This is a genomic window from Novosphingobium sp. DS6-6, assembly GCF_057784975.1.
On record NZ_JBYNTS010000002.1, the window covers coordinates 113,923 to 228,787 of the forward strand.

The following is a 114,865-nucleotide window of genomic DNA, read 5'->3' on the forward strand; positions in this document are numbered from 1 at the left end:
ATGGCCTGCCGATCACCTGCATCTATTGGCAAGGCACCGCGCCAAGCTTGTGTCGCACCCCGCAACTGGCCGGCGCCCGGCAGATCGCCATGGGCAACGGGCAATCGGCAAGCCAGCGTGACACCCGCCTGGTGCTGGCAAGCGCCGAGGCGGCGCTCAACGCCCCCGTCCCGATGCACTGAACGGATCGCAGGCATGACCTTTGAAAGACGACTTGAGAGAGCCTATGCGATCGCGGGCCGCCATGGCCTTGCCAGGCGGCGCATCCACGCCCCCGCGATACATTGCGGCGGCGAGAGCCTCAGGGCAGCGAAGGTCCGGACGAGATCGGGCCGGGCATCGGCTGCATGGTGCCGGGTATCCCGGCGCCGCCTGGCCCCGCCGCGCCAGGCAGCCCGCCGATGGCCCCGCTGTAGCCGTAGCCCTGCGGCACGAACGGGCCCATCGCCCCGCGCGTCGTACCCAGAGTCGGCCCCATCTGTCCGGATGGCTGTGGGCCCGGATCGGGCGATTGGGCGGCAAGCTTTGCCGGATCGGGCACGGCGGGCGGAAGAACCGGATCGGGATCGTTGATATTGGGCTGCAGCGTGCCGGATGCCGTGCTGGCCGCCGGCGGAACAGCGGCCGCCAGTTCGGTGGCGCCCGCGCGATTGCTCGCTACAGCAGCGGGGGCAGATGGCGTTGCATCGCCGGCGCGCGTCACCGGGGCTGCACTGGCCACCAGCGCGTTGCCAGCCGCTGCGCCCGGCAACGCTGGAACAGCCGTCTCGGATATCGTCTGCAGTGGCGATCCCATCAATGCGATTGCCGCCACGCCGGCCGCAACTGCACCGATGCCGGTTCCCCCCAGCATCAACAGCGCGCCGCGCCAGGCCGAAAGCCGGGCCGCGACCGGACAATTCCCGGCAAGATCGGTTCCGGCCACCACGCGCAGCGGTACGACCTGCCCGCGCAGACGGCCCGATGCGCCATCCAGCCGTTCGGCGCCAAAGGCGGCTATCTGCGGGCGGAGCGGAACGTCGCGCATGATTCGCGCGGCCAGCCCTGCAGGCAACGTCGGCGCATCGTGCAGGGCCAGAATCCGGTCGAGCGCAGGCTCTGACATCCGCCTGCGGGCGGAGTCGCGACCTTTCGCCTGATCCCGGGACGGATCGGCAAGTCGAGGTTGTTTGTCGTTCACGCTGGCGTGCCCGCGTCGCGGCCCGAAACGGCATCAGCCGTGGCACCCACGAACGTCACATCGCGACAGGTTATGTCGCGCGCCTCAAGCAGTTCACGCATATGCCGCCTCGCCCTGAACAACAGCGACTCCATGGCCTTGATGTTGAGATCAAGAACCTGGGCCGCAAGAACATTGGAGAAATTCTCATAATAACACAAGACCAATGCCGCGCGATAGCGTTCCGGCAAATCGGCGAGGGCCGCGGCCACTTCCGCCCGCGCCTGGCGCTGCTCGATCATGCGGTCGGCCAGCGGGGCCTCGTCGGCCGCTTCGGGCATGGCGTCGGTCACCACCACGCGAAAGCGGCGCTTGCGATCAAAGCACAGGTTCATCGCCACGCGATGCAGCCAGCCGACGAGGCCGGCGCCGGCTGGCTGCCAGCGCGGCGCGCTCTGCCACAGCCTGGCAAAGCATTCCTGCACCACGTCTTCAGCTTCGTGCCCGTCGCCCAGCATGCGCGCGGCCACGCGATAGAGCGCCGCGGCATGGCGATCCACCAGCAGGGAGAACGATGCCTGGCAGGCTTGCCCGACGCGCTGCATCAGGGCGACATCGTCGCACCGGGACAGTGCCTGCCGATCCACGGGCGTGGTCGCCGGGGGAAAAGCGCCCTCTTGGCATGCATGATCGGCAGCCGGCAGTTCGTCGACAACTGGCCCGGCCGGTCCAGCCGGATCATGCCCGGTGTCATGCTCGCCAGATGAGCGGGCACCAGACGTGCGGGCGCCAGACGTAAATGCTTCGCCTTGCACGTCGCCACGGAAGGTCATGCGGTCCACCCGTCGCGCAAGATGGTTGCTCCGTCCATTCCCTTGTCCTGTCGGCCTGCTGCATCGTAGCATCTGAACGCTGAATTTACGATCACCAAAATTATCCGAACGTTTCGTGTTCTTTGTATGCGGCGGATAGTGGTTTCTGCATATTTCAGGCACTGGTAAAGCCACGCCGCCCCGGATATGAAGCCGCAATTCCGACACCGGCCTGCTCTGCTGGCCCTTCTGCCCAACGAGACGAGAGCCCATGCAGCGCCTCCCCAAGATCCGTTTCCTTTCCACTGTCGCTCCGCTGGCGATCCCCGCCGCTCTGATCGCCGGCGCCACACCCGCTTTGGCCGATACCAATATCGGCTCCAGCACGCTCCAGCCGGTGGTCACGTCCACGGCAGGCAATGTCACGGTCAGCAGCGGCGGTTCGATCAGGCTTACGGGTTCGACGGCAGCGACGGCTATCACCGTCAATTCATCCAACAATGTCAATATCAACTCGGGCGGCTCGCTCTCGCTCGGCGGGACCAGCGGCAATGCCGGGATCGTCGTCAATGCGGGCGTGACGACCACGATCACCAACGACGGCACGATCACCATCAGCGAAGACTATACGCCCGATGTGCTCGGCAGCAGTTCGGTCGTCGATGGGTCGGTCTCGGAAGTGACCGGCCGCTATGGCCTTCGCATTCTGCCCGGCGGCACGACCAACGCTACGATCGACACGGAAGGCACGATCACCGTTGAAGGCAACAATTCGGCCGGCATCGCCGTCGATTCGGCCTTGTCAGGTTCGCTCGAGAATACCGGCACCATTTCGGTAAAGGGCGACAATTCGGTGGGCGTGCGCACCGCGGCCGTCACGGGTAACCTCGCGATCGGCGGCTCGGTCACCGTCATCGGTTCCGGCGCGCAGGCCGTGCTGATCAACGGTGACGTCAATGGCGCGTTCAAGATCAACGGCGCGATGAGCCAGGCGGTGAGCTACACCGCCGACAACGGCACCACGCAGTATCTTTCGGCCAGCGCGATCAGTTCGGGCAAGGCGGCGGTGCAGGTGTCCGGCAGCGTCACCGGCGGTGTCATCGTGACGGTTGCATCGAGTAACAACAACGAGTCCGAAACCACCGGCTCGATCCAGTCCTATGGCACGAGCCCCGCCCTGCTGGTGGGCGGCAGCGGCAATACCACGATCGGCTCGGTCGTGGCGGAGACCGGTACCTATTCGGTGGCGATCGACGGCAGCGTGGGCGCCTCTGCCTATTACAGCGGGCTGAGCTCTTACGGCGTGGTGCTGGGCGGCCAGGGCGGCACGGTCACCCTGACGAACGGCATCGGCGTCTATGGCACGATCGCGGCCACCACCGTCAACAGCAGCGCAACGGCGCTCTTGATCAATTCGGGCGTTACCGCCACTTCGCTTTACAACGAGGGCACGATCAGGGCCACCACCAACGAGGTTTCGACCGGCGACCTCTATGGCATCCGCGATCTCTCGGGCACGCTCAGAACCGTCAACAACACCGGCTTCATCACTATCAGCGGTGCCACCACCGGCCGCAACGCCGCGATCGACCTGTCGGCGAATACCAGCGGCGTGACGATCAAGCAGTATCTCAACAGCGACGACGCCGACGACCAGAAAACCGACAAGGAAAGCTCCGACTACAATGTCGATACGGCGACGGTCTACACCTCGATCACCGGGAACATCTACACCGGCAGCGGCAACGATGTGGTGGATATCGAATCGGGCAGAGTGACTGGCGACGCTTTCCTCGGTACCGGCAACAACACCGTTACCCTGGCCGATGATTCCAAGTGGGAAGGCAATATCGATTTCGGCACCAGCGGCACCGCCACGATGACGATGGGCGGCAATTCGCGCTTCAAGGGCGAGCTGGAACTGCACGATCAGCTCGGCACGCTGACGCTGAACGACAGCGCGATCTGGCGGGGCACTATCTCCGGCGGCTCGCAGTTCGGCGTTACGGTCAACAGTGGCACGTTCACTGCCGACAGCACCGACGTGACCACGATCCGCAGCCTGACCGTGAATTCGGGCGGTACGCTGGGCGTCTACGTCGATGGCGACACCGGCACCGCGTCCAAGCTCGTGGCCAATACCGTCACGTTCAACAGCGGCTCCAAGATCGGCGTCACCATTTCATCGTTCGACAGGGCGGCGGGACAGTATGACATCCTTTCGGCCGGCACGCTGAACGGGGCCAGCAACGTCACCACGGAATCGCTGGCGCTGCCGATCCTGTTCAAGGGCTCGATCACCCAGACCGGCAACGATCTCACGCTCACGATCGCCCGCAAGACCGCCACCGAGCTCAATCTCACTTCGCCCCAGGCCGCGGCCTATGACGCGATCATCGCCAACGCGGTCAATTACAGCGATCTGCAATCCAGCCTGCTGCAGATGACCACCAGCAGCGAATTGAACACCCAGTTCAACGGGCTGCTGCCCGATTACGCCGGCGGCGGGTTCGACTTCATCACCCGCGGTTCGCGCCAGGCGGCACTGCACATTGCCGATGACAGCTCGCTGTTCACGATCAGCAACACCGGCATGTGGCTGGAACCGCTTTATTTCCGCGCCAGCAAGCGCGATACCGATTCGATCGGCTACAGCCTGAGCGGCGGCGGCATCTCGGTCGGGCTGGAGCGCGAAGTGGGCATCGGCAATGTCGGTGGCTATCTCGCGTGGACCAGCGGCTCGGTGAAGAACCACAACGACCAGTCGCTGAGCGTCAACAACATCGAATTCAATGCGTTCTGGCGCAGGGCATTCGGCAATCTCTATACCTATGCCCGCGTCGGCTATGGCCGCTCGTCGTTCAAGCTGGATCGCACGTTCACCGGCAACGTGGACGCGGCGGATATCACCTATACCGCCCGCGGCGGGTGGAAAGGCCAGTCGATCTCCGCAACCGGTGGCTTCACCTTCGATTATGATCTGAGCGACACGTTCAAGATCAAGCCCAAGGCCAGCATCGAATATTTCCGCCTCAAGGAAAACGGCTATCAGGAAAGCGGCACCGACGCGATCATCCTGCTGGTGGACAGCCGCACCAGCACCGCCATCAATGCCACCACCACGCTGGGCTTCTCGTGGAGCCGCGGCCCCAGCAGCTACGAGGGGCGGCCTTTCACGATTGAGGCGGACCTCGGCCGCCGCAGCCATCTCTCGGGCAACCTGGGCTCCACCACGGCAACATTCGGTTCGGGCGATGCGTTCACGCTGAACCCGGAAAACATGAAGTCGGCCTGGGTCGGCACGGTCGGCATCCTCCAAGGCGGCCTCGATTATACCTGGAGACTTTCGGCCGGGGCGGAAAAGCCCGAGAACGGCGGCGTTGCGATCAACGCGCGCGCCTCGCTCAGCATCGCGCTCTGACCGCCGGCCACGGCCCATGCAAAGGGGCGGCAACCACGCGGTTGCCGCCCCTTTTGCATGGGCCTTGCTCGCACAGGTTGGCGGCGGGACCCGATCGCGCGCGCGAAGCGTTCCCTGGGCTGGCACCAACGAAAGAACCACGATGCAAGACCCCCGCAAACTGTCGCCGCAACGCCGCGAACGCCGTTTCGGCCGCGCCGGCATCGCCGTGGCGATCATCGTCGCCGCGATCATCCTAGTCATTTTCGTAGGCCGCAATCTGTGGCACGCGCAGGTCACGCAGCATGAACAGCAAACGGGTGTGGCGAACGGCGCGTGACGCCCGACGTCAGGCCCCCGCCGCGGCGGAGCGATTGCCTGGATCGCCATGATCGCGGCCGAAATCAGGGCGCGCGTCGTCCTGGCCCATGGCGATAATCGAGCGACGGATCGCCCGCGTCCGGGTGAAATGATCGAATAGCGCGGCACCGTCGCCGTTGCGGATGGCTTTCTGCAGCGCCGTCAGATCTTCCGTGAAAACCTGCAGCATGGCCAGAACCGCCTCGCGATTGTGCAGGAACACGTCGCGCCACATGGTCGGATCCGATGCCGCGATGCGGGTGAAATCGCGAAAGCCCCCGGCAGAATACTTGATCACTTCGCTTTGCGTCACGTTTTCCAGATCTGACGCGGTGCCCACGATGGTATAGGCGATCAGATGGGGCAGATGGCTGGTGACCGCCAGAACAAGATCGTGGTGCGTGGCATCCATTGTCTCGATGCGGGCGCCCAGCGCTTCCCAGAAAGCCGCAACGCGGGCCACGGCTTTCGCGTCGACGCCGGCGGGCGGGGTAAGGATACACCAGCGGCCGGCGAACAGCGTGGCAAAACCGGCATCCGGGCCGCTCTGCTCGGTTCCGGCCACCGGATGGGCGGGCACGATCGTTACGCCGGGCAGCGCGGCCGTCAGCGCCTTGAGCACGCTTGCCTTGCTGGATCCCACGTCGCTCACCACGCAGGCGGGCGGCAGATGGGGCGCGATTGCCGCGGCTGCGTCGGCCATGGCTCCCACCGGCACGCACAGCACGACAAGGTCCGCACCCTCGACCGCTTGGGCCGGGGTGCCGGCGATACCCGTGGCGAGGCCGATTTCGGCAGCACGACGACGCACCGCCGGATCGGCATCATAGCCCGTCACCCGCACGCCGGGCATGCGCGCCCGCACCGCCAGGGCGACCGACCCGCCCAGCAGGCCAAGCCCGATCACGGCAACTTGCGAAAACGGCGGAGTCATTGCCCGGTGTCGCGCGCGGCCAGTGCCATGCGGCGCAGCGCTGCGGCGATCGCATCCATCTGCACGGCCGTGCCGATGGTGACGCGCAGGCACTGCGGCAGCCCCTGCCCCGGCAGCCAGCGGGTGATATACCCCGCCTCCATCAGCCCCAGATAAGCCGCCTCGGCGGTCAGCGCGCCAGAAAATTCGATCAGCACGAAGTTCGCTTCGCTGGGCAGGGGGCGCAGGCCGTGGTTGCCCAGTCCGTCGAGCGCGGCCACGAAACGCGCGCGCTCGGCCCGGTTGTGCGCCGCCGAAGCCTTTACGAAGGCCTGATCCTGCACCGCTGCCAGCCCCATCGCCTGGCCGGTCTGCGACACGTTGAACGGCCCGCGGATGCGGTTGAGCATGTCGATTACCTCGGCAGGTCCGGTGGCCCAGCCGATGCGTTCGCCCGCCAGGCCATAGATCTTGGAAAAAGTGCGGGTCACCAGAACGTTGGGCGCGCTGCGCGCCAGGTCCAGCGCACCGTCATCGTCTTCGGGCGCGACATATTCGGCATAGGCCTGGTCCACCACCAGGAGCACCTGGGTGCCGAGTCCGGCATGCAGGCGCGCCAGTTCCGCGCGGCCGATATAGCTGCCCGTGGGATTGTTGGGATTGGCCAGAAAGACCACGCGCGTGCGCGCGGTCACCGCCGCCAGCAGCGCATCGACATCGGTGCCGTAATCCGTGTCGGGCGCTTCCACCGGCGTGGCGCCGCACCGCCGGGCCGCGATCGGATAGACCGAAAAGCCATAGCGCACGAACAATACTTCGTCGCCCACCCCGGCATAGGCCTGTGCGGCGATGTGCAGCAGTTCGTCAGAGCCCGTGCCCATGACGATGCGCGCCGGATCGAGCCCGTGCAGCGCCGCCAGCGCGGCGCGCAGGTCCCCGCTCTCGGGATCGGGATAAAGCGCCGCGCTGGGCACGGCGCCCCGCGCCGCAACCGCTGCCGCGCTGGTGCCCAGCGGGTTTTCGTTGGCCGAAAGCTTGATCAGCGGCCTGCCGTCAGGCCCGGCCGCTTTGCCCGGGACATAAGCGTGGATCGCGGTGATCCAATCCTTGGGCCGGGGGGCGACGGCGGGCACGGAGGCAGGCATCGAAGCAGGCGTGGTCTGGTCGGTCATGATGCGCCGGCTTTACGCCATGGCCGGCGCATTTCAAGGAAACTGTGCCGCCGCAGGGACCGGCAGGCAGCGGTCAGGCCGCCTCGTTCCAGGCAAGGCCCGGGCCGCTCCAGTCGGTCGCCATGGCAAAGGCGGGCATTGTCGCCTTCGCGTTCGGCCCGCGATTGATCTGCATAGGCCCGTTCGGCCCGGCGCCGAGTACGAGCCCCGCCGCAGAAAGCTGATAGGGCGAGACGCGATAGCGCGTGCATAGCCCGCCATTGCCGTCGCTGACCAGTTCCTGTTCGAACTCCAGGCCCTGCTGATGCCCCTGGCTGCGCCGGACTTTGGCCACCACCAGTTGCCCGTCGCCCAGATCGAGCACGAACGACGTTCCCGGCGGCACTTCCAGCAGCCCTTCGATCAGCGCGCCCGATTTCGACAGGTTGCGCAGCACCACCGGGTAATAGTGATCCTCATGCACCACGCCCACGCGGCGGAACATGGCCTGGCGGTGATGTCTCTGCCGCGCCGGCCCCGCCGGCTCGATCGTCCAGCCGCCCTCATCCAGCGCCGCGGCAAGCGCTTCGCCGTCAAGCGGCTGGCTGTAGATGAAGCCCTGCACATGGCTGACGGACAAGGTTTTCATCAGGTCGAACTGGTCGAAGCTTTCCACCCCTTCGGCCGTCGTTTCCATATCCAGCGCCTGGGCAAGAGCAACGATCGCGGTGATGATCGCGCGGTTGCGGTTGCCGGGCTGAGTGGCGCCCTGAACAAACGACTGGTCGATCTTGATCTTGTCGAACGGGGCGCTTTTCAGATAGCCGAGCGAGGAATAGCCGGTGCCGAAATCGTCGAGTGCCAGGCGCACGCCCAGGTTTTTCAATGCCTTGAAGCGCGCGTCGGTGAGGCCCCCTTCTTCCAGAAACACGCCTTCGGTGATTTCCAGTTCCAGCCGCGCCGGGTCCAGCCCCGATTGCGCCAGGGCCGAGGCAACGAGTGCGGGAAAGTTCTCGTCGGCAAACTGCACCGGCGAAACGTTGACGGCCACGCGCAGCGGCACCGGCCACGCAGCCGCGTCGCTGCACGCCCGGCGCAAGACCCATTCGCCCAGCACGCGGATAAGGTTCGACTCTTCGGCAAGGGCCACGAACCGCTTTGGCGGGATCCGTCCGCGTTCGGGGTGATTCCAGCGCAGCAGGGCCTCCACGCCGATCACCTGATTGTTCTGCGCCTTGACGACGGGCTGGTAATGAACGTCCATCTGGCCCTGCGCGAGAGCATCGTGCAGGTCTTCCTCCAGGGTCTTGCGGTCTTCGGCCGCCTTGAGCATATCGCCCGAGAAAAAGCGGAAACGCCCCCGGCCACTGCCTTTGGCGGCATAGAGCGCCAGGTCGGCGCTGCGCACCAGATCCTCGGCCGCGGTGCCATCGAACGGGGCGATCGCCACGCCGATCGACGCGCCGATCAGGCAGCGGTTGCCGTCGATCAGATAGGGCTGCGAAATGGTCTCGATCAGCGCCTCGGCCATTTGGCCCAGATGGCCGCGATCTTCCATGGCTGGCAGGATAATCTGGAATTCATCGCCGCCCAGGCGGCATACCCGGGTCGCGTCGCCCACCAGCCGCACCAGGCGTTCGGCCACCTGCTTGAGCAGCGCGTCGCCGGCCGCGTGACCCATCGTGTCGTTCACCTGCTTGAAGCGGTCGAGATCGATCAGCATCGTGGCGCAGGGGCGCTTGGCCGTCGCCAGCGAGGCAAGGTGGCGCGTCAGGGCCTGGTTCATCTGGCAGCGGTTGCCCAAGCCGGTCAGCGGATCGTGCAATGCCACGCGGGCGCTTTCCGCGGCATGGCGGCGCTGCTCGCTGATATCGGCGCAATGGCCGTGAAAGCCCGCGAACGCGCCACGCCGGAATACCGCTTCACCCGAAAGCGACCACCAGCGTTGCCGGCCGCCGGTGCCGCTGCGCACGGTCACCCGTTCGAACCGCGTGCGACGCGCAAGAACGAAGCGCAGCGAGCGCTCGCCGTCGGCCTCGTCCTGCTGAAACAGATCGAGCAGCGTGCGGCCCATCGGATCGCTTTCGCCGGCAGGATCGCTTGCACCGGCCGAATCGCGCTCACTGGTCAGTGCCGCCCGCATCGCTGGCGAAAGATAGGTCAACCGGCCTTCGGCATCGCTCGACCAGAACGCACCCAGTCCCAGCGCTTCATAGGCATGGCAAAGCGCGGCAGCATGATCGGGGGCCAACATGCCGGCATTGCCGCTCGCGCCGCGGACAGGTTCCTCTTCCGTATTATCGGCTCTTCCCCAGGCCATGCGCCGGATCGCCATTCGAATCTCCGCCAGAGCGCGTTTTCTCGCAACGTATTAGAACGGGACGATTTCCCGAACGTTAACCGCCAGCTCTGCGGCAGAGGCATGCATCGGCCATGGAAAATGCTGCAAAAAAAGAGGGCCGGAAGCGGGTTGCGCTTCCGGCCCAGGTCGTTCGCAGGAGGAACAAGGTCTGGCGGGGGAGGGAGAGAGAGGGAGAGGATCAGCCCCCCAACCCCGCCAAGCTGGTAGAAACTCAGATGTTGTAGGCGCGTTCACCGTGCTCGCTGATGTCGAGCCCCTCGCGCTCGGCTTCCTCGGTCGGACGCAGGCCGATCGTCTTGTCGAGAGCGATGAACAGGATCGCCGAGACGCCGCCCGAGAGCAGCAGGGTGACCAGCACGGCCTTGATCTGGGTAATGATCTGGCCGACGAGGTCATAGGTTCCGGCCTGGGCCGGGAATACGGTGTAATCGATCCAGCCCTGGCCACCCAGCCGCGGATCGGCCACGATCGCGGTGCCGATGGCGCCGACGATCCCGCCAATGCAGTGCACGCCGAACACGTCGAGCGTGTCGTCATACTTCAGCGCGTTCTTCACGGTCGAAACGAAGAAGAAGCAGATCGGCGAAACGACCAGGCCAAGGATGATGGCGCCCATCGGGGCGGCATATCCAGCGGCTGGGGTGATGGCCACCAGGCCCGCGACGGCACCCGAGGCAGCGCCCAGCATCGAGGGCTTGCCATGCTTGATCTGTTCGACGATCGCCCACGACACAGCGGCCGCGGCGGTGGCGACGAAGGTGTTGATGAAGGCAAGGCTGGTGGCGGCATTGGCTTCCAGGCCCGACCCGGCATTGAAGCCGAACCAGCCCACCCACAGCAGCGAAGCGCCGATCATGGTCATGGTCAGCGAGTGCGGCGGGGTGGCTTCCTTGCCGAATCCCAGGCGCTTGCCGATCACGAGGCAGCCGACCAGGCCGGCGATCCCGGCATTGATGTGCACTACGGTGCCGCCGGCAAAGTCCAGACCGCCCCAGCCATAGATCAGGCCGGCGTCAGCCGTATTGTCCGACAGGAAATCGGGACCGGCGAAATACCACACCATGTGGGCCATGGGGAAATAGACCAGAGTCAGCCACAGCACGGTGAAGATTATCAGCGGGGTGAACTTCACGCGTTCGGCAAAGGCGCCCACGATCAGCGCCGGCGTGATGCAGGCGAACGTCATCTGGAAGATGACGTAGACGTATTCGGGCAGATAGACGTTGTTGGAGAACGTCGCCGCGTAAGTGGAAATCGAAACGCCCGCCAGGAACATCTTGGAAAAGCCGCCGACATAGGGCGTCGTTCCGCCGGTGAAGGCCATCGAATAGCCCCAGCAGACCCAGCACAGCGCCGCGACCGAAACGATCATCAGCACCTGCATCAGCACCGAAAGCATGTTCTTGGTGCGCACCAGGCCGCCATAGAACAGCGCCAGGGCGGGAATGCTCATCATCAGCACCAGTGCCGACGAGACGAGCATCCAGGCAACGTCACCCTTGTTGACCATGGTGGCCATCTGTTCGGCCGTGGGGGCCTTGATCGGCCCGGCTTGCGCAAAGGCGGCAGAGGCCATGCCAAGGCTGAGCCCGGCTGCCGTCATGCCACTGATCGTCTTGCGGATCATTCGGTTTCCCCTCTGTTCGGAAGTCACAGCGCCATGTCGCCGCTTTCGCCGGTGCGGATGCGCACCGCCGAAGCGAGATCGAGCACGAAAATCTTGCCGTCGCCGATCGCCTCGGTGCTGGCGGTTTGCTGGATGGTCTCGACGATCTGCGCCGCCAGGTCGTCGCTGGCAGCAATCTCGATCTTCACTTTGGGCAGCATGTTCGTGGAGTATTCGGCGCCGCGGTAGATCTCGGTCTGGCCTTTTTGCCGGCCAAAGCCCTTCACTTCCGACACCGTCATCCCGGCAACGCCCAGGCCCGACAGCGCTTCACGCACTTCGTCGAGCTTGAACGGCTTGATGATGGCGATGATGAATTTCATTCATGCCCCCTTTTCACGGCCTCAACCAGCCGGCGCCCCGCCGGCGGATTCGTTAAAGCAAAGGGCATGCCAAATCCGTTTTCTTACGGATTCATGCTTTTTCGGGAAACCATACAAATCATGGAGCGTTCATTGCGCTCGATTCTTGTGCAGCGCGAAAGGCCTGCCCAATTTTTGGGCATTGCATACTTGACAAAGCAGACATCGCGAATCACATCAAGCGGGCGTGACGGGCCGATGAAATCAGAGGTAGCGCTTTGCAACGACCTCGATGCGGTCGATTGCCTGCGCTGTGAGCCGGCTGCACTGCACGAGCGTTGGGAAAACCGGCTGACCGGCGAAGAAGTCGAGGCTGTCGCCAAAAGTTATGCGAGCGGTCGCCTGTCCCTGGTCCTCGATTTTGAGCATCCCCCCACCGTAGGAAACCATCGGGAGGGTTCCGCCAGCCCCAAGCACCACGCTGGGGGGTGCGAACACGTTTTGGTTCACCTCGTCAATCGCGAGGAAACCGCGAAGTTCGGTTACCGTGATGCTCGGGATAATGAGGTTGTGTTTGTCGAGGTTATCGGCCTTGCGGATTTCCCAAAGGAGAAAACTGCCTCCGCGATAGGGCTTTATGGCACGCAAGAATTCGAGTGCGATCAAGGGGAAAGCTTCCACTATGCGACGTGCAGATGGGGTCTTTTTGACGCGGCCACATGCGTCCGCTTTGGGCGCTCGGAAAGATTGACGAAGCGCCTTCCTGCTTTCGTTGGTGGGAAACGTGATCCGCTTCGCGTTGCCGGTCCTCGCAGCCATCATCCCCGACATGATGTAGTCGAGTGCAGAACTGAGGCAATGGAAGCAGTCGCCAATCGCCAGCACGAGGTGAGCTGGAATTGGATTGACGGTGAGGCGCAGAACCTGCTTTCCGGTCTCACTGTCTCGCTCGTCGATAATGCTGTAGAAGTCCGAGTTGGTGTAGGCGTCGAACCACTGCTGCGCTTGGTCAATGTGATGGTCGGCCCTATAGATCTTTAGTCGAGCTTGGAAGAAGGCTTGAATCAAGAGATTTTCGTCCATGCCTGAAACCGATCAAGAGAGAGAGGGCGAGGTTCTGCGGCGGATACTGGAGTGGACATACTTGCCGCGTGAGTGTGCAGCCACGCCGTGGCCGACGAACTCCTTGCCGACATGCTTGTAGCCCTGATGTTCATCGGTCATCAGCCAGCTATCATGGCTAGCGTTGGCCACGAGGACATGACGCAGCGTCTCGCCGGTCACCTTGGCGACATGGAACGAACGGACGCGGCCACCGCGCTCCACGAGCGACACAACGGCCTGCTTGTCGCGAAAGGGATTGCGACTCTGATCTGAAGCGCGGCCATACTGGCGCTGCTTGGCATGGCGGTTGCCTAGCTTACCGCCAACGTAGGTTTCGTCGGCTTCGATGGTCTCGCCAAGCCCGCCAAGGGGTTCATTGCTGTCAGGTTTCATGGCCTCGCGGATGCGGTGCATCATGAACCATGCGGTCTTGTAGGTCACGCCGAGCATACGGGCCATCTGGTGACCGCTGATGCCCTGCTTGGAGGCACACAGAAGGTGCATAGCGAGCAGCCACTTGTTGAGCGGAACCTTGGAGGACTCGAGCACAGTGCCGACCGTGACGGTGTACTGCTGGCGGCAGTCGTTGCACTGAACCACGCCCTTGCGGACCATCCCTTCAGGGTGCGCCTTGGTCTTGCGTCCATGCTGGGGCGGCAGGCGCTTGGCCGAGAACGAGCCACAGTGCGGGCAGAAGGGGCCATCCGGCCAATGAAGCGCTTCAAAATGCTCGCGGGCGGCGTCTTCTGACTGAAAGCGGGGGCTGAAAATGTCCATGCCCCTTAGTGCCCCAACAGGACTGCTTTGTCAAGTATACAATTGCCCAATTTTTAGGCACTCCTGCCGGGGCAGCGTCAAAGCTGTCAGGAACCGCGGCCCTTCTGCGTCACGAGCCGCAGGCGTGCCCAGACCGGCAGATGGTCCGATGCCTGCCTTGCCAGCGCGCTGTGATGGACGCCGGTTGCCTCGACCGCCCAATCGTGGCTGATCACGATGCGATCGAGCTGGCCCAGCGGGCGGCGCGCCGGAAAGCTGCGGCCGGGTGCCAATACCGCCAGATCGCTGGAGAAAGCCTGCAACGCACCGCCGCGCGGCGCCCATTCGTTGAAATCGCCCATCAGCACGCGGGCACCCTGTCCGGCCGCGGTACAGGCTGCCTGCACCTGCTGCCGCCGACGCAGGCCGGACAGGTCCAGGTGCATGCCGATCACGCGCACCGGCTGGCCCGCCCAGGCAATATCCACCGCCACAGCCCCGCGCGGCTCCAGCGTGGGCAGCGGCACGGCATGGCAGGCCGTGACGGTCAGATCGCGGCGCACCAGGATGACGTTGCCGTGCCAGCCCAGGCTTCCGGCCCGCCGCGCGCGGTCGATCACCCCCGGCGCCACGGCGCGCCAGGGGCTGCCATGGGACAGCAGCGCCGGGGGGATGACCGCATCGCGCAGGCCGAACCGGCGGTCCGCCTCCTGCAGGGCGATCACGTCGGCGCCGATTTCGTGCAGCACCAGCATAATGCGTTCGGGATCGCAGCGCCCGTCGGCGCCCACGCCCTTGTGGATGTTGTAGCTGGCAAAGATCAGGCTGGCATCCGGGCGGCCGTCCACGCCAGAGCGTTCGCCCGGGGCCGCCTGGGCCGGTGTTGCGCGCACCGCGTCCGGCCCCGTCCGGTCTTACAGGAAATCGCGCAAAGTGGCGATGAAACGGTCGAACTGGTCGTGATGCAGCCAGTGCCCGGCGTTTTCGAATTCCACCGCCTCGGCATTGCGAAAATGCACGATGCGCCCGTCGCGCACCGGATTGCCCGCCCAGGAATCCGCCCCGTTCAGCAGCAGGGTGGGGCTGGTGATCGCTTCCCACAGCTCCTGCTTGCGCGCCTGCGAGATGTCATAGGGGTGTTCGATATGGAGATAGGGATCGAATTTCCAGGTGAACGTGCCGTCTTCGTTGCGGTTGATGCCATGGATCGTCAAATGGCGGGCCTGGGCATCATTGATATAGGGGTTCTGCGCTTTCATGCGCGCCACGGCGGCATCGATGGTGGGATAGCGGCGCGGCAGGCGCCCGGCCGCCTTGCGCTTTTCGGCGATGTAGTCGCGGATGCGGCGGGCAAAGGGCACGCCGCGCATGCGCGCTTCCCAATCCGGGGTCGGGAAGATCCCCTCGACCGCCACCAGCTTGCGCACGTCTTCGGGAAACAGCCCGGCATAACGCAGGGCCACGGCTGCACCCAGCGAATGGGAGACGATGGTCACCGGTGCCAGGCGCAACTGGTGGACCAGCTGTGCCACGTCATAGACCATGTCCATGATGCGATAATTGCCGTCCGATACCCATTCGCTATCGCCGTGGCCACGGTGATCGAGTGCGATCACGTGCCAGTCCTCGCGCAAGGCTTCGGCCGTCCAGTCCCAGCTGCGGCAATGGTCGCGCCCGCCATGGATCAGCAGGAGCGGCGGTTTTTCCGCATTGCCCCAGTCCACATAGTGGAGCCGCAGACGCTGCGAAATGAACGTGTTCGAAGTGGGTCCCAGCAGATTCATGGTTTCACCCTGCCCCTGCCACGCCGTGCTGGCAAGTGCGGGAAACGTTCTGTCACCAGCCGGCCCCGAAAACACGGCCGGTTGCCCACGCATTGCGGCGGGCCTTACCGCTCCTTGGTGGCACTGAACGTCAGCGCCGGATTGCGTTCCTGCTGATAGCTAACGTCCCAGGCGGAGCGCGCCATGAACACGGGATCGCCGTCACGATCCTTGGCAAGGTTCGAAAGGTTGAAATCGGCAAAGGCACGCAGCGCCTCGGCCGTGCCTTTGAGCCAGCGCGCGGTATCGAACGGGGAAGGCTCGAGCACGGCTTCGACTTTGTATTCCGCTTCCAGCCGGCTGATCAGCACGTCGAGCTGCAGCTGGCCTACGACCCCCACGATCCACTGCGAACCGATTTCGGGATAGAAGACCTGGATCACGCCTTCCTCGGAAAGATCGTCCAGCGCCTTGCGCAGCTGCTTGGTCTTGGTAGGGTCTTTCAGCACCACGCGGCGCAGGATTTCGGGCGCGAAATTGGGCAGCCCGGTAAAGCGCACGTCGTTGCGTTCCGACAGGGTATCGCCCACCCGCAGCGTGCCGTGGTTGGGAATGCCGATGATGTCCCCGGCTTCCGCGCTATCGGCGATCTCGCGGTCTTGCGCAAAGAACAGGATCGGCGAATGCACCGCAATCGGCTTGCCCAGGCCCGACGGCGTCAATTTCATGCCGCGCCGGAACGTGCCCGAAACCATGCGCATGAATGCGATGCGGTCGCGGTGCTGCGGGTCCATGTTGGCCTGCACTTTGAACACGAAACCGGTCACGTCGGGGCGGGCGGGATCGATCGTGCCCTGGTCGCTGGCCTGGGGGCGGGGGGGCGGGGCATAGCGATCGATCGCGGCGATCAGTTCGGCCACGCCGAAATTCTTGAGCGCAGATCCGAAATAGACCGGCGTCAGATCGCCATGGCGATAAGCCGCCAGATCGAACCGGGGATAGCCTTCGCGGCCCAGCTCGACCTCTTCGGCAAAGGCATCGGGAATCGCGCCCGCCGCCGGATCGCGCCTGCCCAGAAATTCACGGCTGTCGCCCTCGGGGCGGGCAATCGTTTCGCTGGCGAAGTCATAGACGCCTTCGAACACGCCGCCCATGCCGATCGGCCAGCTCATCGGCGCGACATCGAGCGCCAGGGCATCGGCGACTTCGTCCAGCGTTTCGAACACGGGGCGCCCTTCGCGATCGACCTTGTTGACGAACGTGATGATCGGCACCGAACGCATGCGGCACACTTCGAACAGCTTGCGGGTCTGCGGTTCGATGCCCTTGGCGGCATCGATCACCATGATTGCCGAATCCACCGCGGTCAGCGTGCGATAGGTATCTTCGGAAAAGTCTTCGTGGCCCGGCGTATCGAGCAGGTTGAAAACGGTGCCGTCCTTCTGGAACGTCATGACCGAGGACGTCACCGAAATGCCGCGCTGCTGCTCGATCTTCATCCAGTCCGACCGTGCGCGCCGCGCCTGGCCACGCGCCTTGACTTCGCCGGCCAGATGAATCGCCCCGCCTTGCAGCAGCAGCTTTTCGGTCAGCGTGGTCTTGCCCGCATCGGGGTGGGAAATGATCGCGAAGGTACGGCGGTTCGACATGATGCCGCCGCCCCTAGCCGCCCCTGACAGTCACGTCCATGCGGAAGCTGCGGCTCTCGCCCGGAGGCAGCAGCACGATACCGGGCTTTTCGGTGATGTCGCGGGAAAACCCTTCGGGATCGGCATGGCCGGCCCAGGGCTCGATGCAGATATAGCGCGCGCCCGGCACCTGCCAGAGGCCGAGCATCGCCGTATCGGGGAACGCCAGGTCCAGTGCCGGCCCCCCTTCGACGCCATAGGTAAGGGCGCGGCTGGCCAGATCCGTCCAGATCACCGCATCGGCGGCAAACAGGCCTTCGTGCAGCGGCAGCACGCGGCCTTGCACCGGGCTGGCCTCGCGCTGCTCCAGCATCAGGCCATTGTCCTTGCGCACGCGGCGGATCGGGGCCGGTTCGTCCTTGGTAAAGACCAGGCGGTGCGCATGCCTGGCCGCACTGCCCGGCAGGGGCCAGGCAAAGGCGGGGTGGTAACCGAAACTGAACGGCAGCGTTCCATTGCCGGGGTTGCCGATCGTCGCTGTCATGGCCAGTGTCGCACCCTCCACGGCAAAGGCCATGTCCAGCACGAAAGCGAACGGATAGACCGCGCGGGTGACGGCACTGTCGGTCAGGCGAAAATGCGCGGTGGCCCCGTCGTGCGCCACCAGTTCGAACGGCGAACGACGGGCAAAGCCGTGGCGCGGCAGCGGATAGCTCTTGCCATCGTGGCGCAGCGTGTCACCGGCCAGCGAGCCGACGATGGGGAACAGCAGCGGCGCATGCCCGCCCCAGAACGCGGGATCGGCATCGGTCATCCATTGCTGCCCGGCACGATCGGTCAGGGACCACAGTTCCGCCCCCAGCGGATTGATCGTGGCGGTCAGCGCGTCTGATGCGATGGTGACGAAATCGGAAAGCGGCTGGCTCATGCCCGCAGGGTATGGCCAGCGCGCACGCTCTTCGCAAGTGCAGTATCGCCCGGGGCGGGCAAGCGCCGGTCAGCCGGATCAACCGCGCAGAGTGCCGCCCTGCTTGGCCGCGGCAGCAACGATCCTGTCGGCGATGGCTTTCAGCGCGGCTTCGTCGAAGCTTTTCTCGACCGGCTGCAATGTCACTTCGATGCCGAGGCTCTTGTGCCCTTCCGGCACGCCTGCCCCGCGGAAATCGTCGAACACCCGGGCAGCGACGATATGCGCCTTGTCGGCCCCGCGCACCGTCCGCAGCAGATCGGCGGCCGGCACCCCGGCATCGACCAGGAACGCGAAATCGCGGGTCACCGCCTGAAGCGCAGGCGGGGCGAAGTGCGGCCGGGCAAAGCCCGACGCCGTCTTCCGGGCGGGAAGCCGGTCAAGGAACAGCTCGACCGCCGCCACCGCGCTTTCCAGGCCGAACGCGGTGGCCGTGGCGGGATGAAGCATGCCGAAACGGGCCAGCACCTGCTTTGGCCCCAGGCGCAGCGTCGCCGACTGGCCCGGGTGGAACTGCGGTCCGGCCTCGCCCATCACGGCCAGGTTTTCCACCGGCGCGCCGGCTTGCGCCAGCAGGGCCAGTGCCTCGGCCTTGGCGTCAAAGGCATCGAACGGCTGCGCCTTGCCCGTCGCCCAGCCGCGCGGGGTGCGGTCTCCTGCCAGCACCACGGCCAGGCTCAACCGTTCGTCGCTGCCGCTGTCGTCGCTGCGCAGATAGCGGCGGCCGATCTCGAACAGGCGCAGGCTGGCCGCGCCGCGATCGAGATTGCGCCGCGCGGCTGCCAGCAGGCCCGGCAGCAGCGACGGGCGCATGGCTTTCAGGTCTTCCGAAATCGGATTGGCCAGGGTCCAGACGAACTGCCCGTCGGCAAAATGATCGGCCTGGGCGGGTGGCAGGAACGACCAGGTCACCGCCTCGTGCAGCCCCCGTGCCGCAGCGGCACGGCGCAGCCGGCGTTCCAGCATCTGCACCGGCGTTGCCGTGGGCAGCGCCACGCCGTCGGCGCGCGGCAGCGGGGTGGACGGCACCGCATCAAGGCCGTGGACGCGGATCACTTCCTCGACCAGATCGGGGGCGCCGGCAATGTCGGGCCGCCAGGTCGGCACGGTAACGGTCCAGTCCTCGCCCACATCGAAACCCAGCGCCGTCAGAATGCGCTTCTGCTCGCTGTGCGCCACGGCAATGCCGCCCAGCGCGCCGGCAAGCGCGGGATCGTAGGCAAGCGTGCGCTGCGCCAGGGGCGGGGTGCCCACCCGCACCACCTCGCTGGCCGTGCCACCGCAGATTTCCAGGACCAGCGCAGTCAACAGGTCCATCCCGGTATCGAGGAACGCAGGATCGACGCCGCGTTCGAAGCGGGTACGCGCATCGCTCGACAGGGCCAGGGCCTGGCCGGTGCGGGCGATATGGGCCGGATCGAAATAGGCGACTTCGAGCAGCACGTCGGTCGTCGCGTCGGAACAGCCGGAATGTTCGCCGCCCATGATGCCGCCGATGTCGTGCACGCCGGCATCGTCGGCAATCACCGTCATGAACGGCGCAAGGACATATTCCTTGCCGTTGAGCGCCAGCACGGTCTCGCCCGCGCGCGCCTTGCGGGCGGTAACCGCGCCGGTCAGCTTGGCCAGGTCATAGACATGGGCCGGCCGGCCATAGCCCAGCATGACATAGTTGGTAATGTCCACCAGGGCCGAGATCGGACGCTGGCCGGCGGCCTTGAGCCGATCCTGCAGCCATTGCGGCGACGGGCCATTGCGCACGCCCCGGATCACCCGGCCATGGAACGCGGGGCAGCCGTCGGCATCCTCGATACGGATGTCCACCGGGCAGGGACCGTCACCCGCAACCGGCGCCACGTCGATCGGCCGCAGCGTGCCGATGCCGGCCGCGGCCAGATCGCGGGCAATGCCATAGACACCCATGCAATCGGGCCGGTTGGGGGTGATCGCCACGTCGAACACCGGATCGGACCCCACATAAGCGGCAAACGACTGGCCGAGCGGCGCATCGGCGGGCAGTTCGATGATCCCGTCGTGTTCGTCGCCCAGGCCCAGCTCGCGCGTGGAGCACATCATGCCGTTGGATTCGACGCCGCGAATGGCACTTTTGCGCAGTTCCATGCCGTTGACGGGCACGACCGCGCCAGGCAGGCCGAGCACGCCGACCAGCCCGGCCCGAGCATTGGGCGCGCCGCAGACCACCTGCAACGGCTGGCCATCGCCAAGATCGACGCGCAGCACCTGCAGCTTGTCGGCCTGGGGGTGCTTTTCCGCGGTCAGCACGCGCGCCACGCGAAAATCGGCGAGCGCGGCCGAAGCATCGGTCACGCTTTCGATTTCCAGGCCCAGACTGGTGAGCTTTTCGGCGATTTCGGCTGCGCTTGCCTGCGTATCGAGCAGGGCCTTGAGCCACGAAAGCGAAAACTTCACGGCCGCACTCCCACGCCGCCCGAAAGGGTGGGCACGTCCAGCGCCCCGAAACCATAGTGGGCCAGCCAGCGCGCATCGCCATCGAAGAACGCACGCAGATCGTCCATGCCGTATTTCAACATGGCCAGGCGATCGACACCGGTGCCGAAAGCATAGCCCTGCCACTGGTCGGGATCGAGCCCGCCGAATTCGATGACCTTGCGGTTGACCATGCCCGAACCCAGCACTTCCATCCAGCCACCGCCGGGCGCATCGCCGCTGCCGCCGACCACGCGCTTGCCGCCGACCACGGTATAGCCCACGTCCACTTCCACCGAAGGTTCGGTGAACGGAAAATAGCTGGGGCGCAGCCGCAGCACGATGTCATCGCGTTCGAAAAAGGCCTTGAGGAAGGTTTCCAGCGTCCACTTGAGGTGCCCCAGGTGAATGCCCTTGTCGATCACCAGGCCTTCGATCTGGTGGAACATAGGGGTATGCGTGGCATCGCTGTCAGACCGGTAGACGCGGCCGGGCGCGATGATGCGCAAGGGGGCGCCCGCCTCGAGCATGGTGCGGATCTGCACCGGCGAGGTGTGGGTGCGCAGCAGCATGTCACGCCCTTCGCCGTTGCGTTCGGCGAAATAGAACGTGTCGTGCATGGCCCGCGCGGGATGCGTTTCCGGCATGTTGAGCGCCGTGAAATTATGCCAGTCGTCTTCGATCTCGGGGCCGCTGGCCACGGCAAAGCCCAGGTCGGCAAATATCTCGGCCAGTTCGTCCATCACCTGGCTGACCGGGTGCACGCTGCCGCGCGGGCTTTCGGGCGCGGGCAGCGAGAGGTCGACCGCCTCGGCCGCAAGGCGCGCTTCGAGCGCGGCGCTTTCCAGTTCGGCCTTGCGCGCGGCAAGCGCCGCGTTCACCGCTTCACGGGTGCCGTGGATCTGCGGGCCCCTGGCCTGGCGCTCGTCGGGGCTCATCTGGCCCATGGTCTTGAGCAGGGCCGAAACCCACCCTTGCTTGCCCAGCGCGGCAATGCGGATGCCCTCCAGCGCATCGAGCGAGGAGGCGGCGGCAATGGCGCCAAGCGTTTCGGCCTGCTGTCGGTCTAGCTGTTCCATCGTGCCCCGCCGCTAGCGCGTTGCGCCGCGGAAGGGAAGACGGGTTGATGGGGACCGGGCCTTTGCGGCGCCGCGTTGTCCGTCCATCCCCACCGCCGGCCGGAACGGCGGCGACAGGCGTGCGCACAAACGAGAAGCGCCCGCTCCGCAACGGGAGCGAGCGCCTTTCGCTGTTCTTTCGCCAGAGCGATCAGGCGGCCGGCAGGGCCGCCTTGGCCTGGGCGATGACGGCCGCGAACACGCCGCCTTCGTTCATGGCAAGGTCGGCCATGGCCTTGCGGTCGAGTTCGATGCCGGCAAGCTTGGTGCCATGGATGAACTGCGAATAGGTCAGGCCTTCGGCGCGGACCGCCGCGTTGATGCGCTGGATCCACAGGGCACGGAACGTGCGCTTCTTAACCTTGCGGTCGCGATAGGCATACTGGCCGGCCTTTTCGACGGCCTGGCGGGCGACGCGAATCGTATTCTTGCGACGGCCGCGATAACCCTTGGCCTGGTCGAGAATGCGCTTGTGCTTGGCACGCGTGGTGGTGCCGCGCTTGATACGGGACATGGATCAGCCTCCTCAGTTCAGCCCGTAGGGCGCCCACTTCTTGATCACCTTCGCGTCAGCGTCGGAAATCACGTCGGTGCCGCGGTTCTGGCGGATGTACTTGGCGTTGTGGCTGATCAGGCGGTGGCGCTTGCCGGCCACGCCGTGCTTCACCTTGCCCGTCGCGGTAAGCTTGAAGCGCTTCTTCACACCGCTCTTGGTCTTGAGCTTGGGCATTTTCGTCTCCTTGTTCGACGCGGATGTTCCCGCCGTGGCAGCCCTTCGTGGCCAGGCCGGAACGCATGAATCCGCGTGGATTGAAGGCGCGGCCCTTACCGGGGCCGGGCCGGCTTGGCAACTTGATTCATCGGTCGATCCAGGGGCCGGCCCCGGTACCAATCCACTTGCCACTCCATTGGCCAATCCATTGGCACCTGTATCGGCGGTCTTCCCGGCAATGCCGCGGGGTGCCCGGTCACCCCGCGCCGATCGCTGCCAGATCGAACGGCGTCGTCTGATAGACCTCGTTGATCCAGTTCCCGAACAGCTGGTGTCCATGGGTACGCCAGGTATTGCGCGGTAGCCGCGCCGGATCGTCGCCGGGATAATAGTGCCGCGGCACAATGCGCTCGCCGTCGCGGCGGAATTCGGTGTCGAGCGTAAGCGTATCGTATTCCAGGTGGTTGAACATGTGGATGGCGCGCATGGCCGGATCGTCGATCAGGCAGGGGCCAACCTCGTCGCTGTCGAGCAGAACGGCAAGGCCGGCTGGCAGGTCTTCGCGGCGAACCTCGCTCCAGCGCGAGACCGGCACGGGCACCACATCGGACATGCCGCGCAGCCACGGGCTGGCCGGTACGCGGTTGACATGGGGAAACACGCCATGGGCCTTGGCGCCCAGCACATGCTTGGGCACGCCGTGAAAATGGGCCAGCGCCGCCATCGCGCCCCAGCAGATGGTGAACAGGCGGTGGCAATGAGTCTGGCTCCAGTCGAAGATCTGGCGCAGTTCGTCCCAATAGGTGACTTCGCCGTATGCCATCGTTTCCACCGGCGCGCCGGTCACGATCAGACCGTCGAAGCGTTCCGCGCGCACATCGGCGAATGGGCGATAGAATTCGGCAATGTGCCCGGCCGACGTGGTTTTGCTGACATGCCCCGACAGGCGCACGAGTTGCAGCTCGATCTGCAGGGGCGTCGCGCCCAGCAGCCGCGCGATCTGGGTTTCGGTGGTGATCTTGTCGGGCATCAGGTTGAGCAGCGCGATGCGCAACGGACGGATGTCCTGCCGGGCGGCCTCGGTCTCGCCCATCACGATCACGCCTTCGGCTTCGAGCGTGCGACGGGCGGGGAGGCTATCGGCAATGCGTATGGGCACGGGCGGGTCTTTCCTGACAAACGATCATCCGCATCGCGATCGGGGAAAGACGCCTGAGGCTTGCTCCGCTTGGTTGCCGGATCGGCCACATCCTTTCCCGGGCGGGAAAGCGCCACCTTGCCCGGAAACCGGCAGGTTGGCGTTGGGGCGTCATCCCCAACTCTCGATGCTGGCGCGGCATGTAGGCGCGCACCGCGCCGAATGCAAGTCAGCCACGGCAACCATCGTCGTGGCGCGAAAATGGTTTTATCCCTTGCTCATGAGAATGAATCGCATTACCTTGCGATTCATTCTCATGAGCGAAAGCTGCCATGAGCGAGAGCTGACCGTAGGCAAGAGCCAGGGGTGCCATGTACATCTGCATTTGCAATGCCATCCGCGAAAAGGACCTGCGCCAGGCGGCTCGCCGCCATGCGCGCGGCGATGCCGAGGCGCTTTATGCAGCGCTGGGTTGCCAGCCGCAGTGCCGCCAGTGCCTTGACGAAGCAGACGAAATCGTGGCCGAAGAACGCGCCTGCGCTTTTGCCTAGGCAGGCCAGCCCGGCCTTGCCCGGGCGCGGCGAAACCCGCGTTCTGCAAAAAACTTCGCATTGCTCCGCCGTCGCCACTGGCCTAGCCTGCGCCGCGAATGCAACGGCATAGGAAAGTGTGGCAATGAAGGGCGATGCCAAGGTCATCGAGTTCCTGAACAAGGCCCTGTTCAACGAACTGACCGCGATCAACCAGTACTGGCTGCACTATCGCCTGCTTGCCCACTGGGGCGTCAAAAAGCTGGCGGAATTCGAACGGCATGAGTCGATTGACGAGATGAAGCATGCCGACATGCTGGCCGATCGCATCCTGTTTCTTGACGGGTTGCCCAATTTCCAGGCGCTTGGCCGCCTGAAAGTGGGCGAATCGGTGGAAGAAGTGCTCAAGGCCGATCTCGAGCTGGAATACGAAGCGCTGCCCGTTCTGAAGGATGGCATCGCCCTTTGCGAAACCGTGCGCGATTATGTGAGCCGCGACCTGCTGCAGAAAATCCTCGAAAGCGAGGAAGAGCACATCGATACGCTGGAAACCCAGCTCGACCTGATCAAGCAGATCGGCATTCAGAACTACATCCAGCTCAACAGCCAGCCCCCCGAGGAATGACGCGATCCGGCTGGGGCGGGTGCCTGCAACACTCCTGCCCCGCCATCTTCGCAGGCATCCCGCCACACCGCGCGCGAAAGTGCAGGACGCTCAGCCCGCAGGCTTGACCACGTCCCCGCCTTTCATCACGAAAACCACGCTCTCCAGCACACGCACATCGGCCAGGGGATCACCGTCCACAGCGATCAGATCGCCATAGCGGCCGGTGGCGATGGCGCCCACGTCGGCAGTCCGGTCGAGCGCCTGCGCGGCGCTGCTGGTTGCCGCCTGGATCGCTTCGATCGGGGTCATCCCCCATTCGACCATCTTGGCGAACTGGCGCGCGTTATCGCCATTGGGATAGACACCGCCGTCGGTGCCGAACAGCAGCTTGACCCCGGCGGCATGCGCGGCGCGAAAGGTTTCGCGCTGCTTGCGCCCGATCAACTTTTCCTTGGCCAGGCTTTCGGGAAAGACGCCGTTCCGCTCCCCTTCGGCAAGAATGTAATCGTCGTTATAGATATCCATGTCGAGCCAGGCGCCCTTGGCCTTGGCCAGGCGGAAGCTTTCCGCGTCGGCCAGACTGGCGTGCTCGATCGTATCGATCCCCGCGCGCAGCGCATCGTTGATGCCTGCCGTGCCGTGGGCATGAGCGGCCACCCGCATGCCCAGCATATGGGCCTCGTCGGCAACGGCTTTCAGTTCCTCGAAGCTCATCTGCTGGGCGCCCACCGAATCGGTTTTTGAAAAGACGCCGCCCGTGGCGCATATCTTGATCACTTCGGCGCCATACTTGCGCATCCTGCGCACCAGCGCGCGGAACTGGTCGGGCGTATTGGCGATCTGCGGTGACGGCGCGGTGATCGAGGGCGGGAATTCGGTGGCATCGCAATGCCCGCCCGTCGCGCCCAGGGCATAGGTAGCAGGCACGATGCGCGGGCCGGGCACATAGCCCAGTTCGATCCCCTGCTTGAGAGCAACGTCGTCAAAGTTGCTGGATCCCACGTTGCGCACGGTGGTGAACCCGGCCTCGATAGTCTTTTTCGCGCTGGCCACGCCGATCACGGTGGAAAGGTTGTCGGTGAATTCCAGATTGCGATAGCCGCTGAACCGCGGATCGGCGGTAAGGTGCACATGCATGTCGATCAGCCCGGGCAGCAACGTCCGCGGCCCCAGATCGATCACCTCGGCCCCGGCCGGCACGGCATCGCCCGCTTTGCCCAGCGCGGCGATGCGCCCATCGGTGATCACCACCTGCACATTGTCGACGCGCTTGCCCGCCAGAACGTCGATCATGTGCGCCGCGCGCACCACCACCGTCCTGGCGTGGGCCGCACCCGCCGTCAGCGCCATTAACGCAACCGCACCCAGCACCGCGCTTCTCATCGCTTTCATGCATTATCCTCTTGGTTCAGAACGAGGCAAAGTTGCATGTGCAACGAGGCTGAGCAAGAGGCCAAACCCCGCGCCTCAATGATGGCAGGCGAGCGCTTCGATCACGTCGTCAAGCCTTGCCGGATCGCCCAGCGCGATGACGTCCCCCTGGGATCCCGCGTGCAGCGGCTCGCCGTTCCAGTCGGCCATCGTGCCACCCGCGCCTTCCACGACCGGCACCAGCGCGGCCCAGTCGTGCAGCTTGAGCCCGGCCTCGCACACGATGTCGAGCTGGCCGGTCGCCAGCATCGCATAGTTGTAGCAATCGCCACCCATCACCATGCGGCGGTAATCGGTCTTGCCCGCCAGGGCCATGAAATGATCGCCCTCGTGCTGGCTGAAATAATGCGGGCCGGTGGTGGCGATCGTGGCTCCGGCCAGCGCGCGGCAGGCCCGGGTTTTGACCGGCTGGCCGTTGAGCGTGGTGGCCCGGCCCGATGCGCCCACCCAGCGTTCGCCGGCAATCGGCTGGTCGATCACCCCCAGGACGGGAAAGCCGTCGACCAGCAGCGCGATCAGCGTGCCGAACAGCGCGCGCCCCGCCAGGAAACCGGCGGTGCCGTCGATCGGATCGAGCACCCAGCTGCGGCCCGAGGTGCCTTGGCGCGTACCGAATTCCTCGCCGATCACCGTATCCTGGGCGCGTTCGGCCAGCAGGATTACCCGCATCGCTTCCTCGGCCGCGCGATCGGCCAGCGTGACGGGCGTTGCATCGCCCTTGCGTTCGGCCGTCACGCTGCGGAAATAGGGGCGAATCGCCGCACCGGCGGCGTCGGCCAGGCGGTGGGCCAGGGCAATGTCGTCATCAACCTTCATGGGCATGTGCTTTGCCGATAGCGCGGACGCGGTCAAGAAGCGCTTCCTGCCGACACGAAAGGCATGATAGTCAAAAGTTTGAAGTTTCCCTGACGAAGACGAAAAGCCAGTCATTGGGGGGCAGCAGGGGGCAGACAGCAATGAACCAGAACACGAGGCCGGCCGTGGACAGGGCGATCGCGCCGGCCACCGGGGTGACGCGCCACGGCCAGCCGCTGTCCTACAGCCGGGCACCGGCACCGGATCTGGCCCCGTGGATCGGCCGTTTCTACGCAACCGTGGTGGAAGCGCCGGCCGACTATGTCCTCCAATGCGGCCTGTTGGCCGATACCACCTGCATCCGCGTGCAGTTGCGCGGCGCCTGGACGGCGCTGACGCGCGACGGTGCCCGCGCCCTGGGGCGTGCGGCGCTGTTGTTCGGCCCCAATACCCGGCGCATGCCCGTGGGCGTGACCGGCAGCTTCATCAGCGTCGGCGCGGTGCTGCGCCCCGGGGCCGGGCAGGCCCTGGCCCGCCTGCCCCAGGCAGACCTTGCCGATCGCTTCGACACGATCGATCGCCTCGGCCTCGATGCCGCGCGCTGGCTTGCCATGTTCGATCCCGCGGCTTCGCCCGAAGACTGGTGCCAGGCCATGGAACAGGCCCTGCGCGAAATCCTGACCTGGCGCGGCGCGCCCGAGCCCGATCCCGTCACTGCCCGGTTCGAGGCCGCGGCCCTCGCCAATCCGGCGATCGGCGTGGCCGAATTTGCCGCCCAGTGCGGGATCGAGCAGCGCCGGCTGGAACGCATCGTACGCCGCGATTTCGGCATGACGCCCAAGCAGGTGCTGCGCCGCGCCCGCGCGCTCGACATGGCCAGCCACCTGCGCGGCGTGGCCGACGATGCCGAGGCCGAAACCCTGGCCCTGCGCTATTACGACCAAAGCCACCTGATCCGCGAATTCACTGCCATGTTCGGCATGTCGCCCCGCCAGTTCGTGGCGCAGCCGCAGCCGCTCATGACACTGTCCCTCGAAACGCGCCAGGCGCGGCGCCTGGAAATGACCGAGCGGATCGCCCCGGGCGGCGTCCGCCCCTGGCAATAGCGCCAGCCCGCGCGCCGGCGTTCAATCGAACAGGCTGGAAACCGAGCTTTCGTCGGCAATGCGGCGGATCGCCTCGCCGATCAGCGGGGCGATGGTCAGGATGCGGATGCGGTTGCAATTCCTGGTCGCCTCGGTGGGCAGGATCGAATCGGTGATCACCAGTTCCTTGAGCGCCGAACTGCCCACTCGCGCCACCGCGGCGCCTGACAGCACGCCGTGCGAGATATAGGCCGCGACACCGGCCGCGCCGGCATCCATCAACGCCTGTGCCGCGTTGCACAGCGTGCCGCCCGAATCGATGATGTCGTCGATCAGGATGCACATGCGGCCTTTGACGTCGCCGATGATGTTCATGACTTCGGACTGGCCAGGACGATCGCGGCGCTTGTCGACAATGGCGAGTGGCGCGTTATCCAGCCGCTTGGCCAGCGCCCGGGCGCGTACCACCCCGCCCACGTCGGGCGAGACCACCATTATCTCCTGCCCGCCATAACGGGTCTGGATATCGGCCGCCATGACCGGGGCGGCAAACAGGTTATCGGTGGGGATATCGAAAAAGCCCTGGATCTGGCCGGCATGCAGGTCAACGGCCAGCACGCGGTCAGCGCCGGCCGTGGTGATCAGGTTCGCCACCAGCTTGGCCGAAATCGGGGTGCGTGGCCCCGGCTTGCGATCCTGGCGGGCATAGCCGAAATAGGGGACGACGGCGGTGATCCGCTTGGCCGATGCGCGACGCAGCGCATCGATGCAGATCAGCAGCTCCAGCAGATTGTCGTTGGCCGGAAAGCCGGTGGACTGAACCAGGAAAACGTCTTCCCCGCGGACATTCTCGTGAATTTCCACAAAGACTTCCTCGTCGGCAAAGCGCCGTACGGAAGCGTCGGTCAGCGGCAGTTCGAGATAAGCCGCAATGGCGCGCGCCAGCGGCAGATTGCCGTTGCCGGACATGATCTTCATGGCGTTCCCCCTTGAGTCCTCGTGATGTCCTGGTCCTCCGCGCCGCCCTTAGCCCATGATGACAGTTTTGCAACGCCCAAGGCCCGCGCGCATGGCCCCTGGCCGCCCCGTTCGTCGCGATTGCGCCCGGCGGTGCCATGGTCCCCCTTGCCCGCCTTGGCCGAGGCGGCCTAGAGTCCGGCCATGGCCGACCGTCTGATCATCACGCTTGCGCAACTCAACCAATGGGTCGGCGATCTTGCCGCCAATGCCGCCGCCATGCTGGCCGCGCGGAGCAGGGCACCCGAGAGCGATCTGATCGTCTTTCCCGAAATGCAACTGATCGGCTATCCGCACGAAGACCTGGTGCTCAAGCCCGCCTTGATCGAACGGGCCACGGTGGAAATGGAAAGGCTTGCTGCCGCCACTGCCGACGGAGGGCCGGCCATGCTCGTCGGTTCGGTCTTCGTGCGCGATGGCGCGCTGCACAACGGCGTTGCCCTGCTCGATGGCGGCCGCATCGTCGCCACGCGCTTCAAGTACGAGCTGCCCAACTACGGCACGTTCGACGAAAAGCGCTTGTTCCTGCCTGGCCCGATGCCCGAACCGGTGCCGTTTCGCGGCGTCATGCTGGGCTTGCCGATCTGCGAAGACATCTGGCATCCCGACGTATGCCGCCATCTCGCCCGGCTGGGCGCGGAAATCTTCGTCTGTGTCAACGGCAGCCCGTACGAGATCGACAAGGACGTTCTGCGCATCGATGGCGTGGCCAAGCGCCGCGCGATCGATACCGGCATCCCGCTGGTCTATGTCAACCGCGTGGGCGGGCAGGACGAAGTGGTTTTCGATGGCGCCAGCTTCGTGGTCGGCCCGGAAGGCGCGCTCTGGGCGCAACTGCCGGATTGGCAGGAAGCCATGGTCGACACGGTATGGAACCGCGTGCCTTTCGGCAACGGGCACCGCTGGCGCTGCCAGGCGGGCGAAGTGGCTGAACCGACCGAGCACCCCGAAGACATTTATTGCGCCATGGTCATGGCCCTGCGCGACTATGTCGACAAGAACCGTTTTCCGGGGGTGATCCTGGGCCTTTCGGGCGGCATCGATTCAGCGCTGTGCGCCGCGATCGCGGTCGATGCCCTGGGCGCCGAACGGGTGTGGTGCGTGATGCTGCCCAGCCGTTATACCAGCCAGGAAAGCCTCGATGACGCGGCCGCCTGCGCACGAATGCTGGGCGTTCGGCTCGATACCGTGCCGATCGGCCCGGCGATCGACGGCTTTACCCGGATGCTGGCACCGGCCTTTGCCGGGCGCGATCCCGATCTGACCGAGGAAAACCTGCAGTCGCGCATCCGCGGCACGACCTTGATGGCACTTTCCAACAAGTTCGGGCCGATGCTGGTGACTACCGGCAACAAGAGCGAGATGAGCGTGGGCTATGCCACCATCTATGGTGACATGAACGGCGGATACAACCCGCTCAAGGATGCCTACAAGACCACGGTCTTTGCGCTGGCGCGCTGGCGCAACGCGCACAGGCCGCGCATCGCGCTGGGGCCGCAGGGTACGGTCATGCCCGAACGCATCATCACCAAGCCCCCCAGCGCCGAACTGCGCCCGGATCAGAAGGACGAGGACTCGCTGCCGCCCTACGAGGTTCTCGACGCCATCCTGCTGGGCCTGGTGGAGCACGAGAAAAGCGTGGCGCAGATCGCGGCCGAGGGCTTCGACCGTGCGACCGTGGAACGGATCGAGCGCCTGTTGCACCTGGCCGAATACAAGCGCCGCCAAGCCCCGCCGGGCGTCAAGCTGGGCATGCGCAATTTCGGCCGCGACCGGCGCTATCCGATAACCCAGGGTTTCCGAACCGCCTGACAGGTTTCGTGCTTGCGCGCGAGCCGCTAAAGCACGCCTTTGTTGCGAATGATAATCATTGACGGAAAGTAACTCGTTGCCTAACCTTTCTTGCGAATCGATCGCAAAAGAGGTTGCCCATGTCCGCCGCCCGGCCCGACACAGCATCGCATAATTCTGCCCGTCGTAACGCGATCGTGGCGGCACTGGCACGCCCGCGGGACATGCGCGCGCTATCGCTCCCGGGGCTGCACATGGTCATGGCCATGCGCCTTTCTGCCGTGTTCGAGCGCGCGGGGCGCGATCCCGTGCCCGATCTTGTACAGCGTTATCGCAGCGTCGAGGCCGCCGTTGCCGTTCACGCCCTGGTGCGCCATGTGATCCGCACCTGGCCGGAACGTTTCCTGGTCAATCGCCCCTGCCAGATGGCGATGACGCCTGATGAGGCAACACTGGCCGCCATGGTCCGCAATGCGCTCGCCGGCGACAGCGCCGGTTTCGCGGCTCTCCTCCAGGGGTTCGTGCGGGCAGACCGGCACGAAGGACTTTACCGTTCCACCCAGCACGCCGCCGCGCTGTTATCAGGCCGCGACGCCCGCCTCGGCACGCGCGGCTGAAACCGCGCTTTGCCGCCTCGTGCTCCCGCCCCTCGACGATGGCATTCGACGGCATGGCGCTTGCTCTCTCCCCCTTGCCGATCGCCTTCCGCTGGCGCTCCTGGCGGCACTGGCCGAAGCCTTCGACGAGCGCGCTTTGCTCTGGAAAGTCGATCTGATGGATTGCCGGGCGGTCAGCCCGCAATTTGCGGCAATCATTGCCGCCGAGGCGCTGTGGTTCGACCTGACCTGGCCTGACCTGGCCTGACCTGACCTGGCCCGCGACCTGCCCTTCGCCCTGGCTTCATCTTGCAACAAAAACCCCGCCGGTTGCCCGGCGGGGTTCGTGGTTTTCAGGCTATAGCGAGGATCAGTCCTCGTCGCCCTTGATCAGGTAATCGGCCGCATCGGCATCGGTGCCGTGGGTTTCGCCTTCCACGGCAGCCAGCGGATCGTTGCCGATCGCTGCTTCGGGGCCCTGGGCCAGTTCGGCGGCATGTTCTTCGGCGGCGCTGTTCGGCGCGATCAGGGCTTCCTGAAGGCGGCGATTGGCGGCGCGGAGAGCGGCGTCGCGGCTGTTGGCCGCCACGCGCATGCGGTTCATGCCCGCGCCGGTGCCCGCGGGAATCAGGCGGCCGACGATGACGTTTTCCTTGAGGCCGATCAAGCTGTCGCGTTTCCCTTCGACCGCCGCCTGAGTCAGCACGCGGGTGGTTTCCTGGAACGAGGCGGCAGAGATGAACGAACGTGTCTGAAGCGAAGCCTTGGTGATGCCCAGCAGCACCGGCTTGCCTTCCGCCGGGCGCGAACCCGCCGGCAACTTGGCGTTGGTTTCGTTCATTTCCTCAAGGTCGATCTGCTCGCCCGGCAACAGGGTGGTGTCACCGCCATCGGTGATTTCCACTTTCTGCAGCATCTGACGAACGATCACTTCGATGTGCTTGTCGTTGATCTTCACGCCCTGCAGGCGATAAACTTCCTGGATTTCCGCCACGAGATATTCCGCCAGGGCCTCGACACCGAGAACCTCGAGAATGTCGTGCGGATCGGGCGAGCCCGAGATCAGGTTGTCGCCCTTCTTGACGTAGTCGCCTTCCTGAACGTCGATCACCTTGGACTTGGGGATCAGGTACTCGACCGGTTCGCCCTCTTCCGGGATGATCGCAATCTTGCGCTTGGCCTTGTAGTCACGAATGAATTCCACACGGCCCGAGATCTTGGCGATGATCGCGTTGTCCTTGGGCTTGCGCGCCTCGAACAGCTCGGCCACGCGCGGCAGACCGCCGGTGATGTCGCGCGTCTTGGCGGCTTCGCGGCTGGCGCGCGCCAGTACGTCACCGGCCTGGACTTCCTGGCCGTCTTCCACCGAAAGGGTGGTGCCCGGCGCCATCATGTAGCGCGCGGTTTCACCCGAGGCATCGTCGAGCAAGGTCAGGCGTGGGCGCAGGTCTTCCTTCTTGGCCCGGCCGCCCGCGCGGTTTTCGGTAACGACGCGCTGGGCAATGCCCGTTGCTTCGTCGACCTGCTCGGTCAGCGTGCGGCCGTCGATCAAATCCTGATAGCGCACGATACCCGGCTTTTCGGTGATCACCGGCAGGGTGAACGGGTCCCACTCGGCCAGGCGCTGCCCCAATTCCACCCTGGCACCGTTTTCGTGCAGCAGGTGCGTACCATAAGGCACGCGGTGCATGGCGCGTTCGCGGCCGTCGGTATCCATGATCACGATTTCGCCGTTGCGGGCCAGCGACAGGCGGCGGCCACGGCTGTCCGTGATCGTCGGAATGTCGCGATAGTGGACGGTACCGTCGCAGATCGATTCGAGGTGCGACTGTTCGTTCACCTGCGCCGCGCCACCGATGTGGAACGTGCGCATGGTCAGCTGCGTGCCGGGTTCGCCGATCGACTGGGCAGCGATCACGCCCACCGCTTCGCCGATGTTCACCGGAGTGCCCCGCGCAAGGTCACGGCCATAGCACGTGCCGCACACGCCCTGCGGGGCTTCGCAGATCAGCGGCGAACGGATGCGCGCAGACTGGACGCCGGCCGCCTCGATCCGGGCGACCGTCGGCTCGTCGAGCAGCGTGCCCTTTTCGCAGATGACGTTGCCGGTCTTGGCCTCGATCATGTCTTCGGCCAGCGTGCGGCCCAGAATGCGCTCGCCCAGCGAGGCAATGGTCGAACCGCCCTGCACGATCGCGCGCATTTCCAGCGCCCGCTCGGTGCCGCAATCGTTGACCGTCACCACGCAATCCTGCGACACGTCGACCAGACGGCGGGTGAGATAGCCCGAGTTCGCCGTCTTGAGCGCGGTATCGGCCAAGCCCTTGCGGGCACCGTGAGTCGAGTTGAAGTATTCAAGGACGGTCAGGCCTTCCTTGAAGTTCGAGATGATCGGCGTTTCGATGATCTCGCCGGAAGGCTTGGCCATCAGGCCGCGCATGCCCGCCAGCTGCTTCATCTGCGTCGGTGAACCGCGCGCGCCCGAATGGCTCATCATGTAGATCGAGTTGACCGGCTTTTCGCGGCCGTTCTCGTCCACCGGGGTGGCGCGGATCTCGTCCATCATGGCGCTGGCCACCTGGTCGCCGCAGCGGCTCCAGGCGTCGATCACCTTGTTGTACTTTTCCTGCTGGGTGATCAGACCGTCCTGGTACTGCTGTTCGTAGTCGGCGACGAGTTCCTTGGTCTCGGCCACGAAAGCATCCTTGGTGGCCGGGATGATCATGTCGTCCTTGCCGAACGAAATGCCCGCCTTGAACGCGTTGCGGAAACCGAGGCTCATGATCGCATCGGCGAAAAGGACCGTCTCCTTCTGGCCGGTGTGACGATAGACCTGGTCGATGACGTCGGCGATTTCCTTCTTGGTGAGCAGGCGGTTGACCAGCTCGAACGGCACGGTGTGGCTCTTGGGCAGGCACTCGCCGATCAGCATGCGGCCGGGCGTGGTCTCATACCGCTTGAGATAGGTCTTCCCGTTCTCGTCGGTCTGCGGCACGCGCGCCACGATCTTGGAATGCATGGTGACCGCGCCGGCATAGAGCGCCTGATGCACTTCGGCCATGTCGGCCAGCAGCATGCCTTCGCCCGGTTCGCCCTTGCGGTCCATCGACAGGTAATAGAGGCCCAGCACCATGTCCTGCGAAGGCACGATGATCGGCTTGCCGTTGGCGGGCGAGAGGATGTTGTTGGTCGACATCATCAGCACGCGCGCTTCGAGCTGGGCTTCCAGGCTCAGCGGCACGTGGACGGCCATCTGGTCCCCGTCGAAGTCGGCGTTGAAAGCCGAACAGACGAGCGGGTGCAGCTGGATCGCCTTGCCTTCGATCAGCACGGGTTCGAAAGCCTGGATGCCAAGGCGGTGGAGCGTCGGCGCGCGGTTGAGCATGACCGGATGTTCGCGGATCACCTCGTCCAGGATGTCCCAGACTTCCTTGCGTTCCTTTTCCACCCACTTCTTGGCCTGCTTCAGAGTCATCGAGAGACCCTTGGCATCGAGCCGCGCATAGATGAACGGCTTGAACAGCTCGAGCGCCATCTTCTTGGGCAGGCCGCACTGGTGCAGCTTGAGTTCCGGGCCGGTCACGATGACCGAACGGCCCGAATAATCGACGCGCTTGCCCAGCAGGTTCTGGCGGAAGCGGCCCTGCTTGCCCTTGAGCATGTCTGACAGGGACTTGAGCGGGCGCTTGTTGGCGCCGGTGATCACGCGGCCGCGACGGCCGTTGTCGAACAGCGCGTCGACCGCTTCCTGCAGCATGCGCTTTTCGTTGCGCACGATGATATCGGGCGCACGCAGTTCGATCAGGCGCTTCAAGCGGTTGTTGCGGTTGATGACGCGGCGATAGAGGTCGTTGAGGTCCGACGTGGCGAAGCGGCCACCGTCGAGCGGCACCAGCGGGCGCAGTTCGGGCGGAATGACCGGCACCACGTCGAGAATCATCCATTCCGGGCGGTTGCCGGAATCGATGAACGATTCCACCACCTTCAGGCGCTTGATGATCTTCTTGGGCTTCAGTTCGGACTTCGTCTCGGCCAGTTCCTTGAGCAGGTCCTCGCGCTCCTGGACCATGTCGAGGTCCATGAGCATCTGCTTGACCGCCTCGGCGCCGATGCCGGCCGAGAACGCATCCTCGCCATATTCGTCCTGCGCGTCGAGCAGTTCGTCCTCGGTCAGCAACTGATAGCGCTCGAGCGGGGTAATGCCCGGCTCGATCACCACGTAGCTTTCGAAATAGAGAATGCGTTCCAGCTGCTTGAGCTGCATGTCGAGCAGCAGGCCGATGCGCGAGGGCAGCGATTTGAGGAACCAGATGTGCGCCACCGGGGCGGCCAGCTCGATATGGCCCATGCGCTCGCGGCGCACTTTGGTAACGGTCACTTCGACGCCGCACTTTTCGCAGACGACGCCCTTGTACTTCATCCGCTTGTACTTGCCGCACAGGCACTCGTAGTCCTTCACGGGGCCAAAGATGCGGGCGCAGAACAGGCCGTCACGCTCGGGCTTGAACGTACGGTAGTTGATGGTTTCCGGCTTCTTGATCTCGCCGAACGACCACGAGCGGATACGCTCGGGAGACGCCAGACCGATCTGGATCTGGTCGAAGGTTTCGGGCTTGGGAAGCTGGTTGGTGAATTTGGTAAGGTCGTTCATTGCGTGATCCTCACTGGGAGGGAAATCCAGGTCGCATGTATCGTGCGGGCAGGCGGACGGGCCGGGTGGCGGGACGCGACCCCCGCCACCGACCGGGCCTATTCGGCCGCTTTGGCCAGGCCGTCGTCGTCCTGATCGTCAAGCGACGACAGTTCGACGTTGAGGCCCAGCGAGCGCATTTCCTTGACCAGCACGTTGAAGCTTTCGGGAATGCCGGCCTCGAAGGTATCGTCACCCTTGACGATCGCCTCATAGACCTTGGTGCGGCCGACGACATCGTCGGACTTGACCGTGAGCATTTCCTGCAGCGTGTAGGCCGCGCCATAGGCCTGAAGCGCCCAGACCTCCATTTCCCCGAAGCGCTGGCCGCCGAACTGGGCCTTGCCGCCCAGCGGCTGCTGGGTGACGAGGCTGTAGGGGCCGATCGAGCGGGCGTGGATCTTGTCATCCACCAGGTGGTGCAGCTTGAGCACGTACTTGCAGCCGACGGTCACCTTGCGATCGAAAGCTTCGCCCGTGCGGCCGTCATAGAGCGTGACCTGGCCCGATTCGTCGAGCCCGGCCTTGCGCAGCATGGCGGTGACGTCGGCTTCCACCGCGCCGTCGAACACCGGCGAACCCATCGGTACGCCGTTGCGCACGTTCTGCGCCAGTTCCACGATCTCGTCGTCGCTGCGGGTGCTGATATCCTCGGCGTAGTTGTTGCCATAGATATCCAGCAGCAGCTCGCGCACCGCCGCCGGCGGCTCGCCCGCTACGGGATCGGGGTTGGCTTCGCGCCAGGCATCCAGTGCCGCGCCGATCTTGTGGCCAAGACCGCGCGCTGCCCAGCCCAGGTGGGTTTCGAAGATCTGCCCGACGTTCATGCGCGAGGGCACGCCCAACGGGTTGAGCACGAAATCGACCGGGGTGCCGTCTTCCAGGAACGGCATGTCTTCCTGCGGCAGAATGCGGCTGATGATGCCCTTGTTGCCATGACGGCCGGCCATCTTGTCCCCCGGCTGCAGCTTGCGCTTCACCGCCACGAAGACCTTGACCATCTTGAGCACGCCCGGCGCCAGCTCGTCGCCGCGCTCCAGCTTTTCCTTGCGGTCCTCGAACTTTTCCTGGATCGCCTTGATCGCGGCATCGTACTGCGCCTTGGTCGCTTCCAGCTGCTGCTGGCGCGCATCGTCGGCAACGGCGAACTTCCACCATTCGTGACGCTCGACATCGGCCAGCACCTGCTCGTCGATCTCGATGCCTTTCTTGATCCCCTTGGGCGCCGCGGTGGCCACCTGGCCCAGCAGCATGTCCTTGAGGCGGTTGAACGTGGCGCGGTTCAGAATCGCCCGTTCGTCCTCGCGGTCCTTGGCAAGGCGTTCGATTTCCTCGTTCTGGATGGCGCGGGTGCGGTCGTCGATCTCGATCCCGTGGCGGTTGAACGTGCGTACGTCGACGATCGTGCCCGAAACGCCCGGCGGCAGACGCAGCGAGGTGTCGCGCACGTCGGACGCCTTTTCGCCGAAGATCGCGCGCAGCAGCTTTTCTTCGGGCGTCATCGGCGATTCGCCCTTGGGCGTGATCTTGCCGACAAGGATGTCTCCCGGATGCACTTCGGCGCCGATGTAGACGATGCCCGCCTCGTCGAGGTTGCGCAGCGCTTCCTCGCCCACGTTGGGAATGTCGCGGGTGATGTCTTCTGGCCCGAGCTTGGTGTCGCGGGCCATGACTTCGAACTCCTCGATGTGGATCGAGGTGAAGACGTCTTCCTTGACGATCCGCTCGCTGATCAGGATCGAATCTTCGTAGTTGTAGCCGTTCCAGGGCATGAACGCGACGAGCACGTTCCGCCCAAGCGCCAGTTCCCCCAGCTCGGTGGAAGGGCCATCGGCCAGGATGTCACCCTTTTCAACCACTTCGCCCACCGAAACCAGCGGGCGCTGGTTGATGCAGGTGGACTGGTTGGAACGTTCGAACTTCTGCAGCGTGTAGATGTCCACGCCCGATTTGCCCGGCTCCACGTCGCCGGTCACGCGGATCACGATGCGGGTGGCATCCACCTGATCGACAATACCGCCGCGCAGCGCGGCAATGGCCGCACCCGAATCGCGGGCCACGGTCTCTTCCATGCCGGTGCCCACGAACGGGGCATCGGCCTTGAGCAGCGGCACGGCCTGGCGCTGCATGTTCGAACCCATCAATGCGCGGTTGGCGTCGTCGTTTTCCAGGAACGGAATGAGCGAGGCGGCGACCGAGACGAGCTGCTTGGGACTGACGTCCATCAGCGTTACGGATTCGCGCGGCGCCATGACGAATTCGCCGTTCTGACGGGCCGAAACCAGTTCCTCGACGAAGGAGCCATCGGCATTGGTTTCGGCCGAAGCCTGCGCCACCGTGTGCTTCTGCTCTTCCATGGCCGAAAGATACACGACTTCCGACGTCACCTTGCCGTCGATCACCTTGCGGTAGGGGGTTTCGATGAACCCGTACTTGTTGACGCGGGCAAAGGTGGAAAGCGAGTTGATCAGGCCGATGTTCGGCCCTTCGGGCGTCTCGATCGGGCAGATGCGGCCATAGTGCGTGGGGTGCACGTCGCGCACTTCGAAGCCCGCGCGCTCGCGGGTCAGACCGCCCGGCCCGAGGGCCGATACGCGCCGCTTGTGCGTCACTTCCGACAGCGGGTTGGTCTGATCCATGAACTGCGAAAGCTGCGAGGAGCCGAAGAACTCGCGCACCGCGGCCACTGCCGGCTTGGCATTGATCAGGTCGTTGGGCATCACGGTCGACACGTCGACCGAGCTCATGCGTTCCTTGACCGCGCGCTCCATGCGCAGCAGGCCGACGCGATACTGGTTTTCCAGCAGCTCGCCCACCGAACGCACGCGGCGGTTGCCGAGGTTGTCGATATCGTCGACTTCGCCCTTGCCGTCCTTCAGGTTCACCAGTTCCTTGACCACCGCCAGGATATCCTCGGTGCGCAGCGTGGTGATCGTGTCGGGGCAGTCGAGGCCCAGGCGCATGTTCAGCTTGACGCGGCCCACGGCCGACAGGTCATAGCGGTCGGCATCGAAGAACAGGCCGTCGAACAGGGCTTCGGCGGTTTCGCGCGTCGGCGGCTCGCCCGGGCGCATCACGCGATAGATGTCGGCCAGCGCGTGATCGCGATCCTCGGCCTTGTCGGCCTTCATCGTGTTGCGGATCCAGGGGCCGGTGCCGACGTGATCGATGTCGAGCAGGTCGAGCCGGTCCACCCCGGCGCGATCGAGCACATCGAGGTTTTCGGGGCCGACTTCATCGCCCGCTTCGATCCAGATGCGCCCGGTCGCTTCGTCGATCAGATCCCTGGCGGCATAGCGGCCGAAGATTTCCTCGGTGGGGATCAGCAACTGGGCCAGGCCGTCCTTGGCCGCCTTGTTGGCCGCACGCGGCGAAATCTTCTGCCCGGCGGGGAACACCACTTCGCCCGAGGCGGCATCGACGATGTCGAATGCCGGCTTTGCCCCGCGCCACTGGTCGAGCACGAACGGTACTTTCCACCCGCCCTCGGCACGCACCCAGGTGACCTTGTTGTAGAAGTAATCGAGAATCTGTTCGCCATTCAGGCCCAGGGCATAGAGCAGCGCGGTAACCGGCAGCTTGCGCTTGCGGTCGATGCGGACATTGACGATGTCCTTGGCGTCGAATTCGAAATCGAGCCACGAGCCGCGATAGGGAATGACCCGCGCGGCGAACAGGTATTTGCCCGAGGAATGCGTCTTGCCGCGATCGTGATCGAACAGCACGCCTGGCGAACGGTGCATCTGCGACACGATCACACGCTCGGTGCCGTTGATGATGAACGTGCCGTTGTCGGTCATGAGCGGGATATCGCCCATGTAGACGTCCTGCTCCTTGATATCGATCAAGCTCTTGGTTTCGGTTTCGGCGTCGACTTCGAACGTGGCGAGCTTGAGCGTCACTTTCATCGGCGCGGCATAGGTGATGCCGCGCTGGCGGCACTCGTTAACGTCGTACTTGGGCGCCTCGAGCACATAGCCGTCGCGCTCCTTGATATCGAGGCTGGCGGTGCCGGCGAAATCCTGGATCGGAAAGACCGAACGCAGCGTCTTCTCCAGGCCCGAGACATAGCTGGTGGCCGGATTGGAGCGCAGGAACTGCTCGTACGATTCGCGCTGAACCTCGATCAGGTTCGGCATCTGCACCACTTCGTGAATGTCGCCGAAGATCTTGCGGATGCGCTTTTTCACGCCGGCGCGGGCTTGAGCCTTGGTTGCCATGGGAGGTGTATGCCTCTTTGCTGTAACGGGCCGGCGCAAACCGGCGGAAATCTGCCATGCGCGGCGGTGGCACGACATTCACGCAAAAGAGGCCGCGTGGCACGACGCACCTTTTGCAGATGCCCGTTGCCAGCAGCCTTCGCGTGATGCCGAAACCCGCCGCTTCCTTCCGTGGAGCCTTCCCCCGCGCATGGGATGGCCTTGCTCGAAACAGCAGGTAATGTCGTGCCATATAGGGCCGCCCGGCGCAAAGTCAAAGAGACAAAGTCAATAGGAGAGATGTCCGGCGGGGCGCCGGCATGCGGAAAAGGCGATCAATTCTGCAAACGGCCGTTTACGCCACCGAAATCATGCGCGGAGTGGACACGACGTTTGCGTTCTGTTTACCCTGATCGCATAGGCAGGGCTCGCGCGGCGCTGCCCGTGCGCCACGACGTTTCCACCCGCCGGATTTATGGACGACAGATTCGCCTTCATCTTGCCGGTCATGCATTTTGCATTCGGTGTCGCCGCCATGCTGGCGGGCCGGTGGCGGGTGCCGAGCGCGCCATGGTGGGCAACCGGGTTTCTTTGCAGCGCTGGCGGTTTCGGAATGCCGGCATTCGCTTTCCTGATGGACAATGTCGCCCGCGCGACCATTGCGACGACTCTCTTCGCCATCGCTTTCTTCTGCTTCGGCCAGGCTTTGTGCGAACACTTCGGCCTGCGCCGTCATCATGTACCGCTGCGCGCGGCCATCGCTTTGGGTTCGAGCGCGGTCAGCATCTGGGCCTTGGCCGAAAACAACCTGCGCCTGCATCTGGCCGCTTCCGACGCGGGATGCGCGCTGCTGCTGGCAGTGCCCCTGCTTCTTGCGCGCGGCCGCACCCGGCGCAGCGGCGATCGTGCGCTGGTGGCGACGAGCTGGATCGCGGCCGTCGATTGCGGATCGCGCGTGGCGGGCATCCACTGGCTGGCAAGCGGGGGCATCGCCGATTTCGCCAAGACGCCTTATGCGTTCCTCTACCAGGTGACCGGCTCGCTCGTCGGCGTGGCCTTCGCCATGGCGGCGCTCGCTTCGGTAATGATCGGGGTGCTGATGCGCTATCGCGACTGGGCGATCTGCGATCCGCTGTCGGGCCTGCTCAACCGCCGCGGGTTTGACGAGGCGCTCGCCGCGCGCGCCGCGAACGAGCGGGCCCACGCGGCGGTGATCGTGTGCGACATCGATCATTTCAAAGCGGTCAACGATCGTTTCGGCCACCATCGCGGCGACGAGGTGATTGCCCTGATGGCCGGCACGATCGATGCCCACCTGCCCGCCCGTGCCCTTGCCGCCCGCTTTGGCGGGGAGGAATTCGTGATCTATCTGCCGCAGCCGGGGCGGACACTGGGCACGTCGCTGTCGGGGCTCGTTTCCGTCACCGCCGGCGCGGCCGAACTGGCCGATACGATGCGCCGCGATTTTGCCGCCCGGGCGCAGCGCCTGCTGGGTCGTGATCACCCGGTCACGGCAAGCTTCGGCATTTCCGCCGTGACGCCCGACGATCCAGGCCTCGACCAGACAGGCGGCGGCGTGGCGCTGGATGCAGCGCTGCGCCGGGCCGATCAGGCGCTTTATCAGGCCAAAAGCGCCGGGCGGGACTGCTGCATGGTCAAACCCGCCATGGCTCCGCCCGGCGCGGCGATATCTCTGCGGCCTGCGGGAAAAACGCCCGCTCCGGCCTGATCCCGCCAGGTGGCGCATGTGCGATGCGGCCTTGACAGGCGCGGCGCGTCTGGTAGGGGCCGCACCCGGACAACGGCCGTGCGCCGTCGTCCATCCGTCCGAGACAGTCGGTGCCCGGGGGTATGCCCCAGGCTTAATTTCCGGCCTAGGCGGGGAAAAGAGATTTCACGGCCGCACGCTCCGCCCAACGCGGAACGTGGTGCCCGATGCGGCTTCTGCCGCGCCGCCTCCTTCCCTTGTCGAACGGACTCGCCCCTCTTTGCAGGGCACCATCGCGTGCCATGCAGGCAGGGACAAACGTAGCCGGCCGCAAGGGGCTTTGCCCCCTGTGGCCATTGTGAAGGAGTAAGGCATGGATCGTTCGCAAAAAGCCGAATCGGTCGCTTTCCTCAACGAACTCGTGAGCGGTTCGGGGGCGGTCATCGTCACTCGCAACCTCGGCATGACGGTGGCCCAGTCCACCGCCCTGCGCACGAAGATCCGCGAGGCTGGTGCGACCTACAAGGTTGCGAAGAACCGTCTTGCCAAGCTTGCCGTCCAGGGCACCGATTACGAAGGCATTGGTGAATTGTTCACCGGTCCCACCGCCATCGCTGCTTCGGCCGATCCCGTCGCCGCCGCCAAGGTGATCGTCGAGTTCGCCAAGACCACCGACAAGATCGAAATCGTCGGTGGCGGGATGGGTTCGCAGGTTCTCAGCCCCGATGGCGTCAAGGCCCTGGCCACGATGCCCTCGCTCGATGAACTGCGCGCCAAGCTTATCGGCCTCGTTCAGGCTCCGGCCACGAAGATCGCCCAGCTCGCCACCGCTCCGGCGGCGAAGCTGGCCCGCGTCTTCAACGCCTATGCCGAAAAGAACGCGGCCTGAGCCGGTTCAAACGACTTCTGCCCGGATGGCCCGCATGCCGCGGGATCGGGCGCCACCAATTTACGGAGTGAATCATCATGGCCGATATCGCCAAGCTTGTTGAAGAACTGTCGCAGCTTACCGTTCTCGAAGCCGCCGACCTCGCCAAGGCTCTCGAAGAAGCCTGGGGCGTGAGCGCTGCTGCCGCCGTGGCCGTTGCCGCTGCCCCCGCCGCCGGTGGCGACGCCCCGGCTGTCGAAGAAAAGACCGAATTCGACGTCATCCTGACCGGCGACGGCGGCAAGAAGATCCAGGTCATCAAGGAAGTCCGTGCGATCACCGCGCTCGGCCTGACCGAAGCCAAGGCCCTGGTCGAAAGCGCCCCCAAGGCAGTCAAGGAAGGCGTGTCGAAAGCGGAAGCCGAAGAAATCAAAAAGAAGATCGAAGAAGCCGGCGGCACCGTCGAAATCAAGTAATCTTCTTCGGGTTTTCCCGGCGAAACGGAACAAGGGCGGCGCCGCGGGGCTCCACCCTTTTTTCGTGGGCAGAGCCGGCCGCGCCGGGCTGACTTTCGCTTTCCCCTGGCGTGCCCAGCCCTTATGGGCGGGGCATGACCGCTGCCGCCCTTCCCGCCCCGCCCGCCCGGCCCCGGCCGCCCGCTGCCAGCGAGTGGCGCGAGATGCTGCGCCTGGCCGCGCCCCTGGTCGGGGCTAATCTGTTGCAGATGGCGGTCTTTGCCGTCGATGTGCTGTTCGTGGCACGGCTGGGGGCCGAAGCGCTGGCGGCTTCCTCGCTGGCCGTATCGATTTTCGGCCTGCTGATCTGGAGCCTCGGGGGCCTGGTCGGCTCGGCATCGCCGCTGATCGCGGCGGAACTGGGCCGGCGCCGCCATGCCGTGCGCGAAGTGCGCCGCACGGTGCGCATGGCCGCATGGGTAGGCACGCTCGCGGCGCTGCTGGCCATGGCCTTGTGCCACCTGGGCGGCCCCCTGCTGCGCGCCACCGGGCAGGCCGAAGCGGTGGTGGTGCGCGCCGTGCCGTTCCTGGCGGTGCTGTCGCTGGCCTGCGTACCGGCCGTCCTCGCCTCGCTGCTGCGCACGGTGGTTTCCACGCTGGGCCGGCCCGGCATCGGCACTGCGATCACCGCCATGGCCGTGGCGGTCAATGCCATGGGCAACTGGGTCTTCGTCTATGGCCATGCCGGAATGCCGGCAATGGGCCTGATGGGTTCGGCCTGGTCCAGCGTGGCCACCAGCAGCGCGATGCTGGCGGCCTATGCCCTGGTCATCCGGCTGGACCGCAAGCTGCATCGCTATCGGCTGCTCGGCCGCTGGTGGCGCCCGGAATGGCGCCGCTTTGCCGATGTTTGGAAGATCGGCCTGCCGATCTGGGCCACCATCGTGGCAGAAGCAGGCCTGTTCAACAGCGCGGCCCTGCTGATCGGACGGATCGGCGAAATCCAGCTGGCGGCCCATACCGTCGCCCTGCAACTGGCCAGTATCGCGTTTCAGGTGCCCTTCGGCCTGGGCCAGGCGGCAACGATCCGCGTGGGCCTGGCCTATGGCGCGCGCGATCATGCCGGGATCGCCCGCGCTGGCTGGACGGCTTTGGCCATGAGCGTGGCTTTCATGGCCACGACGGCCGCCGTGATGCTGGCCGCGCCGCGGCTGATCCTTGGCCTTTACATCGATGTCGCCGATCCGGCCAATGCCGTGCTGGTTGCCTATGCGTTGCAGTTCCTGGTGGTTGCGGCGGCGTTCCAGTTGTTCGACGGGGTGCAGGCCACCTGCAGCGCAGTGCTGCGCGGCCTTCAGGATACCCGCGTGCCGATGGCCATTGCCCTGTTCGGCTATTGGGCGGCGGGGCTGCTGACCGCGATCTGGCTGGGGCTCTACACCCCGCTGGGTGGTGTGGGCGTATGGCTGGGATTGATGACCGGGCTGGTCTGCGTGGCCGGGATGCTGCTGTGGCGCTGGCACCGCCGCGGCCGGCTGGGCCTGCTGCCCTGACCGGCCCCGTCCGAAGGCCTCGTCCGGCAGCCCCGCCCGGCAGCCCTGTCCAAAGGCCCTGTCCGAAGTCGATACCCCTCCAGACATGCCGATCCGGTGCAAAGAATCTGCATTGCCCCTCTTGACGCTGCGGCACCATCCCACCCATATGCGCGGCGCTGGCACTCTCAGGTAGAGAGTGCCAGCGCCGATTTCGTAAGCCAATTCTGATTGGAAGAGGGAGCAACCCATGACTTTCCGTCCGTTGCACGACCGCGTGCTGGTGCGCCGCGTCGAAGCCGAGGAAAAGACCGCCGGCGGGATCATCATCCCCGACAGCGCCAAGGAAAAGCCCGCCGAGGGCGAAATCGTTGCCATTGGCACAGGTGCGCGTGCTGAAAACGGCACCGTGACCCCGCTTGACGTCAAGGTGGGCGATCGCGTGCTGTTCGGCAAGTGGTCGGGCACCGAAGTTAAGGTGTCGGGCGAAGACCTGCTGATCATGAAGGAAGCGGACATCCTCGGCGTGATCGCCTGATCGCCCGGATTTTCACTGCCTTTTCAACCCGAATTCAAAGGACAAGAACATGGCTGCCAAGGACGTACGCTTTTCGCGTGACGCACGCGAACGCATCCTCAAGGGCGTGGACATCCTCGCCGACGCCGTCAAGGTGACGCTGGGCCCCAAGGGCCGCAACGTGGTGATCGACAAGAGCTTCGGCGCGCCGCGCATCACCAAGGACGGCGTTTCCGTCGCCAAGGAAATCGAGCTTAAGGACAAGTTCGAGAACATGGGCGCCCAGATGCTGCGCGAAGTGGCATCGAAGGCCAACGACAAGGCCGGTGACGGCACCACCACCGCGACCGTGCTGGCTCAGGCCATCGTGCGCGAAGGCATGAAGTCGGTTGCCGCCGGCATCAACCCGATGGATCTGAAGCGCGGCATCGACATCGCCGTGACCAAGGTCGTCGAAGACCTCAAGGCGCGCTCCACCCCGGTGGCGGGCTCGTCGGAAATCGCCCAGGTCGGCATCATCTCGGCCAATGGCGACGTGGAAGTCGGCGAAAAGATCGCCGAAGCCATGGAAAAGGTCGGCAAGGAAGGCGTGATCACCGTAGAAGAGGCCAAGGGCCTCGAATTCGAACTCGATGTCGTCGAAGGCATGCAGTTCGATCGCGGCTATCTCTCGCCCTATTTCATCACCAATGCCGAAAAGATGGTGGTGGAACTCGAAAATCCCTACATCCTGATCCACGAGAAGAAGCTCTCGTCGCTTCAGTCGCTGCTGCCGATCCTGGAAGCGGTGGTGCAGTCGGGCCGTCCGCTGCTGATCATCGCCGAAGACATCGAAGGCGAAGCGCTGGCCACGCTGGTAGTCAACAAGCTGCGCGGCGGCCTCAAGATCGCCGCCGTCAAGGCACCGGGCTTCGGTGATCGCCGCAAGGCCATGCTGGGCGACATCGCCACGCTGACCGCCGGCGAAATGATTTCCGAAGACCTCGGCATCAAGCTTGAAAGCGTGACGCTGGGCATGCTCGGCCAGGCCAAGAAGGTCACGATCGACAAGGACAACACCACGATCGTCGATGGCGCCGGCGCTCCCGACGACATCAAGGCCCGTGTCGAGCAGATCCGTGCCCAGATCGAAGTCACCTCGTCGGACTACGACCGTGAAAAGCTGCAGGAACGCCTGGCCAAGCTGGCCGGCGGCGTGGCCGTGATCAAGGTTGGCGGTGCCACCGAAGTCGAAGTGAAGGAACGCAAGGATCGCGTTGACGATGCCCTGCACGCCACCCGCGCCGCGGTGGAAGAAGGCATCGTGACCGGTGGCGGCACGGCCCTGCTCTATGCCACCCGCGCTCTCGAGGGCCTGACCGGCGCCAATGAAGACCAGACCCGCGGCATCGACATCGTGCGCCGCGCGATCTCCTCGCCGGTCAAGCAGATTGCCGAAAACGCCGGTCACGATGGTGCCGTCGTTGCAGGCAAGCTGCTCGACCAGAACGACGAAGGCATCGGCTTCAATGCCGCGACCGAAGTCTATGAAAACCTCAAGGCCGCAGGCGTGATCGACCCCACCAAGGTCGTGCGCACGGCACTTCAGGACGCGGCCTCGGTCGCCGGCCTGCTGATCACCACCGAAGCGGCGATCTGCGAAAAGCCGGAAGACAAGCCTGCGCCAGCCGGCATGCCCGGCGGCATGGGCGGCATGGGCGGCATGGACTTCTAAGTCCGGCCGAACGCCTGCGAAACACGAAGGGCCGTCCGGGAAACCGGGCGGCCCTTTCCGTTGTCCCCGAACACGCCGGCCTACCCGCGCCGCACGCGGAAAAAATCGCGCAGCAGGGCCGCGCTTTCGGCCTCGCCCAGCCCGGCATAGACCTGGGGCCGGTGCAGGCAGGCAGGCTGATCGAACAGGCGGGCACCATGTTCCACCGCGCCGCCCTTGGGGTCGGATGCGGCGTAATAGACGCGGGCCAGGCGAGCATGGACAATGGCGCCGGCGCACATCGGGCACGGCTCCAGGCTGACCCACAGTTCGCATCCTTCCAGCCGTTCCTGCCCCAGTGCAACGGCCGCGGCGCGGATCGCCAGAATTTCGGCATGGGCCGTGGGATCATTGAGTGCACGGGGGCGGTTATGCGCGGTGGCGATTATCTGGCCGGCTTTGACGATCACCGCGCCGACCGGCACTTCGCCGTCTGTCGCGGCCGCCCGGGCCTGTTCGAGCGCCAGTTTCATCGGTTCGGGCAGGGGCCAGCGGGTCATGCCTCAGGCGCTTACCATAAAGCCAAGGTGCAGCAAGGCATCGCGCCAGCGAATCCTTGACTCCGGCGCCGATTTCGATAAAGGCGCCACCTTCCAGACAGATCATCAGAACACGAAGCGAGTTTTCAGCCATGTCGCGCATTTGCGAACTGACCGGTAAGGGCCGCCAGATCGGTCACAACGTAAGCCACGCCAACAACAAGACCAAGCGCGTGTTCCTTCCCAACCTGCAGAACGTCACGCTGATGTCGGAAAAGCTGGACCGCAGCTTCAAGTTCCGCGTCTCGACCCACGGCCTGCGTTCGGTGGAACACAATGGCGGCCTCGACAACTGGCTGCTCAAGCAGGACAACGACAAGCTGAGCACCCGCGCGCTCCGCGTGAAGCGCGAGCTGGTCAAGGCCGTCGCCACCGCCGCCTGAACTATCGCGTTGCAAAAGGCGCTCAAGAAAGGACCGGGGCTTTCCCCGGTCTTTTTTATGGCCTGCCGGCCGGCAGCTTGAGCTTGAGCAACAACGTGCGCTGCAGCCAGACCATCTGGTTGCTGTCGGAAATCAGCCAGATCGCCGTGCCGCCGTCAGTCTCGGGCGTGGCAACCATGCCTTCGTAATTGTCGCGGGTGCGCGGATCGTCGATCCAGGCGATCGGGTGCGGTTCCACCCGCGCGCCGGGGCGAACCACGCGGGGATCGTCCAGCATCGTCACCACGCTGCGAAAACCCGCCAGCGTGAATTTCCGTCCCAGTATCAGCAGGCGCCCATCGGGCATCTGGGCCAGCTCGACAGGGCGATAGCCTTCGGGCATGATCACTTCGAACCGGGCCGGAGGCTGGCCGGGGCGCGGCATGCCTGGCCAGATCAGGCCGGCATGGTGCCGGCGCGACCACCAGTGGGCATAGACTTCCGCGATCACGACAGTGCGGCCATCGGCCAGCCCGCGCAGCGATTCGGGCCCCTGGTTGTTGGGCCACCCCTTAAGCGCGGGCACTGCGATAGGGCGATCGTGGCGGAAATCGGCCCTGAACAAATGGAACCGGGGCGCCCCTTCATAGCCGATCAGCACGGCGCCGCTGCGTGGGTCGATCGAAACCGCTTCGCTATCGGTGTCGATCTCCTGCCCCGGCCAGGCCGGGTGGATCGTCTCCCGCTGCCAGGTGCGCCAAGGCAGCGGCCGATCGGGCCGGGTGAAGACCATGACGGCATTGCGATCGCTCACCGCCAGCAGATCGCGGGCACTGCGCACGGCCAGCGCGGAGAAATTGCCGAAATCGTGGTTGGGGCTGGTCAGTTGCCAGGCCCCTTCTACAGTCAATGCGCCATAGCGGAGCGGCGGCCCGCCCGCGCGCAGGCCAGGCAGCAGATCGCGAAAGACCACCTGCTGGACAGGATTGGGCGGCGGAAAGGGCTGGCGCACGTAGATCGCGGGAACAAGCGCGAGTACGAGAAGGACAAGGGCGATCCGGCGCATCGGGGGCGGCCTTCGCACGGATGGCCGGCGCGGGAAAGGCCCGTGCGCATCCTGCGAACATTTCGACGTGTTCAGGCCGGCAGGAACACCAGCGCCTTGCCGTTCATGCAATAGCGCTTGCCCGTGGGCGGTGGGCCATCATCGAATACGTGGCCCAGGTGCCCGCCACAGCGACGGCAATAGACTTCGGTGCGATCCATCCCGAACGAATCGTCGCTGCGCAGGCCGACAGCGCCCTGCAGGGGCTGCCAGAAGCTGGGCCAGCCCGTGCCGCTTTCGAACTTGGCGGCAGAGGAAAACAACGGCAGGCGATCGGCGGCGCAGGCGAAGGTACCCCGGCGATGCTCATTCAGCAGCGCAGAGGAAAACGGCCGTTCGGTGCCCGCTTCGCGCAGGATATGGAATTGTTCGGGAGTCAGCAGACGGCGCCATTCCGCTTCGCTGTGCCGGACCGGGAAAACCTCTTTCGAAGCGGCAGGGCTGGCGCGGCAGGCGCCGGCCATGGGCAGGGCAAGTCCGGCGCCCAGCCAACCCAGCAGGCGGCGGCGCGACGTGATGGAGGCGGGAGGGGGCAAGCCTTCAGTCGTTACCATGGGCACCTTTGAAGGGCTGGTGGGCAACCGGATCAAGATGGTCTTGCGGGCGGCGAGGGGGCAGCCCACCCGCAAGACGCGACCTATCTACCGCACATTGGCTGAACCGCGCGTGAGCGACGCTTTCAGCCTTTGGCAAGGCGGCGGCCTGCTTTCACCTTGCGCCCGCGCGCCGGCCCCGATTTCAAGACCGTGCGCCGGAACAGCCGGGCGCCCAGCCGCACGATCAGCATCACGCACAGCGCCTGCCAGGCCAGCGCCAGCATGTGGGGCCATAACGCCGGATCGCGCGCGGCACGGGCCAGCATGGCAAAAGGCGAAGACAGCGGAAAGGCGATGCTTGCCCAGTCGATCCAGCTGTCGGGCCGCGCCAGGGCATAGCTGGCAAAGAAGAAGACCATCAATTGCAGCATGGTGACGGGCATCGAGAGCGTCTGCACTTCCCGGACCGTGGTCGCCATGCCGCCGATCGACAGGAACAGCGAGCCCAGCAGCAGATAGGCCATGGCGAAATAGGCAAAGCCCAGGGCCAGGAACAGCGGCCAGCCTACCGCCGGCGCCGCGAGCACCGGCAGCGCTTTCATGCCCATCAGCAACACCCCGCCCCAGGCCGTGCCCCACACCGCCATGCCGACCAGGCTGACCCCCAGCATGGCGAACAGCTTGCCCAGGAACAAGGCATCCATGGGTATCGACGCAGCCAGGACTTCGATGATCTTGTTGGCTTTCTCCTCCACCAGGTTGGACAGGACCATGCCGGCCAGCAGCATCGTGAGCAGGAAGAGAACGATTTGCCCGGCCTGCGCCGTGGTCACCTGCCCGCTCTGCTCCTTGGCGACGCTGGTGGCCACTTCATCCACTGCCACCTGCGGCAGCGGCAAGGGGGCCGCGCTTTGCGCGCGTGCGGCAAACAGCGCGACCATGCCCTGCCACATGCGCACCCTCTCGGGCGTGCCGGTGAGCACGGGATGAGCCAGAGTGCCCGAGACGACTGCGGCAAGCGGACCGGGATTTTCGCCCCCGGCGTCGTGGCGCCCGGCCAGCGCGGCGCGCGCGTCGTATGGCCGTCCGTTCCACGGCGCATCAAGGACGACGAAGCCGGGCACGTCGCCCGGCACGGCGTCGGCGAGCGCGCGATGCGCTTCGATCATGCGTGCCGCCTCGTCGGCCGGCAGGGCGATGCCCACCTGCGGATGATCGAGATCCTGCTGCACTTTGGCGCCGATCGCTCCTGCCATGCCGCCCACGAATAGCGGGAACATCGGCCCCAGAAGGAAGAAGACGAAGCTTTTGGAAAAGATCACCGCCACGAAATCGCGGCGGGCAATGACCCAGGCGGCGCGCAGCTTTTCGGGAATCATCGGCCCTTCTCCTTGCCTTGCGCCTGCTCCTGGGCATTGTCTTGCAGCGCTCGCGCCGCTGCTTCCCCGGCGATCGCGACAAAGGCATCGTGCAGGCCGGGACGCTCGATCGACAGCGAAAGGATGCCCGCTTCCCCTTCGATCAGGGCGCGCAGCAAGGGCTCCACGCCGCTATCGGGCAGGCTGAAATGCCACAGCGCCCCGTCCAACCGCGCATCGGGCGGCAGGGCCGCACGCCAGGCCCCGTCGCGCGCGCGCGTTTCAAGTCGCACTTGCGGGCGCAGCCGGTCGCGCGCTTCGTCCACCAGGCCGGCAAAGGGCACTTTGCCACCGGCAATGATCGCCACCTGGTCGCACAGCCGTTCGGCATGAGCGATGACGTGGGTGGAAAAGATCACCGTGGTTCCGCTTTGCGCCAGGCCGCGGATCATCGTTTCCAGCCTGCCCTGATTGAGCGCGTCGAGCCCCGAAAACGGCTCGTCGAACACGACCAGTTCGGGCCGGTGCACCAGCGTGCCGAGCAGTTGCACTTGCTGGGCCATGCCTTTGGAAAGCTGGCGGATCTGCCGGTCGGCGGCATAGCCCAGGCCGTGTTCGTCCAGCAGTTCGCGGGCCCGGGCACGCCCGGTCTTGAGCGGGACGCCACGCAGCGCGGCCAGAAACGCGATAGCCTCGGTCGCTTTCATCGCGGGATAGAGGCCGCGCTCTTCGGGCAGATAGCCGATCCGCCGTGCCACTTCGGTGGGCCGCTCGTGCCCCAGCACGCGCCGCACGCCCTCGTCGGGATCGATGATGCCCAGAAGCATGCGCAGCGTGGTTGTCTTGCCCGCGCCGTTGGGCCCGAGAATGCCATAGATCGCGCCGCGCGGCACGCGGATGTCCACCCCGTCGACCGCGGTGAACCCGTCGAAGCGCTTGATCAGGCCCTGCGCCTCGATCGCCCAGCCGTCGCCCCGCTCAATCACTGTGTCTTGCCCGATCACTGTGTCTTGCCCAATCGCCATTCCCGCTGCATGCCCTTTTCGATCGCATGGTTACCACCTCATGGATGCGAGAGACACAAGACTTGGTTAAGGCCGCGCCATCCTTCCCGCTCGAACACCGCCTGCGCGAACAGGCGCTGGCGCTGGGGTTTGCCGCATGCGGCATTGCCCCGGCGTCCGACGATCCGGCGCGGGCGGCGCGGCTGCGGCAGTGGCTGGACGAAGGGCGCCATGGCAGCATGGAATGGATGGACACGCGCCACGAGCAGCGACAGGCACCCCGATCGCTGTGGCCCGAGGCGCGCAGCGTGATCGCGCTGGGCATGAGTTATGCCCCCGCGCACGATCCCCTGGCCCTTGCCGAAGCCGGGGATCGGGGCCGCATTTCGGTCTATGCCCGGGGGGCGGACTATCACGACGTGGTCAAGCGCGCGCTCAAGGCTCTGGCGCGCTGGCTGGTCGCAGAGGAGCCGGGCGCGCAGGTGAAAGTCTTCGTCGATACCGCGCCGGTGATGGAAAAGCCGCTCGGCCAGGCGGCGGGCCTGGGCTGGCAGGGCAAGCATACCAACCTGGTCAGTCGCCGGCACGGCTCGTGGCTGTTCCTGGGCGCGATCTATACCACGCTGCCGCTGGTCCCGGATGCGGCCCATGCCGATCGCTGCGGCACCTGCAACGCCTGCCAGGCGGCCTGCCCGACAGACGCTTTTCCGGCACCTTATCAGCTCGATGCGCGGGCCTGCATTTCCTATCTCACGATCGAGCACAAGGGGCCGATCGAAGAACGCTACCGGTCGGCGCTGGGCAACCGCATCTATGGCTGCGACGATTGCCTTGCCGTGTGCCCTTGGAACCGCTTCGCCAACGCCGCGGCCGACAATCGCGCCTTCCTGCCGCGCGCGGAACTTGTCGCGCCGCGTCTGGCCGAACTGCTGGCGCTTGACGATGCCACGTTCCGCCAGGTCTTTGCCGGATCGCCGATCAAGCGCATCGGGCGCGATCGCCTGGTGCGCAACTGCCTCTATGCCGCCGGCAACAGCGGCGATGCCGCGCTGGCCGGGCCGGTCCGCGCCTTGCTGACCGATCCCGATCCGGCCGTCGCCGATGCGGCGCGATGGGCGCTGGCGCGTCTGGAACCGCGCTGATCGCGTGCTGTTCCGTCCAACCGGCAGACTGGGCGGTCTGCCGGCTGGCCAGAAAGCGTTTTAAATGCGGGCGCTTACACGTAGGCCATAGGTGCGCGGCGCGCCGGGAATGTAGACTCTGCCGAAGAACGGCGAGTTCTGGTAATAGGTCTTGTACTGGTGATCGAGCAGGTTGCGACCCCACGCCGAAACCGTGAATTGCCCGACATTCAGGCCGAGCGTCGCATCGATGAGCGTCCCCCCGCCGATTTCCGAAGCCGCCCGATTGTCCGGCTCGGTAAAGCTGGTGGTGGTATAGCGCGCCATGACGCTGCCGATCAGGTTCAGCCTGGAGGTGAGCGGCTGTTCCAGCGATATGCCCCCGTTGGCCGACCACCGCGGCGAGAATGGCAGGTCGCGCCCGGCGCAGTTGACGGCCGGCGACGTAACGTTGCCCTGGCGATCCCGGGTCGCGGCAATGCACGCCGGGTAATCCTGGAATTTCGCGTCCGTATAGCCAAGGCCGAAATTCAGGGAGATCGCACGGCTCAGCCGGGCCGTGCCTTCGGCTTCGAACCCGTAGATCCGCGCTTTGGCCGCGTTGACCGAGCCGGTGAGATTGAGCGCGGCATTGATCTGCTGGACAACCTGGACGTTCTCGTAATCGGAATAGAACGCTGCGATGTTCAGCGAGACGCGGTGATCGGCAAAGACCGTTTTCAAGCCGGTTTCGTACGTGGTCAGCCGTTCAGGCCGCACGACGAGATACTGCAACGAGCCCGGATCGAGGCTGGTGTTGAAACCGCCACCCTTGAACCCGCGCGATACCGACGCGTAGACATTGATATCGGGCGCGAACTTGTAAGTGATGACCCCCCGCGGACTGAAATCGCGCGAACGCAGCTTCTGCTGCGCGAACAGCTGCGTTACCAGCAGCGTGGGCGGCAGAGGCCCGTAATTGAAGCCGATGCTCTGCGGCTGGTTGAGCAACCCGTCCTGGTTATCCCACGTGTAGCGGCCACCGACGGTGAATTCGAATTTGCCGACTTCCAGCGACGCTTCGCCGAACAGCGCGTAGGAGTTGGTAGCGACGGTAAGCCGGTCGCGGATGGTGGGAGTCGACGAGGGGAAGAAGGTGGCCGGCAGAGTCGTGCCGGGAGGCCCGAATGGCGAAGGAATGGAAGGCGGCGCCAGCGCGGCCAGATTGATCGTTTCCCCAGCCTGACGCTGATAGCGTTCGTAATAGTAATAGGCACCCACCAGCCAGCGGAACGCACCGGGTGCGTCGGGCGCCAATCTGATTTCCTGCGACAGGGTCGATTGCGACCGGCGCTCGGAATTGGTGAAAAAGAACTGCGGCGTCCCGTCGCCGTCGCCGGTCGTATTGAATGTGCTGCTGTCGAACGCGGTGATCGAGGTGAGGTTGAGCTTTCCGAAACCGAGCTTGGCGTTGGCGGAAAAGCCATAGTTCTTCGACAGCACGCGCTGATCGGTTGAACCGGCCTGCCGGAAGGCATAGGGGTTGGTACTGGCGATGACGGTGACGTCGTTGCTGTCGGCGTAATAGCCGGTAATCGTCATTTCGCCGCGGCTGCCGGTGGGTGCCAGGCGCACGCTGCCGCGCACGCTGGTGCGCTTGGACGAAGGCCCGCTGGAGCCGGTGTTGACGTTCTTCACATAGCCGCCACCATCGATATGCGAGGCGGAAAGCGACGCATAGAGCGTGTCCGGCACGATCGGGCCGGACAGGCCACCCCGCAGACTGACCCAATCATAGTTGCCATATTCGAAATCGGCGAACCCGCGCAGCGTCTTGCTGGGCGCGCGAGTGACCACCCGGATGGCCCCCGCCATGCTGTTGCGCCCGAACAGGGTGCCTTGCGGCCCGCGCAGCACTTCGATGCGTTCGACATCGACCATGTCGACGTTGGATTGCACCGGGCTGGCCTGATACACGTCGTCGATGAACACGCCCACGCTCGATTGCAGGGCGGCGCGGGTGGACACGCTGCCCACGCCGCGGATCGTATAGCGCGTGCTCTGTATGCCCTGGCCCTGAACGATGTTGAGGTTCGGCACGATGCGCTGAACGTCTTCGAGCTGCCGGGGATTGAGCTTCTGGAACTGGTCTGCGTCCACCGCGGTAATGGCGATGGGCACGTCGGTCAGGCGCTGCACGCGCTTTTGCGCGGTCACGATGATATCGGTGGTGGAAACCGTGCCGGCCGTTTGCGCCTCGGCGCCGGTCGTTTCCTGGGCCTGGCCGTCGACGCGATCAGCGCGCACACTGCCGGCGACAAGACTGCTCTTTCTCATGGTCATCCCTCTCTATTTTCTGTTTTGTGCACCAATGTAATGGAGTGTTTCGTGTTTACCCGCGAAATGATCAGGCCTGCCGCCACCAGAACGATCAGCGTGATGGCGGAAACGGGGCCGGCGTGCTGATACAGGACGCCTGAACACAGCGGCCCGATTACCCGGCCCGAACTGGCAATGGCTTCCACCGTCCCCACGAACGCCCCCGCTGGCCCTGCGGCGCGGCTTTGCTGACCAGGCTGTGGAACAGGGGCTGCGACAGACCCAGGCCCACGACCATCAGGCCAAGCCCGATCCTGCCGACCCCCAGATCGGCAGGCAGCATGGCAACGAGGCCGCCGAGAATCACCATGCCCAGCGTCAGGCGCAGCATGCCGTCATCACCCACCCGCCGGGTGATCGGCCCCGTCGCGAGAACCTGCAGCACGATCATGAAACTGCCGACCGTGGCGAGGAAAAATCCGAACTCCCTGGCGCCGAAGCCCAGCTTGTCGCGCAGGTACAGCGGCATCACCGTGTCCATGGACGACTGGATCGACTGCTGGAGGAGGACCTGGGCGGCCAGCACCAGACCCCCGGCCAGCATCATGCCGCGAATGTTGAGCTGGGGGCGCGAAGGCGGCGATGACGGGGCAAGGCCCTGATGGCCGGCGCCGCGCGTTTCCTTGACGGCGATCACGATCACCAGTGCCGAGACGACCGACAGCCCGGCCGAACACCAGGCCACCAGATCATAGCGGAACGATGCCCCGCTGCCGCCGACCACGCTGGAAATGGCATTGCCGAGCACCATGCCCACCGCAACGATCGCCATGAGATAGGCCATGAACCGCGCCCGGTCGTGCTCGCGCGTCATGTCGGCGACCATGGAAACGGCGATGGGCAGGTTCGCGGCCATCGCGCCGGCCACGAACCGCGCGACGAACAGCAGCGGAAGTCCGTCGGAAACCGCGGTCAGCGCGCTGGCCACGCCCGACCCCAGCACGGTGAACAGCAGAACCGGCCGGCGGCCGAACCGGTCGCTCGTGATGCCGAACACGGCCATGGCGATCATGCCGGCGATGGCCGCGGTGGCGACCAGGGCCGAAAGGATGAACGGACTCGCTCCCAGCTGCGTGGCCAGGAACGGCACGGTCGGCATCATCATGCCGAGCGAGGCGAACTCGCAGACAAGCGCAACATAAAGGGTTATCAGACGCATCTGCCGTATAAATCCTCATCCCGACCGGTCCGGCCGCGTACAGGTCTTCGGGCCTGTTTGTTACGCGAATGGCGGACCGCAAAGCACTGGAAACGGGTAGTTTTGCCCGCTCTGCGTTGCTTCATGTAACATGTTAAGTCACACCGCCGCGAGTGGGATAGGTGAGGTCCCCTAGTCCAAGATGTACCTATCCGTTGCAAGGAAAACGGCGTTAGGATGCCTTTGGAGGAGAAATAGAATGGCGGTTTCAATTGAAACTGATCTGGCAATCCGTGATCTCTATGCGCGTGCTGTCCAACTGTTCGATAACGACGATCAGCGATGGCTGGATCACTGGGCGGCCGATCCGGAATTTCATTTCCCGGCGGACGAAGCGGGCGGCCGGCCCGAGATGCTCCTCAATTCGCGCGAAGCGTTGAGCGGCATGGTCACCCAGGCAAACGCGATGCTGTCCAACAGGGGCTTGCATCACTTCACCAACCTGACGTTCGACGAAATCGAGGGCGGCGCCGTGCGGGTCAGGGGCTATCTGCTGCTGGTGGTAAGCGGATCGGGCCCGGCCGAACCGGCCGTGATCTTTCAGAACAGCCGCATCGACGATATTGTCGTGCAGGAAAACGGCACCTGGAAATTCAAGCGCCGCACCGTGGGCGCGCTGTGGAGCTGAGCCGCAATCGCGCATAGCAGCAAGCGAAAACGCGGCGCGATCACCCAACGTGCAGAGCGCGCCGCATTTTCCGGAAAGACCGCCTGGCCTGGAAAGACCGCCAGGGAATGCCGTCCCCTCGGCATTGCCTGGCGGCATCACGATCAGAACACGTCGAAGATCATCGCCGGTTCGCCCACGAAGGCCTTGCCATAACCTTCGTAGTTCTTGGCCTGGATCGCCATGTGCGCCTGGCCGGTCATCACGTCGCGCATGATCTGCTCTAGCGGGCTGTCTTCGAAAATGCCCGAGGTTCCGCACAGCTCGTACAGTTCCTGCATCACCTCGACACAGACGCGCGCCATATAGGTATTGATAGTCTGCGACACGAGATGATCGGGCTTGCCGATGTGCTCGCCCTGGTTGTAGCGAGCCCAGCAATCGTCGATCATTTCATAAAAGGCGGCGCGGGCCGCGCGCAGCTTGGCCTCGCATTCGGCGATGCGATACTGCACCACCGGGCGCTGGGTCAGCGATCCGCCGGTCATGCCAACGGCAATCGGGGCCTTGTCGCGGCCAAGCTGATAGAAGTATTCCAGCGCGTGCCGGGTCGCCCCCAGAAGCACCGCGGCATGGCCGCCGATGCCATGCGGCCCGGGCGAGGTCAGCGGCTTGCGATGGGGATCGAACCGGGCGAAGGCCATGTCGACTGGCACGAACGCCCCATCCAGGCGGAAACGCCCGGAATGCGTTCCCCGCAACCCCACGGTGTTCCAGCTGCCTTCGACGACCGAACCTTGCGAGACCGGCACATAGCCGATGAACATTTCCGGCATCGGGCCGCCCGCGCCGCCCGCAGACGGCGGGAACGACGGCGCGGGGGTGTTCTCGTCAGGCACGATCGTGAAGCCGGCGATGTAATGGGTGGCATGAAGGGTGTTGGACGCCCAGGCCCACTCGCCATCGATGATACGGAAACCGCCATCCACCCGCACCGCGCGCCCCAGCGCCCCGGGGGTGCCGGCAATCACCGTCCGCCGATCGGGAAACAGTTTCCGGGCGCCCGAAAGCGGCAGGTTCATGGCGAGCGTCGCGGCCGCCAGGTGGACGAGGATGCTCCACCCCGCCGCGGCGGTGCCGCGGCCCAGTTCCTCCATCACCCGAAAATGCGTGGCGTAATGCCAGAAGCTGCCACCGACTTCCCGGGGTGCCCCGGCGATATAGCAACCGATGTCGGCGATCTTGTCGACGATATCGGCCGGAAGCCGCTTGCCTGCATCGATTTCGGCCGCGCGGGCACGCAATTCGGGCACGAGCGCCCGGCATGCGGCGATGGCCGCCTTGCTGCGCTCGTCCAGCGGAATGCGCTGGATCTCGTCACGAAAGGGTGGATATTCGATGACCTGAACCGGGAACATGCCCGCGTTTAGGTGCCACTTTGATCGGCTGGCGCCCCAAGGGATCGGGTTTCGCCATCTCGACGACTTTACTGGCCATTTCAATCTCCCTATGGATGACTCGACCATGTCATCACCTGCTGGCCCCAGACATAGGGAGACTCCCCTAACCAGTGCGCCGGAAGCTTTTGCGCAGGATCCGGTGGGTGGTATAACCGCGCTTTATCAATCTCTTGCGATGGATCTTTTCCATTGCGACAGCCTGGAAGCTGTCAAGCAAAAGGCCGTCTCGCGCATCACCAGGGCGATCGGGGCAGACGGCAGCCTGTTCATCTATTCCACCACCGATCGTGGCGTGATGCGGATCGAACATCACTTTTCCGACGTGCCGGCGATGGAGGATGCGGTGCTCAGGGCGAGGGCCGAACTGAGCGGCGACGATCCGGTTTTCTCCACTTTGCGGCAGCATCTGGAAACTTCGCCGGTCGCGGTGGTCGACATTGCCGATCTCGAAGGGATCGAGGCCTTTCGCAATTCGGAAACCTATCGGCGCGTCTACGATCAGCACGGCTTTCGCCAGGTGATCGTCGGCATGGTCACGCCTGTGGCGGGCACGGTTGCCGTCGTCGCTCTGTTCCGCACCGATATTCTTCGCCCTTTTCGGCCGGCCGACCGCCAGTTGGTGGAAGCGACGATGCCCATGCTGGGCGAGACCGTCCGCCGGATCGCGCTTACCGATGCGCTTGTCGGCCGGCTGGGCGCGAAGCCGGTCAATGCCGATTTCACGCTGCACAGTGCAAGGCCGATCGACCAGTTCCTCCCGACGCCGGCCGCCCCCGCCCCTGCCGGCCCGCTGGATTCCGGTCCGCGCCGGTCGGTACTCGACAAGGATGTGGACGAGGCGGAAATGCGCCTGCGGCTGCTGACGCCGCGGGAACGGCAGCTGACCCGCATGCTGGCGGAAGGGCAGACCAATCCCCAGATCGCCCTGCAGATCGGCATCAGCCGCAAGACCGTGGAAATTCACGTGTCGTCCGTGCTCCGCAAGCTCGAACTGCGCAACCGCACCGAAGTGGCCTACCTGGTGCAGGCGCTCAACGCGCGCGGCCACGAATTGCGCGCCCTGCTGATGTGCACCCACACCACGGAAAAGGAAAACGCCGGGCGGATCGGCCCGGCGTCCTGAAGCACTTGGCAGCCAATCCGGATCAGTCGTGGTGGCCGGTTTCCGAAGGATCGAACACGATGTCCGTCAGTACCGGCGGTTGCTGGCCCTTGACAGTGGCACTGTCACGATAATCGTTGCGGATCATGTCGGATGCGGTTTCATTGCGCGGATAATTGCGCACGAAATCGAAATAGGCCGCCAGCCCGCGGTCCGAACGGGTCAGGTTGTCCAGCCGGGGGCTGATCGTCCGCATCACCGGATCGTCTTCGCGGTTCAGCTGCAAGCCGAACTGCTCGACCATCTTGATATGCATGTCGCGGAACTGCTCGTCGCCCGCCTTGTCGGATTGCTTGAGCGTGCCCGTCACGTTGAACGTACGCGTTACCGGCCCAGCAACCGCCAGCCCGCACGACATCATGAATGTCGGCCGCCCGGCGATATCGCTTTCAAGCTGGATGCAGTTGGTGCCCCACAGCGTCACGTTCTGGCGTGACGGGCCAAGCCCGGGCACGACCATGTCCTGCGCGTAGGAAATCGTGCGGCCCTGGATCGGGAACGAATCCGGCGTTTCGGTAAAGCGGATCCCGTGCACCGAGACGAGGTGCTGCAGATCGAGCGCGTTGGAATAGAGCATGAAAGGGTCCATCGGCACTTCGACCGACCGGATCGTGCTGATCTGGAGATCCTGCTCCGGCACGCTGAAACAGGGCGTGGGATAGGCCGGCTCTTCGCCGTTGTAGGCCCATACCAGGCCAAGCACTTCGACCGTGGGAAAACGGAACAGCCGCGCGCGGCCCGGCGGCGTATCACCAAGCGCGGTGGCGACGCACTTGCCCGACTGGTCATAGCGCCAGTGGTGATAGGGGCAGCGCAGTTCGTCGCCGATCACGGCGCCGATCCCCAGGTCCACCCCCAGGTGGCGGCAGAATGCGCTCAACACCTGCACCGTTCCGCTGGTTCCGCGATAGACGACCACGCGTCCGTCGAGGAATTCGTACCCTTTCACTTCCCCGGCTTTGACTTCGCTGGAAAGGCAGACGGGGTACCAGTTTTCGTCATACCCGCCCACGCCCTGCGGCACGAAGCGGGCGCCGCGGTCATAGATTCCCGGTGATTCGATATCGGCCATCATATGTCTCCCAAGCTCAGCCCGCGGCGAATTCGACGATTGCGCGGTCCTGCAGATAGTGGCCGCCCGCAACGCCGATCGCGCCGATCACGGTATCGCCATCCTTGATCGGGATGCCGCCGGGCAGGACGTTGATGTTGGGATCGGACAGGACGACCGGCTTGGCGAAGGGATCGCGCGAGACGGTTTCGATCACGTCCGAGGTCGCCATTCCGAAGGTGGCGGCGGCAAGCGCTTTCTTGCGCGCCACATCGAGATTGATGTGCCCGCAACCGTTGAGCCGCGCCGCGGCGACCACGTGGCCCGCCACATCGGTCACGGCAACGGCAATGCGGCACTGCTGGTCCTTGCCGGCCTGAAGTGCCTTTGCCACCAGCGCTTGCGCGCGATCGATGTCGATTGTCATTCGGATCCTTCTCCTGATTGCTGTCTTGGCCGCCGGCGCTGTCGCCGCATGGCTCGCTTGCGAGAGGATACCGACGTCCCACGCACATTTCCTTTGACGGAGCGACACTGATATTGAAAGTAGTGCCGGTGTTTGCCGCGAACATCCCCGTTGCCGCACTTATCACGCCGGCCGGCGCACTGGATCACGCCCCCGCCGCCATGCGCGCGACGTTTGCCAGCCTGTGCGTCAGCCGCGTCGATCTCGATCGCCCGGCCTTCCGCATCCGTGTGGGCCTGGTCGGTGATGTCGCGTTCACCCGGGGCGAGGGGTCGGGCCATATCGACATGCGCTGGAACGATCCGGATCGGTCGGTCCGCGCGCTGCATCACTGGCTGATCTTCTTTTCCTCGGGACGGGCCCAGGCCGATGACGGAACGCCGCCCCTGTCGGTGCGCGAAGTGGCGCTGTTCGACGGTGCGAACTGGCATGACAGCCTCCATCTCACCGGCGCCACCCGCAATATCGCGGTGCTGATCCCCTCGGCGCTGGTGCCGCCCGGGCTGACGCTGGGGCGCCCGGTGGCCAGCGACCATGGCTGCGGTGCGGTGCTTGCCGCCATGGCGCGAACGCTGGAATTGCAAAGCCACAATGCCCCCGAACAGAGCCTGGCCCAGGCGCTGCCGGCGTTCCTGCTGCTTCTGGCCGAAACCTTCAGCACCCCGCCCCCGCCCCCGCGCGCCGCGGGCCCGACCATGCTGCTTGGCCGGATCATCGATTTCCTGGAACTCCATCTCGACAATCCCGACCTTTCGCCCGGTCTGGCCGCCAGGGAATGCGGCTGCTCGATCCGGCAACTGCATCGCCAGTTCGCGCCAACCGGCAGCAGCTTTGCCGAGACGATCCGCCGGCTGCGGGTGGAGCGGGCGGCCTATCTGCTGCGCGCCACCGCGCTGCCGATCGGCGAAATAGCCAGCGCGGTCGGCTTTGCCGATCCCGGCTATCTGGCGACGGTCTTTCGCCAGCGATATGCCATCAGCCCTCGGGAATGGCGCCGCCGCTGCCGTGCCGAGCATGCACCGGCCGCGGCGCGGGGCGGCCCTTTACCGGGCCGGCCGGGCTGATCGCGCGGCGATCTTTTCCTCCGCCAGGGAAAAGGCGCTGTGCACCCCGGGGGGCGTTTCGGGCGCGAGCGCCGTGGTGAACCAGACAACGCCCGTGCGGCGCGCCGGATCGAGCCACAAGCCCGATCGCAGGCCATAAGCCTCGCCGGGATGGCCAAGGCGAAAGCGACCGTCAGCGAAAAGATCGTCATGGCAGCCGGCGGCGCCCATGCCGACAAGATGCACGCCAAGCCCATAGGCGCAAAACATCCCGTCTGCCGCCCCGTCCTCGCCGATGCCCCCCGTGCCCGGGCCAAGCCGCCATTGCGGCCGCGTCATTTCGGCAAAGCTGCGGGGGGACAGAAAATGGCGCCCGCCGTTCGCCAGCATCCGGCCCAGCCGCGCCAGATCGCGCATGGATATGCGCAGACCGCCCTGGGGCGAGAACAGCGCCCCGTTCGCGCCGGGAACATATCCGCCAAGATCGCAAGGGACACCGGGCGCAGTCGCGACCAGGCAATCGGGGCGCCTGCCGGCCAGATCGTCGCGGGCAACCTCCCCGCTGGCGCGATAGAGCACGACGGCACGGCGCAACGCGGCAGCCGAGCAGCCAGACCAGTTGTAGCAGGCGTCAAGCCGCAGCGGCCGCAGCACGTCGCGCCGCATCAGCATGTCGAACCGTGTGCCGGTCGCTGCTTCCATCACGCTGGCGACGACGGGGAAATTGATATTGGCATAGCGGAACCAGCCAGAGCCCGGGGCATGGTCGAAATCCCAGACCCGCGCGTCGGCAAGACGCTGGCGGAGCGTTTCGCCAAGGGGAACGAGATAGAGTTCGTCGCCATCGACCAGGCCGGACGTATGCGAAAGCAGCATGCGCAGCGTGATGGGACGCTCGGCAAAGCCGGGATGGCGCAGTTTCCAGCCCAGGTAGACCGAAACGTCCGCATCGAGATCGAGCACTCCCCGATCGACAAGGCGCATCACCCCAAGCGCCGTCACGAGCTTTGAAACCGATGCCACGCGTACCGGGCTGTCGAGCCCCGCCGCGCGCCCGGTGGCGCGATCGGCAGCGCCTTCCGCCGCCACGGCGCGGATATGGGCGCGATCGAACGTGGCGATCACGGTTGCCGGGATGGGCGCGGGAACGGGCGCCGGACCCTGGCCCCACGCGCGGGCCGGAACGAACAGGGCAAGGCAGAGAACGAGCAAGCGGCGAACCATGCCTCCGCCTTAACGCAAAGGCGGCATGCTGGCGAGATGCCGAGGGCGTGCCGTTTCGGCCGCAAGGTTCGGAGCGTGACCGGCCACGCCCGGCGCTATGCGAACGCCAAAGAGGAGAACGACCATGTCCTTTCGCATCAGCGGGCTCGATCCGGCGCCGTTCCGGCATCTCTATGGGCAGCCGGACCACATCCTGGCGCAGCACAACGTCCGGCGTTGCCACGCCGACCGGAAGCCGGGCTTTCCCGATCGCATCGAAATGCGCGACGCCGAGCCGGGCGAAACGCTGCTGCTGCTCAACTACGAGCACCAGCCCGCCGACACCCCCTATCGCGCGCGCCATGCGATTTTCGTGCGCGAAGGGGCCGAACGGGCCTATGACGAACGGGATGCGATTCCCGAACCACTCAGGATCAGGCCGATCTCGCTCCGCGCGTTCGACGCGGCGGGCGATATGGTCGATGCGGACCTGGCCGAAGGAGAGGCAGCGCTGACACAGCTGATCGAGCGCTTGTTGGGCAATCCCGAGGTCGCTTACCTCCATGCCCATTTCGCCAAGCGGGGCTGCTATGCCGCACGGGTCGATCGCGCATGACGGATCCGATCGCACGCGGCGAACCGCTTGCGCTTTATGCCTCGTGGCCGGCAGCCCGCGCCTGGCGCTCCCTGTCGAGAAGAACGCGCTTGCGCTCGAGGCCCCAGCGATAGCCACCCAGTCCGCCGTCGCCGCGCAGCACTCTGTGACAAGGCACGAGCACCCCGATGCGGTTTGCCGCGCATGCGCTTGCCGCCGCGCGTATCGCCCGCGGCGCGCCGATGCCTTTTGCCACGTCGGCATAGCTGACGACGTCACCGGCCTTGATGCCCAGAAGGAAGCGCCAGACCCGAATCTGAAACGCCGTCCCGCGCAGATCGACCGGCAGGTCCGGCTGCGGCCCGCCCCGGGACAGATGCGTGTCGATCGCTTCCATCCAGTCGTCGAGCGCGGCATTGCCGGCGGTTTCGGCCGGGCTTAGCGTGGCTGCGGGAAATTCGGCGGCAAGTTGCCGCAACAGCGCCTCGGCATTTTCGCCGAACTGAACGAAGCACACGCCCCGCCCGGTTGCCGCCATCATCAAGGGGCCCAGGGCCGTCTCGCGCGTGGCATGGACGATATGTTCGCCCTTGCCGCCTGCGCGATAGGCCGAGGGCGTCATGCCCAGGCCGCCGTCGACATGTTCGTAAGCGCGGCTGGTCGAGCCATATCCGGCATCGTAGACCGCCCCAAGGACGCTGTCCCCCGCGCGCAGGCCGGATTTGAAAGCCTCCAGCCGCTTTGCCGCATGATATTCCTTGGGGCTCACCCCGAATACCGCCTTGAACGTGCGCTGAAGGTGGAACGGGCTCATTCCCGCGGCGCGCGCCAGCACGGCAAGCGTAAGGGGCTCGTCCGCCCGCGCGGCGATCTGCGCCGCAACCGCGCACATCCGCGTGTCGGCCCCGCCGGCTTCGCCCGCCGCGGTCGGCTTGCAGCGCTTGCAGGGCCGGAAGCCGGCGCTTTGGGCATCCACCGCCGTTGCATAGAACGCCATGTTCTGCGGCTTGGCCGGCCGGGCGCCGCACGAAGGGCGGCAGAACACGCCGGTCGTGCCGACGGCATAGACGAATTGCCCATCGGCCTGCCTGTCACGCGCGCGCACCTGGGCATAGCGCGGGTCGGCCAGAATGAGATCGGGATCGGAAAGCGCAGGCATGGCAGTGTCCGGGTCGTGGCTATCGCATCCTGCTTACCGCGACAATGCGGCGCATCGCGCTCCGAAACTTGCGGCGGAAAAACGCCTTCGCCTTGCCGATGACGCCGGCCTGCCGATCGTGTCGAGGCCTGCCGCGCAAGCTGCCGGGCCGAGGTCTATCGCCTGCACGAACCGCGGTTGGCGACCTGCCCCGCCGGCGCCGGGGCATCTGCCTCAGCGTGGTGGCTTCTGCGCGCGTCTTTGCTGCAGGATGGCGTTTATCGTCTGGCGTACTTCCCCCGGGGGAAGCCCCAGCTGGAAGCGCTGCGTGCTGACCGGCCCCGCCAGCCGCACGCCGGAAGAGGCCGCGAGAACGGCATATCCCGATCCTGTCAGCCGGTCGGGCCACCATGCGGTGAGCTGCTGGACACCGTCGCCGCATCGCGACATGTCCATCGCGGGAAGCAGGCGGGAGACGATCGCGAATTGCGCCTGGGCAAGCGCGGCGTCTTTCAGAACCGTGTATTCGGCTGGCCCGTCATAAGGGCCGGGGCGATCGAGCTTGACGTCCGCCACCTCGCGGCTGGCAAGTCCCCAGGCCTGGACGCCCGCCCTGGGTATGGTCGTCTGCCTCAATGCAAAGGTCCCCGGCGCCGGCCGGGGAACCCGGGGCGCCAGACGGCCGAACGCGTAGGCCGCAGGCTCTCCCGGCTGCGGCCGGTCGGAAACCAGGAAAATCCGCCCGTTGAGGACCAGCGTGCGCGGCCCGCCCCGTTCCGAGACGAGGTCGTAGTTCTCGTCGTTCCGATAGCGGAGCTTGACGATGTCCCCGTTTTCCAGGGCAAACCGCGCGACCACCGGCAAAGATGACCGCCCGACCCCGACGGCTGGTGCGGCCGCGCTTGCCGGCAACGTCGCGGTTGCCGTGGCTGCAGCGATTGCAGCCACGGCGATAACGCGAAAAGCCTTAGTTGGGCGCATGAATGCCTGCGCTCACCTGCTGGCCGTTCTTCAGCTTGTACTGGTTGAAGTCCGTGAGGCATGAGCCGCGTCCGCCGCGTCCGCCGCAAGACTGCGTTCCGGCCCAGTTGGCTGCCACGATGCTGCTCCGATGCGTCATCTGCGAGAAATACTGCCGGATCGGATGGGTGCTGCTGCGCGTGCGCGGGACATTGGAGACAAGGTTCATGAAGGCCTGGAAATCACCGTATGGCGTCGAATAGAGGCGTCGGTTGGCCTTGTCCGGATTATAAAGATCGAAATTCTGGAATTCGTTGAACCGCAACGTGCCGTTGAAAGGCGACTGCGGGCTGTCCCAGGCGATCGCCTGGTTATTGGACCGGGTCCGAGCAACCTGGCAATCCATCGTCCCATAAATGACCGACGCGCTCTGGTAGCACATGTCGATCTGGCGCCCGAGCATGTAGCCCTTGCTGTCGGAAGGATCGGGGTTTCCTTCGGGATTGTAATAGCGGGCTGGATTGCGCACCCACCAGTACGGGTTGGCCCCCCAGAGAAACAGCGTGTCGTAGTTGACTTCCTCGCCACCGGTCAGGCGCGCCGAGGGGCCGCCCTGCCAGACTTCGTTGTTCCACTTGGAAACGTAGGCTGCGAAACCGTCCGACCCACGGCAGTTGTCGCAGTTGTTGAGGCCCGAGGCAGGATCGGGCAGATCGGACACGGCGTCGGCCATCGTAATCCCGTAGGATTCGATGCCCTGCTGGATGGTGAACAGGGTCGGAATGTTGCGCCGATCCGATCCATGCGGCTGGTTGGTCGGGAAAGCGCCGGCCGTGGTGATTTCCGATCGCGACACGAAGGGGCTGAGTTCCTGCGTGAAGCTGTTCATGTCTCCGAACGAATGAAGCGCCTTGAAGTGGACTTCGGCTCCGTTCGTGCACCGGAAATTGAGGAAGCGTTCGTGCGAGGGATTACGGAACGCATCGGGCGAATGCGTGCCCTGATGCAGTTTGAACAAGATATCGCATTCAATGTCCTGTCCCGTCGTCTGATCGTTGCCTTCCAGCCGGTTGAACAGCGATACCTTGTGGCTGACGTGATCTTCGTTGCGTTGCTGGTTGGGATCATTGGGCGCAAGCTGCTCGCTGACATAGCCGAACGGCATCGGACCGACAGTCTTGTACAGGGCCGAGATACGCTGATCCTGCCCATGTTCGTGACCGAAGCGGCAGGTGGTGCCGTCGGCAAACTCGTAGATCGGGGGATGCCAGGTGGGATAGGCCTTGTTGTCGGGGCCATAAGCCCAGAAGCTGTCGTGCAGTTCCTTGGAGCAGGTGTCGTACAGCGAATTGGGCGTCCAGTCGAACGTGGTGAGCGCACGCGAGAGGATGCCCGACGGCGGGGCGTCGTCGCTGCTGAAATCGGCAGAGCCGGTCTTTGTGGTGGCCGAGAGGTTGAAGGACTTGATCACCTTCCCATCGGCATCGAGCGCCTCGACAGCATAATCATACTTGGTCCCCGGGGTCAGATCCATGTCGCGGAAATGAACCTGCGTTTCTTCCAGCAAGGCAATCTGGCTGCCGTTGCGCGAGACCCGGTAATCGACGACATTCTGAACCGCTTCCCATTTCAGCGCGATGGCGACTTTCGATGCGGTGACGAGGGAAAGCCCGCTGCTGGTGGGCGTGGTGGTCGTCCCTCCGCCAGTGCCGGTATCGGTGCCAGTGCCGGTGCCAGTGCCAGTGCCAGTGCCAGTGCCTTCCGATGCCGCCTTCACGGTCACGACCATGGAATCGCGGTTGACGGCGCCGATCTGGCGCAATTCGAGCGTCCAGACGCCCGCGCCCGGGAACGTCACTTTGGTCGTCAACGAGTTGGGAGAGAGAATACTGGCGCCGGAAGGACCGGACTTGACCACCCAGAGCGGTGTTCCCTTGGCCAATTTCCCCGCCATGGTTGCCGTGTTCTGTGGCAGGGTGATCGTCTGGTCGGGTCCGGCGTCCGATTTGGTCGATTGTGCCTGCGCTGTTGCCGGTAGCCCCAGAGCCAGGGGAATAGCGACCACGGTACTGCACGACAGCCACAACGCCACGCCCGGCTTCGCCAGGCGAATTCCTTTCCCTACCATATTCGCGATCCCCTGATTTAAAATGCAACTGACGATTGAAATATTTCGTATTAAAAACTTACCGCAGCTTTGTTACAGTATTCAGAAAGTATTAATGAAAACGTTAATTTAGAGTTAATTGCCATAAACGGCTCTGTCCGCTTCCCTTTCGGACAGGGTCGCCCGGGCATCGAACCCCCTCACGCTTGCGTGCTCTGCATGTGACGCTTATAGACCACCGGGAGCGCGTGGCGTTACGCCGGGTGCGAGGTTGCGGATAACGATACGATGTCGAGAGAACTAATGGCCCCGGCGGCGCGAATCGGCCGCAGATTCCTGCGTGACTGTGCAACGGGTGCCGCTCTGCTGCTGACCTCCGTATCCGCCAGAGCCCAGGTGGCTTATAGCGATCCTGCCGGATCAGGGCCGCTTGTCGGTGCCGTCCAGTGGCTTCAGGGTACGCTGCTGGGCACGGTTGCCACGGTCGTGGCGGTGATCGCGATCGCCATGGTCGGTTTCCTGATGCTGACCGGGCGCATGAACTGGCGCTATGGCGCAACCGTCATTCTGGGCTGCTTCATCCTGTTCGGCGCGGCGAGCATCGTCGGTGGCATCCAGTCGGTGGCGTCGTCCGCGTCCTGACATGGTTCTGCTCGATCGGGATACCTGTTTCGTTGCCTTGACGCGCCCGCAGATGTTTGCCGGCGTGACGTACAGCTTCTTCGTGGTCAACGGCGTGGTGACGGCCGAGCTGTTCCTGCTTCTCAAGTCTCCCTGGGTGTTGCTGGCCGCACTGGTGATCCATGTGACCGGCTGGCTCGCCTGTCTGCGCGAGCCGCGCTTTTTCGATCTCTGGCTGGTTAAGGCATCGCGCTGCCAGCGTATCCCGAATTACCGGCTATGGCGCTGCAATTCCTATCGCCCCTGAGCGCACACGAGCGGATCGCCGAGCGCGAGCGCCCGGTCTCCGTGCAACTCCCCTACGATCGGCTTGTCGACGACCAGACGATTGCGCTCGACGGCGGCCTGCTGATGCAGGTGATCCAGCTCGAGGGGTTTCTGTTCGAAACAGCCGATACCGAAGAGATCAATTATCGCAAGATGTTGCGCGACGCGATGCTGCAGGCGATCGGCTCGTCGCGCTTTGCCCTTTACCATCACATCGTCCGTCGACGGGTAGAGCCTCACGTTGCCGGAGACTATCCCGATCCGTTCAGCACGCGGCTGGACACGGCGTGGCGCGCACGCCTCGCCACGCGCGAACTGTTCGTCAACGACCTGTTCGTGACGATCATCCGCCGGCCGCTGCAGGGGCGGGGCGGCATCGCCGACCGCCTGGCAGGGAAATTCAGTGGCAACCAGGGCGGCAGCGAGGCTGAACTGGCGGCGGAATGCCGCGCGCTTTCGGCCGCCACGGAACAGCTCATCGCGGCGTTGGGCAGCTATGGACCGCGCCTGCTCGGCGCCTATGACACCCCCGCCGGGCCATGTTCGGAACCGCTGGAGTTCCTCTCGCTGATCCTCAATGGCGAGCTGCGCCCGGTGCGCTTTCCCCATGGCAGCGTGGCCGATTATCTTCCCTATCGGCGGATCAGCTTTGGTCAGGATCTGGTCGAACAGGGGCCGACGGGCCTTGCCCCGCGGCATTTCACGGCCATGCTGTCGATCAAGGACTATCCGGGCCAGACGGCGCCCGGCATGCTCGACAATCTGCTCCGCCTGCCGGTGGAAATGGTGATCAGCCAAAGCTTCGGCTTCGTCGATCGCGGCGCCGGGCTGGGCCGTGTCAATCTCGCGCTAAGGCGCATGCGCGCGGCCGATGACGAGGCCCTTTCGCTTCGGCAGGAGCTTGCCGCCGCCAAGGACGATCTGGCGGCGGGCCGTGCAGCGTTCGGCGAGCATCATCTCACCGTCGCCGTGCGGGCCGAACGCATGGAGCAGGTCGACGACGGCGTGGCCGAAGTCCAGGCCTCGCTGACCGATCTCGGCCTGATCGCCGTGCGCGAGGAGATCGGGCTGGAAGCCGCGTGGTGGGCCCAGTTCCCTGGCAATTTCAAATTCATCGCGCGGCGCGCGCTGGTTTCGAGCCGCAACTTCGCCAGCTTTGCCAGCGCCCACAATTTCCCCAGCGGCCGCGCCGCCGGCAATCATTGGGGCGAGGCGGTCACCGTGCTCGAAACGACCGCCGCCGGCCCCTATCACTTCAATTTCCACAAGGGCGACCTCGGCAATTTCACCGTCATCGGCCCGTCCGGCTCGGGCAAGACGGTGGTGCTCAACTTCCTGCTGGCGCAAGCGCGCAAATACCGGCCGCGCATCGTGTTTTTCGACAAGGATCGTGGCGGCGAACTTTTCGTGCGGGCCATCGGCGGTGCTTATCAGACCCTGCGCCCGGGCGAAGGGTCCGGCCTCAATCCCCTGCGCATCGAGGATCGGCCCGAAAACCGCCGGTTCCTGGCCGACTGGATCGGCCGCCTTGCCGGCGGCCCGCTCGATACCGACGAGCTTGCCCGCGTTCACGAAGCGATCGACGCCAGCTTTGCCGCCGAACCGCGCTATCGCCGGCTGCGCTATTTCGGCGAACTGCTGCGCGGCAGCCACCGCCCCCATGCGGCCGACCTGTGGGCCAGGCTGCGCCCCTGGTGGGGCGATGGCGACCGCGCCTGGCTGTTCGACAATGCCGAGGACCAGACCGATCTGGGACGCGACACGGTCGGTTTCGACATGACGCGGATACTCGATGATCCGGCCCTGCGCACCCCGACGATGATGTATCTGTTCCACCGCGTCGAGGAACGGCTTGACGGATCGCCGGCGATCATCGTCATCGACGAGGGCTGGAAAGCGCTCGACGACGATGTCTTCGTCCAGAAGATCAAGGACTGGGAAAAGACTATCCGCAAGCGCAACGGCATTGTCGGTTTCGCTACGCAAAGCGCCGAGGACGCGCTGTCCAGCCGGATCGCCAGCGCGATCGTGGAACAGGCGGCGACGCAGATCTTCATGGCCAACCCCAAGGCGCGTGCCGAGGATTATCGCGACGGCTTCGGGCTGACGGCGCACGAGTACGACATCGTCCGCACGCTGCCCGACAACGCGCATTGCTTTCTCATCAAGCACGGCAACGACAGCGTGGTGGCGCGGCTGAATCTGTCGGGAGAAACGGAACTGCTGACCATCCTTTCGGGCCGCGAGCGGACCGTGCGGCTGCTCGATTCGATCCGCGAGGCCGTGGGCGACGACCCGGCCGACTGGATGCCGCGCCTGCTGAGAGTGGCCTGATGCAGGTCTGCGCAGATTTCGCGCCCGACGCGCCTTTCGCCGTCGATATCGTCAGGCTGGTCGATTGCCGCGTCAGGACCCTGGGCGAAGGGGGCTATCTGGCACTGACCGGCGCCGGGTCGCCGGTATCGGCCGCGCTCGGGGGCCTTTTGACCATCGCGATCGCGCTGTTCGGTTACCGGCTCCTGCTCGGAGAGCGGGTCGAAGTGCGCAACGGGGTCTATCTCGCGTTCCGTATCGGGCTGGTGCTGACGCTGGGAACCCAGTGGGCAGCCTATCAGGCGCTGTTCTACCGCGTCGCGATCGAAGGCCCGGCGGAACTGACGCGCACGCTCGCGCGCCCGGCCGGCGATCCGCGCGCAGATCTGCTCGAACAGGCACAGGCGATCTGGGAGGGCATCGACGGCATCGCCAACATTCCGCCCAAAGTGGTTTCGCCCGTTGCGCCCGCACCGGACCAGGCGCCGAACGGCGACCCGGGGCAGGTGCCGGGCGGCAACGCAGGCCAGACGCCGCCCGGCAATGCTGTCGCCGACGAGCCGGACAAGCTGTCCCTTCTCGACCGCTCCTACCTTTCCAGCGCGTCGATCGTGTTCCTTTCGTCTATCCTTTTCGGATTTCTGGTGCCCCGTATCATTGCTGGATTTCTGCTGGCGCTTGGCCCGCTCTTTATCCTGTCGCTCCTGTTCGCACGAACGCAGGCGATCTTCGAAGGCTGGGCGAGGGGCATCCTGTTCTCCGTTCTCGGCAGCGTCGTGGCGACAGCGATCTTCGGGATCGAAATGGCCGTGATCCAGCCCCAGCTCCTGGCGATCGCGGAAAGCTTGCAGACCGGGGTCATCCGCCCGGGCGCGTCGGGCGAACTGCTGGTCGCGGCAGCGCTGTTCGCCCTGATCCTGATCTTTTCGCTGGCCACGCTGGCCTGGGTGCTGAGCAGCGCCTCGCTGCGCCTCGTCATGCCGCGCCTTGCTTCGTCGGGCGGTGCAAGAGAAGTGACCGCCATGCCCGACGCTGCGGTGGCGCGCGCAAACAGGCCCGGAACCACCACGGCGCCGGCGGCCATGCCTTTGCCGTCGAGAGCGGCGCTTATCGCCGAATCGGTGCGGACGGCCGATCGCCGCGACGCCGCGGACCCGGCGGGGCGGCGCGTCGCCCCTGTTGGCGGGGGTGAAAACATGGCCAGCCAGGCGCCGCCGCTGGGCCAGCGTGGCCGCCGATCGTTGACCGCGCGCCCATCCGCCGCGGCGACTCGCAGGGATGGAAACGCATGACGGCCCCTTTGGAATCAGCCGAAACCGTAACGCAACCCGAAAGCCGGGCCGCGTACTATGCCAGGGCGGCAAGCTGGGCAGAGGATCGTGACGCCGGTCTGCGCCTGTCCCGGCGCATCGCCTGGCTGGTGGCCGGCGTGGCAGCGGGAATCGCAATTCTGGAAGCGGTCGCACTTGCCCTGCTGATGCCGCTCAAGACGGTCGTGCCCTATACCCTGCTGGTCGACCGCCAGACCGGGTTCGTGCAGACGCTGAAAGGCGGCAGTGCCGATCCCCTGGTGGCCGATCAGGCGTTGACCCAGTCGCTTCTGGCGCAATACGTGATCGCCCGCGAGGGCTTCGACATCGCGACGGTTTCGGGCGATTACCGGAAAGTCGCGCTGTGGTCGGCCGATCGCGCACGGAATGATTACCTGGCCTTGATGCCCGCTGCCAATCCGGGCAGCCCGTTCCAGCGCCTGCCGCGAACCAGCGTGGTCACGGTGCACGTCAAGAGCGTATCGCCCATCGGCCCCAACACGGCGCTGGTCCGGTTCGATACCGAACGGCGGGATCAGGGCCAGACTGAGGGCACGCGCGAGCCCTGGGCATCGGTCGTCCGCTATCGCTTCTCGGGCGCGCCGATGGCGCTGGAAGAGCGGCTGATCAATCCGCTCGGGTTCCAGGTCGTCCATTATCGCCGCGATCAGGAAGCGCCCGCGCCGCCCCCCGTGACCCCGCAAGCCGCCGGTCTGCAACCTGCGAGCCTGCAACCTGCCGCGCCACAACCTGCCACCATGCCCCCTGCGACCCCGCAAGCCGCTCCATGAAGCACCGGGCCCTCTTCTGCGTGGCGCTCGCGATGGCGAGCCCGGCCTTTGCGGAATTGCAGCCGCAGCCGGGATCGGGCGATTCCCGCCTGCAATCGGTGCGCTACGATCCCGATCAGGTCGTGCGCCTTGCCTTTGCGCGGGACTTTTCCATGACCATCGAGTTTTCGCCCGACGAGCGGATCGAGAACGTGGCGATCGGCGCCGGCGAAGGATGGCAGGTGACGCCAAACAAGCGAGCCGATCTGCTGTTCGTGAAACAGCTGGCCAACGCCGTCGAAACCAACCTTACCGTGGTGACCGATGCGCGCCGCTACAGCTTCGTGCTCAGCCCCGATGCGGGAAGCGGCCTTTCGGTCGCCCATGTGCTGCGCTTCGATTATCCCGGAGTCACGACCGCGCCAGACGTCGCCGTGCTTCCGGGGCGCGGCACCTATCGCTTTGCCGGCGCGCGCGCGCTGCGCCCGCTCTATATCAATGACGATGGCCAGGCCACCTACATCACCTGGCCACCGGAACGCAGCCTGCCGGCAATCTACACGATCGATGCCGCGGGCCGGGAAGCGATCGTCAACGGCGCAATGCGCGACGGCGTTTTCGTGATAGACTCGGTCGCGCCGCGCCTGATTTTCCGTTCCGGCCGCTTGCGGGCGACGGCAACCCGCCAACCGGACAAGGCACCCTGATGGCGACCGATCCGCGCAACATCGATCCGCCGCATGACATTGCCCCGGTCGTTCCACTGCCCCGCGCGGGCCTGTCCGGGGCGGCCATCGCCGTCCTGTGCGGTCTGCTCGGTCTCGTTCTGTTCGTGACTCTGGATTCGCGGCGCCGCGCGCTGCAGGCGCCCGAGCGGCCCGCGCCGGCCGCCGGCGTCCCGCTGGTTGCGCCCCCACCGCTGGCCGTGCCGCCCGAGCCGCCGCCCCCGCCGCCCCCGGTCGAGCCAGAGCCGATGCCGGTCGAGCCACCCCCACCGCCGCGACCGGCGCCAATGCCCCTTCCGCCACCGCCGCCGCCCATCCAGCCCGTGCGCATCCAGAGCCCGCCCGTCCGTGTCGAGACGAACGGCCAGCCGTCGCCCGTTCTCGTGCTCGATCTCAGCACCGGCAACACCAATGCAGCGGCCGCCGGGCAAGCGAAATCGCCCGCCGAGGGTGGCGCCGGCGACGACCAGGCCGTGCGCGCCACGCTGATCCGCAACCGTTCCGCGCTCGTTCCGCAAGGCACGCTCATTCCCGCCGTGCTCGAAACGCCGATCGATTCCAGCCGCGCCGGCCTGGCGCGCGCGCTGGTGTCGCGCGACGTGCGCGGCTTTGACGGAACGCGCGTGCTGATCCCGCGCGGCAGCCGGTTGATCGGAGAGGCCAAGGGCGATCTTCAGGCCGGCGCGCGGCGCGTACTCGTCACCTGGACGCGGCTGATCCGGCCCGATGGCGTCGCCATCCGCATCGGCTCCCCCGGTGCCGACAATCTGGGCGGCGCCGGGCTGAGCGGCCGGGTGAACAACTACTTTTTCGAACGGTTCGCCAACGCGGTCCTGCAGTCCGCGCTGACGATCGGCGTCAACCGCGCCGCGCGGATCGGCGAAGGCAACGTAGTGATTTCCAGCCAGGGCGGCGGCAATCTTGGTCAGACACCGATCTTCAACGTTCCCGCAGGGCCTACCGTCAAAGTGCGGCAGGGCGCCGAAATCGCGATCTTCGTTGCCCGCGATCTCGATTTCGGCGGAACGACGGCACGGCCATGACACGCGCGCCCGGCGACCGCCAGGCGGCGGCAAACACGGACTCGCCCTTTCCGTTTCTCGACGCCTGGCTGGCGCCGCTCCTGCCCCACCTTGCCCGCGGTGACGTCACCGATCTTTACATCAACCGCCCCGGCGAGGTCTGGATCGAAACGCTGAGCGGCGCCAGCGAGCGGCACGACGCGCCCGAATTCGACGACGCGCGGCTCTGGCGTCTCGCCCGGCAGATCGCCAGCATCGCGCACCAGGGGATCAGCCGCGAACATCCCCTGCTGTCTGCGCGGCTGCCCGACGGATCGCGCGTGCAGATCGTGGCGCCGCCCGCGACGCGGGGGCCGATGGCGATTGCCATTCGCCGCCACATCGTCTCGGACCTGTCGCTTGGCGACTATGCCCGCGCCGGCGCGTTCCGGGATGCGCTGGTCGCGGCCCGCCCGCCTGCCGCCCGGCGGGCATTGACATCGCCAGAAGAGATTCCCGCCTATCTGGCCGGCGCGGTGCGGGAGCGGCGCAACATTCTCGTTTCGGGCGGCACGTCCACGGGCAAGACCACGTTCCTGAACGCGCTCTTGCGGGAAGTGCCGGACCGGGAGCGGCTGATCCTGATCGAGGATACGCCCGAACTGCTGGTGCGGCAGGACAATGCGGTAGGCCTGGTGGCCGTCAAGGGCGAACTCGGCGAAGCACGGGTGACGGCGGACGACCTGCTGCAGGCCTCGCTCCGCATGCGGCCCGACCGGATCATCCTGGGCGAACTGCGGGGCAGCGAGGCCTACACGTTCCTGCGCGCGATCAACACCGGCCACCCCGGATCGATGACGACGATCCACGCCAACGATCCCCAGGGCGCGATCGAGCAGCTCGCGCTGATCGTCCAGGCCGGATCGCATCTGGGCCGGGCCGACATCGTCCATTATATCCGCCACGTGCTCGATATCGTCGTGCAGCTTGAGCGCCGCGAGGGCAGACGCCGCGTTTCCCACGTCCTGGATTTCCGCGCCGATGAGGCACGCGGCAATGACGTGTCGATCGGATGACCGGCCCGAACCGGGCGGGATCGAGGATCGGGACAATGTCGGAAACAAGGTCGTCTTCCGGCCTTCCGGTCCCACATGAATGCTGAGACGGGTAGGCAAGCCGTCTGCACTTGCAGATCCGCCGCCTAGAAGTTCGGTGGTCTCTTGGCCAGAAACGCATTAACGCCCTCGGCGAAGTCAGGCAGCGTAAAGGCATCTTCGAACAGGGCGGACGTCACTTCGTCGTCATCGACCTGGCCGCTCAGAATTCGGCGTATCATTGCTTTGGTCTCGCGCGCGGTATGCGCCGAACTCTTTGCGATCCGTTCGGCCAGGGCCAGCCCGTCGATGTCGAGCAAGTCTACCAGACCGATGCGCCAGGCTTCGGCGACGCCGATCAGGTCCCCCGTGAACAGGATGCGCTTGGCTTGCGCAGGCCCTACCAGATCCACCAACAGCTTGGTGTCGTGAAGCGAGTACACGAGGCCGAGCTTTGCTGGCGTAATTCCGAAGCGCGCACGATCGGTTGCCACGCGGATGTCGCAGGCCAGCGCCAGGCCGCATCCGCCGCCGATGCAATCGCCATCCACAAATGCAACCGTCGGCTTGACGGCGTTCGACAAGGCATGTTGTGCTGCTGCGATGGCAGCCCTGTTCCGTGCCCGCCACATGGGATCACGTGAACCGGTTGCAAATTCGGCAATGTCCGCTCCGGCCGAAAAGACCCCGGGTTCGGCTGCACGAAGCAGCAGAACCCGGCACTGGTCGTCGGCCATGGCCCGTTCGATCAACGAAGGGAATTGCTCCCACATTGCCTGCGTGATGGCATTGCGCTTGGCGGCGCGGTCGATCAGCAGGTGCGCGATCCGGCCGTGTTGCTCAAAACGCAGCGTCACGCGGGTTCGACCATCGCGAGTGCATCGGCGATCTCCAGCCGGGTTGCGGACCATACCCCTTCATGACCGGCCACGTAGCGCAGGAACTCCTCGAGCGCCCAGATGCGGCCGGGCCGCCCGATGATACGCAGGTGAAGACCGAGCGACATCATCTTCGGGTTTCCCTCCACACCTTCGCGGTACAACTGGTCAAAGCATCGGCGGGCATAGTCCAGCCAGTTTGCAGGAGTATAGGCCGGGTCGGTCCACATCTTCATGTCGTTCGTGTCGAGTTGATAGGGAACGATGGCGATCGGGCGGCCAGGGACGGTGTGCCGGTCCCAGAACGGCACGTCGCCCGAATAATCGTCCATATGATAGCGAAAACCCTCTTCCACGAGCAGCCGCCGGGTGTTGTCGGTATGAAGATAACGCGACAGCCAGCCATAGGGTCGCGTACCGGTGGTCCGTTCGATCGACGATACCGCCTTGCGGATGAATTCGCGTTCCATCGCTTCGTCCATGCGGAATTGATGCACCCACCGCCAGCCATGGCTGACCGGCTCGTGCCCCAATTCGCGAATGACGGCCGCAACCTCCGGATGGTTTTCCAGACTGAGCGCAGCCACCGTCCATGATGCCTTGATGCCATGGTCCTGCAGCAGCTTGGCTATCCTGGGAACACCGGCCTTTATGCCGTACAGGTAGTTTGACTCGTTGCCATAGTTGCGGATCGGGGTCTTGAGGTGGATGCCCAGTTCATCGACCGGTTCCATGCCTTTGTCGCCCCGGGCGATAGTCATCTCCGACCCTTCCTCGACATTGACCACGACCGACAGCGCCAGCTTGGCAGCGTGGGGCCAGTCGATCCGTTCCGGATTGATAGCGGACAAAGGCATCAGTGCATCTCCTCGCCACCACTGACATTGATGGCTTCTCCATTTATGTAAGCAGCATCGGCACTTGCCAGCCAGGCGCAAGTGGCAGCCGTATCGCTTGCCCAGCCAGGGCGCCCCATCGGGTTTCTTGCCGCCATGTTGGCGAGATAGGCTTCCACGCTGTCGAAACCGAGAAGTTTCGAGAAATAGGCATTCTGTTCGGCGCCAAGCCCGGTCGTGACGTGGTTGGGGCAGACGGCGTTGACCGTTATACCGTATGCGCCCAACTCCAGTGCGCTTGCCCGGGTCAGGCCGATCATGCCGTGTTTCGAACTGACATAGGCGGGCAGATGCGGGAAGCCGGTTTTTGCCGCCTGACTGGCGATGTTTATTATCCGCCCGCCCTCTTGCCCGGCAATCAACGCTCGCGCCGCCGCCTGCGTACAATAGAAGGCACCCGAGAGGTTGACACGCAGAACCCTGTCCCAGTCTTGCGGATCGACTTCCAGAAATGGCTTCATCATGAAACCGATGCCGGCGTTGTTGACGAACACATCGAGCCGCCCGAGCCGTTCCACCGTCTGCGCCACCAGCGCCGCGCACTGGCTGGCGTCGCCAACGTCGCAGGCGATCACTTCCACGGCCGCGCCACGGCCGCGAAGTTCTTCCGCCACGCTTTGGGTCTCGTCGGTCACCGCCAGATCCGAAACGACGCACGACGCGCCCTCTTCGGCAAATCGCTGCAGGATGGCCTGACCCAGTCCGCGATGCCTGCCCGATCCGGTAACCACCACCACTTTGCCCGCAAACCGGCCCATCACAGATTCTCGGTAAGGATGAATTGCGGGTTGTCGGCAAATTCGCTGAACCGCGCAGAGACCGCCTGGAATGCCGCATCCGACACGTCACGGGTGAACGTGTCGATGTCGGATATGTCGATGCATTCGATGTAGTCGTATGGCGGCGCACCCTCTGCACCAAACAGCCCGATGGCGCGATGGACGGTGAAGTCCTGTACGGACTCGAGCACCTTCACTCCGGGAATGTCCGTGTTGCGTGCCCAGGCTTCATAGGAGGCGGCAGCAACCCCGGGCCGCAGATTGAACAGGCAGATGATGCGCAAGACTCAGACTCCTTCAGCTATTATTATCGCCCCGCCGAGCACGGGCTCGAGACGGCCCGCAAGCGCGATCAGGGCAAGGTCGCTTCCTTCGGGACCTACCAGCTGGATCGAAACGGGCAGGCCATCGTCATCTTTCCCCGCGGGGCAGGCGATCGCCGGCAACCCCGCAATGTTCGCGAGCGAAGTGAAATCGGCCTGGTTCGCCGGCGCGCGGCAGCCATGAGCAAAGGCGGTCTGCGGCGTGGTCGGCATCATCAGCACCCCGTCGCTGCCCAGTGCCGTTCGAATGGCTCTTCGCGTCCGATCAAGAATGTCGGGCCTGAGTGGAAGGCGGGCGGTCACGTCGAGCATGGCTTTCAGTTCGTCTGACAGCAGATGAGGCTCGTGCTGGCGGGCGTTCCCCAGCACGCTGGCCAGATAACGGCCGGCCGCGATGAAGCCCGCCATGCGGATGTCAGTGGCGTCGTCGGCAAGGGACAATTCGGCAGCGGGCAGATCGAGCGCGAGGCAGGCCCGGTCGTACGCCGCCTGTACTCCGGCTTCCACCTTTACGCCGTTGAGATTGCCCAGCAACATTAGCCTGTTGAAAGGGCGCGCGGGGGGCACGTTGCCGATCACCGCCAGGACCCTCGAGAGCATGCCGAGATCGCGGGCAAGCGGGCCGATGCAATCAAGGCTGGGCTCAAGGAACACGAGACCGTCGACCGACACGAGGCCATTGGTCGGTTTCAGGCCATAGACACCGTTATAGGCAGCCGGAATTCGCACGGAGCCCAGCGTGTCGGTGCCAAGCGCCACATCGCACAGACCCGCTGCCACGGCCGCACCACTACCGCCGGACGATCCACCAGGCGTGTGGCCGTGGCGGTGGGGATTGTGCGTGCGACCATAAAACATGTTGTCGGTCGTGGCGCCCAGAGCAGCTTCGTGCATGTTGAGCGAACCCAGCACCACCGCGCCGGCGTTGCGCAAGGCGCGGACCACTTCGGCATCGCCTTTGGCGATGATCGTGCGCCTGGTGCCCAGGCCCGCGGTCCAGGGAAGTCCGGCAACCGCAATGTTCGACTTGACGCCGACCGTGACGCCCTCGAGCGCACCCGGGCCGGGTCGTGCCGATCGATCCCAATCGACAAAGGCATTGAGCGCTGCGTTGCGACGTTCGAGATCGAGCCAATCGATCACCGTTCAAACTCCCCGCTCGTCGATCAGGCGGATCGGCTTCTGCCGCATGTCGATCTGCGTCAGCGCGGCGGTTGCGCCCGGTGGGCACAACGTCACGGCAACCTCGACACCGAGTCCCTGGCGCAATATCGCCCGCAACTGGTTCGCGTCGCTCCCGCCGCGCGATTCCAGCATGACTTCCATGTCGTCACGGCCACTCAGCGGCTCGCGGGTCAGGCGGCAGACGTATTCACCGGTCAGGTCCGCGCGGTTCTCGATGATTGCGCCAATCGCATGCGGAAACACGTTGATCCCGCGCAGCTTCACCATGTTGTCGCTGCGCCCCTTGAACCCGGCAATCCGCTTGAAGACGATTTCTCCGCGCCCGCCGATTTCGCTGGTGACGTCATGCGTGTTGAAACGGATGCAGGGTGCCACGTCGTCCTTGAAAAGGCAGGTCACGACCATGTCACCGGTCGCACCATCGGCGACGGGCAGGCCATCGTCGACGCCGAGCAATTCGAGATATTGCGCGTCTTCCCATACATACAGCCCGTCGCGCTCCGGCCCTTCTCCCGCGATCGTGCCGGTATCACCGACACCGTACCAGTCGAAAGCCCTGGCGCCACCCCAGGCCGCCTCGGTCGCGGCCCGGTCCTCCGTCCCCAGATGTCCGCAGATCATCCGGATCTGGATCCGCTCCAGAATCCCTTCGTCCCGTGCGACTTCCGCCAGCTTGCGAAGATAGTCCACGAACCCGACCAGCACGGTAACGCCGAAATCGGCAATCAGCCTGACCTGGGCTGCGGAGCGCGTCTCCACGCCGGTTCCGGCAGACAGAAACAGCGCATTGGTGAAATGTGTCACTGCCTCGCGGATGTAATGCCCGCCATTGATCATGCCGTGACCGTATACCGAGTGGACGACATCGCCGGCGGCCAGGCCCTGCCATCGGTACATCCGACCGGCCAGAAGGTTGGTGATCTCCCGCCCCTTGGGCCCGAACAGCAGCGGCTGCGGCCTGCCCGTCGTGCCGCTGGTGGTGTGAAGAATGACAGGGGATCGCGTGGCGGGATCGTCAAGCCCGGCAAAGTCGCCATAGGGCGGGTGCTCGGCAACCGATGCCATAAGGTCTGCCTTGTCGTAGACCGGCAGCTTGGTAAGGTCGTCAAGACTGCGGATGTCGCCCCTTTCGATGCCCTTGGCGCCCCACAGGCGTTGATAGAAAGGCACCTCCCAACCCCGCTGCATCAGGCGTGCGAACCGTTTCTCCTGCAGCGCGCGGAGCTCATCCCGGCTCATCTTGGCATAACGCGCCACAAATGCGTCGCCGATCGGGTAATCGGCCAGCATCTGGCACGGGTCGAACGTCTCGAAATACGTGGGATAGGTCATCGCGGCTCCGTAAACCAGGCTAGCGCGTCATCGAACAGTCGCGGATCCGCCCCGGGTGCGATCGACCGGGCGAGATCGCGTTTCCTTGCCACCTGCCCCGCGGAGAGGGGCGCACCAGGGCTGCCGAGCGTATGCGGCAACACATGATCGCTTATGCTCCCATCCCTCCGGGTGATCCGCAGGCGTTGCGGTGACAGCGCGTTGGGGTCGGGATTGCCATCGGTTTCAATAGTTATGCGGCCGGCAAGATCAGCAACCACCGGGTCGGCAAAGACCCGTGGCGTGAAGCTGCGCGGGTCGATCCGGCCATCCCGTAGCATCAGCGCAGCAAGCAGCGGCAGGCATAGGCGGGCATAGGCAGGGGTCATTTCAGGCAGGAAGGGCCGACCGACCAACCGCTTCACCAGCGGCGGCACGAAGAGTTCGACCGCCGCGATCGCATCGGCCCCCACGCCATTGCCGTGCAACATGTCGAGCACGCCAAGCGCGCCATGGCTGGCACGCCCCGAAGGGTATGGTTTGGTCGATATGTCGGCAATCAGCCAACGCTCGCCGATGCTGCCTGCATATGTTGCAAGCGATCCCTGGTCGAACAGCTGGAAATAGCCGAACGGCCCTTCCAGCACGTCATGCGGCCCGGTCAGACCGGCCGCGGCCAGGTCGGCGGCCGTTATTGCCGCTCGCGCCGCATTCGCGATCTGAAGCGGCAACGCGATCGACCCTTCGACATGCGCCTGCATTGTTCCGCCCGCGAACGAATAGGCCAGCCCGAGCGCATCGGCCAGCGGCGCGCCGGTTATCCGCGCCACGGCGAGCGACGCGCCGAGACAGCCGGCCACTGCCGGCCTGAAAAAACGGAGCGGCGAGGTTGCGGCAATTCCCAGACCGCTCGCCACATCAACGCCAACCGCCAATGCCGCCAGCGCGGCGGCAGGGTCGCAGCCGCCCGCCCGGTCGATCGCGGCGCCAAGCGCCGCCGTCACCACCGATAGCGCATGAACCACTGCCGGTTCGTGCACCGCGTCCCATTCCAGGCAATGGATCCTGAAGCCATTGACGAACGCGGCGGCTCCGGCCGGAAGGCGCGCATCACCGCCGATCAGCCTTGCGTCCGTGCCGCTGCCCCATCCCCGGGCCGCTGTCAGGGCATGGGCAGCATCGGGCGCCCATGCCCCTGCGGCGCCTACTGCCAGGGTGTCGGCCAGCAGCCGCTCCGCATCGGCAGCGATCGAAGCCGGTAAGCGGTGCTCTGCCGCCGCGAAAGCGATCACGCGCTTGGTGAAAGTCATAGAACGGTGTCCAGCCAAGCGACGATCGCGGCGGCATCCTGACCGCCAAGCGCAAGGCTCAAGCCCCGTTCGATCTGGTCGGGCGACAGACGACCCCACTCCATCAGCGCGCGCGCCTTGTCGATCACGCCGCTGCGCGACAGCGGTCTTTCCGGATCGCCAAGCGTGTCGACCACCTCGCACGATCCCTGGCTCGTCATCACGCGCGCGCCGAAATGGGCGGGGTACCGAGCAGTGATATCCGATGCTTCCGCGACCTTCACCCGCGCACGGGCCGGCGCCAGCGCCATGATCGCGTCGGGTTCGAAATCAGCCAGGGCGGGGGCGCCGCGCTCTGCCACGATGGCAAGCGCATGCTGAAGCGAAAACTTTGCCTGTTCCGGCGTTTCGGGATGCGGCCGATCGCAAAAGGCCAGTGCATCGCCATAGGATTCCACAAAAATCGCGCCGGCCAGCGCATCGGCCGCACGTAGCTGGAGTGCTGCGTCGATAGCCGGATGCGCGTGGCGACACGCACCCCAGGGCTTGAAGCTCACTTCGGCCATGCGCCATCCGGTGCCGAACGCGACCGGGCGCGGGGCATGGCACGTAGCGGCGTACAAACCTTGCTCCCCTTCGAGGACATCCAGCGGCCCCGTGATGCCGTCCAGCGCATGGATCGCCGCCGCCCGTCCGGTCTGCACCGCGTGGGCGACATGCCACTGCTTGGCAAGATTACGGCTGTGCCGCGTCTGCCAGACGCCGCCGCTGACAGACCCGGCCAGCGCGAGCGCGTGCGCCAGCACCGGGTGGCCGCCTGCTGTACCGGCGGCACATGCTGCTGCTCCGAAAACCCCGGCCGTTGCCGTGGGATGATAACGGGCGTAGTGCACCGCGTCGAAACTTGCACCGATCGTGATCATGGCCTCGTATCCACGGACGCCCGCTGTCAGCATGTCGTCCATGCTGCCGGAAGCGGCAGTGGCAAGTGCGACGGGCCAGATCACCGGGCCAGGGTGCAGCAACCCCGTGCGGTGTACGTCATCCATCTCGAGTGCGTTGCCCAGCAAGGCCGACTTGTGAATGGCATCGCCTCGCATCGACACGACCACATCGCCGATCGCGCCACGTCGCCCCCCCGCGACGCACCCCATCCAGTCAAGCAGATGCAATCGTGCGCGATCGCGTGCGGCGGCTTCCACAGGACGCAGCAAGTGCTGTGCAAGCGCCTCGGTTAGGCTATGGCCGGCGACCGTCATGAGTGCCTCTGCCCGAGGCTTGAAGGAGAAGCCGTTTGATCGCTGCCGCTCAGCACCGCCCGCGCTACCGCGTGCTTGCAGATGAGCTCCGTCGACAGATACTGGCAAACGCCTTTACCGCGCCCGACCAGTTTCCGACCGAGGCCGAATTGTGCAAGACGCATGGCGTCAGTCGCTTCACCGTGCGCGAAGCGTTGCGATCTCTTCAAGCCGAAGGGCTGATCGATCGGCGTCGCGGGTCGGGCACCACGGTGCGGGCCGCCGCGGCCCGCAACGCCACACTGCATCAGCCGCTGTCCAACGTCGGCGAAATCCTGCAATACGCCCGTGACACCCGGATCGTGTTCGAACGGCTGCCTGACGCGGCGTTGCCCAAGGCCCTTGCGGACGCCGTCGGCGGCCCCACCGCCCCGGGGCTCTGGCCACGCTTCTCCGGTATCCGGACCGGCAGCACCGGCGATCATCGACCGATCGCTCTGACCGAGGCCTATCTCGATCCCGGCCTGGCAGACATCGCGGCGCGACTCGACCTTGACGGCGCCACGCTGTTTCAGCAGGTCGAGGCGCTTGCGGGAGTCCGCGTGGCGCGCGTGACGCAGGATATCCAGGCGGTTGCCGCTTCGGTCGATGTGGCGCGTGCGCTTGGCGTTTCGCGCAGATCGCCGACCCTTCGCATCATGCGCTGTTACTTCGATGCGGACGGCCGGCTTCTGGAGATTTCCGCAAGCCATCATCCGGGCGATCGTTTCGCCTATTCGATGCACATCGAGGCGGATGGCGCCTGAACCTGCGCAGCGGTGCCGCCGGGCACTCACCGGCCGAGCACCGGCGCGGTGGAAGGAATCCAGGTTTCTCCGGCGAAGCGTATGGCTGGGGCGATCTGATGGGCGCCATCGTGGACAATCCACAGCGCCCTCTCCGCAACGTGCGGCTGGTCGAGAGATTCGCGAAGATCGAGGACGGGCGCGAACGCAACGTCCTTGTCGGCAAACCATGCGGTCCATTGGTCCCGGGTACGGCCGGCAAAGGTGCTTTGCAGGAATTGGATAAGCGCATCCTGTTCGCCCGCAGGTGCCAGTGCCGTCGGGATCAGGTCCTCGCGGCCCAGGGCTTTCAGCAACGCACGAACGAACTTTTCCTCACGGCCGCCAAGCACGACGTGGCGATCATCGGCTGTTCGATAGACATTATAGAACGCTGCACCGCCCAGCGAGCGCTGCTCCATCGATCCGGGTGAACGGTCACCAGCTATTGCCGACCCGCCCCAATGCGCGGTCCAGGGCAGCAATGCGTCGAACATGGCGATGTCGAGATAGTCGCCATGGCCCGTCCGATCGCGCGCGAGAAGCGCCATCAGCACGCCGGCCAGTGCGGTAAGGCCCGCTGCCATGTCGGCTGCCGGCACGCCGGGCACCACCGGGGCCTTGTCCGGCCCGTCGTTGACCGCGAGCGTACCGGCGAGCGCCTGCACCGCAATGTCGTGGGCGGGATGTTGCGCCAGCCCGCCATTCTGCCCAAACGCACTGATCGAGCAATAGACGATCCGGGGATTGCGTTCGGACACTGCCTGGTAATCGAAGCCGAGGCGGCTCATGACCCCCGGCCGGAACCCTTCGATGAAGACATCGGCATCGTCGATCAGTTCCCACAACGCCGCCTTGCCGGCCTCGTTCTTCAGATCCAGCGCACGGCTGGACTTGCCGCGGTTGAGATTGCGGAACCAGACCGACTGGCCGTTTTCGAACGGCATCTGATGCCGCGTGGGGTCGCCGTCGAGCGGCTCGATCTTGATGACCTCGGCACCCTGGTCAGCCATCATCAGGGTCATCATCGGGCCGGGCAAGAACAATGACAGGTCGATGACCTTGACGCCCTGGAGCTTGCCCATGCTCAGATGACCCCCTTGGTCCGCAGGCCGGCCACCTCATCGGGTGCGAACCCCGCTTCGGCAAGCACCTCATCCGTATCCGCCCCCAGCAGAGGACCCGCGCGGTTGGGCAGGCGCTCGCCATCAAGCCGGATCGGGCTGGCCAGAACGCGCAACCCGGGGCGATCAGGATGCGGAACGGCATCGATCATCCCGGTCTCGACAAGAAACTTGCTGTCCAGCGCCGCTGCGACATCGTTGACCGGGGCAACCGGCATATGCCCTTGCAGCAGCCCCAGCCAATGCCGCGTTGGCGCAGTTTCGAACACCGTGTCGAGCAATCGGGTCAGCGCGGCGCGGTTGGCAAGCCGGTCGGCCGGGTGGCGAAAGCGAGGGTCGTCTGCCAGATCGGCACGGTCGATCCGGTCGAGCAATACGGTCCAGAACTTTGGCAGCTGGCACATGACGAAGATCCAGCCATCGGCGGTACGGAACAACTGCGAAGGCGTCACCGAAGGATGCGCCGATCGTGGGGTCCGTCCCGTCACCTCGCCTTCGTTGAGATACCACATGGCGGGGTAGCTCAGCTGGTGAACGGCGGTCGATAGCAGGTCAATGTCCACATCCCGCCCCTCTCCGGTGCGCTGCGCGTCGAGCAGAGCCGCCAGGAGACCGATCGCCATCTGCGTGCCGGTCATGAAATCGACCATGGACAGCCCGAACCGGGTCGGCGGCGCCTCGGGCTCTCCCGTCAGGGACAGAAAACCCGCTTCGGCCTGCATGAGGTAATCATAACCCGGCCAGCGGGCCCGTGCATTGCCGCGACCGTAGGCTGACAGGTGCGCGCATACGATGGCGGGATTGATTTCGCCGAGCGCGGCATACGTCAGACCCAGCTTATCCGGCAGATCGCCCCGCATGTTGTTGGCAACCGCATGGGCGCTGCCCGCCAGTTGACGGAAGACGTCCTGCCCCTCCGCACGGGTCAGATCCAGTGTCAAGGATCGTTTGTTCAGGTTGAAAGCCTGGAAATAGACACTTTCCCCCTTGCGCAGAAAATGAGGCCCCACCTGGCGCGCCGTATCGCCACCGCCTTTGCCGTCCACGGCCGGCGGCTCGATCTTGATGACCTCCGCCCCAAGCTGCGCGAGAAACATCGTGCCATACGGCCCCGCGCCATACTGTTCGGCCGAGAGAATGCGGAAGCCGGTGAGAGGGAGCCGTATGGTCATGCGGGGTTACGCTTTACCCATTGTTTGGAAATGATCATTCGCTGCATCTCGTTGGTGCCTTCGCCGATGCACATCAGCAGCGCGTCACGGTAGTAACGCTCGATCTCGTACTCCTTGGAGTAAGCGTAACCGCCATAGATCCGCATGGCCTCTTCGGCATTGCGAACCGCCGCTTCGGACGCAAAGAACTTGGCCATTCCCGCTTCCATGTCGCACCGCTCGCCACGGTCATAGGCAGCGGCAGCGTCCATCGTCAGAAGGCGGGCGGCGCGGGCGCTGGTCACCATCTCGCCCAGCTTGAGCTGGATCGCCTGGTGTTCCGCGATCGGCTTGCCCATGGTCCGGCGAAGCTGCGCGTATTCGGTCGCAAGCCGCAGCGCCCCTTCAGCCAGGCCGACACCTCGCGCGGCAACGTTGATCCGGCCAAGTTCGAGTCCGCCGGTCGCCTGGAAAAAGCCATTGCCTTCCACTTCGCCGATCAGGTGATCGGCCGGTACGCGGTAATCCTCGAACACGAGCTCGGCACTGTCGATGGCCTTGTAGCCCAGCTTTTCGAATTTCTTGCCGACCCCGAATCCCGGCCCCTTGGGCGCTATGAACAGGCTCATGCCTTTGTAGCGGGGCTCTGCGCCGGGGTCTGTCTTGACCAGCAGCGCAAAGCAGGAACCTTGCACGCCGTTGGAAATCCACGTCTTGGTGCCGTTGATGACGTAATCATCGCCATCGCGACGCGCGACGGTGCGGATCGCTTGCAAGTCGGTCCCGGCGTTCGGCTCCGTGAGCGCCAGCCCGCCACGGATTTCGCCGCTGGCGAAACGGGGCAGCCACTGGTGCTTCTGTGCCTCGGTGCCGAACCGTTCCACGGCGGCCGCCATGATCAGGTGGGAGTTGAAAATGCCGGTGATCGCCATCCAGTAGCTGCTGACATGGGCGACGATCTTTGCGTAGGTCGTTGCCGGCAGCCCGAGCCCGCCGTATTCCTTCCCGATCGTCGCACCAAACAGCCCCATCTCCGCCATCTGGCCAACCAGCTCGGCGGGCCAGATATCGTCGTGATCGTGCTTCATCACGACCGGACGCACTTCCTTGTTCACCCAGCGCGCGATCGCATCAAGCAGCGCTTCCTCTTCATCGGGATCGATCGCGGTCGTTCCGGAAGGTAGCTTCATTGCCGTTGCCATGTCGGATATCCTCAATCGTCCATAGGGCCGAAGCCCTTTTTCCAAATCAACATCGTCCGTTCGAAGGTGCAGCAGACCACGCCGTCCTGGTTCTTGCCGGTCGTCCGGACCGTCACCACGCCTTGTTGGGGTCGCGACTTGGACTCGCGCTTGGCGATGACCTCGCTTTCCGCATAGAGCGTGTCGCCCGGGAACAGCGGATGCGTAAGCTTGATGTCCGACCAGCCGAGATTGGCGACCGCTTTCTGGCTGACGTCCGACACGCTCATCCCGACCATCAGGGCCACCGTCAGCGGGGAACAGACCAGCGGCTTGCCAAATTCTGTCTTGGCCGCGAAGTTGTAGTCGAAATGAGCGGGGTGGGTGTTCATTGTCAGCAGGGTGAAACTGACGTTGTCATGGTCGGTGATGGTGCGACCGGGCCGATGTTCGTAAACATCGCCCTCTACGAACTCCTCGAAATAGCGTCCATAGTTTTCCCTGAAGCGGCGCGGAGCCACTTCGATCACGCCATTACGCATCAGACTCTCCCGCTTTTGCCAACACACGGTGAAAAACGCGCATCAACGGCGCTTCCAGCATCCGACCGTTGAACCGGACTGCGCCGCCGCCTGCTGCCGAGAATGCCGCCTTGGCGGCGCGCGCTTCCTCAAGCTCTGCCATGGACGGCCGGAACGCTGCCTCGATCGCTGGCACCTGCTGCGGATGGATCGCGGCCTTGGCCGCAAAGCCGAGATTCCGGGCTTTGGCGGCTTCGTCAGCCAGGCCTTCCTGATCGGTCAACACGATCCATGGCACATCGATTGCCGGCTTGCCTGCCTCGGCCGCTGCGGCGACGAACGCCGACCGTGCCCAGTACAGCGGCTCCCAGGCAAGCAAGACGCCCAGTTCGGCCGCCATGTCGCCACCACCGAACATGATTGCCGCAACCTGGTGATGCGCGGCGATCGCATGGGCGCGCCGCAAACCGCGGGGTGTCTCGATCAGCGGGACCAATGGCGCCCTGACCGTCCCGGCAATGACGGAAAGCTGTTCTTCGTGCTCGACCTTGGGCACAAAGACCGCTGCCGGGCTGCTTTCTCCTAGGGCGACAAGGTCGGCAAGTCCGTCCCGGGTCGTGATCTGGTTGATCCGCACCGCGTAGCGCGGGCCGGCCATCCCCACGGCAGCTTCCCGGGCAGCCGCCTTGTCTTGGGGCGGCACAGCGTCTTCCAGATCGATGCAGACCAACCCGGTGCCGCTTGCCAGCGCCTTGGCAAACCGGTCCGGCCGAGAGCCGGGCACGAACAGGACACTTGCAAGAGCGTTCCAATCCAGATCTGCCGCTAACGTCGTCATAGCCGATATTTGTCCGGACAACTTGACGGGGTCAAGCGATTAATCACCGACATTGCCATTCTCTATGGGCGCCAGAAGGCTCTGATCATGGACGCCGCCTTTTCGGCGATCATCATCGTCGGTGCGCTGGTGTTGCCGCTGACGATCGTGGGCATGATCGACGCGTCGACGACTCGAAGCCGCTCGACTCCGCGTACCCGCAGCGAATCGTCGACGACGGCCAGTTCGTCTCTGCCCATGCGGCACGTGCCGACCGGATGGAAAATGGTGTTCGCGGTGCGTCGCACCCATGCATCGATCGCCTGATCGTCGTCAGCCACCTCCGCTCCGGGGGCGAGCTCGTCTCCCCGATAAGCGTCCATGGGCGCCTGGCCGACGATCCGCCGTGCGAGGCGGACGCCATCACGCAGGCACGCGATGTCGGCTGCGTCACTGAGGTAGTTAGGGCGTATCAATGGTTTATCTGCCGGGTCCGGGCTGGCGATATGAATGGTGCCCCGGCTTTGAGGGCGTAGCTGATAGACATTCGTCAAAAAGCCGTGCTGCATCTGGCCGATCTGGGTCGTTGCCAACGAAAGGCCCGGCACGATCGTCACGTGGACATCGGGCGCATCCAGCTCGGGACGGGTGCGCAGGAACCCGCCCGCCTCGAGCGGGACCGCCGCCGCCGGTCCTCTGCCGGTGGCGAACGCGCGCAGCCCCGCCCAGAGAGCCCGATCGGGGCGCATCAGTCCATAAAGGGTGACGGGCTGGGTGCAGGCATGCTGGACATAAATGCCCAGATGGTCCTGAAGATTGTTGCCCACGTCCGGGCTATGCGCGATCGTGTCGATGCCCAGAGCCTGCAAGCGGGCGCCATCGCCGATGCCCGAAAGCTCCAGCAGTTGCGGCGAGTTGACCGCCCCGGCGCACAGGATCACTTCGCGATCGGCCGCAATATGCGTTCCATTGCTCAGCGTGACGCCGGTGCAGCGCTTCGCCTGAAACGCCAGCCGGGCGATCGAAACCCCGGTCCGGATAGTCAGATTGCTCCGGCTGCGCACGGGATCGAGAAAGGCCGTCGCGGCCGTCACTCTGCGGCCGTTGCGGATGTTGAAGTCGTAACGGCCGACCCCCTCCTGCCGTGCGCCGTTGAAATCGCCATTCGACGGATATCCGGCCGCGCGGGCGCTATCGAGCCACGCGTCGTAAAGGGGATTGGCGCCAAGAGCCCGTTCGGTCCAAAGTTCGCCGTCGTGCCCGTGGTAATGCGGATCCGGATGGCTGAGGTTGCGCTCGAACGCCCGGAAGTGGGGAAGCACGTCGTCATATCCCCATCCGGTAAGGCCCATCTGGCGCCACTGGTCGTAATCCGCAGCGGCACCGCGGATATACATCATGCCGTTGATGGCGGTGGACCCCCCGAGTACGCGGCCACGCGGCCAAACCAGGCTGCGGTTGTCCAGACCGGGCTGCGGCTCGGTCGTATATCCCCAGTTGAGCGATGGCATGAAGTACAGGAGGCCAGCCATCATCGGAATACGGATGAGGGGGTTGCGCCCACGCCCGCCCGCTTCCAGCAGCAGGACGCGCACGGAAGGGTCGGCCGACAGGCGGTTGGCGAGGAGGCACCCGGCACTGCCCGCGCCGACAATCACAAAGTCGAAGGTTTCATTCATACAACGGCCGTTTGCCAAAAGGGGGTAGGTCACCGGCGGCGGCTCGCCAGCATCGAACCATTCCGCCGGCATCCGCGACCAATGCCTGCCGCTCCGTCCGGCATCGCGGCAGGACATGCGCGCAACGCGAGGCAAGATAGCAGCCGGCCGGCAGGTCGATCGGCGAGGGTATCTCGCCATCGAGCCGTTCGGCAGCGGGATGGTCAAGGCGTCGCCGAGCCGGATCGACATCAAGGTGGGCAGCGATAAGGGCGCGCGTATAGGGATGGCGCGGCGCTTCGAAAACGGCCTGCGTCGTTCCTGTTTCCACGATCTGGCCAAGGTACATGACCGCAACACGGTGGCTGATTGCGGCCACAGTCGTCAGGTCGTGGGAAATGAACAGGAACGCCGTTCCTGTCTCTCGCTGCAACGTAGCCAGCAGCGCGATGAGTTCCTGGCGCGAAAGCGGGTCGAGCACGGACGTGGGCTCATCCAGAACGACGAAAGCAGGCCTTGTTGCAACGGCGCGGGCAATCGCCACCCGTTGCAGCGCGCCGGCCGAGCAATCGGCGGGGCGGCGATCGGCAAATTCCGCACAACCTACAAGCGACAGAACTTCGCGCGCACGCGCCTTGCGCTCTTTCGCGTCGAGCAGGCCGTGCGCCACCAGCGGCTCCATGACCGACCGCAGGATCGTCCAACGGGGATCGAAGCTGTCGAACGGGTCCTGACGCACCAGTTGCATGTCGCGGCGAAGCGCACGCAAGCGCGTGTGGTCAAGTTCCCCAACGCGTTGCCCGGCGATCGTTACGTCGCCGGCATCCGGCACGATCAATCGGATCAGCGCACGGCCGGCGGTGGTCTTGCCCGAACCTGATTCGCCGACCAACCCCAGGGTTTCGCCCCTGGCAACCGTCAGATCCACCCCATCCGCCGCGCGAACCAGAGCATCGCTGCCCCGGACGGGAAAGCTTTTGCACAATCCCCTGGCTTCGACCACGGCGCTGGCAGCGACAGGGGGACGGATGCGCGTCATCGTCCTGCGATGGCCGGCAAAATGTTCGACCGCGGTGCGATCCGCGACGATCCGCCCCGCTTCCATCGTCAGTACCCGGTCGCAGTAGTTGGCAAGGATGCCGGCCTCTTGCGTGATAAGCAGCATGGCCGTCCCCCGCTCGCGCGCGGCCATTGCCATCATGTCCAGAAAAGCCGCCTGCACCGTCACGTCCAGGCCACTGGTCGGCTCGTCGGCCACAAGCACTTTGGGCTTGGCGACCAGCGCTGCGGCAATCAGGGCGCGCTGCGCCATACCACCGGAGAATTCATGGGCAAAGGCATGTGCACGGCGTGGCGCATCGGCGATGCCGACCAACTGGAGCATGTCGATCGCCTGGTGCGCCGCAGCCTGGGCGCTGCCGCCATGATGCGCGCGCCAGATCCGCCCCACCTGCCGGCCGACAGGCAACATGGGATGAAGCGCCGCGCGCGGGTTCTGGACGACAAGCGCTATGTCGCGGCCGCGCCGCCGACGCGCTTCTTCGGGATGCAGCGCAAGGAGATCTTCGCCTGCCAGGTGCACCGAGCCGCCGACGAGAGCGAGTGGCGGACGCGCAAGGCCCAGCAGCGCAAGCGCAAGCGTCGACTTGCCGGCACCGCTCGGCCCGGTCAGCCCGACGATTTCACCAGCGGCGAGCGAAAGCCCGACATTCCGGACGATGTCGGCACCGCCGGGTGTCCTCACCTGCAGGCCGGTTGCCAGAAGCGCCTCAGCGACCATTCCGCTGCTCCAGCGCGTGGCCCAGACAGGCGAATCCGAAAACCGTCAACGAAATGGCGACACCGGGAAACACCGCCGGCCACCAGTCTCCCAAAACGACCTGGCCACTTCCCGCAGCGATCATCAGTCCCCATTCGGGCGTCGGCGGACGCACACCCGCCCCGACGAAGCTCAGGCCCGCCGTCAGCAGGATGGCAAAACCGATGGTCACCGAACTCTGGACGAGCGCAGGCCGAAGCGCATTGGGCAGGACATGCCGAAACGCGATGGACCAGTCACCGATGCCAGCCGCGCGCGCCGCCTCGACAAAGCCCCGGTCACGCAGCGTCAGCACCTCGGCCCGGGTGAGGCGCAGGTAGATCGGAGCGTACAACAGGATCATCGCGGCAACGATGTTCGCAAGATTGCGCCCGCCAAGCGCGACAAGGATCATCGCGGTAATGAACACCGGAAATGACTGGAGCAGATCGGACACGCGCATCAGCGCCTCGGTCGCCAGGTTCCGGAAAAATCCTGCCACCAGCCCAAGGCCGACGCCCAGGATGAAGCTCAAGGCATTGGCAGCAAGCGCGATGACAAGGTCGGTGCGGGCGGCAACAATCGTGCGGCTGAGTACGTCGAAACCCGCTGCATCAGTGCCAAGCCAATGCGGCGTCGGCCCCTCCGCGAACAGCAATCGGGGCCACTCGGCAAGGGGTGGCGGTGCCTGGGATACCAGCGCGCTGGCCAGCGTCGGATCATAGGGCGTTATCTGCGGTCCGAATACCGCGCAGAACAAGGCCGTCGCAACGAAGCTGACGCCGATGAAATAGATTATGCGATCAACCATCATAGCGCAATGCGGGGGTCAAGTGCGGCATGCGCGAGATCCAGAAGCAGGTATATCAGCAGCGAAAGCGCCGAAATGACCAGCACCACCCCCTGTATGGCGGGATAGTCGTAGGCAAGTACCGAGCGGATTGCATATTGGCCGAGACCGCCGAGCGAGAAGATGGTTTCCACCAGCACGGCACCGCCGATCATGAAGCCGAACAGCACTCCGATCAGGGTCAGCGAGGGCGCAAAGGCGGCGCGCAGAGCATCGCCGGCGATGGTCTTGCCCGGCAGGCCCGCGGCGCGTGCATACAACGTGTAATCGCTGCCAAGCGCCGCACCCATGTTTTCCCGGACCATCTTGATGACCGGCCCGGACAGCACGAATGCGAGCGTGAGGACCGGAAGCGCAAGATAGCGCAAAGCCTCGGCAAACACGCGCGGCTTCCCGGCAAGAACGGCGTCGAGCGTCATGAAGCCGGTCACCACGGCCGGTGGATCGGTGAGCGGCGAGAGCCGTCCGATTGGTCCTGGCGCTATGCCCAGGGTGACGAAGAACAGCAGGATGAACACGATGCCCCAAGTGAATTCGGGCTGCGATCCTGCAAACAGGCCATAAACCAGAACGCCCCGGTCAACAGAGCTGCCGGGCCTCAGCGCGGCCCACGCCCCGATCGGTACACCGATCATCACGGTGCCAAGAAACGACAGCAGAATGAGTTCGAGCGTGACCGGAAGAAACTGCCTGATCTCCTGCCCGACGGGCATGCCACTCACCCAGGAAAGACCGAGATCGCCGGTCAGGAGCGCGCAGGCATAGCCCGTGAACTGCTCGAGAAGCGGCCGGTCCAGGCCGAGGTGGTGCTTGGCGACGGCATAGGCCTGGGGGCTGGCGTTCAACCCCACGAAGCGCGCCACGGGATCGGCCGGAAGCAGGCGGATCAGAAAGAATACGGCGATCACCAGCAAGGCCAGCTGGACAACACCGATGCTCAACCGCCGAAGGATGAAGCGACCGATCACCGGGCGTAACTCAGTTCGCTGAAACGCACAGCGTTGTCCGGGCGCCACCCCAGTCCGCGCAGCCGCGCATCGGCAGCCCATTGCGTGCGGTATTCGACCACCGGTGCCCAGACGACATCGGCGATAAGCTTTCGCTGGATCGCGGCGATCGCGGATTCGCGCCGCCGGATATCGGGTTCGGCACGCGCCGCCGACCAAAGCGCATCGACAGACGGGTTGGCGTAATTCACCATGTTGTTGACGCCGCCTGCCGCGGCGGAAGCGAAGAACAACTGGATGGCATATCCGGCATCGAGCGCTGCGGGCTTTTCCTGATCGTTCAGAGCGAAAGGAAGGTCTTTCTTGACCAACTGGCGATCGCCATACTGCGTTAACGGAATGGGATTGAGCTCGACGGGCATGCCCACGTCCCGCAGCGCCGATCGCACCGCACTGGCGATCGGTCCCAGCGTCGCTTCCTTCTCGGCGACATAGGCAAGGCTGAACGCCTCGGCATAGCGCTCCAGGCCTTTCCCGCCCGGGTATCCTGCTGCGGCAAGCAGGCTTCGCGCGCGCGCGCGGTTTTCGGCAAAGGCGGCGGAATCTCCGACGGCCCCGGGATAGCGCGAGGGCACCATGCCATACCACGGCCGCGCCGCGCCGAAATAGCCGTTGCGAACGATCCATTCGCGCGGAAGCGCCGCTGCGACTGCCTGCCGGACCCTTACATCGTCAAAAGGCTTGGTACGCCAGTTCATATGCACAAACAGGTTTTCGTTGCCGTCGGCGCCGACGACGCGCACACCCTCGGCCGGGCCGAGTTTCAGATACTCGCGTGGCGTCAACCGCTCGGCCAGCTGTGCCTCGTGCAGCCGCACCAGCACATAGCGATTTGACGATTGCGGCACCCGCTTTATCACGATGCGCCGGATGGCAGGCGCACCGTGAACCCAGTTGGGATTAGCGGTCAGCACCATTTCGCTGCCCTTTATCCAGCGCGCCAGGCAATAGGGGCCATAGCCGGGCGCCATCACGCCGTTGACGTAGGCATGGCTCCAGGGGTCTTCGGGAGTCGCACCGGCGCGTGCGGCCTTGCTGTCGAAGATCAACAATCCGAACGTCGCAAGCGCGTGCAGAAACAAGGCGTTGGGGGTGGACTGTCGAATGCGCACGGTATAGCGATCGACTGCCTTGACTTCGTCTCCCAAAGCTCGCTTCGATGGGTCTGTCAAAACGGCCGTGCCGAATCCCGCAACCGACCCGACCGACGCCAGAAACCAGCCGATCGGGGCGGCTCCCGAGATCGACTTGGCCCGCGCGAACGTGTAAACCACGTCGTCAGCGGTCAGTTCGTTTCCGGCGCAACTCCTGATCCCCCGGCGCAAGGTGAATGTCCAGCTTAGCGTCGCCGGATCATACTGCCAGGATTCCGCCAGCTTCCCGACGAAATGACTGCCGTCGGGAAGCGACACACCATCACGACCCGGCGTCCGCGCATAGTCGACCAGCGGTTCCATGAGATTCACGAAGCCCGTCTGGGACGTCGCGATCGCCGCTGCGGGGCCATCACTGTCGAGGCCGGCCGGAATGTCCTCGGTCACGAAAACGAGGCTCTGGAAATCGAACGGGCGGGATCGGCTGCACGCTGCAGTCGTCATCGACAATATCAGCGTCAAGCCCGCCCGTACGCATATCCGACCGGCACGGCCATCGATCATGATGAGCCCTTCCCGGTTCAGAACTTGAACATCAGTTCCACGCCGTAGGTCCGTGGCGGAGCCTTGAACACTGCCTGCGTGAAGGGCAACGGGTCGCCTGTGAAGATCACGATCACGTCGCTGTTGTATCGCTTGTCGGTAAGGTTTTTGCCCCACAGGGACGCTGACCAGCGATCGGTCTCGTAACTTGCCCGCGCCGAGAACAGATCGAGGGCAGACCGCCGCGCTTCGGGCGAATTCTGCGCATCGAAGAAGACGCGCCCGGTATGGTCCCACCGTCCGTTGAAAACCAGTCGAGCGTCGTTGTTCAGCTTCGCTTCGTATGTCGCATCAAGCGATGTCCGCCAGTCCGGGACATAGGGAGCATGGTTGCCGACCGAAGCAGGGTCACCCACATACTTGGTAATTTCGGCATTCACGTACCCGATACCACTGCGGACGGTCAGCGCCTTTGTTGGCCGCGCCACGATCTCGAGTTCGCCCCCGGTTACCCGGATCCTGTCAATCACCGTCACGGCATTGAGAGAGCCCTGCGGTATGAAACGGAACAACTGGGAGTTCTGCTTTTCAGTGCGGAAGAGTGCGCCGTTTATGGTCAGCGCGCCATCGAGCCACTGTGTCTTCGCCCCCACTTCGTAGTTGTCGGCCTCCTCGGCGGGATACTGGTTGGGCGCCGCACCGGAACTGACCGTAAATGCCTGAGCGGCGTTGAAACCACCCGCCTTGAACCCCTTGGCATAAGTCGCGTAAAGGTTGACGCCGGACCGGGCTTTCCAGGCCAGACTGATTTTGGGCTGGAACTGCTTGAACGTATTGCGACGGACTTGCCCTGCGGTTGCCGAGAAAGGCTGGTTCGCGGTGAGCGGATCGCCGTCGGAATCCACGGACGACGAACCGTAGGCGACATCGATGGCGCGCTTGCGCTCATGATCGTAGCGTCCGGCAACCGTAAGGGTCAGTTGGTTCGTCAGATCCCAGTCAGCATTCGCAAACACGGCCCATGCTTTGCTGTAAACGTTATCGACCGACAGGCTGGTTGTCTGATTGGGGCCGCTGCTGATGGGAGGCTGGCGATCGACGATGAAACCTGCGTCGTCGATGCCAGACGCCGCCAGCAAAAACGGTGTCTGGCGAATGTCCGCATAGTAAGCGCCGAAGATATAGCGAAAGCGACGGTCTGCAGGAGACGTGAAGCGCAGCTCGGTCGTTCGCGCGCTATGATTGCGTTGATTGTATTGCGTGCCATCGCCGCTTCCCGCGCTGTAGGGAAAGCCATCCGACGCAAAAATGTTTTCCTGCTCCTCATAGGAGGAAATGCTGGTTATCCGGCCCCAGTCCGCATCATAATCGGCACGCAACGAATAAAGTTGGTCAGTCTTATGGTTGAAGTTGTCTATATTCGATACAAAAGGTGCATCGGCATAGTCGGCGCTGACGATAGGCGACGATGTCTGCAGACCGGCGAAACGGGATTGCGAAAGGTAATTCGTCGCCGATCCTTCGATCTTGGAATAAAAGGCGATCGCCTGAACCCGCAACTCGCTGGTCGGAGTCCAGTCCAACCGCACGCGGCCGGATTTTTCGTTATAAGGATCGACGAATTTGTTGGTCGTGGTGCTGCGATAGAAACCGCGGCTGTCGCGAATGCTTCCGGCGACACTCACGCCAAGCTTGTCCGCCACTAACGGTCCCGAAACCGCAAACTGCGCATAGGCCGAACTGCCGTTTCCATATCCGGCGCGCAATTTCGCCGCAAAGCTGTCGCCTGGCGCCGCAGTCGTGATGTTTATAGCGCCCGAAATGGCGTTGCGGCCATAAAGATAGCCTTGCGGACCTTTCAGAACTTCGATCTGCTGCACGTCGAGCAGGTCCTTGTTCAATCCGGTCGCGCCTGTCAGCACCACCCCGTCGATTACCACCGCCACTGGCGCATCGGTATTGAGAGCCTGAGCATCGCCTCGAACAGTGATGCGCAGATCACCGGCATTGTTCGCCTCGACCGCGGACAGGTTTGGCGATGCGTTGATAAAATCCATCGGCCGCGTGATGTTGGAGCGCTCGATCTGCATTGTTGTAAATGCGGTGATCGAGGCAGGCACATCCTGGAGCCGCTCATCCCGTCTTGTCGCGGTCACGATGATGTCGGCGCCCGAATCCGCTACAGATTGAGGCTGGGCGGCCACATCGGCCTTGGGAACCGCAGTCTGAGCGCCTGCTTCAGCCGGCGCAATCAAACCGATGGTCAGTCCAAAGACACAAGCGCTTTTTTGGAACCTCATGATTTTCCCCTGAATCTGAATAGCAACGCCCTGAACTTGTCCGGACAACATTCTTTTAAAAAAGCTAGATGTCAAGAAAGATTGCACGGTTTTTTGATGTGCTTTACCGCGCGAACAGGAAACATATCCCTTTAAGTCCAGGAGCGACGCGGAAATGCTGCCAGAATCCAGCGATCAGCCAGTGCTACGTGATCGCCTAGAATACCTTTATGGAAAGTGGAATGAGCGCTTGCCCGATCTGGACATCACGCCCTGGCGCATATGGGGGCGGGTGACCCGGCTTCACGAGTTGTTTCTCGCTGCGATAGGGCCCGCGCTTCGGCGGCACGAATTGAATTTCAAGGAATATCAGACGCTGGCTGCGCTTGTGCTGGGCGGCGAACCGTATGAGGCCAAACCGAACACCATTGCCCGTCACAACCTGCTTACGTCTGGTGGAGTCGCAAATCTCGTTGCTCGCATGGAACGTGAGGGGCTGGTCGAGCGGCGGCCGGATTTGCATGATGGCCGATCGGTGATCGTGCGCGCGACCGAGCGCGGCCTGTCCGATTTTGCAGAGGCCGTGAAAGAGGAAAATCGTATCGAGCACGACTTGCTCAAAGCGCTGACGGACGAAGAGCGCCTGATTCTCGCGACGCTGCTGCGGAAGCTTCTGCTCGCCATCGATCCGGTCGGCGTTGTGTAAATGAGGTCGGTATCAGCAGGATTTTGCAGAAAGTCGACCTTACGACTTCCATGTGGCGAAATCTGCTGATTGAAAAGTCGTCAGCGCGGCGCGCTGCAACGGTTTCGGCCAGACTGTCGTCCTCGGCATGGCCTACGGTGCGGACGATGCAGGGCACCAGCGTGTTGGGACGCGCGCTTCATGCGCGGAACGCGCAAACTTCCGCCAGATGTCGTCGCAAGCTCGATGTAGAATGGATACGAAACGAATACAGGCTCACCATATCAGAGCGCCGGTATTCGAATTCAGGTCTAAAGCCCTGAGATCAGACTGTTGGAAAATCGAAGGAAACTGGAGCGGGCGAAGGGATTCGAACCCTCGACCCCAACCTTGGCAAGGTTGTGCTCTACCCCTGAGCTACGCCCGCTCTGGCGTTTGTCCGCCGGCGCCGCGTGGTGGGCCTGCCGGGGTGAGGCGGGCCAATAACCGGGGAATCGGAGTGGCGCAACAGCAAAGTTGCATTTTCCCCGGACAAAGCCGGGGCCGTCTGTAGCTGGCACGTTGGCGCCCCTCCCGGCGTGGCGCGTGGCACGAAATCCTTGCGGGATTCGCAGAAGCGGTGCCTGCTGCCCCTTGCCGAACCGGACGGCTTTCCCACATGGTGGCGGAAGCGGCGCCCGTGTGGCGGCGCCACCGGATCGACAGACGTGGAGATGCATGTGGCAAGCCTGGGCCTCAACCTTGACGAACAGAAGGCGGTGGACCGCTTCCGCAAGGCGATCGTCGAACCGTCGATGACCAAGCTGGTCATCCTTGATTTCTGGGCGGAATGGTGCGGGCCGTGCAAGGCCCTGGCCCCGGTTCTGGAAAAGGTGGCGGCCGACTATGCCGAAAAGGGCGTGGTGCTGGCGAAAGTCAACGTGGACGAGGAACAGTTCATCGCCGCGCAGTTCCAGGTGCGCTCGATCCCCACGGTCTACGCCATGTTCCAGGGCCAGCCCGTGGCCGATCTCACCGCGGCGCGCAGCGAATCGCAGCTCAGGCAGTATCTCGACCAGATCCTGGGGCAGTTGCCGGTCCAGCCGGGCGCCCCCGGCGCGGAGGCGCCCCAGGACGTGGCGCCGCTTCTGGCCATGGGCGAGGAGGTGCTGGCCGGGGGCGATGGTGAGCGGGCCGCGTCGATCTTTGCCCAGATCGCCGAAATCGCGCCCGACAACGCCGCCGCTCATGCCGGCCTGATTCGCGCCCTGCTGGTTGCCGGGCGCCGCGAGGAAGCCGCGGACGTGCTGGCCGCGCTCGATCCCAAGCTGGCTGGCGATCATGCGCTGGATCAGGCCCGCGCGGCGCTGGCCCTTGCCGACGACGCGCCGGAGGAAGACGAACTGGCCGCCCTGCGCGCGGCCGCGGCCGCCGCGCCCGGCGACATGGATGCGCAACTGGCGCTCGCCAACGGCCTGTTCGCCGCCGGCGATCGCGATGCCGCGGCCGAAATCCTGCTGGCCATGGTGGCCGCGGACCGCGCCTGGAACGAAGGCGCGGCGCGGGCGCGGCTGCTGCAGATTTTCGAGGCGATCGGACTGGAGGACCCGTGGGTGGCGCGCGCGCGGCGCAAGCTGTCCGCCGTGCTGTTCGGGTGACGACGATGGGGGGCGCAATCGGCACGGTCAGGCTTTCGATCTTTCCGCTTTCGGGCGCGCTGCTTTTTCCGGGCCTGCAATTGCCGTTGCACATATTCGAGCCGCGCTATCGGGCGATGGTATCCGATGCCCTGGCCCGCGACCGGCGCATCGCGATGATCCAGCCGCAGGCCCCGTCGGAAGGCGCGCCCCTGTTCCGGATCGGTTGCGTGGGCAAGATCGAGGACGTCGAGGCGCTGGACAACGGCCGCTACAACATCGTACTATCGGGAATCGCGCGCTTTCGCATGCTGCGCGAACTCGATGCCACGACGCCGTTCCGCCAGGTCGAGGCCGAACTGCTGCCCGACGATCCGGGCGAAGCGCTGAGCGCGGTGGAGCGGGCCGGGTTCGAGCGCGAGGCGCGCGCCTTTGCCGAAGCGCAAGGCTATGCGGTCGATTGGGATTCCGTCGCGCGGCTGGACGATCAGTCCCTGATCAACGGCGTTTCGCAGATCGCCCCGTTCGACGTGGCCGCCAAGCAGGCCCTGCTGGAAGCGCCGAGCCTGGCGGCGCGCTGCGAACTGCTGGTGCAGCTGATGCAGTTTTTCGGGCGCCGCGATTCCGACGATGGCGCGGTGACGCTGCAGTAAGCCGCGCTATGCGGCGCAGGCCTGGCAGCGCCCGCGGATTTCCACCACCGGGCGCACGTCAGCAAAGCCCGCCTGGCGCGCCGCTTCGCGCAGATGGCCGGTAAGACCGTCGTCGTCGATGTGGATCGCCTGGCCACAGGCGTCGCAGATCAGGAAGATGCAATCGTGGCGGCAGCCGGGATGGCTGTTGGCGACATAGGCGTTGGCGCTTTCCACCCGGCGCGCCAGATTGGTCCGCACGAAGAGGTCGAGAATGCGGTAGACGCTGTTGGCCGCCACCCGCTTGCCCCGGCGCTGCCCCACGCTTTCGGCGATGTCATAGGCCGAAACCGGGCGCGCATGCCCGGCCAGCGCGGCAAAGACATCGGCGCGCATGTCCGTCCACTGTTCGCCCGAAACGGTCAGCGCCTCGCGCGCGGCGGATACCAGCCCTTCGCCGGCGTAATCGTGATGATGGTGGCCACCCATGCCTATCAGATAGGGCGCGCGCGCCGCGGTTGCAAATCAGTTGCGCGTGAAATCCGGCTTCCACCACTGCGGAAACCTGCGCTGCAAAGCCTCGACCCGCGCCACGTCCCAGCGCAGGATATAGGGATGGCGGGGGTTGCGAAAGGCAAAGTCCTGATGTTCGGCCGGCCCGGGATAGAAACCGCGCCACGGCTCGATCCGGGTGACGATCGGGTCCTTCCACAGCTTGAGCGCCTTGATCTGCGCGACATAGGCCCGGGCGACGCGCGCCTGTTCGGGGCCGACGGGCACCAGCGCGTTGCGGTATTGCGGGCCGACGTCGGGCTCTTGCCGGTCAAGCTGGGTAGGATCGCTGGCCACGCCGAAAAAGACCTGCAGCAGCTGATCATAGCGGATGCGCGCCGGATCGTAAGTGACCCGGATCGCTTCGGCATGGCCCGTCCTGCCAGTGCTGACGGTTTCGTAATCCGCGTCGGCCGCGCGTCCGCCGGCAAAGCCGGAAACGACGCTGCTCACACCGACAAGGTGGCTGAACACCGCTTCCATGCCCCAATAGCAGCCGCCGGCGAAAACGGCGGTCTTGGGGCCGGGGGATTCCCTTGCCGCGATGACCGCCGCCGGCGCCTTTACCGGGGCATCGGCATGCGCAGGCTGCAGGCAGGCCGCCAGCGACAGGGACAGCGCAATTCCAACCCCGCGCGGAACGAAACGCACGCTCATGGCGCCGTGCCGGCGGCAGAGGCCGGCGCGACGGGCGCGAAAACGTGCAGTGTGTTGAACGTGGTAACGCCCATGGCCACCGCGCCGATCGCGAAGCCGATGAGAAGGGACTTCAGCAGATCCCTGCGAAACAAATGCATGAGCTGGTCCGGTAATAATCAGTTTCAAAATGCTACTTAGCATGTTCGGGCGGCGCATGCCAGCCCCGCCCGGTTGCCGCACCCTGTTTCATCGGCCAACTGCACGTCCTGTCCGACGAACGGCCAGGTTCAGCGCCGCAGCGTGACCCATATCGGCGCATGATCGCTGGCCTTTTCCCGGCCGCGATAGGCTTTGTCCACGCCCGCGCCGATCAGCCGGTCGGCCAGCTCGGGCGAAAGCAGCGCATGATCGATGCGAAAGCCGTGGTCGCGCTGCCAGGCGCCCGCCTGATAGTCCCAGAACGTCCAGAGGCCGCCCCGGGGGTGATGCAGGCCAAGGGCATCGGTCCACCCTGCCGCGAGCAGACGGTTGTAGGCATCGCGCGATTCGGGCTGCATCAGCGCATCGGTGGCCATGGCCCGCGTGTCCCACACGTCGTTGTCACGCGGGATCACGTTGTAATCGCCCAGTACCGCCGCCGGCACTTCCTCGGCCCAGATCTCGCCCATGCGCGTGGCCAGACGATCCATCCAGCGCAGCTTGTAATCGAACTTCGGCCCCGGCTGCGGATTGCCGTTGGGCAGATAGATGCACACCACGCGCAGGCCGAAGACATCGGCTTCGAGATAGCGGGCGTGCGCGTCGTCCGCTTCGCCGGCCAGGCCCCGCTGCACTTCCACCGGCCTTTGCCCATCGGCCAGGATGGCAACGCCGTTGAAACCTTTCTGCCCGTGCCAGATCGCGTGATAGCCGATCTTCTCGAATTCCTCGGCCGGAAAGCCTTCGTCCTGGGTCTTGATTTCCTGCAGGCAGGCAACACCGGGCCGCGTTTCGACCAGCCATTCGAGCAGGCGCGGCAGGCGCGCCTTGATGCCGTTGATATTGAAGCTGGCGAGCTTGATCGGCGCGGCGCCTTCCGGTTCGCTCACACCGAAAAGCTCGCGCCGCAACCGCAACCGGATGCGGCATTGGGATTGGTCACGCGAAAGGCCGCACCACCCAGCGATTCGACATAATCGACCGTGGCCCCCCCCACGAGATCGAGGCTCATGGCATCGACCACCAGTCGCACGCCGTCGGTTTCCACCACGGTATCGTCGGCGTCCACGTTTTCGGCCAGGCCGAAGCGGTATTGAAAGCCCGAACAGCCCCCGCCTTCCACCGCCAGCCGCAGGATCGCGGGCTTTGCCTGCTTGGCGGCAATCGTGGCGACGCGCGCGGCGGCCGACGGGGCGAGAATGACGGTGGGCTGGCTCATGCCTTGCGAGATAGGCGCACCGGCCCCGCCGCTCAAGGGGGACTGTAGAGGCGCAAGGAGGACTGTAGACAGGCGAGCCCTCCTGCCGGTAGCAAGGCGGCGATGGCCACGCCGCAACCGCCCCGCTTCGTTACCGGCCCCGATGGTCTGCGCCTGGCCACCCGGTTCGTTCCGGGACGCGAGCCGGCGGTGGTCTTCCTGCCAGGCTACATGTCCGACATGGCGGGCGGCAAGGCGCAGGCGGTGATGGACTGGGCCATGGCCCGGGGCCGCGCCTGCCTGCTGCTCGATTATTCCGGCTGCGGCCTGTCGCAGGGCGATTTTGCCGCCGGTACACTGTCGCGCTGGCGGGACGAGGTGGTCGCCCTGATTGCCGCGCATGATCTGAACGATGTCGTTCTGACCGGATCGAGCATGGGCGGCTGGCTGATGCTGCTGGTGGCGCGCGTGCTGGGCGAGAGGGTTCGCGCGCTGGTCGGACTGGCGGCCGCGCCCGATTTCACCGACTGGGGCTATGACGAGGCGCGGAAAGCGGCCCTGGCGGCCGGAACGACAGTGTGGGAGGACAATCCCTATGGCCCCGATCCGACGCCCACCCACGCCGCGTTCTGGGCCGACGGGCAGGCCCTGCTGCAATTGAACGATGTCGTTCCATTCGACGGGCCGGTCCGCCTGATCCACGGGCAGGCCGATCCCGACGTGCCGTGGGACGTGGCGCTGCGCCTGGCGGCCGCGCTGCGTTCAGCCGATGTGCAGGTGCACCTGATCAAGGACGGCGATCACCGCCTGTCGCGGCCGCAGGACATTGCCGTGCTGCTGGCCACCCTGGCCCAGCTTCTGCCTGGATAGAGCCAACCGATGCTTGTGGCTGCCGCCGCCCTTTTCACTTTGCCGTTTCCATCCGGCCCGTCGTGGCATCAGGTAGGGCCCAACCCGCGCCCGATGGAATTTGCTCCGTTGCGGACGTCAAGCCGGCGCAAGCCCGTGGAAGACCCTGCCCAGCCCCCGGCGGAAAAGCACGACCGGCTGGCCGATTGCCTGATCATCGGGCGCAGCAACCCCGATCTCGCGATCGGCCTTGCGCACCGCTGGCTGGACGAGGTCAAAGCCCCCGCCGAGCGGGTGCGGGCCAACCAGTGCCTGGGCATGATGTTGAGCCAGCAGGGCGATTTCGATGGCGCACTGGCCGCTTTCGGCGAAGCGATCGGCCTGATACCCGATGCCCAGGCGGTGGGCGCCGTGCCGTTGATGGCCATGGCCGGCAATGCCGCGCTGGCTGCCGGCAAGCCGCAGGACGCGCTGACATGGCTTGATCGCGCGGCGGTGGTGCGCGGCTTTGCCGACAATGCCGCCCTGGCCGCGGTCCAGAACGACCGCGCCCGCGCGCTGGTGGCGCTGGGCCGCAACGCCGATGCGGCGGCCGCGCTGGCGCGGTCGCGCCAGCTGGCGCCGCAGAACGCGGAAAGCTGGCTGCTTTCGGCCACCCTGTTACGCCGCGAGAAGAACCTGGCCGCTGCGCAGGCCGATATCGAGGAAGCCGCGCGCCTTTCCCCGCGTGACCCGGCCATAGGGGTGGAAGCAGGCGTGATCGCCATGCTGGGCAACCGCGAGGATGCCGCGCGCCAATCCTGGCAATCGGTCATGGCCATGGCACCCGCCAGCGACGAGGCGCGCGTGGCGCGCGGTTACCTTGAACAGATCGGCGCCGCCCCCACATCCACCCCTGTTCCGCCCCGCCCGGGCCAGGATGAGGAAATCACGCGATGAAGCTGTCCGTTCTCGATCTGGTGCCGGTGATCGAGGGCGGCTCGATCCGGCAGGCTCTGGCCGATGCCGCCCTGCTGGCCCAGGCCGCGGAGGAGGCCGGCTATCACCGCTATTGGGTGGCCGAACATCACGGCATGAACGGCGTGGCAAGTGCGGCGGTTTCGGTGGTGCTGGCCCATGTCGGCCATCATACGCGCACGATCCGCCTGGGTGCGGGCGGCATCATGCTGCCCAATCACAACCCCCTGGTGATTGCCGAACAGTTTGGGGCGCTCGACGCGCTCTATCCGGGGCGGATCGACCTGGGCCTGGGCCGCGCCCCGGGCGGGGACCAGCGGATCGCGCGCGCCCTGCGCAAGGACGTGCATCGCGCGGCCGAGGATTTTCCGGCCGATGTGGTGGAACTGCAGGCGCATTTTGCCGCCGATGCGCGGCTGCCGCTGGCGGCAACGCCTGGCAACGGCGCCGCGGTGGACCTGTGGATCCTGGGGTCGAGCCTGTTCGGCGCGCAGCTGGCGGCCATGCTGGGCCTGCCTTTTGCCTTTGCCTCGCACTTTGCGCCCGATCACCTCGATAGCGCGCTCGTGCTCTATCGCGAGCGGTTCCAGCCTTCGGCCACGCGCGACAAACCCCATGTCATGGCGGCGATCAACGTGCTGTGCGCGCCCGGCGACGAAGAAGCGCAGTTTCTGGCGACCAGCCAGGACCAATCGTTCGTGCGCCTGCGCAGCGGCGATCCCGGGCGCTTGCCGCCGCCGGTCGACGGTTATCGCGAAACGCTGACCGCCCCGCAGCGCGCCACGCTCGACCATTTTCGCCGGTTCAGCGCCATCGGCAGCCCGGCCACCGTGCGCGCGGAACTCGAAGCGTTCCAGCACCGCACCGCGGCGGACGAGATCATCGTTTCAGGCGCCACGTTCGATCCGGCCTTGCGCCGCCGCTCGCTCAGGCTCACCATGGATGCGCTCACGCCGCTTGCGGCAAATACCTATGCGGTCGGCACCTAGGCGGTCGGCAGGGCCGATGGTCATCTTTGCATGGCATCGAAAGGTTCTTTCCCGCCGGCCCGGCGGTTTGCAATTCAGGTTTCATTCGTTACCGAACAGCCAACGATAACAGCACGGCGGGCAACCCGACCCGACCCGCCCGCGAATGCAGGAAGCGAACGTCATGGCGACCACGATCGATCCCACCCCCCCGGCTTCGCCCGCGGCGGGCGGCTCTTCGACGGATGCAGGCCCGGCGGGCAACAGTGCCCAGCATCTCGTTGCCGCGCTCGCGGCGCGTCTGGCCGGCGCTCTGCTGCCCGGGGACGAGGCCGATTTTACCGGCGACCGGCTGACCGAGGCGGCCCGCTTCACCCTGGCGACGGCCGCGTTGCGCAAGGGGCCGGATGCGGCCGTGGCGATCGAATCGATGGGCGGCCAACGCGCCTTGCGCATAGCCGTGATCAACGATGACATGCCGTTCCTGGTCGATTCGATCGCCGCGACGATCACCGCGCAGGGACTGACGATCGAAAAGCTGCTGCACCCGGTGCTGGCGGTGCGGCGCGATCCCGAGGGCGTGCTGGTCGGCCTGCCGGAGGGCGAGGCGATCGGCGAATTGCGCGAATCGATGATCTATCTGGAAACGGAGCGGGCCGACGCCAAGGCGCGACGCGAACTGGCCGCCGCGCTTTCGGCCACGCTGGCCGATGTCCATGCCGCCGTTGCCGATTGGCCGCAGATGCAGGGCCTGATGCAGCACGATGCCCGCGCGCTGCCCGATTCCGAAGGCGCGGCGCTGCTGCGCTGGCTGGCCGACGGCATGCTGACCCAGCTGGGCCACGTCACCCGCCACCGCGACGGCAGCGTGACCGAAGCGATGGGCATCTGCCGCGCCACCGATGCGCCGCTGCTGTCCGACGCATCCTATGCCCGTGCTTTTGCCTGGTTCGACAAGGCCGGTACGCGGGGCGCGGACGCCGTGCCCATTCCGCTGATCGTCAAGGCCAACCGCATTGCCAAAGTGCATCGCCGCGTTCCGCTGGACCTGTTCCTGGTGCCGGTGGTGGAGGGTGGACGGATCATCGCGCTTTCGGTTCATGCCGGGGTATGGACCAGCGCGGCCCTGGCGGCGGCGCCCGATCGCGTACCCCGCATGCGCAGCCAGCTCGATGCGCTGATGAAAAAGCTGGGCTTCGATCCCGCCGGTCATGCCGGCAAGGCGCTCGTCCACGCGCTCACCGCCTTGCCGCACGATTTGCTGATCAGCTTTTCCGATGCCGATCTGGAACGCATCGCCACGACGATGATGGTGCTGATAGACCGTCCGCGCCCGCGGCTGGCACTGGTGCGGGCGCCGCTGGAGCGGCACCTCTATGCGTTTGTCTGGCAGCCGCGCGACAGCCAGTCGACCGAGGTGCGCAAGCAGGTTTCCGCCATGCTGGAACAGGCGACCGGCGGCCAGGTGATCGACTGGAGCCTGCAGGTGGAAGGCAGCACGCTGGCGCTCACCCGCTTTGCCATCGACATGCGGGCCGACGACGATACCCTGACCGATCGCGGCGAAGGCGTGGACGAGGCCGCGCTCGATGCCGCGTTCCAGACTCTGGTGCGCGGCTGGGACGCGGCGGTCGAGGCCGAACTGGCCAAGACCGAGGAGCCGACCCGCGCCGCCGCGATCGCCACGCGCTATGCCCCCGCCTTTCCCGTGGGCTATCGCGCCAGCTATGGCGCGGCCGAAGCCGCCGACGATATCCGGGTGCTGCGCGCGCTGACCGCCGACGAGGCGACGCGACGCGCCGCGCGGCTGCATCGCCTGGCGGGCGAATCGGCGCTGCGTCTCAAGCTTTATCAGCGCGAGGGCGCCATCGTGCTGTCCGATGCCGTGCCGGTGCTGGAAAACTTCGGGTTCCGCGTGCTGGAGGAAGTGCCCACGGCGCTCGATCACGGCAAGCTGGGGTTCGTGCACGATTTCCTGCTGGCGCACCCGGCCGATACCACTGCCGAAGCGCTGCTGGCGCGATCGACCGCGATCGAAACCTCGCTGGCGGCGGTGATCAACGGCGCGGCCGAGGACGATGCCTTCAACCGCCTGATCGTGGCCGTGGGGCTGACCGCGACCGAAGCCAACTGGCTGCGCGCATGGTATCGCTATCTGCGCCAGGCAGGGATGACGTTCGGCATCGCCACGGTGGTCGATGCGCTCAAGAACGCGCCGATCGTGACGCGCGGGCTGATCGACGCGTTCCGTGCCCGCCACGATCCGGCCTTCGCCGGGGATCGCGACAGCGCGGCCGAGGCGGCGGCCGGGGCGATCCGCACCGGGCTGGCGCAGGTGGCCGCCATCAACGACGACCGGCTGCTGCGCGGTTTTCGCGCCGTGGTCGACGCGATCCTGCGCACCAACGCCTTTGCCCCCGCCGCGGCCGAGGCCCTGGCGTTCAAGATCGATTCCGCGCTGGTGCCCGGCCTGCCCAAGCCCGTGCCGTGGCGCGAGATCTTCGTCTATTCGCCCCGCGTCGAGGGCATTCACCTGCGCGCCGGGCCGGTCGCCCGCGGCGGCCTGCGGTGGTCCGACCGGCGCGACGATTTCCGCACCGAAATCCTGGGCCTGATGAAAGCGCAGCGGGTGAAGAACGCGGTGATCGTACCCACCGGCGCCAAGGGCGGTTTCTATCCCAAGCAGCTCCCCGATCCCGCGCGCGAACGCGAGGCCTGGCTGGCTGAAGGAAAAGCCAGCTATCAGGTGTTCATCCGCACGCTGCTGTCGATCACCGACAACATCGTCGATGGCATTGTCGTTCATCCGCAGGACGTGGTGATCCGCGATGGCGAAGACCCCTATTTCGTCGTGGCCGCCGACAAGGGCACCGCGACGTTTTCCGACGTTGCCAACGCCATTGCCGCGGAACGCGATTTCTGGCTGGACGATGCCTTCGCCAGCGGCGGGTCCAAAGGCTATGACCACAAGGCCATGGGCATCACGGCCAAGGGCGCCTGGCTTTCGGTGCGGCGCCATTTCCTGGAAATGGGCGTAGACGTGCAGGCGGAGCCGGTGCGCGTGGCCGGCGTGGGCGATATGTCGGGCGACGTGTTCGGCAACGGCATGCTCTTGTCGAAAGCGCTCAAGATCGTCGCCGCTTTCGACCATCGCCACGTGTTTCTCGATCCCGATCCCGATCCCGCGCAAAGCTGGGAAGAGCGCGCGCGCCTGTTCGCCCTGCCCCGTTCCAGCTGGGACGATTATGACAAGCGCCTGATCTCCGAAGGGGGCGGCGTCTTTCCGCGCAGCCTCAAGGCGGTTCCCTTGAGTCCGCAAGTCCAGGCCCTGCTTGGCGTCGGCGCCGACGAGATGGACCCCGACACGCTGATCGCGCTGATTCTCAAGGCGCCGGTGGACCTTCTGTGGTTCGGCGGGATCGGCACTTATGTGAAAGCCGCGGCCGAAGCCAACGTCAACGTGGGCGATCCGGCCAACGACGCCTATCGCGTTTCGGCCGGCGAGGTGCGAGCGCGGGTGATCGGCGAAGGGGCGAACCTGGGCATGACCCAGGCCGCGCGCATCGAATATGCACTGGCCGGCGGGCGCGTGAACACCGACTTCATCGACAATTCGGCCGGCGTCGACTGTTCGGACAACGAGGTGAACATCAAGATCGCCCTAGCCAGCGCCAAGCGGGCGGGCCGGCTTGCCGAAGATCAGCGCGTGGCGCTGCTGGCCGGCATGACCGATGCGGTGGCGCACCTCGTGCTGGAAGACAACCGGCTTCAGGCGCTGGGTCTGTCCATCGCCGAGCGTGGCGGCGCGCAGGCGGTGCCGGCGCTGACCCGGCTGATCGAAGTGCTGGAGGAAAGCGGCGATCTTGACCGCAAGACCGAAGGACTTGCCCCGTCGGACGACTATGCCCGGCGTGCCGCCGCCGGCACGGGGCTTACCCGGCCCGAGCTGGCGGTGCTGATTTCCTCGACCAAGCTGGTTCTGCAGCGCGCGCTGGAAGACAGCCCGCTGGTGGACGATCCGCTGCTGGAAGAGGAACTCCTGGCCGCGTTTCCCGATGCCATGCGCGAGACGTTCGGGACCGACATCGTGAACCATCGCCTGCGCCGCGAGATCATCGCGACCAAGCTGGCCAACCGCATGGTCAACCGCCTCGGCCCGGTGCATCCGTTCGAACTGGCCGAGGAAGAAGGCATGAGCCTGGGGCAGGTAGCGGCCGCTTTCGTCGCCGCCGAGCGCCTGCTGGGCCTTGCCGACACCTGGACGCTGCTCGATACGGCGGTCATGCCCGAGGACCTGCGCCTTTCGCTGTTCGAGCGGACGGCGCGCGCCCTGCGCGGGCACATCGCCGACGTGCTGCGTTCGTGCCATGGCACCCAGGCGCCGGCGGCGCTGATCGACACGCTGCGCGGCGGCGTCGCCCGGCTTTCGCAGACCAAGGCCGATCTGCTGCGGGGCGAGCCCCAGGCCCAGGCCCGGCGCCTGGCCCAGGAACTGGCCGATGCCGGAACGCCGGCCAGCGTGGTGGACCAGGTGGTCCACCTGTTCGATCTGGATGGCGTGATCGGCCTGGCCCGTCTCGCCGGGGAGCTGGAGGTCGACGCGGTGGTGCTGACCGGGGCCTTTGCCGATCTGGGTGCGCAACTCGGCATCGACTGGGCGCAACAGACCGCGGCGCGGATGAATCCGTCGGACCCGTGGGAAAGGCTGCTGGCGGCAGGCCTGGCACGCGATTTCCAGCAGATGCGCATGGAGTTCCTGCGCCGCATGGGGAGCACCAACCCCGAGATCGCCGCGGAGCAATGGCTTGCCGCAAAGGCCGATCCGGTGCGCCAGCTGCGCAGCCTGATCGCCCGCGCGCAGGCGACGGCCATCGTGACGCCGGCCATGCTGGCGCAGATCGCCAGCCAGGCGCGAAGCCTGCTGCTGCGCTGAAGTGAAGCCGGATCGTGGCGCGGGCGCGCTTGACGCGCCCCGCCTTTTGCCCGCAAGCCTCGTCGCGTCATGACAGGAGGGCGTTGATGGGTGCATTCGAGGCGGGCTTTGCCGATGTGGTGATCGTGGGCGCCGGCCACGGCGGCGCGCAGGCGGCCATGGCCCTGCGCCAGAACGGGTTTGCCGGATCGATCCTGGTGATCGGGCGCGAGCCTGAGCTGCCCTATGAACGCCCGCCCTTGTCGAAGGAATACCTGAGCCGCGACAAGACGTTCGAGCGCATCATGATCCGTCCCGCCGCTTTCTGGCCGGACAAGGGGGTGGAAATGGCGCTGGGCCATGAAGTGGTGGCGGTCGATCCCGCTGCCCGCAGCCTGCGCACCGCCGATGGCGTCACGCTCAGCTATGGCGATCTGATCTGGGCGACCGGGGGCGACGCGCGGCGCCTGTCCTGCGCCGGGCACGATCTGTCCGGGGTGCATGGCGTGCGCACCCGCGCCGATGCCGATCGCCTGATGGCCGAGCTGGACGCCGGCGCGCGGCGGGCCGTGGTGATCGGCGGCGGCTATATCGGGCTGGAAGCGGCCGCCGTGCTGACCAAGTTCGGTTGCCAGGTCACGCTGCTCGAAGCCTTGCCGCGCGTGCTGGCGCGGGTGGCGGGAGAAGCGCTTTCGACATTCTATCAGGACGAGCACCGCGCCCACGGGGTGGACCTGCGGACGGACGTGACGGTCGATTGCCTGGAAGGCGATGGCAGCAAGGTAACCGGCGTGCGCCTGGCCGATGGCAGCGTGCTGCCGGCGGACATCGTGATCGTGGGAATCGGCATCATCCCCCAGGTCGGCCCATTGCTGGCCGCCGGCGCAAGCGGCGGCAACGGGGTGGACGTGGACGAATTCTGCCGCACGTCGCTGCCCCATGTCTATGCGATCGGCGATTGCGCCGCCCATGCCAACGATTTTGCCGACGGTGCGGTGATCCGCCTGGAATCGGTGCAGAACGCCAACGACCAGGCCACCACGGCGGCCAGGGCCATTTGCGGTGCGCCCGTGCCCTACAAAGCGACGCCGTGGTTCTGGTCCAACCAGTATGACCTGCGGTTGCAGACCGTGGGCCTTTCGACCGGGCACGATCTGGCCGTGCTGCGCGGCGAGCCGGGCACGCGCAGCTTTTCGGTGGTCTATCTCAGGCAAGGTAAAGTGATCGCGCTCGACTGCGTCAACATGGTCAAGGACTATGTTCAGGGCAGGAAGCTGGTGGAAACCCGCGCCCGCATCGCCCCCGAAGCCCTGGCCGATGCCGGCGTACCGCTCAAGGACATGCTATAGGATCGGCAGAGCCGGCGACCTTGTCTCGCCCGGCCTTGACCTGGGGTGACGGGGAATGGCCGTGTGCGTCAGGCCACGCCGGTGAGCGCTTTGAGATCGGCCTCGGGCCTGGCGCCATAGTGCGAGACCACTTCAGCGGCGCAGATCGCCCCCATGCGCAGGCATTCGCCCAGCGCAAGTCTGCGCACGTGGCCATAGAGGAAGCCGGCGGCGAACAGATCGCCAGCGCCGGTGGTATCGACCACCTTGGCGATCGGCTCGGCAGCGACATGGGCTTCCGCGCCAGCGTGGCGGGCATAGGCGCCTTCCGGCCCGCGGGTGACCACCAGCGTCGGCACGTTCCCGGCAAGCGCGGCCATGCCTTCGTGGAAATCGGCAATGCCGGTCAGCGCGGCCAGTTCGTGTTCGTTGGCGAACAGGATGTCGATCTGCCCATCGGCGATCAGCGCGCGGAAATCGTCGCCATGGCGGGAAATCACGAAAGCGTCGGACAGGGTGAATGCCACCTGCGTGCCTGCCGCGCGGGCGGCGGCGATGGCCTTGCGCATGGCGGCGCGAGGTTCTGCCGGATCCCACAGATAGCCTTCGAGATAGAGCACGCGCGCGGCCGCGATCATGCTTGCGTCGAGCGCGGCGGCCGGCAGGAACTGCGATGCGCCCAGAAACGTGTTCATCGTGCGCTGCCCGTCGGGCGTAA

General features: G+C 65.3%; 100 protein-coding genes, 1 tRNA gene and 1 riboswitch (2 of these 102 running past the window's edge). Of the genes, 38 read left to right on the top strand and 63 right to left on the bottom strand.

The window, feature by feature from the left end:
- A protein-coding gene (locus tag AC3EDY_RS02840) for an AcvB/VirJ family lysyl-phosphatidylglycerol hydrolase (protein WP_488570953.1) crosses the window boundary here: on the top strand, positions 1 to 182 show its 3' portion. The gene continues 559 nt to the left of window position 1, outside the view; the window shows 182 of its 741 coding nt (coding positions 560–741); its start codon lies beyond the left edge, outside the window; its stop codon occupies positions 180 to 182.
- A 119-nt stretch (positions 183 to 301) separates the two neighbouring features.
- Here the strand turns inward: AC3EDY_RS02840 and AC3EDY_RS02845 are convergent, their stop codons facing one another.
- Positions 302 to 1,105: a hypothetical protein gene (locus AC3EDY_RS02845; protein WP_488570954.1), complete on the bottom strand. Its 804-nt coding sequence runs from the start codon at positions 1,103 to 1,105 to the stop codon at positions 302 to 304.
- Positions 1,106 to 1,176: 71 nt separating this feature from the next.
- Positions 1,177 to 1,806: an RNA polymerase sigma factor gene (locus AC3EDY_RS02850; RefSeq protein WP_488570955.1), complete on the bottom strand. Its 630-nt coding sequence runs from the start codon at positions 1,804 to 1,806 to the stop codon at positions 1,177 to 1,179.
- 436 nt (positions 1,807 to 2,242) lie between these two features.
- Between AC3EDY_RS02850 and AC3EDY_RS02855 the strand changes: the two genes are divergently transcribed.
- Both AC3EDY_RS02855 and AC3EDY_RS02860 read left to right on the top strand, forming a co-directional pair.
- A complete protein-coding gene (locus tag AC3EDY_RS02855; RefSeq protein WP_488570956.1) occupies positions 2,243 to 5,392 on the top strand; it encodes an autotransporter domain-containing protein in 3,150 nt (1,049 codons plus the stop codon).
- A 142-nt stretch (positions 5,393 to 5,534) separates the two neighbouring features.
- Complete coding sequence (locus tag AC3EDY_RS02860) at positions 5,535 to 5,711, top strand: hypothetical protein (protein ID WP_488570957.1); 177 nt, start codon at positions 5,535 to 5,537, stop codon at positions 5,709 to 5,711.
- Positions 5,712 to 5,720: 9 nt separating this feature from the next.
- Here AC3EDY_RS02860 and AC3EDY_RS02865 read toward each other — a convergent pair whose 3' ends face one another.
- From AC3EDY_RS02865 to AC3EDY_RS02940, 16 genes are all read right to left on the bottom strand, one after another.
- Positions 5,721 to 6,665 (bottom strand): prephenate/arogenate dehydrogenase family protein, encoded by a 945-nt coding sequence (locus tag AC3EDY_RS02865; protein WP_488570958.1) that lies wholly within the window; start codon positions 6,663 to 6,665, stop codon positions 5,721 to 5,723.
- On the bottom strand, positions 6,662 to 7,816 hold the full coding sequence (gene hisC / locus AC3EDY_RS02870) for a histidinol-phosphate transaminase (protein ID WP_488570959.1): 1,155 nt from the start codon (positions 7,814 to 7,816) through the stop codon (positions 6,662 to 6,664). Before hisC ends, AC3EDY_RS02865 begins: the two co-directional genes overlap by 4 nt.
- A gap of 73 nt (positions 7,817 to 7,889) precedes the next feature.
- A complete protein-coding gene (locus tag AC3EDY_RS02875; RefSeq protein ID WP_488570960.1) occupies positions 7,890 to 10,049 on the bottom strand; it encodes an EAL domain-containing protein in 2,160 nt (719 codons plus the stop codon).
- Positions 10,050 to 10,368: 319 nt separating this feature from the next.
- The gene (locus tag AC3EDY_RS02880) at positions 10,369 to 11,784 is read right to left on the bottom strand and encodes an ammonium transporter (RefSeq protein WP_488570961.1); all 1,416 of its coding nucleotides are present in this window, start codon (positions 11,782 to 11,784) and stop codon (positions 10,369 to 10,371) included.
- 23 nt (positions 11,785 to 11,807) lie between these two features.
- Entirely contained in the window at positions 11,808 to 12,146 is a 339-nt protein-coding gene (locus AC3EDY_RS02885; protein ID WP_488570962.1) for a P-II family nitrogen regulator, read from the bottom strand.
- A gap of 243 nt (positions 12,147 to 12,389) precedes the next feature.
- The gene (locus AC3EDY_RS02890; RefSeq protein ID WP_488570963.1) at positions 12,390 to 13,208 is read right to left on the bottom strand and encodes a hypothetical protein; all 819 of its coding nucleotides are present in this window, start codon (positions 13,206 to 13,208) and stop codon (positions 12,390 to 12,392) included.
- Between the two features lie 12 nt (positions 13,209 to 13,220).
- Positions 13,221 to 14,006 carry an IS1595 family transposase gene (locus AC3EDY_RS02895; protein ID WP_488570964.1) on the bottom strand — a complete coding sequence of 262 codons (786 nt, stop codon included), beginning with the start codon at positions 14,004 to 14,006 and terminating at the stop codon, positions 13,221 to 13,223.
- An 86-nt stretch (positions 14,007 to 14,092) separates the two neighbouring features.
- Positions 14,093 to 14,878 carry an endonuclease/exonuclease/phosphatase family protein gene (locus AC3EDY_RS02900; protein ID WP_488570965.1) on the bottom strand — a complete coding sequence of 262 codons (786 nt, stop codon included), beginning with the start codon at positions 14,876 to 14,878 and terminating at the stop codon, positions 14,093 to 14,095.
- A 21-nt stretch (positions 14,879 to 14,899) separates the two neighbouring features.
- On the bottom strand, positions 14,900 to 15,769 hold the full coding sequence (locus tag AC3EDY_RS02905) for an alpha/beta fold hydrolase (protein WP_488570966.1): 870 nt from the start codon (positions 15,767 to 15,769) through the stop codon (positions 14,900 to 14,902).
- 104 nt (positions 15,770 to 15,873) lie between these two features.
- Positions 15,874 to 17,397 carry a peptide chain release factor 3 gene (locus tag AC3EDY_RS02910; RefSeq protein ID WP_488570967.1) on the bottom strand — a complete coding sequence of 508 codons (1,524 nt, stop codon included), beginning with the start codon at positions 17,395 to 17,397 and terminating at the stop codon, positions 15,874 to 15,876.
- A gap of 13 nt (positions 17,398 to 17,410) precedes the next feature.
- Positions 17,411 to 18,304, bottom strand: coding sequence for an aldose 1-epimerase family protein (locus AC3EDY_RS02915; protein WP_488570968.1), 894 nt, complete (start codon positions 18,302 to 18,304; stop codon positions 17,411 to 17,413).
- 78 nt (positions 18,305 to 18,382) lie between these two features.
- Entirely contained in the window at positions 18,383 to 20,773 is a 2,391-nt protein-coding gene (gene pheT / locus AC3EDY_RS02920) for a phenylalanine--tRNA ligase subunit beta (protein WP_488570969.1), read from the bottom strand.
- Entirely contained in the window at positions 20,770 to 21,870 is a 1,101-nt protein-coding gene (gene pheS / locus AC3EDY_RS02925; protein ID WP_488570970.1) for a phenylalanine--tRNA ligase subunit alpha, read from the bottom strand. Before pheS ends, pheT begins: the two co-directional genes overlap by 4 nt.
- 190 nt (positions 21,871 to 22,060) lie before the next feature.
- Positions 22,061 to 22,423, bottom strand: a complete 363-nt coding sequence (rplT, locus tag AC3EDY_RS02930; RefSeq protein WP_022676504.1) for a 50S ribosomal protein L20 — start codon at positions 22,421 to 22,423, stop codon at positions 22,061 to 22,063.
- Between the two features lie 12 nt (positions 22,424 to 22,435).
- Entirely contained in the window at positions 22,436 to 22,639 is a 204-nt protein-coding gene (gene rpmI, locus AC3EDY_RS02935; RefSeq protein WP_022676503.1) for a 50S ribosomal protein L35, read from the bottom strand.
- A gap of 238 nt (positions 22,640 to 22,877) precedes the next feature.
- On the bottom strand, positions 22,878 to 23,780 hold the full coding sequence (locus AC3EDY_RS02940; protein ID WP_488570971.1) for a homoserine O-succinyltransferase: 903 nt from the start codon (positions 23,778 to 23,780) through the stop codon (positions 22,878 to 22,880).
- A 59-nt stretch (positions 23,781 to 23,839) separates the two neighbouring features.
- A riboswitch (SAM-I-IV-variant riboswitch) is annotated at positions 23,840 to 23,955 on the bottom strand.
- A 175-nt stretch (positions 23,956 to 24,130) separates the two neighbouring features.
- On the opposite strand from AC3EDY_RS02940, the gene AC3EDY_RS02945 reads away from it, so the two are divergent.
- Positions 24,131 to 24,310: a (2Fe-2S)-binding protein gene (locus AC3EDY_RS02945; protein WP_488570972.1), complete on the top strand. Its 180-nt coding sequence runs from the start codon at positions 24,131 to 24,133 to the stop codon at positions 24,308 to 24,310.
- Between the two features lie 124 nt (positions 24,311 to 24,434).
- Positions 24,435 to 24,914 (top strand): bacterioferritin, encoded by a 480-nt coding sequence (gene bfr, locus AC3EDY_RS02950; protein ID WP_488570973.1) that lies wholly within the window; start codon positions 24,435 to 24,437, stop codon positions 24,912 to 24,914.
- 90 nt (positions 24,915 to 25,004) lie between these two features.
- Here bfr and AC3EDY_RS02955 read toward each other — a convergent pair whose 3' ends face one another.
- The gene (locus AC3EDY_RS02955; RefSeq protein ID WP_488571213.1) at positions 25,005 to 26,279 is read right to left on the bottom strand and encodes a Xaa-Pro dipeptidase; all 1,275 of its coding nucleotides are present in this window, start codon (positions 26,277 to 26,279) and stop codon (positions 25,005 to 25,007) included.
- An 84-nt stretch (positions 26,280 to 26,363) separates the two neighbouring features.
- Positions 26,364 to 27,143: an inositol monophosphatase family protein gene (locus AC3EDY_RS02960; protein ID WP_488571214.1), complete on the bottom strand. Its 780-nt coding sequence runs from the start codon at positions 27,141 to 27,143 to the stop codon at positions 26,364 to 26,366.
- A gap of 140 nt (positions 27,144 to 27,283) precedes the next feature.
- Between AC3EDY_RS02960 and AC3EDY_RS02965 the strand changes: the two genes are divergently transcribed.
- Positions 27,284 to 28,228: a helix-turn-helix domain-containing protein gene (locus AC3EDY_RS02965; RefSeq protein ID WP_488570974.1), complete on the top strand. Its 945-nt coding sequence runs from the start codon at positions 27,284 to 27,286 to the stop codon at positions 28,226 to 28,228.
- 21 nt (positions 28,229 to 28,249) lie between these two features.
- Here the strand turns inward: AC3EDY_RS02965 and AC3EDY_RS02970 are convergent, their stop codons facing one another.
- The gene (locus AC3EDY_RS02970; RefSeq protein WP_488570975.1) at positions 28,250 to 29,185 is read right to left on the bottom strand and encodes a ribose-phosphate pyrophosphokinase; all 936 of its coding nucleotides are present in this window, start codon (positions 29,183 to 29,185) and stop codon (positions 28,250 to 28,252) included.
- 183 nt (positions 29,186 to 29,368) lie between these two features.
- Here AC3EDY_RS02970 and AC3EDY_RS02975 point away from each other — a divergent pair, with 183 nt between their 5' ends.
- The 3 genes from AC3EDY_RS02975 to AC3EDY_RS02985 all read left to right on the top strand — a co-directional run bounded on the left by AC3EDY_RS02975 (position 29,369) and on the right by AC3EDY_RS02985 (position 31,879).
- Positions 29,369 to 31,036, top strand: coding sequence for an NAD+ synthase (locus tag AC3EDY_RS02975; RefSeq protein WP_488570976.1), 1,668 nt, complete (start codon positions 29,369 to 29,371; stop codon positions 31,034 to 31,036).
- A gap of 119 nt (positions 31,037 to 31,155) precedes the next feature.
- Complete coding sequence (locus AC3EDY_RS02980; RefSeq protein ID WP_488570977.1) at positions 31,156 to 31,632, top strand: hypothetical protein; 477 nt, start codon at positions 31,156 to 31,158, stop codon at positions 31,630 to 31,632.
- 19 nt (positions 31,633 to 31,651) lie between these two features.
- Complete coding sequence (locus AC3EDY_RS02985; RefSeq protein ID WP_488570978.1) at positions 31,652 to 31,879, top strand: hypothetical protein; 228 nt, start codon at positions 31,652 to 31,654, stop codon at positions 31,877 to 31,879.
- A gap of 102 nt (positions 31,880 to 31,981) precedes the next feature.
- Here AC3EDY_RS02985 and rpoC read toward each other — a convergent pair whose 3' ends face one another.
- On the bottom strand, positions 31,982 to 36,262 hold the full coding sequence (rpoC, locus tag AC3EDY_RS02990; protein ID WP_488570979.1) for a DNA-directed RNA polymerase subunit beta': 4,281 nt from the start codon (positions 36,260 to 36,262) through the stop codon (positions 31,982 to 31,984).
- A 98-nt stretch (positions 36,263 to 36,360) separates the two neighbouring features.
- Positions 36,361 to 40,521 carry a DNA-directed RNA polymerase subunit beta gene (gene rpoB, locus AC3EDY_RS02995; RefSeq protein WP_488570980.1) on the bottom strand — a complete coding sequence of 1,387 codons (4,161 nt, stop codon included), beginning with the start codon at positions 40,519 to 40,521 and terminating at the stop codon, positions 36,361 to 36,363.
- Positions 40,522 to 41,113: 592 nt separating this feature from the next.
- Here rpoB and AC3EDY_RS03000 point away from each other — a divergent pair.
- The 6 genes from AC3EDY_RS03000 (at position 41,114) to groL (ending at position 47,294) form a co-directional block, all read left to right on the top strand.
- Entirely contained in the window at positions 41,114 to 42,229 is a 1,116-nt protein-coding gene (locus AC3EDY_RS03000) for a GGDEF domain-containing protein (protein ID WP_488570981.1), read from the top strand.
- Between the two features lie 352 nt (positions 42,230 to 42,581).
- Positions 42,582 to 43,097, top strand: a complete 516-nt coding sequence (gene rplJ / locus AC3EDY_RS03005) for a 50S ribosomal protein L10 (RefSeq protein ID WP_488570982.1) — start codon at positions 42,582 to 42,584, stop codon at positions 43,095 to 43,097.
- 77 nt (positions 43,098 to 43,174) lie between these two features.
- Positions 43,175 to 43,552 (top strand): 50S ribosomal protein L7/L12, encoded by a 378-nt coding sequence (rplL, locus tag AC3EDY_RS03010; protein ID WP_488570983.1) that lies wholly within the window; start codon positions 43,175 to 43,177, stop codon positions 43,550 to 43,552.
- 134 nt (positions 43,553 to 43,686) lie between these two features.
- Complete coding sequence (locus AC3EDY_RS03015; RefSeq protein WP_488570984.1) at positions 43,687 to 45,084, top strand: MATE family efflux transporter; 1,398 nt, start codon at positions 43,687 to 43,689, stop codon at positions 45,082 to 45,084.
- 229 nt (positions 45,085 to 45,313) lie between these two features.
- The gene (gene groES, locus AC3EDY_RS03020; RefSeq protein WP_488570985.1) at positions 45,314 to 45,601 is read left to right on the top strand and encodes a co-chaperone GroES; all 288 of its coding nucleotides are present in this window, start codon (positions 45,314 to 45,316) and stop codon (positions 45,599 to 45,601) included.
- A 49-nt stretch (positions 45,602 to 45,650) separates the two neighbouring features.
- The gene (gene groL / locus AC3EDY_RS03025; RefSeq protein WP_488570986.1) at positions 45,651 to 47,294 is read left to right on the top strand and encodes a chaperonin GroEL; all 1,644 of its coding nucleotides are present in this window, start codon (positions 45,651 to 45,653) and stop codon (positions 47,292 to 47,294) included.
- A gap of 80 nt (positions 47,295 to 47,374) precedes the next feature.
- Here the strand turns inward: groL and AC3EDY_RS03030 are convergent, their stop codons facing one another.
- Complete coding sequence (locus AC3EDY_RS03030) at positions 47,375 to 47,833, bottom strand: nucleoside deaminase (protein ID WP_488570987.1); 459 nt, start codon at positions 47,831 to 47,833, stop codon at positions 47,375 to 47,377.
- 131 nt (positions 47,834 to 47,964) lie between these two features.
- On the opposite strand from AC3EDY_RS03030, the gene rpmB reads away from it, so the two are divergent.
- Positions 47,965 to 48,255, top strand: a complete 291-nt coding sequence (gene rpmB / locus AC3EDY_RS03035; protein WP_488570988.1) for a 50S ribosomal protein L28 — start codon at positions 47,965 to 47,967, stop codon at positions 48,253 to 48,255.
- Between the two features lie 55 nt (positions 48,256 to 48,310).
- Here the strand turns inward: rpmB and AC3EDY_RS03040 are convergent, their stop codons facing one another.
- The 4 genes from AC3EDY_RS03040 to AC3EDY_RS03055 form a co-directional block, all read right to left on the bottom strand.
- On the bottom strand, positions 48,311 to 49,300 hold the full coding sequence (locus AC3EDY_RS03040) for an esterase-like activity of phytase family protein (protein ID WP_488570989.1): 990 nt from the start codon (positions 49,298 to 49,300) through the stop codon (positions 48,311 to 48,313).
- 71 nt (positions 49,301 to 49,371) lie between these two features.
- Entirely contained in the window at positions 49,372 to 49,893 is a 522-nt protein-coding gene (gene msrB, locus AC3EDY_RS03045) for a peptide-methionine (R)-S-oxide reductase MsrB (protein ID WP_488570990.1), read from the bottom strand.
- A 125-nt stretch (positions 49,894 to 50,018) separates the two neighbouring features.
- Positions 50,019 to 51,254, bottom strand: a complete 1,236-nt coding sequence (locus tag AC3EDY_RS03050) for an ABC transporter permease (protein ID WP_488570991.1) — start codon at positions 51,252 to 51,254, stop codon at positions 50,019 to 50,021.
- A complete protein-coding gene (locus AC3EDY_RS03055; RefSeq protein ID WP_488570992.1) occupies positions 51,251 to 52,258 on the bottom strand; it encodes an ABC transporter ATP-binding protein in 1,008 nt (335 codons plus the stop codon). Before AC3EDY_RS03055 ends, AC3EDY_RS03050 begins: the two co-directional genes overlap by 4 nt.
- A 44-nt stretch (positions 52,259 to 52,302) precedes the next feature.
- Here AC3EDY_RS03055 and queG point away from each other — a divergent pair, with 44 nt between their 5' ends.
- Entirely contained in the window at positions 52,303 to 53,379 is a 1,077-nt protein-coding gene (gene queG, locus AC3EDY_RS03060) for a tRNA epoxyqueuosine(34) reductase QueG (RefSeq protein ID WP_488570993.1), read from the top strand.
- A gap of 60 nt (positions 53,380 to 53,439) precedes the next feature.
- Here queG and AC3EDY_RS03065 read toward each other — a convergent pair whose 3' ends face one another.
- Positions 53,440 to 55,680: a TonB-dependent receptor gene (locus AC3EDY_RS03065; protein ID WP_488570994.1), complete on the bottom strand. Its 2,241-nt coding sequence runs from the start codon at positions 55,678 to 55,680 to the stop codon at positions 53,440 to 53,442.
- Between the two features lie 151 nt (positions 55,681 to 55,831).
- Positions 55,832 to 56,875: an MFS transporter gene (locus tag AC3EDY_RS03070; protein ID WP_488570995.1), complete on the bottom strand. Its 1,044-nt coding sequence runs from the start codon at positions 56,873 to 56,875 to the stop codon at positions 55,832 to 55,834.
- Between the two features lie 238 nt (positions 56,876 to 57,113).
- Between AC3EDY_RS03070 and AC3EDY_RS03075 the strand changes: the two genes are divergently transcribed.
- Positions 57,114 to 57,542 carry a nuclear transport factor 2 family protein gene (locus AC3EDY_RS03075; protein ID WP_488570996.1) on the top strand — a complete coding sequence of 143 codons (429 nt, stop codon included), beginning with the start codon at positions 57,114 to 57,116 and terminating at the stop codon, positions 57,540 to 57,542.
- Between the two features lie 143 nt (positions 57,543 to 57,685).
- On the opposite strand, the gene AC3EDY_RS03080 is transcribed toward AC3EDY_RS03075, so the two are convergent.
- Positions 57,686 to 58,939: an acyl-CoA dehydrogenase family protein gene (locus AC3EDY_RS03080; protein ID WP_488570997.1), complete on the bottom strand. Its 1,254-nt coding sequence runs from the start codon at positions 58,937 to 58,939 to the stop codon at positions 57,686 to 57,688.
- 181 nt (positions 58,940 to 59,120) lie between these two features.
- On the opposite strand from AC3EDY_RS03080, the gene AC3EDY_RS03085 reads away from it, so the two are divergent.
- Complete coding sequence (locus tag AC3EDY_RS03085) at positions 59,121 to 60,104, top strand: helix-turn-helix transcriptional regulator (RefSeq protein ID WP_488570998.1); 984 nt, start codon at positions 59,121 to 59,123, stop codon at positions 60,102 to 60,104.
- A gap of 22 nt (positions 60,105 to 60,126) precedes the next feature.
- Here AC3EDY_RS03085 and AC3EDY_RS03090 read toward each other — a convergent pair whose 3' ends face one another.
- Positions 60,127 to 61,215, bottom strand: coding sequence for a Rieske 2Fe-2S domain-containing protein (locus AC3EDY_RS03090; protein WP_488570999.1), 1,089 nt, complete (start codon positions 61,213 to 61,215; stop codon positions 60,127 to 60,129).
- 16 nt (positions 61,216 to 61,231) lie between these two features.
- Entirely contained in the window at positions 61,232 to 61,621 is a 390-nt protein-coding gene (locus AC3EDY_RS03095) for a GlcG/HbpS family heme-binding protein (RefSeq protein WP_488571000.1), read from the bottom strand.
- A gap of 128 nt (positions 61,622 to 61,749) precedes the next feature.
- On the opposite strand from AC3EDY_RS03095, the gene AC3EDY_RS03100 reads away from it, so the two are divergent.
- Positions 61,750 to 62,724, top strand: coding sequence for a helix-turn-helix domain-containing protein (locus tag AC3EDY_RS03100; protein WP_488571001.1), 975 nt, complete (start codon positions 61,750 to 61,752; stop codon positions 62,722 to 62,724).
- Here the strand turns inward: AC3EDY_RS03100 and AC3EDY_RS03105 are convergent.
- On the bottom strand, positions 62,704 to 63,927 hold the full coding sequence (locus tag AC3EDY_RS03105) for a serine hydrolase domain-containing protein (RefSeq protein ID WP_488571002.1): 1,224 nt from the start codon (positions 63,925 to 63,927) through the stop codon (positions 62,704 to 62,706). The genes AC3EDY_RS03100 and AC3EDY_RS03105 overlap by 21 nt on opposite strands.
- Before the next feature lie 124 nt (positions 63,928 to 64,051).
- Between AC3EDY_RS03105 and AC3EDY_RS03110 the strand changes: the two genes are divergently transcribed.
- Complete coding sequence (locus AC3EDY_RS03110) at positions 64,052 to 64,522, top strand: DUF1203 domain-containing protein (protein WP_488571003.1); 471 nt, start codon at positions 64,052 to 64,054, stop codon at positions 64,520 to 64,522.
- 34 nt (positions 64,523 to 64,556) lie between these two features.
- On the opposite strand, the gene ada is transcribed toward AC3EDY_RS03110, so the two are convergent.
- The 3 genes from ada to AC3EDY_RS03125 form a co-directional block, all read right to left on the bottom strand.
- Positions 64,557 to 65,660 (bottom strand): bifunctional DNA-binding transcriptional regulator/O6-methylguanine-DNA methyltransferase Ada, encoded by a 1,104-nt coding sequence (gene ada / locus AC3EDY_RS03115; RefSeq protein ID WP_488571004.1) that lies wholly within the window; start codon positions 65,658 to 65,660, stop codon positions 64,557 to 64,559.
- Between the two features lie 213 nt (positions 65,661 to 65,873).
- Positions 65,874 to 66,587 (bottom strand): hypothetical protein, encoded by a 714-nt coding sequence (locus tag AC3EDY_RS03120; RefSeq protein WP_488571005.1) that lies wholly within the window; start codon positions 66,585 to 66,587, stop codon positions 65,874 to 65,876.
- A gap of 19 nt (positions 66,588 to 66,606) precedes the next feature.
- A complete protein-coding gene (locus tag AC3EDY_RS03125) occupies positions 66,607 to 68,727 on the bottom strand; it encodes a hypothetical protein (RefSeq protein ID WP_488571006.1) in 2,121 nt (706 codons plus the stop codon).
- 282 nt (positions 68,728 to 69,009) lie between these two features.
- Here AC3EDY_RS03125 and AC3EDY_RS03130 point away from each other — a divergent pair, with 282 nt between their 5' ends.
- From AC3EDY_RS03130 to virB11, 8 genes are read left to right on the top strand one after another with little or no spacing between them, the layout of a single operon-like run.
- The gene (locus AC3EDY_RS03130) at positions 69,010 to 69,348 is read left to right on the top strand and encodes a TrbC/VirB2 family type IV secretion system protein (RefSeq protein ID WP_488571215.1); all 339 of its coding nucleotides are present in this window, start codon (positions 69,010 to 69,012) and stop codon (positions 69,346 to 69,348) included.
- Between the two features lies 1 nt (position 69,349).
- Positions 69,350 to 69,634, top strand: a complete 285-nt coding sequence (locus AC3EDY_RS03135; protein WP_488571007.1) for a VirB3 family type IV secretion system protein — start codon at positions 69,350 to 69,352, stop codon at positions 69,632 to 69,634.
- Positions 69,607 to 71,988, top strand: coding sequence for a VirB4 family type IV secretion/conjugal transfer ATPase (locus AC3EDY_RS03140; RefSeq protein ID WP_488571008.1), 2,382 nt, complete (start codon positions 69,607 to 69,609; stop codon positions 71,986 to 71,988). The genes AC3EDY_RS03135 and AC3EDY_RS03140 overlap by 28 nt, the downstream gene beginning before the upstream one ends.
- Entirely contained in the window at positions 71,988 to 73,259 is a 1,272-nt protein-coding gene (locus AC3EDY_RS03145; RefSeq protein ID WP_488571009.1) for a TrbL/VirB6 family protein, read from the top strand. Before AC3EDY_RS03140 ends, AC3EDY_RS03145 begins: the two co-directional genes overlap by 1 nt.
- Positions 73,256 to 74,068: a VirB8 family type IV secretion system protein gene (locus tag AC3EDY_RS03150; RefSeq protein WP_488571010.1), complete on the top strand. Its 813-nt coding sequence runs from the start codon at positions 73,256 to 73,258 to the stop codon at positions 74,066 to 74,068. Before AC3EDY_RS03145 ends, AC3EDY_RS03150 begins: the two co-directional genes overlap by 4 nt.
- On the top strand, positions 74,065 to 74,754 hold the full coding sequence (locus tag AC3EDY_RS03155) for a TrbG/VirB9 family P-type conjugative transfer protein (protein WP_488571011.1): 690 nt from the start codon (positions 74,065 to 74,067) through the stop codon (positions 74,752 to 74,754). The genes AC3EDY_RS03150 and AC3EDY_RS03155 overlap by 4 nt, the downstream gene beginning before the upstream one ends.
- A complete protein-coding gene (locus AC3EDY_RS03160) occupies positions 74,754 to 75,815 on the top strand; it encodes a TrbI/VirB10 family protein (protein ID WP_488571012.1) in 1,062 nt (353 codons plus the stop codon). Before AC3EDY_RS03155 ends, AC3EDY_RS03160 begins: the two co-directional genes overlap by 1 nt.
- Positions 75,812 to 76,849 carry a P-type DNA transfer ATPase VirB11 gene (virB11, locus tag AC3EDY_RS03165; protein ID WP_488571013.1) on the top strand — a complete coding sequence of 346 codons (1,038 nt, stop codon included), beginning with the start codon at positions 75,812 to 75,814 and terminating at the stop codon, positions 76,847 to 76,849. Before AC3EDY_RS03160 ends, virB11 begins: the two co-directional genes overlap by 4 nt.
- A gap of 125 nt (positions 76,850 to 76,974) precedes the next feature.
- Here virB11 and AC3EDY_RS03170 read toward each other — a convergent pair whose 3' ends face one another.
- Genes AC3EDY_RS03170 through AC3EDY_RS03205 form a run of 8 tightly spaced genes read right to left on the bottom strand, consistent with a single transcriptional unit; the run spans position 76,975 to position 84,742 of the window.
- Positions 76,975 to 77,724: an enoyl-CoA hydratase/isomerase family protein gene (locus AC3EDY_RS03170; protein ID WP_488571014.1), complete on the bottom strand. Its 750-nt coding sequence runs from the start codon at positions 77,722 to 77,724 to the stop codon at positions 76,975 to 76,977.
- Positions 77,721 to 78,602: a polysaccharide deacetylase family protein gene (locus tag AC3EDY_RS03175; protein ID WP_488571015.1), complete on the bottom strand. Its 882-nt coding sequence runs from the start codon at positions 78,600 to 78,602 to the stop codon at positions 77,721 to 77,723. Before AC3EDY_RS03175 ends, AC3EDY_RS03170 begins: the two co-directional genes overlap by 4 nt.
- On the bottom strand, positions 78,602 to 79,399 hold the full coding sequence (locus tag AC3EDY_RS03180) for an SDR family NAD(P)-dependent oxidoreductase (RefSeq protein ID WP_488571216.1): 798 nt from the start codon (positions 79,397 to 79,399) through the stop codon (positions 78,602 to 78,604). The genes AC3EDY_RS03175 and AC3EDY_RS03180 overlap by 1 nt, the downstream gene beginning before the upstream one ends.
- On the bottom strand, positions 79,399 to 79,704 hold the full coding sequence (locus AC3EDY_RS03185) for an REDY-like protein HapK (protein ID WP_488571016.1): 306 nt from the start codon (positions 79,702 to 79,704) through the stop codon (positions 79,399 to 79,401). The genes AC3EDY_RS03180 and AC3EDY_RS03185 overlap by 1 nt, the downstream gene beginning before the upstream one ends.
- A 3-nt stretch (positions 79,705 to 79,707) precedes the next feature.
- On the bottom strand, positions 79,708 to 80,886 hold the full coding sequence (locus AC3EDY_RS03190) for an amidase (RefSeq protein WP_488571017.1): 1,179 nt from the start codon (positions 80,884 to 80,886) through the stop codon (positions 79,708 to 79,710).
- A gap of 3 nt (positions 80,887 to 80,889) precedes the next feature.
- The gene (locus AC3EDY_RS03195; protein WP_488571018.1) at positions 80,890 to 82,260 is read right to left on the bottom strand and encodes a phenylacetate--CoA ligase family protein; all 1,371 of its coding nucleotides are present in this window, start codon (positions 82,258 to 82,260) and stop codon (positions 80,890 to 80,892) included.
- Positions 82,257 to 83,549 carry an MmgE/PrpD family protein gene (locus AC3EDY_RS03200; protein ID WP_488571019.1) on the bottom strand — a complete coding sequence of 431 codons (1,293 nt, stop codon included), beginning with the start codon at positions 83,547 to 83,549 and terminating at the stop codon, positions 82,257 to 82,259. The genes AC3EDY_RS03195 and AC3EDY_RS03200 overlap by 4 nt, the downstream gene beginning before the upstream one ends.
- Complete coding sequence (locus AC3EDY_RS03205) at positions 83,546 to 84,742, bottom strand: MmgE/PrpD family protein (protein ID WP_488571020.1); 1,197 nt, start codon at positions 84,740 to 84,742, stop codon at positions 83,546 to 83,548. Before AC3EDY_RS03205 ends, AC3EDY_RS03200 begins: the two co-directional genes overlap by 4 nt.
- Before the next feature lie 80 nt (positions 84,743 to 84,822).
- Here AC3EDY_RS03205 and AC3EDY_RS03210 point away from each other — a divergent pair, with 80 nt between their 5' ends.
- Complete coding sequence (locus tag AC3EDY_RS03210; protein WP_488571021.1) at positions 84,823 to 85,572, top strand: GntR family transcriptional regulator; 750 nt, start codon at positions 84,823 to 84,825, stop codon at positions 85,570 to 85,572.
- 26 nt (positions 85,573 to 85,598) lie between these two features.
- On the opposite strand, the gene AC3EDY_RS03215 is transcribed toward AC3EDY_RS03210, so the two are convergent.
- The 11 genes from AC3EDY_RS03215 to AC3EDY_RS03265 all read right to left on the bottom strand — a co-directional run bounded on the left by AC3EDY_RS03215 (position 85,599) and on the right by AC3EDY_RS03265 (position 99,685).
- Positions 85,599 to 86,675, bottom strand: a complete 1,077-nt coding sequence (locus AC3EDY_RS03215; protein WP_488571022.1) for a CaiB/BaiF CoA transferase family protein — start codon at positions 86,673 to 86,675, stop codon at positions 85,599 to 85,601.
- Between the two features lie 2 nt (positions 86,676 to 86,677).
- Positions 86,678 to 87,886, bottom strand: coding sequence for a CaiB/BaiF CoA transferase family protein (locus AC3EDY_RS03220; RefSeq protein ID WP_488571023.1), 1,209 nt, complete (start codon positions 87,884 to 87,886; stop codon positions 86,678 to 86,680).
- Positions 87,883 to 89,055 (bottom strand): acyl-CoA dehydrogenase family protein, encoded by a 1,173-nt coding sequence (locus AC3EDY_RS03225; RefSeq protein ID WP_488571024.1) that lies wholly within the window; start codon positions 89,053 to 89,055, stop codon positions 87,883 to 87,885. Before AC3EDY_RS03225 ends, AC3EDY_RS03220 begins: the two co-directional genes overlap by 4 nt.
- A gap of 23 nt (positions 89,056 to 89,078) precedes the next feature.
- Positions 89,079 to 89,588: a MaoC family dehydratase gene (locus AC3EDY_RS03230; protein ID WP_488571025.1), complete on the bottom strand. Its 510-nt coding sequence runs from the start codon at positions 89,586 to 89,588 to the stop codon at positions 89,079 to 89,081.
- Positions 89,581 to 90,405: an HpcH/HpaI aldolase/citrate lyase family protein gene (locus AC3EDY_RS03235; protein WP_488571026.1), complete on the bottom strand. Its 825-nt coding sequence runs from the start codon at positions 90,403 to 90,405 to the stop codon at positions 89,581 to 89,583. Before AC3EDY_RS03235 ends, AC3EDY_RS03230 begins: the two co-directional genes overlap by 8 nt.
- 62 nt (positions 90,406 to 90,467) lie before the next feature.
- Positions 90,468 to 92,096 carry a GMC family oxidoreductase gene (locus tag AC3EDY_RS03240; protein WP_488571027.1) on the bottom strand — a complete coding sequence of 543 codons (1,629 nt, stop codon included), beginning with the start codon at positions 92,094 to 92,096 and terminating at the stop codon, positions 90,468 to 90,470.
- On the bottom strand, positions 92,056 to 93,822 hold the full coding sequence (locus AC3EDY_RS03245) for an oligopeptide/dipeptide ABC transporter ATP-binding protein (RefSeq protein WP_488571028.1): 1,767 nt from the start codon (positions 93,820 to 93,822) through the stop codon (positions 92,056 to 92,058). The genes AC3EDY_RS03240 and AC3EDY_RS03245 overlap by 41 nt, the downstream gene beginning before the upstream one ends.
- The gene (locus AC3EDY_RS03250) at positions 93,812 to 94,654 is read right to left on the bottom strand and encodes an ABC transporter permease (RefSeq protein WP_488571029.1); all 843 of its coding nucleotides are present in this window, start codon (positions 94,652 to 94,654) and stop codon (positions 93,812 to 93,814) included. Before AC3EDY_RS03250 ends, AC3EDY_RS03245 begins: the two co-directional genes overlap by 11 nt.
- Complete coding sequence (locus AC3EDY_RS03255; RefSeq protein WP_488571030.1) at positions 94,651 to 95,658, bottom strand: ABC transporter permease; 1,008 nt, start codon at positions 95,656 to 95,658, stop codon at positions 94,651 to 94,653. Before AC3EDY_RS03255 ends, AC3EDY_RS03250 begins: the two co-directional genes overlap by 4 nt.
- Positions 95,655 to 97,295, bottom strand: a complete 1,641-nt coding sequence (locus tag AC3EDY_RS03260) for an ABC transporter substrate-binding protein (RefSeq protein ID WP_488571031.1) — start codon at positions 97,293 to 97,295, stop codon at positions 95,655 to 95,657. Before AC3EDY_RS03260 ends, AC3EDY_RS03255 begins: the two co-directional genes overlap by 4 nt.
- Positions 97,296 to 97,372: 77 nt before the next feature.
- The gene (locus AC3EDY_RS03265; RefSeq protein WP_488571032.1) at positions 97,373 to 99,685 is read right to left on the bottom strand and encodes a TonB-dependent receptor; all 2,313 of its coding nucleotides are present in this window, start codon (positions 99,683 to 99,685) and stop codon (positions 97,373 to 97,375) included.
- 103 nt (positions 99,686 to 99,788) lie between these two features.
- Here AC3EDY_RS03265 and AC3EDY_RS03270 point away from each other — a divergent pair, with 103 nt between their 5' ends.
- Positions 99,789 to 100,319: a MarR family winged helix-turn-helix transcriptional regulator gene (locus AC3EDY_RS03270; RefSeq protein WP_488571033.1), complete on the top strand. Its 531-nt coding sequence runs from the start codon at positions 99,789 to 99,791 to the stop codon at positions 100,317 to 100,319.
- 331 nt (positions 100,320 to 100,650) lie between these two features.
- Here the strand turns inward: AC3EDY_RS03270 and AC3EDY_RS03275 are convergent.
- Positions 100,651 to 100,725 (bottom strand) — tRNA-Gly (locus tag AC3EDY_RS03275).
- Positions 100,726 to 101,011: 286 nt separating this feature from the next.
- On the opposite strand from AC3EDY_RS03275, the gene AC3EDY_RS03280 reads away from it, so the two are divergent.
- Positions 101,012 to 101,935 carry a tetratricopeptide repeat protein gene (locus AC3EDY_RS03280; RefSeq protein ID WP_488571034.1) on the top strand — a complete coding sequence of 308 codons (924 nt, stop codon included), beginning with the start codon at positions 101,012 to 101,014 and terminating at the stop codon, positions 101,933 to 101,935.
- A 5-nt stretch (positions 101,936 to 101,940) separates the two neighbouring features.
- Positions 101,941 to 102,567 (top strand): LON peptidase substrate-binding domain-containing protein, encoded by a 627-nt coding sequence (locus AC3EDY_RS03285; RefSeq protein WP_488571035.1) that lies wholly within the window; start codon positions 101,941 to 101,943, stop codon positions 102,565 to 102,567.
- Positions 102,568 to 102,573: 6 nt separating this feature from the next.
- On the opposite strand, the gene AC3EDY_RS03290 is transcribed toward AC3EDY_RS03285, so the two are convergent.
- From AC3EDY_RS03290 to erpA, 5 genes are all read right to left on the bottom strand, one after another.
- Entirely contained in the window at positions 102,574 to 103,035 is a 462-nt protein-coding gene (locus AC3EDY_RS03290; protein WP_488571036.1) for a Fur family transcriptional regulator, read from the bottom strand.
- Positions 103,036 to 103,071: 36 nt separating this feature from the next.
- On the bottom strand, positions 103,072 to 103,755 hold the full coding sequence (msrA, locus tag AC3EDY_RS03295; protein WP_488571037.1) for a peptide-methionine (S)-S-oxide reductase MsrA: 684 nt from the start codon (positions 103,753 to 103,755) through the stop codon (positions 103,072 to 103,074).
- Positions 103,752 to 103,895 (bottom strand): hypothetical protein, encoded by a 144-nt coding sequence (locus tag AC3EDY_RS03300; RefSeq protein WP_488571038.1) that lies wholly within the window; start codon positions 103,893 to 103,895, stop codon positions 103,752 to 103,754. Before AC3EDY_RS03300 ends, msrA begins: the two co-directional genes overlap by 4 nt.
- A gap of 129 nt (positions 103,896 to 104,024) precedes the next feature.
- Positions 104,025 to 104,798 (bottom strand): exodeoxyribonuclease III, encoded by a 774-nt coding sequence (xth, locus tag AC3EDY_RS03305; protein ID WP_488571217.1) that lies wholly within the window; start codon positions 104,796 to 104,798, stop codon positions 104,025 to 104,027.
- 23 nt (positions 104,799 to 104,821) lie between these two features.
- The gene (gene erpA, locus AC3EDY_RS03310; RefSeq protein ID WP_488571039.1) at positions 104,822 to 105,154 is read right to left on the bottom strand and encodes an iron-sulfur cluster insertion protein ErpA; all 333 of its coding nucleotides are present in this window, start codon (positions 105,152 to 105,154) and stop codon (positions 104,822 to 104,824) included.
- A gap of 102 nt (positions 105,155 to 105,256) precedes the next feature.
- On the opposite strand from erpA, the gene AC3EDY_RS03315 reads away from it, so the two are divergent.
- The 5 genes from AC3EDY_RS03315 (at position 105,257) to AC3EDY_RS03335 (ending at position 114,168) form a co-directional block, all read left to right on the top strand.
- Positions 105,257 to 106,003 carry an alpha/beta fold hydrolase gene (locus tag AC3EDY_RS03315; RefSeq protein WP_488571040.1) on the top strand — a complete coding sequence of 249 codons (747 nt, stop codon included), beginning with the start codon at positions 105,257 to 105,259 and terminating at the stop codon, positions 106,001 to 106,003.
- Between the two features lie 135 nt (positions 106,004 to 106,138).
- Positions 106,139 to 106,921 carry a tetratricopeptide repeat protein gene (locus AC3EDY_RS03320; protein WP_488571041.1) on the top strand — a complete coding sequence of 261 codons (783 nt, stop codon included), beginning with the start codon at positions 106,139 to 106,141 and terminating at the stop codon, positions 106,919 to 106,921.
- A complete protein-coding gene (locus AC3EDY_RS03325) occupies positions 106,918 to 107,928 on the top strand; it encodes an LLM class flavin-dependent oxidoreductase (protein ID WP_488571042.1) in 1,011 nt (336 codons plus the stop codon). Before AC3EDY_RS03320 ends, AC3EDY_RS03325 begins: the two co-directional genes overlap by 4 nt.
- Before the next feature lie 163 nt (positions 107,929 to 108,091).
- Entirely contained in the window at positions 108,092 to 112,840 is a 4,749-nt protein-coding gene (locus AC3EDY_RS03330) for an NAD-glutamate dehydrogenase domain-containing protein (protein ID WP_488571043.1), read from the top strand.
- A gap of 86 nt (positions 112,841 to 112,926) precedes the next feature.
- Positions 112,927 to 114,168 (top strand): NAD(P)/FAD-dependent oxidoreductase, encoded by a 1,242-nt coding sequence (locus AC3EDY_RS03335; RefSeq protein WP_488571044.1) that lies wholly within the window; start codon positions 112,927 to 112,929, stop codon positions 114,166 to 114,168.
- 68 nt (positions 114,169 to 114,236) lie between these two features.
- Here AC3EDY_RS03335 and AC3EDY_RS03340 read toward each other — a convergent pair whose 3' ends face one another.
- On the bottom strand, positions 114,237 to 114,865 hold the 3' portion of the coding sequence (locus tag AC3EDY_RS03340; protein ID WP_488571045.1) for an adenosine kinase. It continues 373 nt past the right edge of the window; only the last 629 of its 1,002 coding nucleotides appear in the window; its start codon lies off the right edge, out of view; it ends in the stop codon at positions 114,237 to 114,239.

Coding starts and splice junctions, on each gene's coding strand:
- AC3EDY_RS02845 (WP_488570954.1), bottom strand. CDS start 1,105: ATGTCAGAGCCTGCGCTCGACCGGATTCTGGCCCTGCACGATGCGCCG.
- AC3EDY_RS02855 (WP_488570956.1), top strand. CDS start 2,243: ATGCAGCGCCTCCCCAAGATCCGTTTCCTTTCCACTGTCGCTCCGCTG.
- AC3EDY_RS02860 (WP_488570957.1), top strand. CDS start 5,535: ATGCAAGACCCCCGCAAACTGTCGCCGCAACGCCGCGAACGCCGTTTC.
- AC3EDY_RS02865 (WP_488570958.1), bottom strand. CDS start 6,665: ATGACTCCGCCGTTTTCGCAAGTTGCCGTGATCGGGCTTGGCCTGCTG.
- hisC (WP_488570959.1), bottom strand. CDS start 7,816: ATGACCGACCAGACCACGCCTGCTTCGATGCCTGCCTCCGTGCCCGCC.
- AC3EDY_RS02875 (WP_488570960.1), bottom strand. CDS start 10,049: ATGTTGGCCCCCGATCATGCTGCCGCGCTTTGCCATGCCTATGAAGCG.
- AC3EDY_RS02880 (WP_488570961.1), bottom strand. CDS start 11,784: ATGATCCGCAAGACGATCAGTGGCATGACGGCAGCCGGGCTCAGCCTT.
- AC3EDY_RS02885 (WP_488570962.1), bottom strand. CDS start 12,146: ATGAAATTCATCATCGCCATCATCAAGCCGTTCAAGCTCGACGAAGTG.
- AC3EDY_RS02890 (WP_488570963.1), bottom strand. CDS start 13,208: ATGGACGAAAATCTCTTGATTCAAGCCTTCTTCCAAGCTCGACTAAAG.
- AC3EDY_RS02895 (WP_488570964.1), bottom strand. CDS start 14,006: ATGGACATTTTCAGCCCCCGCTTTCAGTCAGAAGACGCCGCCCGCGAG.
- AC3EDY_RS02905 (WP_488570966.1), bottom strand. CDS start 15,769: ATGAATCTGCTGGGACCCACTTCGAACACGTTCATTTCGCAGCGTCTG.
- AC3EDY_RS02910 (WP_488570967.1), bottom strand. CDS start 17,397: ATGTCGAACCGCCGTACCTTCGCGATCATTTCCCACCCCGATGCGGGC.
- AC3EDY_RS02915 (WP_488570968.1), bottom strand. CDS start 18,304: ATGAGCCAGCCGCTTTCCGATTTCGTCACCATCGCATCAGACGCGCTG.
- pheS (WP_488570970.1), bottom strand. CDS start 21,870: ATGGAACAGCTAGACCGACAGCAGGCCGAAACGCTTGGCGCCATTGCC.
- rplT (WP_022676504.1), bottom strand. CDS start 22,423: ATGTCCCGTATCAAGCGCGGCACCACCACGCGTGCCAAGCACAAGCGC.
- rpmI (WP_022676503.1), bottom strand. CDS start 22,639: ATGCCCAAGCTCAAGACCAAGAGCGGTGTGAAGAAGCGCTTCAAGCTT.
- AC3EDY_RS02945 (WP_488570972.1), top strand. CDS start 24,131: ATGTACATCTGCATTTGCAATGCCATCCGCGAAAAGGACCTGCGCCAG.
- bfr (WP_488570973.1), top strand. CDS start 24,435: ATGAAGGGCGATGCCAAGGTCATCGAGTTCCTGAACAAGGCCCTGTTC.
- AC3EDY_RS02955 (WP_488571213.1), bottom strand. CDS start 26,279: ATGAGAAGCGCGGTGCTGGGTGCGGTTGCGTTAATGGCGCTGACGGCG.
- AC3EDY_RS02960 (WP_488571214.1), bottom strand. CDS start 27,143: ATGAAGGTTGATGACGACATTGCCCTGGCCCACCGCCTGGCCGACGCC.
- AC3EDY_RS02965 (WP_488570974.1), top strand. CDS start 27,284: ATGAACCAGAACACGAGGCCGGCCGTGGACAGGGCGATCGCGCCGGCC.
- AC3EDY_RS02970 (WP_488570975.1), bottom strand. CDS start 29,185: ATGAAGATCATGTCCGGCAACGGCAATCTGCCGCTGGCGCGCGCCATT.
- AC3EDY_RS02975 (WP_488570976.1), top strand. CDS start 29,369: ATGGCCGACCGTCTGATCATCACGCTTGCGCAACTCAACCAATGGGTC.
- AC3EDY_RS02980 (WP_488570977.1), top strand. CDS start 31,156: ATGTCCGCCGCCCGGCCCGACACAGCATCGCATAATTCTGCCCGTCGT.
- rpoC (WP_488570979.1), bottom strand. CDS start 36,262: ATGAACGACCTTACCAAATTCACCAACCAGCTTCCCAAGCCCGAAACC.
- rpoB (WP_488570980.1), bottom strand. CDS start 40,521: ATGGCAACCAAGGCTCAAGCCCGCGCCGGCGTGAAAAAGCGCATCCGC.
- AC3EDY_RS03000 (WP_488570981.1), top strand. CDS start 41,114: ATGCCGGCATTCGCTTTCCTGATGGACAATGTCGCCCGCGCGACCATT.
- rplJ (WP_488570982.1), top strand. CDS start 42,582: ATGGATCGTTCGCAAAAAGCCGAATCGGTCGCTTTCCTCAACGAACTC.
- rplL (WP_488570983.1), top strand. CDS start 43,175: ATGGCCGATATCGCCAAGCTTGTTGAAGAACTGTCGCAGCTTACCGTT.
- AC3EDY_RS03015 (WP_488570984.1), top strand. CDS start 43,687: ATGACCGCTGCCGCCCTTCCCGCCCCGCCCGCCCGGCCCCGGCCGCCC.
- groES (WP_488570985.1), top strand. CDS start 45,314: ATGACTTTCCGTCCGTTGCACGACCGCGTGCTGGTGCGCCGCGTCGAA.
- groL (WP_488570986.1), top strand. CDS start 45,651: ATGGCTGCCAAGGACGTACGCTTTTCGCGTGACGCACGCGAACGCATC.
- AC3EDY_RS03030 (WP_488570987.1), bottom strand. CDS start 47,833: ATGACCCGCTGGCCCCTGCCCGAACCGATGAAACTGGCGCTCGAACAG.
- rpmB (WP_488570988.1), top strand. CDS start 47,965: ATGTCGCGCATTTGCGAACTGACCGGTAAGGGCCGCCAGATCGGTCAC.
- AC3EDY_RS03040 (WP_488570989.1), bottom strand. CDS start 49,300: ATGCGCCGGATCGCCCTTGTCCTTCTCGTACTCGCGCTTGTTCCCGCG.
- msrB (WP_488570990.1), bottom strand. CDS start 49,893: ATGGTAACGACTGAAGGCTTGCCCCCTCCCGCCTCCATCACGTCGCGC.
- AC3EDY_RS03050 (WP_488570991.1), bottom strand. CDS start 51,254: ATGATTCCCGAAAAGCTGCGCGCCGCCTGGGTCATTGCCCGCCGCGAT.
- AC3EDY_RS03055 (WP_488570992.1), bottom strand. CDS start 52,258: ATGGCGATTGGGCAAGACACAGTGATCGGGCAAGACACAGTGATTGAG.
- queG (WP_488570993.1), top strand. CDS start 52,303: ATGCGAGAGACACAAGACTTGGTTAAGGCCGCGCCATCCTTCCCGCTC.
- AC3EDY_RS03065 (WP_488570994.1), bottom strand. CDS start 55,680: ATGACCATGAGAAAGAGCAGTCTTGTCGCCGGCAGTGTGCGCGCTGAT.
- AC3EDY_RS03070 (WP_488570995.1), bottom strand. CDS start 56,875: ATGCGTCTGATAACCCTTTATGTTGCGCTTGTCTGCGAGTTCGCCTCG.
- AC3EDY_RS03075 (WP_488570996.1), top strand. CDS start 57,114: ATGGCGGTTTCAATTGAAACTGATCTGGCAATCCGTGATCTCTATGCG.
- AC3EDY_RS03080 (WP_488570997.1), bottom strand. CDS start 58,939: ATGTTCCCGGTTCAGGTCATCGAATATCCACCCTTTCGTGACGAGATC.
- AC3EDY_RS03090 (WP_488570999.1), bottom strand. CDS start 61,215: ATGGCCGATATCGAATCACCGGGAATCTATGACCGCGGCGCCCGCTTC.
- AC3EDY_RS03095 (WP_488571000.1), bottom strand. CDS start 61,621: ATGACAATCGACATCGATCGCGCGCAAGCGCTGGTGGCAAAGGCACTT.
- AC3EDY_RS03105 (WP_488571002.1), bottom strand. CDS start 63,927: ATGGTTCGCCGCTTGCTCGTTCTCTGCCTTGCCCTGTTCGTTCCGGCC.
- AC3EDY_RS03110 (WP_488571003.1), top strand. CDS start 64,052: ATGTCCTTTCGCATCAGCGGGCTCGATCCGGCGCCGTTCCGGCATCTC.
- ada (WP_488571004.1), bottom strand. CDS start 65,660: ATGCCTGCGCTTTCCGATCCCGATCTCATTCTGGCCGACCCGCGCTAT.
- AC3EDY_RS03125 (WP_488571006.1), bottom strand. CDS start 68,727: ATGGTAGGGAAAGGAATTCGCCTGGCGAAGCCGGGCGTGGCGTTGTGG.
- AC3EDY_RS03130 (WP_488571215.1), top strand. CDS start 69,010: ATGGCCCCGGCGGCGCGAATCGGCCGCAGATTCCTGCGTGACTGTGCA.
- AC3EDY_RS03135 (WP_488571007.1), top strand. CDS start 69,350: ATGGTTCTGCTCGATCGGGATACCTGTTTCGTTGCCTTGACGCGCCCG.
- AC3EDY_RS03140 (WP_488571008.1), top strand. CDS start 69,607: ATGGCGCTGCAATTCCTATCGCCCCTGAGCGCACACGAGCGGATCGCC.
- AC3EDY_RS03145 (WP_488571009.1), top strand. CDS start 71,988: ATGCAGGTCTGCGCAGATTTCGCGCCCGACGCGCCTTTCGCCGTCGAT.
- AC3EDY_RS03150 (WP_488571010.1), top strand. CDS start 73,256: ATGACGGCCCCTTTGGAATCAGCCGAAACCGTAACGCAACCCGAAAGC.
- AC3EDY_RS03155 (WP_488571011.1), top strand. CDS start 74,065: ATGAAGCACCGGGCCCTCTTCTGCGTGGCGCTCGCGATGGCGAGCCCG.
- AC3EDY_RS03160 (WP_488571012.1), top strand. CDS start 74,754: ATGGCGACCGATCCGCGCAACATCGATCCGCCGCATGACATTGCCCCG.
- virB11 (WP_488571013.1), top strand. CDS start 75,812: ATGACACGCGCGCCCGGCGACCGCCAGGCGGCGGCAAACACGGACTCG.
- AC3EDY_RS03175 (WP_488571015.1), bottom strand. CDS start 78,602: ATGCCTTTGTCCGCTATCAATCCGGAACGGATCGACTGGCCCCACGCT.
- AC3EDY_RS03180 (WP_488571216.1), bottom strand. CDS start 79,399: ATGGGCCGGTTTGCGGGCAAAGTGGTGGTGGTTACCGGATCGGGCAGG.
- AC3EDY_RS03195 (WP_488571018.1), bottom strand. CDS start 82,260: ATGACCTATCCCACGTATTTCGAGACGTTCGACCCGTGCCAGATGCTG.
- AC3EDY_RS03200 (WP_488571019.1), bottom strand. CDS start 83,549: ATGACTTTCACCAAGCGCGTGATCGCTTTCGCGGCGGCAGAGCACCGC.
- AC3EDY_RS03215 (WP_488571022.1), bottom strand. CDS start 86,675: ATGGGCAAGCTCCAGGGCGTCAAGGTCATCGACCTGTCATTGTTCTTG.
- AC3EDY_RS03220 (WP_488571023.1), bottom strand. CDS start 87,886: ATGACCATACGGCTCCCTCTCACCGGCTTCCGCATTCTCTCGGCCGAA.
- AC3EDY_RS03225 (WP_488571024.1), bottom strand. CDS start 89,055: ATGAAGCTACCTTCCGGAACGACCGCGATCGATCCCGATGAAGAGGAA.
- AC3EDY_RS03230 (WP_488571025.1), bottom strand. CDS start 89,588: ATGCGTAATGGCGTGATCGAAGTGGCTCCGCGCCGCTTCAGGGAAAAC.
- AC3EDY_RS03235 (WP_488571026.1), bottom strand. CDS start 90,405: ATGACGACGTTAGCGGCAGATCTGGATTGGAACGCTCTTGCAAGTGTC.
- AC3EDY_RS03245 (WP_488571028.1), bottom strand. CDS start 93,822: ATGGTCGCTGAGGCGCTTCTGGCAACCGGCCTGCAGGTGAGGACACCC.
- AC3EDY_RS03250 (WP_488571029.1), bottom strand. CDS start 94,654: ATGATGGTTGATCGCATAATCTATTTCATCGGCGTCAGCTTCGTTGCG.
- AC3EDY_RS03260 (WP_488571031.1), bottom strand. CDS start 97,295: ATGACGACTGCAGCGTGCAGCCGATCCCGCCCGTTCGATTTCCAGAGC.
- AC3EDY_RS03265 (WP_488571032.1), bottom strand. CDS start 99,685: ATGTTGTCCGGACAAGTTCAGGGCGTTGCTATTCAGATTCAGGGGAAA.
- AC3EDY_RS03270 (WP_488571033.1), top strand. CDS start 99,789: ATGCTGCCAGAATCCAGCGATCAGCCAGTGCTACGTGATCGCCTAGAA.
- AC3EDY_RS03280 (WP_488571034.1), top strand. CDS start 101,012: ATGCATGTGGCAAGCCTGGGCCTCAACCTTGACGAACAGAAGGCGGTG.
- AC3EDY_RS03285 (WP_488571035.1), top strand. CDS start 101,941: ATGGGGGGCGCAATCGGCACGGTCAGGCTTTCGATCTTTCCGCTTTCG.
- AC3EDY_RS03290 (WP_488571036.1), bottom strand. CDS start 103,035: ATGGGTGGCCACCATCATCACGATTACGCCGGCGAAGGGCTGGTATCC.
- msrA (WP_488571037.1), bottom strand. CDS start 103,755: ATGAGCGTGCGTTTCGTTCCGCGCGGGGTTGGAATTGCGCTGTCCCTG.
- AC3EDY_RS03300 (WP_488571038.1), bottom strand. CDS start 103,895: ATGCATTTGTTTCGCAGGGATCTGCTGAAGTCCCTTCTCATCGGCTTC.
- erpA (WP_488571039.1), bottom strand. CDS start 105,154: ATGAGCCAGCCCACCGTCATTCTCGCCCCGTCGGCCGCCGCGCGCGTC.
- AC3EDY_RS03315 (WP_488571040.1), top strand. CDS start 105,257: ATGGCCACGCCGCAACCGCCCCGCTTCGTTACCGGCCCCGATGGTCTG.
- AC3EDY_RS03325 (WP_488571042.1), top strand. CDS start 106,918: ATGAAGCTGTCCGTTCTCGATCTGGTGCCGGTGATCGAGGGCGGCTCG.
- AC3EDY_RS03330 (WP_488571043.1), top strand. CDS start 108,092: ATGGCGACCACGATCGATCCCACCCCCCCGGCTTCGCCCGCGGCGGGC.
- AC3EDY_RS03335 (WP_488571044.1), top strand. CDS start 112,927: ATGGGTGCATTCGAGGCGGGCTTTGCCGATGTGGTGATCGTGGGCGCC.